The 111,543-nt window shown below is 69.6% G+C and carries 109 protein-coding genes, 4 tRNA genes, 1 pseudogene and 1 riboswitch (2 of these 115 running past the window's edge); of the genes and pseudogenes, 34 read left to right on the top strand and 80 right to left on the bottom strand.

Features of this window, described 5'->3' with window-relative positions:
* The 6 genes from ACIBJH_RS23765 to ACIBJH_RS23740 all read right to left on the bottom strand — a co-directional run.
* Positions 1-485, bottom strand: the 5' portion of a protein-coding gene (locus tag ACIBJH_RS23765) for a hypothetical protein (RefSeq protein ID WP_399118845.1). 457 nt of this gene lie to the left of the window's left edge; the window shows 485 of its 942 coding nt (coding positions 1-485); the start codon lies at positions 483-485; its stop codon lies beyond the left edge, outside the window.
* A 158-nt stretch (positions 486-643) separates the two neighbouring features.
* Positions 644-1,369 (bottom strand): 50S ribosomal protein L1, encoded by a 726-nt coding sequence (gene rplA, locus ACIBJH_RS23760; protein ID WP_200710700.1) that lies wholly within the window; start codon positions 1,367-1,369, stop codon positions 644-646.
* Between the two features lie 77 nt (positions 1,370-1,446).
* Positions 1,447-1,881: a 50S ribosomal protein L11 gene (gene rplK / locus ACIBJH_RS23755; protein WP_006383482.1), complete on the bottom strand. Its 435-nt coding sequence runs from the start codon at positions 1,879-1,881 to the stop codon at positions 1,447-1,449.
* A gap of 168 nt (positions 1,882-2,049) precedes the next feature.
* The gene (nusG, locus tag ACIBJH_RS23750; RefSeq protein WP_399118844.1) at positions 2,050-2,904 is read right to left on the bottom strand and encodes a transcription termination/antitermination protein NusG; all 855 of its coding nucleotides are present in this window, start codon (positions 2,902-2,904) and stop codon (positions 2,050-2,052) included.
* Between the two features lie 77 nt (positions 2,905-2,981).
* Positions 2,982-3,269, bottom strand: a complete 288-nt coding sequence (gene secE, locus ACIBJH_RS23745; RefSeq protein ID WP_399118843.1) for a preprotein translocase subunit SecE — start codon at positions 3,267-3,269, stop codon at positions 2,982-2,984.
* A gap of 115 nt (positions 3,270-3,384) precedes the next feature.
* Positions 3,385-3,457 (bottom strand) — tRNA-Trp (locus ACIBJH_RS23740).
* A gap of 259 nt (positions 3,458-3,716) precedes the next feature.
* Here ACIBJH_RS23740 and ACIBJH_RS23735 point away from each other — a divergent pair.
* Together ACIBJH_RS23735 and ACIBJH_RS23730 are read left to right on the top strand one after the other, a co-directional pair.
* Complete coding sequence (locus ACIBJH_RS23735) at positions 3,717-4,943, top strand: pyridoxal phosphate-dependent aminotransferase (protein WP_399118842.1); 1,227 nt, start codon at positions 3,717-3,719, stop codon at positions 4,941-4,943.
* A gap of 129 nt (positions 4,944-5,072) precedes the next feature.
* Positions 5,073-6,113, top strand: a complete 1,041-nt coding sequence (locus ACIBJH_RS23730; RefSeq protein WP_399118840.1) for an adenosine deaminase — start codon at positions 5,073-5,075, stop codon at positions 6,111-6,113.
* On the opposite strand, the gene ACIBJH_RS23725 is transcribed toward ACIBJH_RS23730, so the two are convergent.
* Together ACIBJH_RS23725 and ACIBJH_RS23720 are read right to left on the bottom strand one after the other, a co-directional pair.
* Positions 6,094-6,759: a hypothetical protein gene (locus ACIBJH_RS23725; protein WP_399118839.1), complete on the bottom strand. Its 666-nt coding sequence runs from the start codon at positions 6,757-6,759 to the stop codon at positions 6,094-6,096. The genes ACIBJH_RS23730 and ACIBJH_RS23725 overlap by 20 nt on opposite strands.
* Positions 6,760-6,801: 42 nt before the next feature.
* A complete protein-coding gene (locus ACIBJH_RS23720) occupies positions 6,802-7,416 on the bottom strand; it encodes a TetR/AcrR family transcriptional regulator (RefSeq protein ID WP_399118838.1) in 615 nt (204 codons plus the stop codon).
* Between the two features lie 104 nt (positions 7,417-7,520).
* Between ACIBJH_RS23720 and ACIBJH_RS23715 the strand changes: the two genes are divergently transcribed.
* Positions 7,521-8,153, top strand: a complete 633-nt coding sequence (locus tag ACIBJH_RS23715; RefSeq protein ID WP_399118837.1) for an NAD(P)-dependent oxidoreductase — start codon at positions 7,521-7,523, stop codon at positions 8,151-8,153.
* A gap of 18 nt (positions 8,154-8,171) precedes the next feature.
* On the opposite strand, the gene ACIBJH_RS23710 is transcribed toward ACIBJH_RS23715, so the two are convergent.
* The 8 genes from ACIBJH_RS23710 to ACIBJH_RS23675 form a co-directional block, all read right to left on the bottom strand.
* Complete coding sequence (locus tag ACIBJH_RS23710; protein ID WP_399118835.1) at positions 8,172-9,227, bottom strand: UDP-N-acetylmuramate dehydrogenase; 1,056 nt, start codon at positions 9,225-9,227, stop codon at positions 8,172-8,174.
* 141 nt (positions 9,228-9,368) lie between these two features.
* Entirely contained in the window at positions 9,369-10,823 is a 1,455-nt protein-coding gene (locus ACIBJH_RS23705) for a DHA2 family efflux MFS transporter permease subunit (protein ID WP_399118834.1), read from the bottom strand.
* Between the two features lie 96 nt (positions 10,824-10,919).
* The gene (locus ACIBJH_RS23700; RefSeq protein ID WP_399118833.1) at positions 10,920-11,492 is read right to left on the bottom strand and encodes a TetR/AcrR family transcriptional regulator; all 573 of its coding nucleotides are present in this window, start codon (positions 11,490-11,492) and stop codon (positions 10,920-10,922) included.
* Between the two features lie 158 nt (positions 11,493-11,650).
* Complete coding sequence (locus tag ACIBJH_RS23695; protein ID WP_399118832.1) at positions 11,651-12,079, bottom strand: MaoC family dehydratase; 429 nt, start codon at positions 12,077-12,079, stop codon at positions 11,651-11,653.
* A gap of 1 nt (position 12,080) precedes the next feature.
* Positions 12,081-12,533, bottom strand: a complete 453-nt coding sequence (locus ACIBJH_RS23690) for a MaoC family dehydratase N-terminal domain-containing protein (protein ID WP_399118831.1) — start codon at positions 12,531-12,533, stop codon at positions 12,081-12,083.
* Between the two features lie 90 nt (positions 12,534-12,623).
* Complete coding sequence (gene rpmG, locus ACIBJH_RS23685; protein ID WP_003948671.1) at positions 12,624-12,788, bottom strand: 50S ribosomal protein L33; 165 nt, start codon at positions 12,786-12,788, stop codon at positions 12,624-12,626.
* A gap of 88 nt (positions 12,789-12,876) precedes the next feature.
* A tRNA-Met gene (locus ACIBJH_RS23680) sits at positions 12,877-12,949 on the bottom strand.
* Between the two features lie 46 nt (positions 12,950-12,995).
* Positions 12,996-13,068 (bottom strand) — tRNA-Thr (locus tag ACIBJH_RS23675).
* 267 nt (positions 13,069-13,335) lie between these two features.
* Between ACIBJH_RS23675 and ACIBJH_RS23670 the strand changes: the two genes are divergently transcribed.
* On the top strand, positions 13,336-14,613 hold the full coding sequence (locus tag ACIBJH_RS23670; protein WP_399118830.1) for an amidohydrolase family protein: 1,278 nt from the start codon (positions 13,336-13,338) through the stop codon (positions 14,611-14,613).
* A 282-nt stretch (positions 14,614-14,895) separates the two neighbouring features.
* Entirely contained in the window at positions 14,896-15,552 is a 657-nt protein-coding gene (locus ACIBJH_RS23665) for an NAD(P)H-binding protein (RefSeq protein ID WP_399118829.1), read from the top strand.
* A 28-nt stretch (positions 15,553-15,580) separates the two neighbouring features.
* On the opposite strand, the gene ACIBJH_RS23660 is transcribed toward ACIBJH_RS23665, so the two are convergent.
* The 4 genes from ACIBJH_RS23660 to ACIBJH_RS23645 form a co-directional block, all read right to left on the bottom strand.
* Positions 15,581-15,793, bottom strand: a complete 213-nt coding sequence (locus ACIBJH_RS23660) for a hypothetical protein (protein ID WP_399118828.1) — start codon at positions 15,791-15,793, stop codon at positions 15,581-15,583.
* 47 nt (positions 15,794-15,840) lie between these two features.
* On the bottom strand, positions 15,841-16,653 hold the full coding sequence (locus tag ACIBJH_RS23655) for a polysaccharide lyase family 7 protein (RefSeq protein ID WP_201051077.1): 813 nt from the start codon (positions 16,651-16,653) through the stop codon (positions 15,841-15,843).
* 247 nt (positions 16,654-16,900) lie between these two features.
* Positions 16,901-17,431 carry a hypothetical protein gene (locus tag ACIBJH_RS23650; protein ID WP_399118827.1) on the bottom strand — a complete coding sequence of 177 codons (531 nt, stop codon included), beginning with the start codon at positions 17,429-17,431 and terminating at the stop codon, positions 16,901-16,903.
* A 276-nt stretch (positions 17,432-17,707) separates the two neighbouring features.
* Positions 17,708-17,789: transfer RNA gene (locus ACIBJH_RS23645), tRNA-Tyr, on the bottom strand.
* A gap of 234 nt (positions 17,790-18,023) precedes the next feature.
* Here ACIBJH_RS23645 and ACIBJH_RS23640 point away from each other — a divergent pair.
* Positions 18,024-18,512, top strand: a complete 489-nt coding sequence (locus ACIBJH_RS23640; protein WP_200715184.1) for a YajQ family cyclic di-GMP-binding protein — start codon at positions 18,024-18,026, stop codon at positions 18,510-18,512.
* A 110-nt stretch (positions 18,513-18,622) separates the two neighbouring features.
* Here the strand turns inward: ACIBJH_RS23640 and ACIBJH_RS23635 are convergent, their stop codons facing one another.
* From ACIBJH_RS23635 to ACIBJH_RS23565, 15 genes are all read right to left on the bottom strand, one after another.
* The gene (locus tag ACIBJH_RS23635; protein WP_200679136.1) at positions 18,623-18,889 is read right to left on the bottom strand and encodes a GlsB/YeaQ/YmgE family stress response membrane protein; all 267 of its coding nucleotides are present in this window, start codon (positions 18,887-18,889) and stop codon (positions 18,623-18,625) included.
* Between the two features lie 211 nt (positions 18,890-19,100).
* Positions 19,101-19,667, bottom strand: a complete 567-nt coding sequence (locus tag ACIBJH_RS23630) for an SMI1/KNR4 family protein (RefSeq protein ID WP_399118826.1) — start codon at positions 19,665-19,667, stop codon at positions 19,101-19,103.
* A gap of 118 nt (positions 19,668-19,785) precedes the next feature.
* The gene (locus tag ACIBJH_RS23625; protein ID WP_399118825.1) at positions 19,786-20,955 is read right to left on the bottom strand and encodes a barstar family protein; all 1,170 of its coding nucleotides are present in this window, start codon (positions 20,953-20,955) and stop codon (positions 19,786-19,788) included.
* Between the two features lie 11 nt (positions 20,956-20,966).
* The gene (locus ACIBJH_RS23620) at positions 20,967-21,359 is read right to left on the bottom strand and encodes a YccF domain-containing protein (RefSeq protein ID WP_359608927.1); all 393 of its coding nucleotides are present in this window, start codon (positions 21,357-21,359) and stop codon (positions 20,967-20,969) included.
* The gene (gene htpX, locus ACIBJH_RS23615; protein ID WP_399118824.1) at positions 21,356-22,219 is read right to left on the bottom strand and encodes a zinc metalloprotease HtpX; all 864 of its coding nucleotides are present in this window, start codon (positions 22,217-22,219) and stop codon (positions 21,356-21,358) included. Before htpX ends, ACIBJH_RS23620 begins: the two co-directional genes overlap by 4 nt.
* Positions 22,220-22,409: 190 nt before the next feature.
* Positions 22,410-23,933 (bottom strand): NADH-quinone oxidoreductase subunit N, encoded by a 1,524-nt coding sequence (locus ACIBJH_RS23610; protein WP_399118823.1) that lies wholly within the window; start codon positions 23,931-23,933, stop codon positions 22,410-22,412.
* Entirely contained in the window at positions 23,930-25,504 is a 1,575-nt protein-coding gene (locus ACIBJH_RS23605) for a NuoM family protein (protein WP_399118822.1), read from the bottom strand. The genes ACIBJH_RS23610 and ACIBJH_RS23605 overlap by 4 nt, the downstream gene beginning before the upstream one ends.
* Before the next feature lie 6 nt (positions 25,505-25,510).
* Positions 25,511-27,505 carry an NADH-quinone oxidoreductase subunit L gene (locus ACIBJH_RS23600; RefSeq protein WP_399118821.1) on the bottom strand — a complete coding sequence of 665 codons (1,995 nt, stop codon included), beginning with the start codon at positions 27,503-27,505 and terminating at the stop codon, positions 25,511-25,513.
* Positions 27,502-27,936 carry an NADH-quinone oxidoreductase subunit NuoK gene (nuoK, locus tag ACIBJH_RS23595; protein WP_399118820.1) on the bottom strand — a complete coding sequence of 145 codons (435 nt, stop codon included), beginning with the start codon at positions 27,934-27,936 and terminating at the stop codon, positions 27,502-27,504. The genes ACIBJH_RS23600 and nuoK (ACIBJH_RS23595) overlap by 4 nt, the downstream gene beginning before the upstream one ends.
* Positions 27,936-28,661, bottom strand: a complete 726-nt coding sequence (locus tag ACIBJH_RS23590; protein WP_399118819.1) for an NADH-quinone oxidoreductase subunit J — start codon at positions 28,659-28,661, stop codon at positions 27,936-27,938. The genes nuoK (ACIBJH_RS23595) and ACIBJH_RS23590 overlap by 1 nt, the downstream gene beginning before the upstream one ends.
* Complete coding sequence (locus ACIBJH_RS23585) at positions 28,658-29,356, bottom strand: NuoI/complex I 23 kDa subunit family protein (protein ID WP_399118818.1); 699 nt, start codon at positions 29,354-29,356, stop codon at positions 28,658-28,660. The genes ACIBJH_RS23590 and ACIBJH_RS23585 overlap by 4 nt, the downstream gene beginning before the upstream one ends.
* Entirely contained in the window at positions 29,353-30,324 is a 972-nt protein-coding gene (locus tag ACIBJH_RS23580; RefSeq protein ID WP_399118817.1) for an NADH-quinone oxidoreductase subunit H, read from the bottom strand. Before ACIBJH_RS23580 ends, ACIBJH_RS23585 begins: the two co-directional genes overlap by 4 nt.
* Positions 30,321-31,940, bottom strand: a complete 1,620-nt coding sequence (locus ACIBJH_RS23575) for an NADH-quinone oxidoreductase subunit C (RefSeq protein ID WP_399118816.1) — start codon at positions 31,938-31,940, stop codon at positions 30,321-30,323. The genes ACIBJH_RS23580 and ACIBJH_RS23575 overlap by 4 nt, the downstream gene beginning before the upstream one ends.
* Positions 31,937-32,605: an NADH-quinone oxidoreductase subunit B gene (locus ACIBJH_RS23570; protein ID WP_399118815.1), complete on the bottom strand. Its 669-nt coding sequence runs from the start codon at positions 32,603-32,605 to the stop codon at positions 31,937-31,939. The genes ACIBJH_RS23575 and ACIBJH_RS23570 overlap by 4 nt, the downstream gene beginning before the upstream one ends.
* The gene (locus ACIBJH_RS23565; RefSeq protein ID WP_399118957.1) at positions 32,596-33,042 is read right to left on the bottom strand and encodes an NADH-quinone oxidoreductase subunit A; all 447 of its coding nucleotides are present in this window, start codon (positions 33,040-33,042) and stop codon (positions 32,596-32,598) included. Before ACIBJH_RS23565 ends, ACIBJH_RS23570 begins: the two co-directional genes overlap by 10 nt.
* Positions 33,043-33,327: 285 nt before the next feature.
* Here ACIBJH_RS23565 and ACIBJH_RS23560 point away from each other — a divergent pair, with 285 nt between their 5' ends.
* Positions 33,328-34,545 (top strand): sensor histidine kinase, encoded by a 1,218-nt coding sequence (locus tag ACIBJH_RS23560; RefSeq protein ID WP_399118814.1) that lies wholly within the window; start codon positions 33,328-33,330, stop codon positions 34,543-34,545.
* A gap of 139 nt (positions 34,546-34,684) precedes the next feature.
* Positions 34,685-36,028, top strand: a complete 1,344-nt coding sequence (locus tag ACIBJH_RS23555; RefSeq protein WP_399118813.1) for a sensor histidine kinase — start codon at positions 34,685-34,687, stop codon at positions 36,026-36,028.
* 54 nt (positions 36,029-36,082) lie between these two features.
* On the opposite strand, the gene ACIBJH_RS23550 is transcribed toward ACIBJH_RS23555, so the two are convergent.
* Both ACIBJH_RS23550 and ACIBJH_RS23545 read right to left on the bottom strand, forming a co-directional pair.
* Positions 36,083-36,610, bottom strand: coding sequence for a zinc-binding dehydrogenase (locus ACIBJH_RS23550; RefSeq protein ID WP_399118812.1), 528 nt, complete (start codon positions 36,608-36,610; stop codon positions 36,083-36,085).
* 90 nt (positions 36,611-36,700) lie between these two features.
* Entirely contained in the window at positions 36,701-37,900 is a 1,200-nt protein-coding gene (locus tag ACIBJH_RS23545; RefSeq protein WP_399118811.1) for an alcohol dehydrogenase catalytic domain-containing protein, read from the bottom strand.
* Positions 37,901-38,153: 253 nt separating this feature from the next.
* On the opposite strand from ACIBJH_RS23545, the gene ACIBJH_RS23540 reads away from it, so the two are divergent.
* From ACIBJH_RS23540 to ACIBJH_RS23530, 3 genes are all read left to right on the top strand, one after another.
* The gene (locus tag ACIBJH_RS23540; RefSeq protein WP_399118956.1) at positions 38,154-38,813 is read left to right on the top strand and encodes a LuxR C-terminal-related transcriptional regulator; all 660 of its coding nucleotides are present in this window, start codon (positions 38,154-38,156) and stop codon (positions 38,811-38,813) included.
* A 249-nt stretch (positions 38,814-39,062) separates the two neighbouring features.
* A complete protein-coding gene (locus ACIBJH_RS23535; RefSeq protein WP_399118810.1) occupies positions 39,063-41,000 on the top strand; it encodes a 2-oxoacid:acceptor oxidoreductase subunit alpha in 1,938 nt (645 codons plus the stop codon).
* Complete coding sequence (locus tag ACIBJH_RS23530) at positions 40,993-42,072, top strand: 2-oxoacid:ferredoxin oxidoreductase subunit beta (RefSeq protein WP_399118809.1); 1,080 nt, start codon at positions 40,993-40,995, stop codon at positions 42,070-42,072. Before ACIBJH_RS23535 ends, ACIBJH_RS23530 begins: the two co-directional genes overlap by 8 nt.
* Positions 42,073-42,135: 63 nt before the next feature.
* Here the strand turns inward: ACIBJH_RS23530 and ACIBJH_RS23525 are convergent, their stop codons facing one another.
* The 3 genes from ACIBJH_RS23525 to ACIBJH_RS23515 all read right to left on the bottom strand — a co-directional run bounded on the left by ACIBJH_RS23525 (position 42,136) and on the right by ACIBJH_RS23515 (position 43,658).
* Positions 42,136-42,336 carry a hypothetical protein gene (locus tag ACIBJH_RS23525; RefSeq protein WP_262063703.1) on the bottom strand — a complete coding sequence of 67 codons (201 nt, stop codon included), beginning with the start codon at positions 42,334-42,336 and terminating at the stop codon, positions 42,136-42,138.
* Positions 42,337-42,471: 135 nt separating this feature from the next.
* Positions 42,472-43,032 carry a DUF6082 family protein gene (locus ACIBJH_RS23520; protein ID WP_399118808.1) on the bottom strand — a complete coding sequence of 187 codons (561 nt, stop codon included), beginning with the start codon at positions 43,030-43,032 and terminating at the stop codon, positions 42,472-42,474.
* Positions 43,033-43,268: 236 nt separating this feature from the next.
* The gene (locus ACIBJH_RS23515) at positions 43,269-43,658 is read right to left on the bottom strand and encodes a winged helix-turn-helix transcriptional regulator (RefSeq protein WP_399118807.1); all 390 of its coding nucleotides are present in this window, start codon (positions 43,656-43,658) and stop codon (positions 43,269-43,271) included.
* An 89-nt stretch (positions 43,659-43,747) separates the two neighbouring features.
* Here ACIBJH_RS23515 and ACIBJH_RS23510 point away from each other — a divergent pair, with 89 nt between their 5' ends.
* From ACIBJH_RS23510 to ACIBJH_RS23500, 3 genes are all read left to right on the top strand, one after another.
* Entirely contained in the window at positions 43,748-44,602 is an 855-nt protein-coding gene (locus ACIBJH_RS23510) for an SDR family oxidoreductase (protein WP_399118806.1), read from the top strand.
* A 136-nt stretch (positions 44,603-44,738) separates the two neighbouring features.
* Positions 44,739-45,719, top strand: a complete 981-nt coding sequence (gene rarD, locus ACIBJH_RS23505; RefSeq protein ID WP_399118805.1) for an EamA family transporter RarD — start codon at positions 44,739-44,741, stop codon at positions 45,717-45,719.
* 59 nt (positions 45,720-45,778) lie between these two features.
* A complete protein-coding gene (locus tag ACIBJH_RS23500) occupies positions 45,779-46,267 on the top strand; it encodes a VOC family protein (RefSeq protein ID WP_399118804.1) in 489 nt (162 codons plus the stop codon).
* A gap of 31 nt (positions 46,268-46,298) precedes the next feature.
* Here ACIBJH_RS23500 and ACIBJH_RS23495 read toward each other — a convergent pair whose 3' ends face one another.
* A complete protein-coding gene (locus ACIBJH_RS23495; protein WP_399118803.1) occupies positions 46,299-47,663 on the bottom strand; it encodes a tetratricopeptide repeat protein in 1,365 nt (454 codons plus the stop codon).
* A 207-nt stretch (positions 47,664-47,870) separates the two neighbouring features.
* Here ACIBJH_RS23495 and ACIBJH_RS23490 point away from each other — a divergent pair, with 207 nt between their 5' ends.
* Both ACIBJH_RS23490 and ACIBJH_RS23485 read left to right on the top strand, forming a co-directional pair.
* Positions 47,871-48,437: a hypothetical protein gene (locus tag ACIBJH_RS23490; RefSeq protein ID WP_399118802.1), complete on the top strand. Its 567-nt coding sequence runs from the start codon at positions 47,871-47,873 to the stop codon at positions 48,435-48,437.
* 62 nt (positions 48,438-48,499) lie between these two features.
* On the top strand, positions 48,500-49,090 hold the full coding sequence (locus ACIBJH_RS23485) for a flavodoxin family protein (protein ID WP_399118801.1): 591 nt from the start codon (positions 48,500-48,502) through the stop codon (positions 49,088-49,090).
* Positions 49,091-49,111: 21 nt separating this feature from the next.
* Here ACIBJH_RS23485 and ACIBJH_RS23480 read toward each other — a convergent pair whose 3' ends face one another.
* The 3 genes from ACIBJH_RS23480 to ACIBJH_RS23470 are packed head-to-tail and all read right to left on the bottom strand — an operon-like array spanning position 49,112 to position 52,215.
* Positions 49,112-49,984, bottom strand: coding sequence for an ABC transporter permease (locus ACIBJH_RS23480; protein WP_399118800.1), 873 nt, complete (start codon positions 49,982-49,984; stop codon positions 49,112-49,114).
* Positions 49,971-50,948, bottom strand: coding sequence for an ABC transporter ATP-binding protein (locus ACIBJH_RS23475; protein WP_399118799.1), 978 nt, complete (start codon positions 50,946-50,948; stop codon positions 49,971-49,973). The genes ACIBJH_RS23480 and ACIBJH_RS23475 overlap by 14 nt, the downstream gene beginning before the upstream one ends.
* Positions 50,949-50,985: 37 nt before the next feature.
* Positions 50,986-52,215 (bottom strand): outer membrane lipoprotein carrier protein LolA, encoded by a 1,230-nt coding sequence (locus ACIBJH_RS23470; protein ID WP_399118798.1) that lies wholly within the window; start codon positions 52,213-52,215, stop codon positions 50,986-50,988.
* Positions 52,216-52,530: 315 nt separating this feature from the next.
* On the opposite strand from ACIBJH_RS23470, the gene ACIBJH_RS23465 reads away from it, so the two are divergent.
* Complete coding sequence (locus ACIBJH_RS23465) at positions 52,531-53,058, top strand: hypothetical protein (protein WP_399118797.1); 528 nt, start codon at positions 52,531-52,533, stop codon at positions 53,056-53,058.
* A gap of 6 nt (positions 53,059-53,064) precedes the next feature.
* Here the strand turns inward: ACIBJH_RS23465 and ACIBJH_RS23460 are convergent, their stop codons facing one another.
* On the bottom strand, positions 53,065-54,075 hold the full coding sequence (locus ACIBJH_RS23460; RefSeq protein WP_399118796.1) for a polyprenyl synthetase family protein: 1,011 nt from the start codon (positions 54,073-54,075) through the stop codon (positions 53,065-53,067).
* Positions 54,076-54,281: 206 nt separating this feature from the next.
* Between ACIBJH_RS23460 and ACIBJH_RS23455 the strand changes: the two genes are divergently transcribed.
* From ACIBJH_RS23455 to ACIBJH_RS23445, 3 genes are all read left to right on the top strand, one after another.
* Complete coding sequence (locus ACIBJH_RS23455; RefSeq protein ID WP_399118795.1) at positions 54,282-55,787, top strand: peptide MFS transporter; 1,506 nt, start codon at positions 54,282-54,284, stop codon at positions 55,785-55,787.
* Positions 55,788-55,801: 14 nt separating this feature from the next.
* The gene (locus ACIBJH_RS23450) at positions 55,802-57,796 is read left to right on the top strand and encodes a CocE/NonD family hydrolase (RefSeq protein ID WP_399118794.1); all 1,995 of its coding nucleotides are present in this window, start codon (positions 55,802-55,804) and stop codon (positions 57,794-57,796) included.
* Positions 57,797-58,027: 231 nt separating this feature from the next.
* A riboswitch (cyclic di-AMP (ydaO/yuaA leader) is annotated at positions 58,028-58,229 on the top strand.
* Positions 58,230-58,234: 5 nt separating this feature from the next.
* Positions 58,235-58,702, top strand: a complete 468-nt coding sequence (locus tag ACIBJH_RS23445) for a transglycosylase SLT domain-containing protein (protein ID WP_200711651.1) — start codon at positions 58,235-58,237, stop codon at positions 58,700-58,702.
* A 114-nt stretch (positions 58,703-58,816) separates the two neighbouring features.
* Here ACIBJH_RS23445 and ACIBJH_RS23440 read toward each other — a convergent pair whose 3' ends face one another.
* From ACIBJH_RS23440 to ACIBJH_RS23420, 5 genes are all read right to left on the bottom strand, one after another.
* Positions 58,817-59,623 carry an HAD family hydrolase gene (locus ACIBJH_RS23440; protein WP_399118793.1) on the bottom strand — a complete coding sequence of 269 codons (807 nt, stop codon included), beginning with the start codon at positions 59,621-59,623 and terminating at the stop codon, positions 58,817-58,819.
* Between the two features lie 106 nt (positions 59,624-59,729).
* Positions 59,730-60,758 carry a LacI family DNA-binding transcriptional regulator gene (locus tag ACIBJH_RS23435; RefSeq protein WP_399118792.1) on the bottom strand — a complete coding sequence of 343 codons (1,029 nt, stop codon included), beginning with the start codon at positions 60,756-60,758 and terminating at the stop codon, positions 59,730-59,732.
* A 204-nt stretch (positions 60,759-60,962) separates the two neighbouring features.
* Positions 60,963-61,829, bottom strand: a complete 867-nt coding sequence (locus ACIBJH_RS23430; protein WP_399118791.1) for a carbohydrate ABC transporter permease — start codon at positions 61,827-61,829, stop codon at positions 60,963-60,965.
* Entirely contained in the window at positions 61,826-62,815 is a 990-nt protein-coding gene (locus ACIBJH_RS23425; protein ID WP_399118790.1) for a carbohydrate ABC transporter permease, read from the bottom strand. The genes ACIBJH_RS23430 and ACIBJH_RS23425 overlap by 4 nt, the downstream gene beginning before the upstream one ends.
* Positions 62,812-64,146, bottom strand: a complete 1,335-nt coding sequence (locus ACIBJH_RS23420; protein WP_399118789.1) for an ABC transporter substrate-binding protein — start codon at positions 64,144-64,146, stop codon at positions 62,812-62,814. The genes ACIBJH_RS23425 and ACIBJH_RS23420 overlap by 4 nt, the downstream gene beginning before the upstream one ends.
* Positions 64,147-64,323: 177 nt before the next feature.
* Between ACIBJH_RS23420 and ACIBJH_RS23415 the strand changes: the two genes are divergently transcribed.
* Together ACIBJH_RS23415 and ACIBJH_RS23410 are read left to right on the top strand one after the other, a co-directional pair.
* A complete protein-coding gene (locus tag ACIBJH_RS23415) occupies positions 64,324-66,324 on the top strand; it encodes a beta-galactosidase (RefSeq protein ID WP_399118788.1) in 2,001 nt (666 codons plus the stop codon).
* A gap of 58 nt (positions 66,325-66,382) precedes the next feature.
* Positions 66,383-67,534, top strand: a complete 1,152-nt coding sequence (locus ACIBJH_RS23410; protein WP_399118787.1) for an arabinogalactan endo-beta-1,4-galactanase — start codon at positions 66,383-66,385, stop codon at positions 67,532-67,534.
* A 37-nt stretch (positions 67,535-67,571) separates the two neighbouring features.
* On the opposite strand, the gene ACIBJH_RS23405 is transcribed toward ACIBJH_RS23410, so the two are convergent.
* On the bottom strand, positions 67,572-68,042 hold the full coding sequence (locus tag ACIBJH_RS23405) for a pyridoxamine 5'-phosphate oxidase family protein (protein WP_399118786.1): 471 nt from the start codon (positions 68,040-68,042) through the stop codon (positions 67,572-67,574).
* A gap of 91 nt (positions 68,043-68,133) precedes the next feature.
* A complete protein-coding gene (locus ACIBJH_RS23400; RefSeq protein ID WP_399118785.1) occupies positions 68,134-68,649 on the bottom strand; it encodes a hypothetical protein in 516 nt (171 codons plus the stop codon).
* Positions 68,650-68,932: 283 nt separating this feature from the next.
* On the opposite strand from ACIBJH_RS23400, the gene ACIBJH_RS23395 reads away from it, so the two are divergent.
* The gene (locus ACIBJH_RS23395; RefSeq protein ID WP_399118784.1) at positions 68,933-69,226 is read left to right on the top strand and encodes a hypothetical protein; all 294 of its coding nucleotides are present in this window, start codon (positions 68,933-68,935) and stop codon (positions 69,224-69,226) included.
* Positions 69,227-69,560, top strand: a pseudogene (locus tag ACIBJH_RS23390) (SUMF1/EgtB/PvdO family nonheme iron enzyme); the annotation flags it as partial.
* Positions 69,561-69,571: 11 nt separating this feature from the next.
* Here the strand turns inward: ACIBJH_RS23390 and ACIBJH_RS23385 are convergent.
* Together ACIBJH_RS23385 and ACIBJH_RS23380 are read right to left on the bottom strand one after the other, a co-directional pair.
* Positions 69,572-70,786, bottom strand: coding sequence for an NAD(P)-binding domain-containing protein (locus ACIBJH_RS23385; RefSeq protein WP_399118783.1), 1,215 nt, complete (start codon positions 70,784-70,786; stop codon positions 69,572-69,574).
* Positions 70,787-70,910: 124 nt separating this feature from the next.
* Positions 70,911-72,185, bottom strand: coding sequence for an ATP-grasp domain-containing protein (locus tag ACIBJH_RS23380; RefSeq protein WP_399118782.1), 1,275 nt, complete (start codon positions 72,183-72,185; stop codon positions 70,911-70,913).
* 197 nt (positions 72,186-72,382) lie between these two features.
* On the opposite strand from ACIBJH_RS23380, the gene fahA reads away from it, so the two are divergent.
* The gene (gene fahA, locus ACIBJH_RS23375; RefSeq protein WP_399118781.1) at positions 72,383-73,597 is read left to right on the top strand and encodes a fumarylacetoacetase; all 1,215 of its coding nucleotides are present in this window, start codon (positions 72,383-72,385) and stop codon (positions 73,595-73,597) included.
* Between the two features lie 405 nt (positions 73,598-74,002).
* The gene (locus tag ACIBJH_RS23370) at positions 74,003-74,941 is read left to right on the top strand and encodes a M56 family metallopeptidase (protein ID WP_399118780.1); all 939 of its coding nucleotides are present in this window, start codon (positions 74,003-74,005) and stop codon (positions 74,939-74,941) included.
* Between the two features lie 49 nt (positions 74,942-74,990).
* Here the strand turns inward: ACIBJH_RS23370 and recQ are convergent, their stop codons facing one another.
* Positions 74,991-77,030, bottom strand: coding sequence for a DNA helicase RecQ (gene recQ, locus ACIBJH_RS23365; RefSeq protein ID WP_399118779.1), 2,040 nt, complete (start codon positions 77,028-77,030; stop codon positions 74,991-74,993).
* A gap of 255 nt (positions 77,031-77,285) precedes the next feature.
* Between recQ and ACIBJH_RS23360 the strand changes: the two genes are divergently transcribed.
* Positions 77,286-77,840 (top strand): hypothetical protein, encoded by a 555-nt coding sequence (locus tag ACIBJH_RS23360; RefSeq protein ID WP_399118778.1) that lies wholly within the window; start codon positions 77,286-77,288, stop codon positions 77,838-77,840.
* Between the two features lie 68 nt (positions 77,841-77,908).
* Here the strand turns inward: ACIBJH_RS23360 and nuoN are convergent, their stop codons facing one another.
* Genes nuoN through ACIBJH_RS23290 form a run of 14 tightly spaced genes read right to left on the bottom strand, consistent with a single transcriptional unit; the run spans position 77,909 to position 93,845 of the window.
* Positions 77,909-79,564, bottom strand: coding sequence for an NADH-quinone oxidoreductase subunit NuoN (gene nuoN, locus ACIBJH_RS23355; protein ID WP_399118777.1), 1,656 nt, complete (start codon positions 79,562-79,564; stop codon positions 77,909-77,911).
* Positions 79,561-81,132, bottom strand: coding sequence for an NADH-quinone oxidoreductase subunit M (locus tag ACIBJH_RS23350; RefSeq protein ID WP_399118776.1), 1,572 nt, complete (start codon positions 81,130-81,132; stop codon positions 79,561-79,563). The genes nuoN and ACIBJH_RS23350 overlap by 4 nt, the downstream gene beginning before the upstream one ends.
* A 5-nt stretch (positions 81,133-81,137) precedes the next feature.
* Positions 81,138-83,033 (bottom strand): NADH-quinone oxidoreductase subunit L, encoded by a 1,896-nt coding sequence (gene nuoL / locus ACIBJH_RS23345; RefSeq protein WP_399118775.1) that lies wholly within the window; start codon positions 83,031-83,033, stop codon positions 81,138-81,140.
* 14 nt (positions 83,034-83,047) lie between these two features.
* Positions 83,048-83,347: an NADH-quinone oxidoreductase subunit NuoK gene (gene nuoK / locus ACIBJH_RS23340; RefSeq protein ID WP_019074282.1), complete on the bottom strand. Its 300-nt coding sequence runs from the start codon at positions 83,345-83,347 to the stop codon at positions 83,048-83,050.
* Complete coding sequence (locus ACIBJH_RS23335; protein ID WP_399118774.1) at positions 83,344-84,195, bottom strand: NADH-quinone oxidoreductase subunit J; 852 nt, start codon at positions 84,193-84,195, stop codon at positions 83,344-83,346. Before ACIBJH_RS23335 ends, nuoK (ACIBJH_RS23340) begins: the two co-directional genes overlap by 4 nt.
* Entirely contained in the window at positions 84,192-84,794 is a 603-nt protein-coding gene (gene nuoI, locus ACIBJH_RS23330; RefSeq protein ID WP_019074284.1) for an NADH-quinone oxidoreductase subunit NuoI, read from the bottom strand. The genes ACIBJH_RS23335 and nuoI overlap by 4 nt, the downstream gene beginning before the upstream one ends.
* On the bottom strand, positions 84,787-86,154 hold the full coding sequence (gene nuoH, locus ACIBJH_RS23325; RefSeq protein ID WP_399118773.1) for an NADH-quinone oxidoreductase subunit NuoH: 1,368 nt from the start codon (positions 86,152-86,154) through the stop codon (positions 84,787-84,789). The genes nuoI and nuoH overlap by 8 nt, the downstream gene beginning before the upstream one ends.
* A complete protein-coding gene (locus ACIBJH_RS23320; protein ID WP_399118772.1) occupies positions 86,151-88,655 on the bottom strand; it encodes an NADH-quinone oxidoreductase subunit G in 2,505 nt (834 codons plus the stop codon). The genes nuoH and ACIBJH_RS23320 overlap by 4 nt, the downstream gene beginning before the upstream one ends.
* Positions 88,652-89,998, bottom strand: coding sequence for an NADH-quinone oxidoreductase subunit NuoF (gene nuoF, locus ACIBJH_RS23315; protein WP_399118771.1), 1,347 nt, complete (start codon positions 89,996-89,998; stop codon positions 88,652-88,654). The genes ACIBJH_RS23320 and nuoF overlap by 4 nt, the downstream gene beginning before the upstream one ends.
* The gene (gene nuoE, locus ACIBJH_RS23310) at positions 89,998-90,846 is read right to left on the bottom strand and encodes an NADH-quinone oxidoreductase subunit NuoE (RefSeq protein ID WP_200711428.1); all 849 of its coding nucleotides are present in this window, start codon (positions 90,844-90,846) and stop codon (positions 89,998-90,000) included. The genes nuoF and nuoE overlap by 1 nt, the downstream gene beginning before the upstream one ends.
* Positions 90,843-92,180, bottom strand: a complete 1,338-nt coding sequence (locus tag ACIBJH_RS23305; protein WP_399118770.1) for an NADH-quinone oxidoreductase subunit D — start codon at positions 92,178-92,180, stop codon at positions 90,843-90,845. The genes nuoE and ACIBJH_RS23305 overlap by 4 nt, the downstream gene beginning before the upstream one ends.
* Positions 92,177-92,920 carry an NADH-quinone oxidoreductase subunit C gene (locus tag ACIBJH_RS23300; RefSeq protein ID WP_399118769.1) on the bottom strand — a complete coding sequence of 248 codons (744 nt, stop codon included), beginning with the start codon at positions 92,918-92,920 and terminating at the stop codon, positions 92,177-92,179. Before ACIBJH_RS23300 ends, ACIBJH_RS23305 begins: the two co-directional genes overlap by 4 nt.
* A complete protein-coding gene (locus ACIBJH_RS23295; RefSeq protein WP_007383964.1) occupies positions 92,917-93,471 on the bottom strand; it encodes an NADH-quinone oxidoreductase subunit B family protein in 555 nt (184 codons plus the stop codon). The genes ACIBJH_RS23300 and ACIBJH_RS23295 overlap by 4 nt, the downstream gene beginning before the upstream one ends.
* A gap of 14 nt (positions 93,472-93,485) precedes the next feature.
* Positions 93,486-93,845, bottom strand: coding sequence for an NADH-quinone oxidoreductase subunit A (locus tag ACIBJH_RS23290; RefSeq protein WP_007383963.1), 360 nt, complete (start codon positions 93,843-93,845; stop codon positions 93,486-93,488).
* A 745-nt stretch (positions 93,846-94,590) separates the two neighbouring features.
* On the opposite strand from ACIBJH_RS23290, the gene ACIBJH_RS23285 reads away from it, so the two are divergent.
* Together ACIBJH_RS23285 and def are read left to right on the top strand one after the other, a co-directional pair.
* Positions 94,591-95,394, top strand: coding sequence for a C40 family peptidase (locus tag ACIBJH_RS23285; protein ID WP_399118768.1), 804 nt, complete (start codon positions 94,591-94,593; stop codon positions 95,392-95,394).
* Between the two features lie 194 nt (positions 95,395-95,588).
* Complete coding sequence (gene def, locus ACIBJH_RS23280) at positions 95,589-96,215, top strand: peptide deformylase (protein ID WP_399118767.1); 627 nt, start codon at positions 95,589-95,591, stop codon at positions 96,213-96,215.
* Here the strand turns inward: def and ACIBJH_RS23275 are convergent, their stop codons facing one another.
* The gene (locus ACIBJH_RS23275) at positions 96,216-97,499 is read right to left on the bottom strand and encodes a geranylgeranyl reductase family protein (RefSeq protein ID WP_399118766.1); all 1,284 of its coding nucleotides are present in this window, start codon (positions 97,497-97,499) and stop codon (positions 96,216-96,218) included.
* A gap of 98 nt (positions 97,500-97,597) precedes the next feature.
* Between ACIBJH_RS23275 and ACIBJH_RS23270 the strand changes: the two genes are divergently transcribed.
* Both ACIBJH_RS23270 and ACIBJH_RS23265 read left to right on the top strand, forming a co-directional pair.
* On the top strand, positions 97,598-98,104 hold the full coding sequence (locus ACIBJH_RS23270) for a GNAT family N-acetyltransferase (RefSeq protein ID WP_200711434.1): 507 nt from the start codon (positions 97,598-97,600) through the stop codon (positions 98,102-98,104).
* Positions 98,105-98,224: 120 nt separating this feature from the next.
* A complete protein-coding gene (locus ACIBJH_RS23265; protein ID WP_399118765.1) occupies positions 98,225-98,539 on the top strand; it encodes a PASTA domain-containing protein in 315 nt (104 codons plus the stop codon).
* Between the two features lie 49 nt (positions 98,540-98,588).
* Here the strand turns inward: ACIBJH_RS23265 and ACIBJH_RS23260 are convergent, their stop codons facing one another.
* From ACIBJH_RS23260 to ACIBJH_RS23245, 4 genes are all read right to left on the bottom strand, one after another.
* Complete coding sequence (locus ACIBJH_RS23260) at positions 98,589-99,293, bottom strand: demethylmenaquinone methyltransferase (protein ID WP_399118764.1); 705 nt, start codon at positions 99,291-99,293, stop codon at positions 98,589-98,591.
* Between the two features lie 73 nt (positions 99,294-99,366).
* Positions 99,367-100,701, bottom strand: a complete 1,335-nt coding sequence (locus ACIBJH_RS23255; RefSeq protein WP_399118763.1) for an acyltransferase — start codon at positions 100,699-100,701, stop codon at positions 99,367-99,369.
* Complete coding sequence (locus tag ACIBJH_RS23250; protein WP_399118762.1) at positions 100,701-103,109, bottom strand: bifunctional polysaccharide deacetylase/glycosyltransferase family 2 protein; 2,409 nt, start codon at positions 103,107-103,109, stop codon at positions 100,701-100,703. The genes ACIBJH_RS23255 and ACIBJH_RS23250 overlap by 1 nt, the downstream gene beginning before the upstream one ends.
* A gap of 19 nt (positions 103,110-103,128) precedes the next feature.
* Positions 103,129-103,437, bottom strand: coding sequence for a hypothetical protein (locus ACIBJH_RS23245; protein ID WP_365308768.1), 309 nt, complete (start codon positions 103,435-103,437; stop codon positions 103,129-103,131).
* Between the two features lie 401 nt (positions 103,438-103,838).
* Between ACIBJH_RS23245 and ACIBJH_RS23240 the strand changes: the two genes are divergently transcribed.
* Positions 103,839-104,885, top strand: a complete 1,047-nt coding sequence (locus ACIBJH_RS23240; protein ID WP_399118761.1) for a chitinase — start codon at positions 103,839-103,841, stop codon at positions 104,883-104,885.
* 70 nt (positions 104,886-104,955) lie between these two features.
* Here the strand turns inward: ACIBJH_RS23240 and ACIBJH_RS23235 are convergent, their stop codons facing one another.
* From ACIBJH_RS23235 to ACIBJH_RS23215, 5 genes are all read right to left on the bottom strand, one after another.
* The gene (locus ACIBJH_RS23235; protein WP_399118760.1) at positions 104,956-105,360 is read right to left on the bottom strand and encodes an imidazolonepropionase-like domain-containing protein; all 405 of its coding nucleotides are present in this window, start codon (positions 105,358-105,360) and stop codon (positions 104,956-104,958) included.
* A gap of 7 nt (positions 105,361-105,367) precedes the next feature.
* Positions 105,368-106,567 carry a cyclic dehypoxanthinyl futalosine synthase gene (gene mqnC, locus ACIBJH_RS23230; protein ID WP_200679992.1) on the bottom strand — a complete coding sequence of 400 codons (1,200 nt, stop codon included), beginning with the start codon at positions 106,565-106,567 and terminating at the stop codon, positions 105,368-105,370.
* 94 nt (positions 106,568-106,661) lie between these two features.
* Entirely contained in the window at positions 106,662-107,243 is a 582-nt protein-coding gene (locus ACIBJH_RS23225; RefSeq protein WP_399118759.1) for a hypothetical protein, read from the bottom strand.
* Positions 107,244-107,250: 7 nt separating this feature from the next.
* Positions 107,251-109,089 (bottom strand): serine/threonine-protein kinase, encoded by a 1,839-nt coding sequence (locus tag ACIBJH_RS23220; protein WP_399118955.1) that lies wholly within the window; start codon positions 109,087-109,089, stop codon positions 107,251-107,253.
* A 60-nt stretch (positions 109,090-109,149) separates the two neighbouring features.
* Positions 109,150-109,998 (bottom strand): menaquinone biosynthetic enzyme MqnA/MqnD family protein, encoded by an 849-nt coding sequence (locus ACIBJH_RS23215; protein WP_399118758.1) that lies wholly within the window; start codon positions 109,996-109,998, stop codon positions 109,150-109,152.
* A gap of 287 nt (positions 109,999-110,285) precedes the next feature.
* Here ACIBJH_RS23215 and ACIBJH_RS23210 point away from each other — a divergent pair, with 287 nt between their 5' ends.
* Entirely contained in the window at positions 110,286-110,489 is a 204-nt protein-coding gene (locus ACIBJH_RS23210; RefSeq protein WP_003992177.1) for a cold-shock protein, read from the top strand.
* 116 nt (positions 110,490-110,605) lie between these two features.
* Here the strand turns inward: ACIBJH_RS23210 and ACIBJH_RS23205 are convergent, their stop codons facing one another.
* Complete coding sequence (locus ACIBJH_RS23205; RefSeq protein WP_399118757.1) at positions 110,606-111,181, bottom strand: helix-turn-helix domain-containing protein; 576 nt, start codon at positions 111,179-111,181, stop codon at positions 110,606-110,608.
* 65 nt (positions 111,182-111,246) lie between these two features.
* Here ACIBJH_RS23205 and ACIBJH_RS23200 point away from each other — a divergent pair, with 65 nt between their 5' ends.
* A protein-coding gene (locus ACIBJH_RS23200) for an AzlC family ABC transporter permease (RefSeq protein ID WP_399118756.1) crosses the window boundary here: on the top strand, positions 111,247-111,543 show its 5' end (the start). 399 nt of this gene lie beyond the right edge of the window; 297 of the gene's 696 nt are visible here — the first part of the coding sequence; it begins with the start codon at positions 111,247-111,249; its stop codon lies off the right edge, out of view.

The following is a 111,543-nucleotide window of genomic DNA, read 5'->3' as shown; positions in this document are numbered from 1 at the left end:
TACGCGCCGGAGCTGCCGCCGAGCTTGGCGAGGTCGTCGTACGCGTACTTGATCCAGTGCTTGCCGCCGGCCTGCGCGGCGAACTTCTCGCCCATCTTGGCGTAGTAGGCGTCGGGCAGATAGCGCGCCTCCATCGAGGTGCTGCCGGCCGCGCGCATCGCGTCGGCCATCGAGCCGCCGGTGTAGTTCATCGTGAGCGTGCCGCTGATGCCGTCGCTCCAGCCGAGGTTGCCCTTGGCGTCCATGGACATCAGGGAGCCGAGGACCGTCGAGGACTCGACCTTGGCGGAGTCGGCCTTGTCCGTGGACTGCTCGGCGGTGCGCAGGGCCGCTATCGGGCTCACATGGGCCGTGCCCTTGCCGACCGTCTTGTCGTCCTTGCCGGAACCCCCTGAGGAGCCCGTGGAACTGCAGGCGGCCACCGAGGCCAGCGCGGTCCCCAACGCGATCGAGAGACCCATCCTGCGCACGGTACTGCTCTTCATCCGTCCCCCACCCCTAAGCGATTGCTGTGCCTGCCCCAAACGCTAGCGCAGAGCACTGACACCCCGTACGAAAGAGGACGAGCCCCGCACCTCGAAGGTTGCGGGGCTCGTCCAATTCTGACGCGTACGCGACGCGGCTACCGGGGTGAGCGCGGGGCTCAGACGGCGGCCGGGTCCTCCTCGACGAGGAGGTTGCGGGTGCGGTTCGGGTCGAGCGGAATGCCGGGGCCGATCGTGGTGCTGATCGCGGCCTTCTTGATGTAACGACCCTTGGCGGCGGACGGCTTCAGACGGAGGATCTCCTCCAGGGCCGCGCCGTAGTTCTCCACCAGCTGGGTGTCGTCGAAGGACGACTTGCCGATGATGAAGTGCAGGTTCGAGTGCTTGTCGACGCGGAACTCGATCTTGCCACCCTTGATCTCGGTGACAGCCTTGGCGACGTCCGGGGTCACGGTGCCGGTCTTGGGGTTCGGCATGAGACCACGGGGACCGAGCACGCGGCCGAGGCGGCCGACCTTGCCCATGAGGTCCGGGGTGGCGACGACGGCGTCGAAGTCCAGCCGGCCCTTCGCCACCTCGTCGATGAGTTCGTCGGAGCCGACGATGTCGGCGCCCGCGGCGGTCGCGGCCTCGGCACGGTCACCGGTCGCGAAGACCAGGACCCGGGCGGTCTTGCCGGTGCCGTGCGGGAGGTTCACGGTGCCACGGACCATCTGGTCGGCCTTGCGCGGGTCGACACCCAGGCGGAAGGCGACCTCGACGGTGCCGTCGAACTTGGAGGTGGAGGTCTCCTTGGCGAGACGGACGGCCTCAAGCGGGGCGTAGAGCTTGTCCCGGTCGATCTTGGCGTCCGCAGCGCGGAGAGACTTGCTGCGCTTGCTCACTACTGCTCCTGATGTGTTCTGAGGAGTCGTGGTACGGACCGAGCAGGTCCCACCACAATCACTTCTGCGGGTGAAGGTCAGCCCTCGACCGTGATGCCCATGGAACGGGCGGTGCCGGCGATGATCTTCGACGCGGCGTCCAGGTCGTTGGCGTTCAGGTCGGGAAGCTTGGTCGTGGCGATCTCGCGGACCTGCGCCTGGGTGATCTTGGCGACCTTGGTCTTGTGCGGCTCGCCGGAGCCCTTCTCGACACCCGCGGCCTTGAGGATCATCTTCGCGGCCGGCGGAGTCTTGGTGATGAAGGTGAAGGAGCGGTCCTCGTAGACCGTGATCTCCACCGGGATCACCCAGCCACGCTGCGACTCGGTCGCCGCGTTGTAGGCCTTGCAGAACTCCATGATGTTGACGCCGTGCTGACCGAGCGCGGGGCCGACCGGCGGGGCCGGGTTCGCCGCACCGGCGTTGATCTGGAGCTTGATAAGCCCCGTGACCTTCTTCTTCTTGGGAGGCATTGCTCTCTCCGGGTCCTAGTGAGAGTTTTCGGCCCCCGTCCGGTTAATCCGGATGGAGGCATACCGCACAACGATAACGGGTATCCATGCGCGGCCAAAAACCGAGCAGGTCAGAGAGGCTTTTGACAGCCCGTCTGACCTGCTCGGAAGACGTACGTCCAGGGAGAACTAGTTCTTCTGGATCTGGTCGAAGGACAGCTCGACCGGCGTCTCGCGGCCGAAGATCTCAACGAGACCCTTGACCTTCTTCGAGTCGGCGTTGATCTCGTTGATGGTCGCCTGCAGCGTCGCGAACGGGCCGTCGGTGACGGTGACCGAGTCGCCGACCTCGAAGTCCAGCACCTGGACCTCGACCTTGCGCTGCGGAACCGGCTTGCCCTCGGCCTCGGCCGCCTCGCGGGCGGCCTTCTCCTCGGCCTCCGGGGCGAGCATCTTGACGATCTCGTCCAGGGTCAGCGGGTACGGGTCGTAGGCGTTGCCCACGAAGCCGGTGACACCAGGGGTGTTGCGGACGACGCCCCAGGACTCGTTCGTCAGGTCCATGCGGACCAGGACGTAGCCCGGGAGCTTGTTCTGCTTGATGGTCTTGCGGTCGCCGTTCTTGATCTGGACGACCTCTTCCTGCGGCACCTCGGCCTGGAAGATGTAGTCCTCGACGTTCAGCGAGACGGCGCGCTGCTCCAGGTTGGTCTTCACGCGGTTCTCGTAGCCGGCGTACGTGTGGATGACGTACCACTCGCCGGGCAGGAGACGCAGTTCCTCGCGCAGGGCGACCACCGGGTCGACGGGCTCGGCCGGTTCGGCCTCTTCGTCGTCCTCGGCCACGGTCTCGTCGTCGAGGTCCTCGGTCGCTTCCTCGTCCTCGTCCTCGACGTGCAGGGCGGCTTCCTCGGCGGGCTCGCCCGCGTCGGCGTCGGCAGCCTCGACCTCGTCCAGCTCCTCGTCCGCGCCCTCGACGATGTCGAGTTCGTCTTCCACGGACTCGTCCGGCTCGACGGCCTCGTTCAGGTTCGGGTCAGACACGTGGCTGCTTCTTCCTGGATACATGGGGGTGGAACACGCGAAAGGGGCGCCGGTCAGGGCGCCCTTCGCTTCCGGCCTCAGCCGAAGACGTACTTCGCGGCGTGATTCAGTCCGTAGTCAATCACGGTCACCAGACCGATCATGATGACGACGAAGACGATCACGACGGTCGTGTACGTCGTCAGCTGGTTGCGCGTCGGCCAGACGACCTTGCGGAGTTCCGCGACGATCTGGCGATAGAAGATGCCGAGTCGCTTCAGCGGGCCCTTCTTGGCGCGCTTACCGCCCTTGCGGGCCTTCTTGTTGGACTCCGACACCTCGTCCTGGGCATCAGGCATGTCGATGGAGCCCACGGCGTCCGCCATTCATCCTCACCTGTTCCCGGGTCGTGGCCGTGCCGCGCCCGGTCTGAGCCGCACGGCGGTGCATTGCTGTACGTACATGCGCTGCGCACACATCTCTTGATGAAGGTGTGTGTAGCAGGGCCGGAGGGACTTGAACCCCCAACCGCCGGTTTTGGAGACCGGTGCTCTACCAATTGAGCTACGACCCTTTGTGACATCCCCAACGTACCGCATCCACCCGGGTGCTCGGTGTGCACCAAGTAGGGCGCGGCTGCTGAAGGCCAACGAGGTAGGAGTGTACGTGCTCCTGGGGCGGTCGTCGAACAGAAAGTGCCTGTACGGGGATTGCCGACGGAAGATCGCCCAGGCGGGAGCGGGAATCCGGACGGTTGTTCAACGCCCGCCCGATCCTGTTCAGTCTGTGAAACCGGTGTGCCGGGCGGGTTTCGGGTCTGAAACGATGGGCCCATGAGCGCCTCAATCCCTCCCACCGAGCGCCGGGTCTCCGCCCGAGTCGGCGCGATCTCCGAGTCCGCCACCCTCGCCGTGGACGCCAAGGCCAAGGCCCTCAAGGCCGCCGGACGTCCGGTGATCGGCTTCGGCGCGGGTGAACCGGACTTCCCGACTCCGGACTACGTCGTCCAGGCCGCGATCGAGGCCTGCTCGAAACCCAAGTACCACCGCTACACCCCGGCCGGCGGTCTGCCGGAGCTGAAGGCCGCGATCGCCGCGAAGACGCTGCGCGACTCGGGCTACGAGGTGGACGCCTCGCAGATCCTCGTCACCAACGGCGGCAAGCAGGCCATCTACGAGGCCTTCGCCGCGATCCTCGACCCGGGCGACGAGGTCATCGTCCCTGCGCCGTACTGGACGACGTACCCGGAGTCGATCCGCCTCGCGGGCGGTGTCCCCGTGGACGTCGTCGCCGACGAGACGACCGGATACCGCGTCACCGTCGAGCAGTTGGAGGCGGCCCGCACCGAGAACACCAAGGTCGTTCTCTTCGTCTCGCCGTCCAACCCGACCGGCGCCGTCTACAGCGAGGCCGAGGCCGAGGCGATCGGCCGCTGGGCCGTCGAGCACGGCCTGTGGGTCATGACGGACGAGATCTACGAGCACCTGGTCTACGGCGACGCGAAGTTCACCTCGCTGCCGGCGATCCTCCCGGAGCTGCGCGACAAGTGCATCGTGGTCAACGGCGTCGCCAAGACGTATGCGATGACCGGCTGGCGGGTGGGCTGGATCATCGGCCCGAAGGACGTCGTCAAGGCCGCGACCAACCTCCAGTCGCACGCCACGTCGAACGTCTCGAACGTCGCCCAGGTCGCCGCGCTGGCCGCCGTCTCCGGTGACCTGACGGCCGTGGCGGAGATGCGCGAGGCCTTCGACCGCCGTCGTAAGACGATCGTGCACATGTTGAACGAGATCGACGGTGTGCTCTGCCCGGAGCCCGAGGGCGCGTTCTACGCCTACCCGTCGGTCAAGGCCCTCCTCGGCAAGGAGATCCGCGGCAAGCGTCCGCAGGACTCGGTCGAGCTGGCCGCGCTGATCCTGGAGGAGGCCGAGGTCGCGGTCGTCCCGGGCGAGGCCTTCGGGACCCCCGGTTACCTTCGGCTGTCGTACGCCCTGGGTGACGAGGACCTCGTCGAGGGCGTCAGCCGCATCCAGAAGCTGCTGGCGGAGGCCACGGACTGAGTTTTCGTACCTCCACGCGCGCGTGCGGGCCGTTTCCCTCCGGGGAGGCGGCCCGCTGCTTTGTGCGAGCAAGGCCACTATCGGGGAAAGTGGTACCGGCACCGCGGGAACGTACGGCAGGATTCCCGGATGGAGCGTGTACGTGATGTCTCTGAACTGCCGAAAGCCCATCTGCACCTGCACTTCACCGGGTCGATGCGGCCGACCACCGTGCTGGAGCTGGCCGACAAGTACGGCGTACGACTGCCGGACGCCCTGACCGAGGCGCTGACCAGCGGGGAGCCGCCGAGGCTGCGGGCGACGGATGAGCGGGGCTGGTTCCGCTTCCAGCGGCTCTACGACGCCGCGCGGTCGTGCCTGCGGGAACCCGAGGACATCCAGCGGCTGGTGCGCGAGGCCGCCGAGGAGGACGTCAGGGACGGCTCGGGCTGGCTGGAGATCCAGGTGGACCCGACGTCGTACGCGCCGCGCCTGGGCGGCCTGATCCCGGCGCTGGAGGTCATCCTGGACGCGGTGGAGACGACCTCCCGTGAGACCGGGCTCGGGATGCGGGTGCTGGTGGCCGCGAACCGGATGAAGCACCCGCTGGACGCGCGCACGCTGGCCCGGCTGGCGGTGCGCTACGCGGACCAGGGTGTGGTCGGTTTCGGCCTCTCGAACGACGAACGCCGGGGTATGGCACGGGACTTCGACCGGGCCTTCGCGATCGCCCAGGAGGGCGGCCTGCTGTCAGCCCCGCACGGCGGCGAACTGGCGGGCCCGGCCTCGGTGCGCGACTGCCTGGACGACCTGCACGCGACCCGGATCGGCCACGGCGTACGCGCGGCGGAGGACCCGCGGCTGCTGAAGCGGCTCGCCGACCGGGGCATCACCTGCGAGGTGTGCCCCGCCTCGAACGTGGCCCTGGGCGTCTACGAGAAGCACGAGGACGTGCCCCTGAGGACCCTCTTCGAGGCCGGCGTCCCCCTGGCGCTGGGCGCCGACGACCCGCTCCTGTTCGGTTCCCGGCTGGCGGCCCAGTACGAGATCGCCCGCCGTCACCACGCCTTCTCGGACCGCGAACTGGCCGAACTGGCCCGGCAGTCGGTACGGGGTTCGGCGGCCCCGGAGGACATGAAGACCAAGCTGCTGTCGGGCATCGACGACTGGCTCAGCGCCCCGGTCTCTTGAAGTGGGCGTAGGGCGGATACGGCTTGAAACAGATCAGGACCTCGTGAGGGTGACCGCCCCCGCGCGTGGGCTCCAGCTCGTACTGCAGGCTGTCCATGAACGCCGACTGTCCCTTGACGACCCCCTTGTGCCGCGGCCCGAAGCCGGCCGCGTAGGCGAAGGCGGTGGCCGCATAGGAGAACGCCTCACGCCCGCCGATGAGGAAGTACGTCCGCGCGTGCGTGGTGTGCCGCAACAGACCGCGGTCGTACGGCCGCTCCAGCCACGCGCGCGCGTGCCGCTCGGTACGGGCCTCGTCCGTGCGCACGGTGAGCGGTGTGCCGCGCCCCAACCCCCGCCGCAGTTCGGGCCACTTGGAGGGCCGCAGCCCCGCCTCCGAGTGCGCCAGCACCAGGTCGACCAGCTCCCCGCACCCCTCGTCGGGCGGCACGCAGTCCCGCAGCGGAACGTGCACGATGGTGTGCCGCGAGTGGGCGGCGAACGAGAACAGCCCCGCGAGTCGGCTCAGTCCGTCGTGGTCCCCCATGAGCATCCCGATCGGCGCCGGCTCGCGCAGTGAGGTGTGGCGCAGGGGTTGCCTGGGCTGCACGACACGGTGTTCGTGGGGGCCGGTCCTGGGCCTGAACTGCGTGAGTCTCAGCTCCACTTGGCGTGCCTCTTGGTGTGCCTCATACGGCAAGGGTCGCGGTCAGGCGGGGTCCTGGGCAACGGAGATTCCGCCCAGCAGCGTCCTGGCGATGCGGGGCGCGAACTCGTCCACGGGCGGGCGTACGCCGGTCTGTGTCGCCTCGTAGGCGAACACGCGCTGTGCGCAGGCGCCGAGGAGGAGGGACGCGGCGGCGAAGGTGTCCACGTCACGGCGGACACGGCCGGCGGCCTGTTCGGCGCGGAGGTAGGCGTCGAGGGCCTCGATCGGCTTGTGGGGGCCGGAGCCGAGCTGTCGCAGTGCCTCGTCATGGCGTCGCTTGAGCTGGGTCTCGGCGTACAGGGAGGCGGCGATCGGGAAGCTCTGCTCGTAGAAGAGGGCCGCCTGGCGGGCGATCTCGGTGAGGTTGTCCTCCAGGGAGTGCTGTCCGGGCTCGGCGGCGAGGCTGTGCAGCAGCGGGGTCAGCTGGGGCAGCCGTTCGGAGAGGACGCTGATGAACAGCTCCTCCTTGCTCGCGAAGTACTTGTAGAGCGCGGCTTCGGAGCAGCCCGCGGCCTTCGCGATCTCTTTGGTGGTCGCCCGGGCCAGCCCGACGGTGAACATCAACTCGTGGGCGGCGTCGAGGATGCGGACCCGGGCGGGCTTCGAGGATTCCATGGCCGGTCCGTTCGGGCTTGACGGGTGGGTGAGTGCTTACCCACTCTAGAGGGAGGCAGGGGTGAGTGAATGCTCACCCACCCTGTGAGGCTGAGGAGCAGGCCATGAAGCTCACCGTTTTCGGTGCCACGGGAGGCATCGGTCAGGAGATCGTCCGCCAGGCGCTGGCCTCGGGTCACCGGGTGACAGCGGTCGTCCGGGATCCCGTGCGGCTGGCCGTGCGGGGCGAGGGCCTGGAGGTGTTCCGCGCGGACCTCACCGACCCGGAGGCGCTGCGCCCCGCGGTCGCCGGCCGGGACGCGGTCCTCTCGGGGCTCGGTGCCCACAGCCGCAAGGACGCGGGGGTCGCGACCCGGCTCACGCGGACGGTTCTGGCGGCGATGGAGGCGGAGGGGACGCGCCGGGTGCTGGTGGTGAGCGCCGGTCCGGTCGGCCCCGCCCCGGCGGGCGCGGGTCTCCTCGACCGCACCGCGCTCGGGCTGATCTCGGCGCTCCTGAAGGACGTGTACGCCGATCTGCGGGAGATGGAGGCGGAGTTGGCCCGCAGTACGACCGACTGGACCTCGGTCCGCCCACCGCGCCTGCAGAACAAGCCGGTGACCGGCACGTACCGCACGGTCGTGGGCGGCTTCCCGGACAAGGGCCGGTTCATCGCCCGCGCGGACGTGGCTCACGCGATGCTGGCGATGACCGACGATCCCGGGACGGTCAAGCAAGGGGTGGGGGTGGCCTATTGAGCCCCTCCGGGGGCGCTTTCAGAGGCTGACGCCGACCGTCACGGGCTCGTTGACGAGGGTGATCCCGAAGGTGTCGTGGACGCCCGTGACGACCTCGCGGGCCAGGGCGAGCAGGTCGGCGGTGGTCGCCTCGCCCCGGTTGGTGAGGGCGAGGGTGTGCTTGGTGGAGATGCGGGCGGGCCCGCTGCCGTAGCCCTTGGTGAAGCCCGCCTTGTCGATCAGCCAGGCGGCGGAGGTCTTGGTGTGCCCCTCCCCCGCCGGATAGGCGGGCGGCTCCGCGCCCTCCCCGAGGCGCTCCCGCACGCGCGCGTGGAACGCGGTGAACTGCTCCTCGGTGAGGATCGGGTTGGTGAAGAAGGAACCGGCCGACCAGGTGTCGTGGTCCTCGGGGTCCAGGACCATGCCCTTGCCGGCGCGCAGCGCGAGGACGGTCTCGCGGGCCTGCGCGAGCGGCACCCGGTCGCCGGGCTCGACGCCGAGGACACGGGCCGTCTCGGCGTACTTGACCGGCGCCGACAGCCCGTCCGCGTCTTCCAGCCGGAAGCGGACGCGCAGCACCACGTAGCGCTCGGGCTCGGCCTTGAAGCGGCTGTGGCGGTACGAGAAGGCGCACTCCTCGTTGGTGAGCGTGACCGTCTCACGGGTCGTGCGGTCGTAGGCGACGACCTCGGTGATGGTGGCGGAGACCTCCTGGCCGTACGCCCCCACGTTCTGGATCGGGGTCGCGCCCGCCGAGCCGGGGATCCCGGCGAGGCACTCGATCCCGGCGAGCCCGGCCTCCACGGTGCGGGCGACGGCGTCGGTCCACACCTCTCCGGCGGCCAGCTCCAGCCGTGTGCCGTCGAGGGCGAAGCCGCGGGTGGCGATGCGCAGGGCGGTGCCCTCGAACCCCTTGTCCCCGATGACGAGGTTCGAGCCGCCCCCGATGACCAGCAACGGCGTCCCGGTGTCGTCGGCCGCGCGGACGGCGTCGATCACCTCGGCGTCGGTGCCGGCGGTGATCAGACGGGTCGCGGGACCGCCCAACCGGAAGGTGGTCAGCGGGGCGAGGGGAGCGTCGTGGAGTTCCTGCACGGGGCCAAGACTACGAGACGGGACCGACAACGCCGGGCGCGGTGGGGTGGCGCGCACGCGCGCGTGGGGCCCCACCGGAGTTGGTGGGGCCCCACGCGCGCGTACCGGTTGTGCGTTCTCGGTCGTGCCGGTTGTTCGTTCTCAGCGGCCGGCCGACTCCATGACCGACTCGGACCCGGCGCTGTCGGCCGACTCGGCCACCTTCACCAGCTCCGCCGCGCGGCGCCGCGTCGGGATCAGCAGGGTCGCGATCCCGGCGAGGGCGACCACTCCCGAGCCGGTGACCAGCGCGGGCTTCAGTCCGTCGACGAAGCTCTGTCCGGTCTCGTAGCCGCCCTGCGCCGAGAAGATCGACGCCATGATCGCGACACCGAGGGCGCCACCCACCTCGCGGAGCGCGTTGTTGGCGCCGGAGGCGATGCCCTGTTCCGAGGGGCGGACGCTGGACATGACCAGGTTGGCGGCCGGTGCGAAGAACAGGGCCATGCCGATCCCGCTGAGGATCAGACCGGGCAGCTGGGCGGCGTAGGAGACGTCGGTGGTGACGATGTACGCCATGTAGCCGAGCCCTGCGGCCTGGAGGAAGAGGCCGGCGGCGACGACCGGGCGGCCGCCGACGCGGTCGGACAGGATGCCGGCGACGGGCGCGACCAGCATCGGCATACCGGTCCAGGGGAGCATCCGCAGGCCCGCCTCGGTGGGCGAGTAGCCGAGGACGCCCTGCATGTACTGGCTGAGCAGGAAGATCGACCCGAACATCCCGAGGAACATCAGCAGGCTCGCCGCGTTGATGCCGGAGAAGGCGCGGGAGCGGAACAGCCGCATCGGGAGCATCGGGTTCTTGGCGTTGACGCTGTAGAGGACGAAGCCGGCGAACAGCGCGCTCCCGGCGAACAGTCCGGTGAGGACGAGCGGGCTGGCCCATCCGTCGGCGGGGCCGCGGACCAGGCCGTAGACGATCCCGAAGAGGCCGCCGCTGGCGAGGAGGGTGCCGGGGAAGTCGAGCGGGGCGCCGGTGCCGTGGGACTCGGAGAGGCGGAGGCGGGCGAGCGGGATGAGGGCCAGGCCGAGCGGGACGTTCAGCCAGAAGATCCAGTGCCAGGAGACGTGTTCGGTGAGGCTGCCGCCGATGAGCGGTCCGGAGGCGACGGCGAGTCCGTTGACGGCGCCCCAGATGCCGTAGGCCATGCCGCGCTTGGCGGCGGGTACGGCCGCGGTGAGCAGGGTCAGTGTCAGCGGCATCATGATCGCCGCGCCGACGCCCTGCACCGCGCGGGCCGCGATCAGGGACTCGATGCCGGTCGCCATGGCCGCGGCGGCGGAGGCGCCGGTGAATATCGTGATGCCCACGAGGAAGAGCCGGCGGCGGCCGAACCGGTCGCCGAGGGCCGCGCCGAACATCAGCAGGACGGCGAAGGTGAGCGTGTAGGCGCTCACGGTCCATTCCAGGTCGCCCAGCGCGCCCCCGAGGTCCTTGCGGATGGAGGGCAGGGCGGTGGTGACGACGAGGTTGTCGAGGGCCGCCATGAATCCGGCGACGCTGGTGATGACGAGGGCCCAGACCATGCCCCCGCGCGGTGCGGTCTTTTCTGACATCGCTCCCCCAGTGGGTGATCGCTACTGGTGATTAGTTATTGATGACTAACTTTGATGGTCATGAAAAGGCGCAGAAAATCCGCCTCTCGCCCGCCGCTACGACTTCTCCAGCCGACCGGTGACACGGGCCTCCGGGTACATCCCCTCCCAGACCTTGTGCTCGGGCGGGAAACCCATGGCCGCAAGGGTGTTGATCAGCATTCCGTGCGCCATGAAGGTCGCGGTGTCGTTCACATCCGCCCCCATGGCCAGATGCACGATGTCCCAGAGCCTCATCCAGCCCTTGCGTACGGCCTCGCCGAACTCGTGGTCGCCCTCCGCCTCGGCGGCGGCCACCGTGATGTAGGTCTGCATCTGCATCTGGAGCTTCTCGGGATACTCCGTGATGAGCCGCACATAGGCGTCGGCCATGGCATGCACGGCCTCTTCGCCCTCCAGCCCCTTGGACGACTCCTCCACGACCCGGCACACGTCCTCGACACACCTGAGCGAGGCCGCCGCGAAGATCGCCTTCTTGCCCGGGAAGAGCCGGAAGAGATACGGCTGCGAGACACCGACCCGCTTGGCGATCGCCTCCGTGGAGGTGCCGTAGTACCCCCGCTGCGCGAACTCGGCGATCGCCGCGCGGACTACGCTCTCGCGCCTCTCTTCTGCGCTCATCCTGACCATGCGAGAAAGTTAGTACTCAATCACTAACTACGTCAAGAGGTGTGGGCCACGGCACACGGGCGGGCCGGGTGGTGTCACTGCAAGTCACCAAGTCGGCCCGGGCCGACCGACACGTAAGGGGCGCCCGCAATGGCGGACACCCCTTACCTCGGCTCAGTTCACGCCAGTCGTACGACGGCTCGTGACATCCCGAGCACCTTCTGACCGGCGCTGGTCGCCACGAGGTCCACGCGGACCGTGTTGTCGTCGAGCTTGGCGGCGACCTTGGCGCTGACCTCGACGGTCGCGCCCTGGTCGTCGTTCGGGACGACGACGGGCTTGGTGAAGCGGACTCCGTACTCGACGACCGCGCCCGGGTCTCCGGCCCAGTCGGTGACCACCCGGATCGCCTCGGCCATGGTGAACATGCCGTGCGCGATGACGTCCGGAAGTCCGACCTCCTTGGCGAACTTCTGGTTCCAGTGGATCGGGTTGAAGTCCCCGGAGGCGCCCGCGTACTGGACGAGAGCGGCGCGCGTCACGGGGAAGGTCCGGGCCGGCAGTTCGGTGCCGACCTCGATGTCGTCGTACGCGATCTTCGCCGTCATGTCAGTTCCCCTCCGCCGCGCGGGCCACGAGCTTGGTCCAGGCGGTCACCACGTGTTCGCCGGCCTCGTCGTGGACCTCGCCGCGGATGTCCAGGATGTCGTTGCCCGCCATCGACTTGATCGCCTCGATCGTGGAGGTGACCGTGAGGCGGTCGCCGGCGCGCACGGGGCGGACGTAGACGAACTTCTGGTCGCCGTGCACCACGCGACTGTAGTCGAGGCCGAGTTGCGGGTCCTGGACGACCTGTCCCGCGGCCTTGAAGGTGATGGAGAAGACGAAGGTCGGCGGGGCGATCACATCGGAGTGTCCGAGCGCCTTGGCGGCCTCCGGGTCCGTGTATGCCGGGTTGGCGTCCCCCACCGCCTCCGCGAACTCACGGATCTTCTCCCGGCCCACCTCGTAGGGGTCGGTGGGCGGGTAGGTCCGCCCCACGAAGGACTGGTCGAGCGCCATGCCTCGGCACCTCCTGATGGGTCTGCTCTGCTGATAACGACACGAGGCCGCCCCCAACGTGCGGGGACGGCCTCGTGTACGAGCCTGTATTTATCGCGTTTCGCGGTGCGCGGTGTGCGCATTGCAACGCGGGCAGTGCTTCTTCATCTCCAGTCGGTCCGGGTTGTTACGCCGGTTCTTCTTGGTGATGTAGTTCCGCTCCTTGCACTCCACGCAGGCCAGCGTGATCTTCGGGCGGACGTCGGTGGCAGCCACAGGAGTGCTCCTTGACGAACGGATGGGACTATGAACGCATAACAGAGTAGCCGATCGAAGGACCGACCCCACAATCGGCTACTGTCAGTAGCGGTGACCGGACTTGAACCGGTGACACAGCGATTATGAGCCGCTTGCTCTACCGACTGAGCTACACCGCTGTGATGGGATTGGTTCCCACCTTGCGGTAGGAACCTCTCACACCAGAGCCCCAATACGGAATCGAACCGTAGACCTTCTCCTTACCATGGAGACGCTCTACCGACTGAGCTATTGGGGCGAGCGATGAAGACATTACACGCTCCGCCGCCGTTCACCCAAATCCGTTTCGCGGCACCGCTCCAGCCGCTTCCACGGCCCTCCCAGCGGCCTCGGGACCCCCTCCCGTACGGGGGACCACACCGGTACGACTATTGCGCTCCTCCCGGCCGCGAGCGGATCACCGCCCTAGGCTCGACTCACTCTGCGTGATCTTGCGCCCCTCTGCGCAGCCCCCCACCGTGAGCCCCGAAGCCGAGCCCGCGAAGCCCTGAGCCCCTGGAGCGCGATGCCCGACAGCCAGCCCCAGCCGTCCCACTCGTCATCGGGTTCGTCGGGTTCCTCGGGCTCGTCGGGACCGGCCGACCCGGCCGCGCTCCTGCTGTGCGGGGCCCGGCTGACCGACGGCAGGACCGTGGACGTACGGCTGGGCGGCGGGCGCATCGAAGCGGTCGGCACGGCGGGCAGCCTGGCGACGGACGCCACGCGCGCGTGCGGCGCGCGCGTGGACCTCAGCGGCTACCTCCTCCTCCCGGCCCCGGTCGAACCGCACGCGCACAGCGACACCGCGCTGTCGGCCGAGAACGGCGGACCGGTCTCCTACGACCCCCAGGACGTCCAGCGCCGCGCCACGGAGGCCGCGTTGCTGCAACTCGGCCACGGGGCGACGGCGCAGCGGGCACACGTGCGCGTGGGGGACGTCCAGGGGCTGGGCGCGCTGGCCGCCGTACTCCAGGCGCGGCGGGCGTTGCGCGGGCTGGCGGAGTTGACGGCGGTGGCGATGCCCCGGCTGCTGACCGGGGTGGCGGGGGCGGACGGGCTCGCGATGCTGCGGGACGCGCTGAAAATGGGTGCCTCCGTAGTGGGCGGTTGTCCAGATCTGGACCCCGATCCGACGGGGTATGTCGAAGCGGTCCTTGAGGTCGCGTCCGAGCACGGCTGCCCGGTCGACCTGCACACGGACGCCGCCGACCCGACCCGCCTGGCCCGGCTGGCGGCCGTCGCGGGCGGGCTGCGGCCCGGGGTGACGCTCGGCCCGTGCGGCGGTCTGGGGCGGCTGCCCGCGGACACGGTCACCCGCATCGCGGACCAACTGGCCGCGGCCGGCGTGACGGTGGTGTGCCTGCCGCAGGGCGGCTGCGGCGGCGTCGACCGGCGGGGCACGGCTCCCGTACGACTGCTGCGCACGGCCGGCGTCCAGGTGGCCGCGGGCAGCGGCGCCCTGCGTGACATGTCCAACCCCGTGGGCCGCGGTGACCCCTTGGAGGCGGCCTACCTGCTCGCCTCACGGCACGGGATGCGGCCCGAGGACGCGTACGACACGGTGAGTTCGTCGGCGCGGACGGCGCTCGGTCTGCCCGAGGTGCGGGTCGAGGCGGGGTTTCCGGCCGAACTGCTCGCGGTGCGCGGCGACCGGCTCGCGGGCGCGCTCTCGTTGGCGTACAGCCGGATCGTGGTGCACCGGGGGCGCGTGGTGGCACGGACGAGCGCGGTGCGGGAGTACTGCAACACGGCGGCGGGCGCGGAGTTGGGGCTGCCGCGGCAGGGTCGGGGCGAGGTGTCGTGAGCCGGGTCGGAGGCGGGGCGCGGTGCCTGAGCTGCTCGATCTGACCCGAGGCGGAAGCGGGGCGCGGTCCGTGAGCCGCTCGACGGGACCGGAAGCACGGGGTGGGCGCGGCGCGTGAGCCGCTCGGTGTGACCCGCTGCCGCTCTGGGGCGCACGCCTGGGGCGCGAAGACCCGCGCGCATCCCTGCTCGCGCGCCCGGCGCGTGCGGCACGGGGGTGTGCTGCCGGGACGCGGCTGAAGTCATGCGGCGCGTGCGGCTGTCCGGGCGTACGGTCGAAGGCATGCGCATTGTCATCGCTGGAGGTCATGGTCAGATCGCGCTGCGGCTGGAGCGCCTGCTCGCCGCGCGTGGTGAAGAGGTCGCGGGCATCATCCGCAACGCCGGGCAGAGCGACGATCTGCGGGCGGCCGGCGCCGAACCGCTCGTCCTCGACCTGGAGTCGGCCTCGGTCGAGGAGGTCGCGGCGCTGCTGCGGGGCGCGGACGCGGCGGTCTTCGCGGCGGGCGCGGGCCCGGGCAGCGGCACGGCCCGGAAGGACACGGTGGACCGGGGTTCGGCGGTGCTGTTCGCCGACGCGGCGGTCCTGGCGGGCGTACGACGTCATGTCGTCGTGTCCTCGATGGGCGCGGATCCCGCGCACCCCGGGGACGGCGTGTTCGACGTGTACCTGCGGGCCAAGGGCGAGGCCGACGCGTATGTACGCGGCCTGGATGCCCTGGACTGGACGATTCTGCGCCCCGGTTCGCTGACGAACGACGCCGGCCGGGGTCTGGTCCGCCTGGAGGCCCACACCGGGCTCGGTTCGATCCCGCGTGACGATGTGGCCGCCGTACTCGCGGAGTTGGTGGAGACGCCGGCGACGGCGGGCCTGACGCTGGAGCTGATCGGTGGGTCCGCGCCGGTGTCGGTGGCGGTGAAGTCGGTGGCGGGGAACTGAGGTTGTCCGCCGGACGTTCTCCTACTGCCTAGAACAGGGGCATCTGGCCCGGGAAGTCCGGCACCGCGTAACCGTCCAACGCGGGCTGGGCCGCCCCGAGTTCCGCCTGTCGGCGCGAGCCGGGGCACGACACGAGCTCGCCGCTCTCGCGTGCGCCGGGCGGATCGTGGCGCGCGAACCGTCCGGCGACGACGGCGATCTCTCGACGGCACTCGGGGCAATTCCTGCGGCGTGACGACATGGGATCAGTCTGCCCCGCCGCAGGCCGCGTCGGCCGTCGAGGCTCGCTCAGCTGTGGGAGACGGTGAGTCCGTAGAAGGCGACCCGGGCACCCTTGGTGGTGCTGTCGGAGGACGACTGGTTGTACGAACCGGCCTTGAAGTACTGCTTGTAGGCGTTGAAGGACGACGGGATGGCGTAGTGCGTGGTGCTCCCGTTGACCGTCAGGTTGATGGTGTTGCCGCCCGAGACACCGATCGTGTAGCTCCACGTCTTGCCGACGGCCACATTGCCGACGGTGTGCAGCGTCTGGCCGCCGTCGGGCGAGTTCTCCGTGCCGAGGACGATGTCGCCGCTCGACCGGTAGTACAGCTCCAGCAGCGGCTTGGTGGACGTGCCTCCCGTGCCGAGGTGGATCTGGCCCACGCAGACGTTCGACGTGACGGAGACGACCCGTAGCGTCGCCTTCATCGTGTGCGTGCCGCTGAGCGACCAGTTGGCGGCGCTGCCGCTGCGGTTCATCTCCCGCAGTTCGGAGCGGGCGTAGTTCGAGTTGGGCGTGGTGACGCCCTTCTCCGGCGCCCAGAAGGTCATCGCGCCGTCGCGGGTGTCCGTGTAGAAGTACGAGTCCTGGAAGCCGTTGGCCCCCTGGAGGCGGGCCGACGAGATGGTCGTGGGCGAGCCGGGGGAACCCACCGGCTCTTGGAGCTGCCACACCCCCAGGTCGAAGTTCCCGCCGGGCGCGACGGTCGGGTCGGCGAGGGGTGCGGCGACGGCGCCGGTGACGTTGGTACTGCCCGACGCGGCCGGAGCGGCAAGGGCCAGCCCACCGGTGACGGCGGTGACGGTGGCCAGGGAGGTGAGCAGCGTACGCATGCGCATGGGGGGTGCCTTCCTGTCTGCTCGATGGACTCGGTTGGCGATGCCTGTTCATGTAGATGAACTTTGTGTTTCAATATGAACACGATGCCGCGACAGTAGGGCTGTGGCACGATCACGTCAAGACTTTGGTCCATACCAGGGTGACGGGGGCGCCGAGTTGCCGGCGTGCGGCATCGAGCAGGCGGGCGTAGCGGTTTCAGTGACGGCCTCGTTCAAGTCGGCCGCTGCGAGCCGGACTTGAGGATCTCTAGTCGGCCTTCGTCCACCTGTTGCAGCCAGTGGTGGTGAACGCCTTGTCCGTGGACGCAATGGTGACCGTCGTCCGCCCCTTGGTGTTTCCGTTGGCGATGATGTCCCGCAAGTCGCCGGAAGTGCTGCTCAGTCGAGCCCAGTAGCAGTTGGGGACGAGCCCGCCCTGTGGGCCGTCCGTGCGGTATGTGCCGGGTTCGATGTCCTTGCCGACCACGTACGTACCGTCCCCAGGAATCTCACCGGAACGCGCCTTCTGGGCAGTGCCGGAGCTGTCGGTCGACGAGGTTTCTGTCGCGGTGGAGGTTGCCGTGACGGTGACCTTCGGCGTCGCCGGAGTGTCCGTCGAGCCGCCGGCGCCCGCGTAGCCGGCGACGGCTCCGATCGCGAAGCCGATCACGATGGCCGCGACGTGCGTCAGGACGCCCTTGCTCAACCTCCCCCACAGAGGTCGAGGAGAGGCGCTGCTCTGCCGCCCGTCCTGCCGCAGCGGGCCTTCCGGGGGCCCTGATGGGGCACCGGCTGTCATGCCCTCAGCGTGCGCCTGCCCAACGCCGTCCGCATCTCGTCCATATGAGCCTCGGACGCACCGGCGCGCAGATGACGAACCGAGCTGGTCCTCGCAACCGGTCGGCCCCTCGACCTGGGCCGCGTATGGTCCGGAAGACCTGATCAGCCGGGGATCCTTGCGTCACAGCGTGAGACAGGTCACCCGGTTTCGGCCCCATGCGAAAGATCGCCCCTGGACAGGAAAAGACCCCCTCCAGTCCGCGTTCCCGCAGATTGGAGGGGGTCTACCTACATGTGGCGGCGCCAGGGTTCGAACCTGGGTAGGCTGAGCCGGCAGATTTACAGTCTGCTCCCTTTGGCCGCTCGGGCACACCGCCGGGGTTGCTGCCTCTCCTACCGCTTTTCGGCGGTGCTCCGTGGCAACGACGTAAACGATACCCGATGCGTGGGGGTGCTTCGCCACCCGATAGATCGGCGCCCGGAGGGGAGCGGGTGGCTAGGCTTATACGGATGCGGCCCGGCGCCTACACCGGGCTCGGCGGCTGTCCCCACGCACGCCGATACGCAGTGACACGCATCGATACGCACCCCGATACAAGGAGCCACAGGACATGGCCGACTCCAGTTTCGACATCGTCTCGAAGGTCGAGCGGCAGGAGGTCGACAACGCCCTCAACCAGGCCGCCAAGGAGATCTCGCAGCGCTACGACTTCAAGGGCGTGGGTGCCTCGATCGCATGGTCCGCCGAGAAGATCCTCATGGAGGCGAACTCCGAGGAGCGGGTCAAGGCGGTGCTCGATGTCTTCCAGTCCAAGCTGGTCAAGCGCGGCATCTCGCTGAAGGCGCTGGACGCCGGTGAGCCTCAGCTCTCCGGCAAGGAGTACAAGATCTTCGCGTCCATCGAGGAGGGCATCTCCCAGGACAACGCGAAGAAAGTGGCGAAGATCATTCGCGACGAGGGTCCCAAGGGCGTGAAGGCCCAGGTGCAGGGCGACGAACTGCGGGTCAGCTCGAAGAGCCGCGACGACCTTCAGGCCGTGCAGGCCCTGCTCAAGGGCAAGGACTTCGACTTCGCGCTGCAGTTCGTCAACTACCGGTAGAACCACGGCTCGCGCGCCCGGCGCGCAGCGGTACGAGGAAGGGTGGGTGCCCGTCGGCACCCACCCTTCTCCTCTGCCGGCTGCGGTACGGGGGCGCGCTGGGACAGGTCCTAGTTGCGCGAGTTGCCGAAGAAGATGCGGTAGGCGATCAGGAGGACGAGTGCGCCGCCTATCGCCGAGGCCCAGGTGGCGCCGTCGTAGAAGTTCTTGGCGACCGGGTGGTCCAGCCAACGGGCCGATATCCAGCCGCCGATGAACGCGCCCGCGATGCCGATGACGGTCGTACCGATGAAGCCGCCCGGGTCGCGGCCCGGCAGCAGGAATTTGGCGATGGCTCCGGCCAACAGTCCCAGGATGATCCAGCTGATGATGCCCATGCCGTGAACCTGCCCTTTCGCGCTGTGCTCGCACTGATCCGGAGCTGTGAATTCCGCCCGGACAGGCTGTGTTCGTAGGTCCTTGCCCACGGCCTGTCGCTGCATGTTCCGCCGTGTCGATGAACAGGACGTCACGGATGCGTGTGGTGGTTGCAGGCATCGGCGGGGCGGCGCCGGGTGGGGCGGGACGGTCGGCCGTGCCGGCAGTCGGTCAGGACGCCTGCGGCGTCGTGCGTATGCGGAAGTCGTCCCACGGCTCGGGCTCGATGCCGATGTTGGCGTCGATGTACCAGCCCGTGCCGTCGAGCCAGCCCTGGAGCCACTCGGCGAGGCTGGGCGCGTCCACGTACCACGCGTGGTCCGCCTCGTCCGCGTTCGGTTCGTAGAGCAGCACGGTGGCCTGCGGGGTTCGGCAGTCCACGCACGCGTACATCGCGCAGCCCCAGTGGGATATCGGCAGGACGCCCTCGGGCCAGGGCCAGTCGGGGTCCTTGCGTCCGCTCTCGCGGTTGGCGAGGTACTGCGTGACGGCGGCGGGCTCGCCGGCGGGCGGGCTGTCGAGCAGGGGCAACAGGCCGTACTCCGGGCCGAATCCACCGTCTCCTATGCGCGAGTAGAGCGCCGCGAGCAGTGGGGGCAGGCTGAAGCCCAGGGTGGCCTCGGCGCGGGTCACCGTGGCCTCGTCCACCGGGGCGGGGAGTGAAGTCCAGCCCCACGGCAGGGTGTTGCGGGCCTCGGCGGCCACCCGGGTCAGCAGTCGCTGCTCGTTCTCGGTCATGGCTTCATAGTGCAACGCGCCACTGACAATCGGGGCGGCCTGTGGACAACCCGGCGGATGTGGACAACCCGGCAGTTGTGGAGAACCAGTTCACCCGGTGGGGTCCGGTGGCGAGCGGTCAGGCCAGGCGGACGTCGACGTGTTTTTCGGCGAGGAGGGCGAGCAGTTCCTCGAACGTCGGTGGGCGTGGGCCGGTGAGTGGGGTGAGGCCGAGGCAGGTGCGGGCGACGGTCGCGTCGTGCCAGACGAGGGTGAAGGGCAGGGCTGCTCCCCAGCGACCGCACAGGCAGTCCTCCAGGGCGGCGACGCCCCAACCGAAGTATCCGCCGGGGCCGTTCATCGCCTCGCCGAGAGCGCAGAAGAAGCCCTGCGGGTCGGTGATGTGCCTGCCGTCGAGGTGGTAGGTGGTGCCCGGTCGCCGGTCCGGGGCGCCGTGGGGGTGGTTCGCCAGCGCGGTGTCGAGCCAGAACTGGCGGCCCTCCGCGTCGCAACCGGCCCAGCGGCCGGGCTCGGAGGGGCGCCCCTCGCCCCACAGGTCCCACACCTCCCGGGCCGCGAGCGGTGGCCGTTCCGCCCAGGGGTCGAGGGTGAGGTCGACCAGGCCGGGGCCGCGCGCGGACGGGATCCAGGCCCGCAACTCGCCCTCGGTGGCGGGCTGCAGGGGCCGGCCCGAGGAGTCGATGCGCAACACCTTGGCGTGGCCGAGGTCCTCGTCCCCGCTGTCCATGGCCGCCCTCAGCGCGCCGCGCGGGGAACAGCCCAACAGGCGCACGGGAGGGTCCAGCGGTTCGGGCCGGTCCTCCTGGGGATGGGCCAAGTCCCGGCACCCGCCCCAGGGTTCACCGTCCGGGCCCAGCAGCCGGTAGCCCGGGGAGAGCGGTGGGCAGTGCGGGTAGTCGTACGGGTTGTCGTCGGACGGTCGCCCCTCGACGGTGACGTCCCTCAGGGACAGGTCACGCGCGCAGGGGCGGTCGCCGACCACCCGTACGTCCTCCAGCCACCAGTCCCCGTCCATTCCCGCGCCGGTGCCGGTCTTGTCGAGGATCTCCAGGGTGAGCAGGCCGAGCGGCGCCGAACCGTCGGCACGCGCGCGTGCGAGGGCTGCGGCGAGTTCGCCCTCGGGTGCGCAGCCGAGCAGTTCGTACGTCTCCCGGATGGGTGGGGGCGGGTCGGCGAAGAGGTCGTCGGCGTCCTGGCACAGGGCCCAGGTCTGCTCGTACCCGTGCTCGCCGGTGGACTCGGAGCCTTCGTCGTACGACAGCAGGACGTACTTCGGCGCCCCCACCACGGTCGACCCCGTCAGCGGGTGGCGAACGGCTGGTCCGTGGGCACGATTTCGCGACCCAGGGGGAACAGCGAGATCGGGATCAGCTTGAAGTTGGCGATGCCGAACGGGATGCCGATGATCGTGATGCACATGGCGATGCCGGTGACGATGTGCGCGAGGGCCAGCCACCAGCCCGCGAGGATCAGCCACAGGACGTTGCCGACGCAGGACGCCGCGCCGGCGTCACGGCGCTCGACCGTGGTGTACCCGAAGGGCCACAGGGCGTAGACGCCGATGCGGAAGGCGGCGATGCCGAACGGGATGCCGATGATCGTGATGCACAGCAGCGCGCCGGCGAGGAGGTACCCGAGGAACAGCCAGAAGCCGCTCAGGACGAGCCAAATGACGTTCAGGATGGTTTTCACTGAGGGCGACCTGCCATCTTTTCGAGCCGGGCGATCCGCTCCGCCATCGGCGGGTGCGTCGAGAACATCTTGGAGAGTCCCTGGCCCGGGCGGAAGGGGTTCGCGATCATCATGTGGCTCGCGGTCTCGATGCGCGGCTCCGGGGGCAGCGGAAGCTGCTTGGTGCCCGCGTCGAGTTTGCGCAGGGCGCTCGCGAGAGCGAGGGGGTCTCCGGTGAGCTGTGCGCCGGACGTGTCCGCCTCGTACTCCCTGGAGCGGCTGATGGCCAGCTGGATGAGGCTGGCCGCGAGGGGTCCCAGGATCATGATCATCAGCATGCCCAGGATGCCGGGTCCGTCGTCGTCGTTCGAGCGGCCGATCGGGATCAGCCAGGCGAAGTTGACCAGGAACATGATCACCGAGGCGAGGGCGCCGGCGACCGACGAGATCAGGATGTCGCGGTTGTAGACATGGCTCAGTTCGTGGCCGATGACTCCGCGCAGCTCGCGCTCGTCCAGGATGCGCAGGATGCCTTCCGTGCAGCACACGGCGGCGTTGCGCGGGTTGCGTCCCGTCGCGAAGGCGTTGGGTGCCTCCGTGGGCGAGATGTACAGGCGCGGCATGGGCTGGCGGGCCTGGGTGGAGAGCTCGCGGACCATGCGGTACAGGGCGGGGGCCTCGAACTCGCTCACAGGGCGGGCGCGCATCGCGCGTAGCGCCAGTTTGTCGCTGTTCCAGTACGCGTACGCGTTCGTGCCCAGCGCGATCACGACCGCTACGACGAGCCCCATGCGGCCGAAGAAGCTGCCGATGACGATGATGAGTGCGGACAGTCCTCCGAGGAGAACTGCGGTCCTGAGCCCGTTGTGCCGGCGGTGCACGGTACGCCCTCCAAAATCGTGCAGCAGGGGGACCCTTTGCTTGCTGATCTCCGATGCCACTGGTCTCGTGGTGCCACGTCCAGTGGACCCTTCCGCACTGGTCAACGCCAGGCGAGGGCCACTAGTTCCCTTGTGCGTACGGCGCCGGGCGTGGGCCGTACGGGTGAGGACGGTGGTATGTGCCGGTGGCTCAGAAGAGTCCCGTGTCGGCGAAGCGCAGGACCAGTTGGGGTGCTCCGGAGAGGGCGATTCCGAGCGCGCCGGTGAGCGCCAGAGCGGCGGTGAGGGGGGCCGGGACTCGGTGCTTTTCGTGCTCCCCCTCGGGGACACGGAACAGCAGAGCCGTCCACTGGAGGTAGTAGAAGAGCGCGATCACCACGTTGACGGCCATGACGACCGCGAGCCAGCCCAGGCCCGCGTCGACGGCCGCCGAGAAGACGGTGACCTTGGCGAAGAGCCCGATGACACCCGGCGGCAGTCCGGCGAGGCACAGCAGGAAGAAGGCAAGGAGGAGAGCGGCGAGCGGGTTCGACGCGTACAGGCCGCGGTAGTCGCTGACGCGGTTCAGTGCTCTGCTACGGCCCACCAGTGCGGCCACCGCGAAGGCGCCGAGGTTCACGGCCGCGTACATGAGGGCGTAGGCGACGGTGGAGCCGATCGACTTCTGGGCGTCCTTGGAGTACGCGGCGGCTGCGATCGGCACCAGGAGGTAGCCGGCCTGGCCGACAGAGGACCAGGCGAGCAGCCGTACCGCGCTGTACGCGCGCGTGGCCTGTTGGCGCAGGGCGCCCAGGTTGCCGACCGTCATGGTGAGGGCGGCCAGCGCGGCGAGCGCCGGGCCCCACACATCGGCGTACGACGGGAACGCGACGACGGTGACGAGGATCAGCCCGGAGAAGCCGACCGCCTTGCCGACGACCGACAAGTAGGCGGCGATTGGTAGGGGCGCCCCTACGTAGGTGTCGGGTACCCAGAAGTGGAAGGGGACGGCGGCCGTCTTGAAGGCGAAGCCGATGAGGGTGAGGACGACGCCGGTCTGGGCCAGGGTGTGGAACTGGCCGTCTACGTACTGGATGCGGTCGGCGATCTCGGTGAGGTAGAGGGTGCCCGTGGTGGCGTAGACGAAGCTGACGCCCATCAGGCTGACCGCTGTCGCGGTGACCGAGGACAGGAAGAACTTGAGGGCCGCTTCGGCGGACTTCTTGTCGCCGTGCCGGATGCCGACGAGGGCGAAGGCGGGCAGGGAGGCGACCTCCAGGGCGACGATCAGGGTCGCGAGGTCGCGGGAGGCGGGCAGGAGGGCGGCGCCCGCGGCGGAGGAGAGCAGCAGGAACCAGTACTCCCCTTCGGGGAGTCCCTTGTCGGCGTCCTTCAGGGTGGTGATCGACAGGAGGGCCGCGAGGAGGGCGCCGCCGAGGACCAGGAACTGGATGACCAGGGTGAAGCGGTCCGCCGTATAGCTGCACGCGGTCGCTTCGCCGGTGAGGCAGAAGGTGGCGCGGTCGCCGTCCAGGAGAGGCAGCAGCATGAGCGCGGAGGCGGCCAGGCCCGCGACCGACACCCACCCCAGGAGTGCCTTCTTGGCGTCGTGGAGGAACAAATCGGCGACGAGGACGCCCAGGCCGACGACCGCCGCGATGGTGGGCGGTGCGATCGCGAGCCAGTCGACGGACTGGACCATCGACTCCGCGAGGGGCTGGACCGGGGCGCTCATCGGGTGCCTCCTGCGAGGAGCTGCTGGACGGCCGGGTCGGTCAGGCCGAGGAGTGCCTTCGGCCACAGGCCGGCGGCGACGGTGAGCGCGACGAGCGGGGCCCAGGCCGCGTACTCGTAGGTGTGGACGTCGGCGAGCTTCGGCGCCTCCTGCGCCACGGCGCCCATGCAGACGCGGCGGACCACGGCGAGCATGTAGGCGGCGGTCAGCAGGGTGCCGAAGGCCGCGATGGCCATGAAGGTGAGGAACGCGGGGCGGCTGAGGTCGGCGGCGGGCTTGAACGCGCCGAACAACGCCAGCATCTCGCCCCAGAATCCGGCGAGTCCGGGGAGTCCGAGCGAGGCGACCGCGGCGAACGCGAGCAGGCCGCCGAGGCGTGGTGCCTTGCCGTAGAGGGCCGCGCCGGTCTCCTCGGCCAGGGTGTCCAGGTCGGTCGTGCCCGTGCGGTCCTTGAGGGCGCCGACGAGGAAGAACAGGAGGCCGGTGATGAGGCCGTGGGCGATGTTGGCGAACAGGGCGCCGTTCACGCCGGTCGGGGTCATCGTCGAGATGCCGAGCAGGACGAAGCCCATGTGGCCGACGGAGGAGTAGGCGATGAGGCGCTTGAGGTCGCCCTTCGCGCCCTGTTTCGCGAGGGCGAGGCAGGCCAGGGAGCCGTAGATGATCCCGACGACGGCGAAGGCGGCGAGGTAGGGCGCGAAAGTGTGCATGCCGTCGGGGGCGATCGGCAGCAGGATGCGGACGAACCCGTACGTGCCCATCTTCAGCAGCACGCCGGCCAGCAGGACCGAGCCGACGGTCGGGGCGGCGGTGTGGGCGTCGGGCAACCAGCTGTGCAGCGGCCACATCGGCGTCTTGACCGCGAGCCCGATCCCGACCGCCAGAACCGCGATGACCTGCACGGATGTGGTCAGCGACCGGCCGTTGTCAGTGGCGAGTGCCACCATGTCGAATGTGCCCGCCTTGATCCCGATCAGGAGCAGGCCGAGCAGCATGACGACGGAACCGAGCAGCGTGAAGAGGATGAACTTCCAGGCGGCCTGGGTCCGTTGGGCACCGCCCCAGCGGGCGATGAGGAAGTACATCGGGATGAGGACGGTCTCGAAGGCGAGGAAGAAGAGGATCAGGTCGAGGACGGCGAAGGTGGCGAGGGTGCCGGACTCCAGGACGAGGATGAGGGCGACGAATGCCTTCGGGGACGGGCCCGTAGGCATCTTGAAGTAGGAGTAAAGCGCGCAGAGGAAAGTCAGCAGCGCGGTCAGGACCAGGAGGGGGAGGGAGATGCCGTCGATGCCGAGGTGGATGCGCACGTCGAGTGCGGGGATCCAGCTGATGTCGGTCGTGGCCTGCATCTTCGACGGATGGTCGTGGTCGAAGCCCAGCGCTAGGACGATCGCGGCGACGAGGATCACGCCGGTCACGGTGACGCCGTGCCGTAGTACGGCCTGCTCGGGCGACTTCCCCTTCAGCCCCGGCGGGGCGGGCAGGAGGGCGGCGACGGCGCCGAGGAGCGGGCCGACGACGACGAACGCCAGAAGGACCTGCATCACGGACTCGTTGATATCGATCACGCCTGCTCACGCTCCCGTGGCGACGAGGAGGACGGCGACCGTCAGGACGACGGTGCCGGCGAGCAGCGCGCTCACATAGGTCTGCAGATTGCCGGTCTGAGCGCGCCGTACGGCGGCTCCGAGGAGGCGGGGCAGGGTGCCCGCGCCCTGTACGTAGGTGTCGACGACCTCGCGGTCGAGGAACCGGACGAGGCTCGCCGCCGCCAGCACGGGGCGGACGAACAGCGCCCCGTAGACAGCGTCCAGGTGGAAGCCGGAGGCCGCGTGGCGGTGCAGCGGGCCGAGCAGGAGGCGGCCCGGGTCCGCCGGGTCGGCTGCCGAGGCCACGTCTCCGTAGGCGGGCGCGTGGCTCGCGATGGCCTCCGCCTCGACCAGTCCCGCGTCGCCCTCCGGGTGGGCCGCGACCGCACCCATCGGTGCGCGGGCCGCAAGCGCGGTGGTGTGCCGCCAGGCGCCGTAGGTGACGATGCCGCCGACGAGCGCGACACCCGTACCGAGCACGGACGTGGTGAGCGTCGGGGTGAGGTCGCGGCCGTCGAACCAGTCGGGGAGCACGCGGTAGGCGAGTCCGCCGAGGGCGAGGGACGGGACGGCGAGCACCCACAGCACGGCGTTCATCGCCACGGGCTGCCTGCCGTGGTCGGGGGCATCGACACCCCGGCCGTTGAAGGCGAGCAGCCACAGGCGCGTCGCGTAGGCGGCGGTGAGCAGGGCCGTGAGCAGGCCGGCGACGAGGACGATCCAGCCCGCGGCGCCGGGGATGTGCGAGGTGTGCTCGGTGGCCGCGTGTTCGGCGGCGCCGAGGACGGACTCCTTGGAGAAGAAGCCGCTGAACGGCGGGATCGCGGCGAGCGCGAGGAGCGCCACGGTCATCGTCCAGAGGGCGTCGGGGACGCGGGCGCGCAGGTTGCCCATGCGGGACATGGCGGCCAGCGAGTTGGTGCCGGAGGCGTGGATGATCACGCCGGCGGCGAGGAAGAGCAGCGCCTTGAAGGCGCCGTGGGACAGGAGGTGGAAGACGGCGGCACCGCGGTCGCCGACGGCGAGGGCGCCGGTCATGTAGCCGAGTTGACCGATCGTCGAGTAGGCGAGGACGCGCTTGATGTCGTCCTGGGCGAGCGCGGCGAGACCCGAGCCGGCCATCGTCACGGCGGCCATGACGGCGAGGACGACCATCGCGGCCGAGGAGGCCTCGAAGACCGGGAGGAGACGGGCGACGAAGTAGACACCGGCGGCGACCATCGTCGCGGCGTGGATCAGCGCGGACACGGGGGTGGGGCCGGCCATCGCGTCGGGGAGCCAGGTGTGCAGCGGGAACTGCGCCGACTTGCCCGCCACACCGGCCAGGAGCAGCAGCGCGATCAGCGTCGGGTGGTGCAGCCCGCCACTCGTGACGGTGCTCAGGACCTTGGTGATGCGGAAGGACCCGGCGTCGGTGGCGAGCGCGAACAGGCCGATCAGGAAAGGAACATCGCCGAGCTTGGTGACGAGGAAGGCCTTCATGGAGGCGGCGCGGGCCTCGGGGGTCTCCCAGTAGTGGCCGACGAGGAAGTAGGAGCAGATGCCCATGACTTCCCAGCCGACCAGCAGCACGATCAGGTCGCCGGAGTAGACGACCAGGAGCATCGCGGAGGTGAAGAGGGAGACGAGCGCGGCGTACGAGGGGTAGCGCGGGTCGTCGCGCAGGTATCCCGTCGAGTAGATCTGCACGCAGGTGGCGACGAAGGCGACCAGGACGGCGACGAGGGCGGCGAAGCCGTCGATGTGCAGGGCGAGTTCGACGGGGACCGAGCCGGTGGGCGTGAGTTCGGTGGCGGAGTCGATGGCCGCGTTGCCACCCTGGCGTACGGCGACGATCGCGGCCAGCGCGAGCGCGGTGAGCGTCGGCAGCACGGCGAGCGGACGGACGAAGCCGGGGGCGGTGCGGCCGAGGAGCAGGCCGGCCGCGGCGCCCAGGAACGGGAGGAGGGGGACGAGGACGGCGAGGGTGGTCGTGGTCACGCGGTGGCCTCAGCCTTCTCGGCCGCGGGGGGCTCGGTGCCGTCGCTGTCGGGGCCGTCGGCCCCACTGGGATCGCCGAGTCCGCCGGAACCGCCGGGACCGTCCGGTTCGTGACCCTCGGCGGTGTCGCGGAGCTTGTCGATGTCCGAGGTGCCGCGGGCTCGGTACACGGCGAGGACGATCGCCAGGCCGATGCCGATCTCGGCGGCGGCGATGGCGATGGTGAACAGCGTCAGGGCCTGGCCGGAGTGCAGCTTGTCCTCGGCGGTCCGGCTGAGCCAGACGTCGAAGGCGACCAGGTTCAGGTTGACGGCGTTGAGCATCAGCTCGACCGACATCAGGACGAGGATCGCGTTGCGGCGGGCGAGGACGCCGTAGACGCCTGTGCAGAAGAGGAGGGCGGCGAGCACGGCGGGATAGACGAGGTGCATCAGCGGGCTCCTTCCTGCTCGGCCGGGTTGTTCCGGGCGGTGGGACCGTTGCCCTCAACCGCACCTTTTCGCCCGATCGTGTGATTACGGGAATCCGGGACGGATGGGGAACTACCGGTCGTCGGCCGGGAGTTCATAGGGGGAGAGCTCGACTCCGCCTTCGACTTGCGGGACAGGACGATCGCGCCGACCAGGGCCGCGAGGAGGAGGACGGAGAGGGCCTCGAAGGGGAGGACCCAGTTCTGGAACAGGCTCGCGCCGGTCACCGCGGTGGAGCCGGCGGCCGGACCGTCCAGGTCCATCCAGGTCGCGCGGAAGGCGTCGACGACGACCCACACCAGGGCCGCCGCGGCGGCGACGGCCACAGCGAGGGCGGCCCAGCGGTTGCCGGAGTCCGCGTCCGGGGAGCGGCCGATGGGGGCCTTGGTGAGCATCAGACCGAAGAGAAGGAGGACGACGACGGAACCGACATAGATCAGCACCTGCACCCAGGCGATGAACTCGGCGGTGAGCAGGAGGTATTCGACGGCGACACCCCCGAGGGCCACCACGAGCCACAGGGCGGCGTGCACCAGCTGCTTGGTGGTGACGGTGACGAGGGCGGCGCCGAAGGTGACCAGGCCGACGAGGAGGAAGGCGATCTCCACGCCGGTCGGCGAGAGGAAGCCGTGGGTGTGGGTGGCGGCGAGGGTTGCCGTGGCGGTGGCAGTGGCGGCGAGGGTCACGACTGTCCCTCCGGCGGGTCGGTGGGCGAGGCCGACTCGACGTGGCCGGGCTCGGCGGGCTCGGGTGCGGTCTTCTCGGGCGCGGTCTGCGCAGCCTCGGTGACCTCCGCGGCCTCGGTGGCCTCCGCGACCCGGGCCGCCTCCGCCGCGTTCGCGGCCTCCGCGGCAGCCTGAGTCGCGGCCAGTTTCTCGGCGGTCTTGCGGGCGGCGGCGATCTCCTTGGGCTCCTCCGCGCCGGGGTCGAGGGCGGGTGGGGCCGGGACGGTCCACATCCACTCGCGGAGCTTGTCGCGTTCGTGGGTGAGTTCGTGGATGTCGGTCTCGGCGTACTCGAACTCCGGGGACCAGAACAGGGCGTCGAAAGGACAGACCTCGATGCAGATACCGCAGTACATGCACAGGGAGAAGTCGATGGCGAAGCGGTCGAGGACGTTGCGGCTGCGCTCGCGGCCACCCGGGGCCGCCGCCGGCACCGTCTCCTTGTGAGAGTCGATGTAGATGCACCAGTCGGGGCACTCGCGGGCGCAGAGCATGCAGACCGTGCAGTTCTCCTCGAACAGGCCGATGACTCCGCGGGTGCGGGGCGGGAGGTCGGGCTGGGCGTCCGGGTACTGCTCGGTGACGGTCTTCTTCGTCATCGTGCGGAGGGTGACGGCCAGGCCCTTGGCCAGGCCGGAGCCGGGAAACGGGGTCACTGGAGGAACACCACCTTCACGATGCCGGTGAGAGCGATCTGAGCGAGGGAGAGGGGGACGAGGAGGGTCCAGGAGAGCTTCTGGAGCTGGTCCTCACGCAGCCGGGGATAGGTGACGCGAAGCCAGATGACGACGAAGGCGAGGAGCGCGGCCTTCAGCAGGGTCCACACCCAGCCGAGCCCGTCCGTACCCCACGGGCCGTGCCAGCCGCCCAGGAAGAGGACGGTGGTCAGGCCGCACAGGACGACGATTCCGGCGTACTCGGCGAGGAGGAAGAGAGCGAAACGGAGACCGGTGTACTCGGTGTAGGCGCCGAAGATGATCTCTGAGTCGGCGACGGGCATGTCGAAGGGGGGCCGCTGGAGTTCGGCCAGGCCCGCCACGAAGAAGACGATCGCGCCGACGATCTGCCAGGGCAGCCACCACCAGTGGAAGGCGTCGAGGATGCCGGGGAGCGAGACCGTGCCGGCCGCCATGGCCACGGAGGCGGCGGTGAGCAGCATGGGGAGTTCGTAGGCGAGGAGTTGGGCGGCGGTGCGGAGGCCACCGAGGAGGGAGAACTTGTTGGCGGAGGCCCAGCCGGCCATGAGGGAGCCGAGGACGCTCACGCCCATCACCGCGAGGACGAAGAAGATGCCCGCGTCCAGGACCTGACCGACGGCGCCCTCGCCCGGGCCGATCGGGATGGCGAGGAGGACGAGCAGGTACGGGAGGAGGGCGACGGCGGGGGCGAGTTGGAAGATACGGCGGTCCGCGCCCGCCGGGACGATGTCTTCCTTCTGGGCGAACTTCACGCCGTCCGCGACGAGTTGGGCCCAGCCGTGGAAGCCACCGGCGTACATCGGGCCGAGGCGGCCCTGCATGTGGGCCATCACCTTGTGCTCGGTCTGACCGACGATGAGGGGGAAGGTGAGGAAGACGACGAAGACGATCAGGAGTCGCAGGGCGACGTCGAACGCGTCGTTCACTGCGGACCTCCTGCGGGAGTGTCGGGGGTCGGGTCTTCGGGGGCTTGGCCGTCGGGTACTTGGCCTTCGGGGGTTGGATCGGCTGCGGCCGGGCCGCCTTGAGCCTCGGCCGAGTCGGCTCCGGCTTCGGCTTCGGCTTCGGCTTCGGCTTCGGCTTCGGCTTCGGCTTCGGCTTCGGCTTCGGCTTCGGCTTCGGCTTCGGCTTCGGCTTCGGCTGATGGTCCGTCGGTCGGCCGCGTCGTGGAGTCCGGCTCGGACACCGGCTGCGGCTTCGCCTCGGGCTCCGGCTCCGGCTCCGGCTCCGGCTCCGATTGGGATGCCTGCTCGTCGAAGGCCGGCCGGGCGTGGTGCCACGGTGCGTCCGGGCTGCGGGGTGCGGTGGGGGGCTGGGCGGGGGTGTCCTCCCGTGCTGGTACCGGTGCCGGGCCCTGCTGTGAAGCTGAGCCATCACTCGCGCTACGTGAACGCCGGGGGGTTGCCGTGCCCGTCGGCTGTTGACTGGCCGAGCCCTCTGAGGCGCTGCGGGAGCGGCGCGGCGCGGCCGGGGTTCCCGAGGCAGGTTCCCCAGCCTTGGTCCCGACCTCAGCCCCAGCCCCGGTCCCTGCCTCGGTCCCAGTCCCACTCCCAGTGCCCGCCTCGCGGATCTGGCTCGCCGAACCCTCGCTCGCGCTCCGCGCCCGACGCGGTCCGGTCGACGGCACCGCAGGACCACCCTCGGCAGACGGCACCGCAGGACCACCCCCGGTGGACGGCACCGCAGAGGCGCTCTCGGCCGACGACACCGCACCCTCTGTCGCCGACGCCGGCGCTGGGGCCGGCGCTGCCTTCTCGGCCTGCGGCACCTCGCTCCCGCCCGGTGCCGTCTGGCTCGCCGAGCCCTCCGACGCCGTACGGGCGCGCCGCACCGGCCGGTCACCCGCCGCTCGGGCCGGACGCTCCCCCGCAGCCGCACGCACCGGGCGGTCGCCTGCCCCGCCCTCGCCTCGTGCCGGGCGGTCACCAGCCGCTCGGGCCGCACCCCGGGCGGGGCGGGCAGGTGCTGGTGGGAGTTGGCCCTTCAGGGGGCCCCACTCGTTCGGGTCGGGGACGCCCGGCGGGAGCATCTGGCGGCGTTTGGGGCCGCCGTGGTCGGACTCGCCCGGTTCCTTCGCGCCGGGCCAGGCCTTGGCCACGCGGGCCGCCAGAACGAAGTCCTTGCGGAGGGGGTGGCCTTCGAAGGTTTCCGGGAGGAGGAGGTGGTCCAGGGCCGGGTGGCCTTCGAAGTCGACGCCGAACATTTCGTGCGTCTCGCGTTCGTGCCAGGCGGCGCCCGCGTAGATGTCGACAGCGGTGGGGAGAGCCGGGGTCTCGTGCGGAACCGTCGTACGGACGAGGAGCCGGCGTACCGGTGACAGTGCCACGACATGGGCCGAGACGCGGAATCCGGTGCCGGGTTCGTCGACCGCGCTCAGCCAGTCGAAGTAGGTGCAGCCCAGGTCGTCGCGGGCGGTGCGCAGGGCGGCGAGCCAGGTGGTGGGCGGTACGTCGACCGTGAGGAGGTCGTAGGACTCCTCGGCGGTGGCCTCCGTGCCGAAGAGTTCCTCGGTGGGCGCGGGCAGCCAGCCGACGGCGGTCATCGGGCGTCTCCCGAGCCGGAGTTGGAGTCCGAGCCGGAGGGAAGCTCCTCAGCCGCGCCCGAACTCCCGCCAGTCACCGGCGACGGCGCCGCAACCAACCCGCTCTGCAGTGCCGCAGTCGAGGGCCGGGCGCCAGCCACGCCGTACCGCTCCCCCAGCGACTCCCGGGCGATCTTCTCCTGGAGTTTGAGGATGCCCTGGAGGAGGGCTTCGGGGCGGGGCGGGCAGCCGGGGACGTAGACGTCGACCGGGATGATCTGGTCGACGCCCTTGGTGACGGAGTAGGAGTCCCAGTAGGGGCCGCCGCAGTTGCTGCACGCGCCGAAGGAGATGACGTACTTGGGCTCGGGCATCTGCTCGTAGAGGCGCTTCACGGCGGGGGCCATCTTGTCCGTGACCGTGCCGGAGACGACCATCAGGTCGGCCTGGCGCGGGCCGGGGGCGAAGGGGATCACGCCGAGGCGGATGAAGTCGTGGCGGGCCATGGACGCGGCGATGAACTCGATGGCGCAGCAGGCGAGGCCGAAGTTGAAGACCCAGAGGGAGTAGCGGCGGCCCCAGTTGAGGACGACCTTCATGGGCTCGGGGGCGAGGCGGGCGAGAGTGCCCAGCCGTTTCGGCTCCGGCAGCGGGACGGGCTCGCGAGACTCGGGGGTCACGTCCATGTCAGGACGCCCTTCTTGTATGCGTACAGCAGGCCCACGGTGAGGAAGCCGAGGAAGACGAACATCTCGACGAGGGTGGTGGCGCCGTAGCCAGGGGCGGCGAACACCGTGGCCCAGGGGAAGAGGAAGATCGAGTCGACGGCGAAGATGACGTAGAGGAACGCGTAGACGTAGTACCGGACTTGGGTGTGGGCCCAGCCCTCGCCGACGGGGTCGACGCCGCACTCGTAGGTGAGGAGTTTCTCGGGGGTGGGGACGACCGGGCGCAGCAGGCGGCCGGCGCCGAAGGCCACGGCGACGAAGAGGACGCCGACGACGGTGAGCAGTCCCACGACGGAGTAGGAATGGAAGTAGTCCGCCGCGACGACCACGGCCGGTTCCCGGAGGGCGACCGGCGGGGTCACCGGCAGGCCGTCCGGCACGGTCCCCTGCACCATCTCCCGCAAGTCCGACCCCTCCTCTTCCCCACAGGCCCGCGGCAGGCCCGTTCCCCACAGGCCCGCTGCAGGCCCGCTCCGTTGCCCCGGTGACCCATGTGAACTCTGTGTTCGACGATGTGTACGCACGGGAGTCTAGGCCCTGTTAAAGGGGCGGTAAGCAGCCCGTCACGGCTTGAGATCCGGTCGGAATGATGAGAAGGAGGCGATGGTGGGGTTTTCCCCAGGGAACCGGGGCGGCCGACCTCATGGCGCCGGGGCCGCTCGCGCGGCACGCTGGCCCATATGACCGTACGCATCCCCTACGCCGACCCGGCGGCATTCGGCGGCGACAAGCTCGACGAGCCGTTGCCGCCGGCCCGCTTCGCCTACGACAGACACACCTGGAAGGAGATCGCGCATCTCCTGACGAATCTTCCGGCGTCGGTGTTCGGCTTCGTCTATGTGGTGACGATGCTGGCCGTCAGCGGCGGGCTGACCGTCACCGTGGTCGGGTTCCCGCTGCTCGCGCTGGGGTTGCTGGGCGCGCGGCTGATCGGGAAGTTCGAGCGGCGCCGGGCCCGGCGGCTGCTCGGGGTGCGGATCGAGGAGCCGAGCCCGCTGCCGTTGCGCAAGGGGGGCGGGCTGGTGCAGCGGGTGTGGATGGCGCTGAAGGACCCGGTGGGCTGGCGGACGGTGCTGTACGACGGGATGCGGTTGCCGTGGGGCATCGCCACCTTCACGATCACGATGACCTCGTTGTTCGTGCTGTGGCCGGTGCTGCCGTTCATCGCGCGGGGCCTGACGAACGTGGACCGGGCGATGGTGCGCGGTCTCCTGTCCCCCTCCGACGAACTGGAGCGCCGTATCGCCGAGTTGGAGTCGGACCGGGGGGTCGTGGTCGATACGGCGGCGGCGGATCTGCGGCGGATCGAGCGCGATCTGCACGACGGGGCGCAGGCCAGGCTGGTGAATCTGGCCATGGGGCTCGGCCTGGCCAAGGAGAAGCTGCTCGAAGGCCAGGCGGACGAGCATGTCGCGGCGATGGTCGACGAGGCGCACGGCGAGGTGAAGCTCGCGTTGCAGGAGCTGCGGGACCTGGCGCGCGGGATCCATCCCGCCGTCCTCACCGACCGCGGACTCGACGCGGCCCTCTCCTCCGTCGCCTCGCGCTGCACGGTGCCGGTGAAGGTGACGGCCGAGCTGGGTGGGCGCCCGGCGGCGGCGATCGAGGGGATCGCGTACTTCACCGTCTCCGAGCTGCTGCAGAACATCAGCAAGCACAGTGGCGCCCGTTCCGCGTCGGTGGACGTGTGGCGGGCGGAGGACCGGCTGCTGATCCAGGTGTGGGACGACGGCCGCGGCGGCGCACGCCTCGACGGCGGTACGGGCATGCGCGGCCTCGCCGAGCGGCTGGGCGCCGTGGACGGCCTGTTCGTCCTCGACTCCCCGCCCGGCGGCCCCACGACGGTCACCGCGGAGCTGCCCTGGCGCGAACGGACCGCCGAGCCGCGCCGGGGCTGAAGGAGAAAGCAGGGGTAGGGAAAACCCCCCTCCGAGGACGCCGACGGACTCCATGGCCCGTGGACCTGCGGCCGAGCAGTCTGGAGATACAGCAGCACGGTTGCCGAAACGAGTAGACGAGCAGAACGGGACGACGTCAATGGCCACGGAGTACGGGCAGGGGTACGGGTCGCAGGGCACGTTCGACCTCGACGAGCGGCGCCGCCACCGGCTGCCGGCCGCGCTGCGCGCACCGTTGGCGGCGCGCAGCTGGCGCGAGTTGGGATACGTCCTGCTGAGCCTGCCGATCAGCATCATGCTCTTCACCTACGCGATCACGATGGTGTCGCTGGGGGCGGGCCTGCTGATCACCTTCCTCGGTGTACCGGTCCTGGCGGCCGCCCTGGCCGGCTGCCGCGGCTTCGGCGCGCTGGAGCGGGCGCGGGCCCGCCGCCTGCTCGACCTGGACGTCGCCGATCCCGAGCCGCTGCGGATGAAGAAGAACGGCCCGATGGCCTGGATGGGCGCCGTCCTCAAGTCCGGCGCGTCCTGGCGCCACCTGCTGTACGCGGTGCTGCACTTCCCCTGGGCCGTCTTCTCCTTCGTCGTCGCCCTCAACTTCTGGGCCTACGGCTGGGCCCTGCTGACGTACCCGCTGTGGTTCTGGCTCTTCCCGATGTACGGCGGTGGGGGCGGCCTTCAGCTGTACGGCGACGAGCACCACCGGATCTATCTGGACAACCCGTTCGAGATCACGGTCACCGCGCTGGTGGGACTGCTGTTCACGCTGGCCACACCGTGGATCGTGCGGGCGCTGACGATGGTGGACCGGCTGATGGTGCACGGACTGCTCGGACCGTCGAAGCTGGCGACGCGGGTCGTGGAGCTGGAGTCGGACCGGGGGGTCGTGGTCGACACGGCGGCGGCGGATCTGCGGCGGATCGAGCGCGATCTGCACGACGGGGCGCAGGCCCGGCTGGTGGCGCTGGCCATGGATCTGGGGCTGGCGAAGGAGAAGTTGACGGAGGACCCGCAGGCGGCGGCGCGGATGGTGGGCGAGGCGCACGGTGAGGTGAAGACGGCGTTGCAGGAGCTGCGGGACCTGGCGCGCGGGATCCATCCCGCCGTCCTCACCGACCGCGGACTCGACGCGGCCCTGTCCTCCGTGGCCTCGCGCTGCACGGTGCCGGTGCAGGTGGACGTGGACCTGCCGTCACGGCCGGCCGCCGCGATCGAGGGCATCGCGTACTTCACCGTCTCCGAGCTGCTGCAGAACATCAGCAAGCACGCGAAGGCGACGTGGGCGGCGGTGGACGTGTGGCGGGTGGAGAACCGCCTCATGCTCCAGGTCGTGGACAACGGGGTGGGCGGTGCGGACGCCTCCGGCGGTTCCGGGCTGGCCGGTCTCGCCGGGCGGCTGGACGCGGTGGACGGAATCCTGGTGGTCGACTCGCCGGCGGGCGGACCGACCCGGATCACGGCGGAACTCCCCTGGCGGGGCTGAGCCCCGCCCACGGACGTGCCGTGGCCCCGGACACCCCGGGCCCACGGCACACGCCTACGCCGGTTCGCCCACCGCCAGCACCACCTTCCCCCGGTTCCGCCCCTCCCCCAGCACCCGGTGCGCCTCCGCCGCGTCCGCCAGCCCGTACTCCTCCGTGACATCGATCCGTACGACGCCGGAGGCGGCCAGTGCCAGTGCGCTGAGTGCGTGGGCGCGTACCGTCGCCGGGTCGCGGCGGGCGAGGTCGCCGATGTTGTAGCCGGTGAGGGCGCGGTTGTTCTTCCAGATCGGGAGGACGGGGAGCCGGAGGTCGGGGTGGCGGGCCGCTTCGCCGTAGACCGCGAGGCGGCCGAAGGGGGCCAGGACCTCGAAGCTCGCCAGCCGGGTGGGGCCGCCGACCGGGTCGAGGACGATGTCGACGCCCCGGCCGGAAGTGGCCGCGAGGACCGCCTCCGGGAAGCCCTCCCGGACGAAGACCTCGTCGTAGCCGAAGGAACGGCGGGCGTACTCCGCCTTCTCCGGCGTGCTGACGGTGCCGTAGACCGCGGCGGCCCCCAACATCCGGGCGAGCTGCGCCGCCACGCCCCCCCACACCACCGGCCGCCGCGTGCACGAGGACCGTGTCACCGGGGCCGACCCGAGCCGCACCGACCAGCACGCCGTAGGCCGTCGTCAGGACGAGCGCGGCACCACCGGCGGTACGCAGATCGAGCCCACCGCCACGCGGGACGAAGCCGCCCCGCGTCCCGCCGGAGTCACCGACACGCCCGTCGAGACCGTCCGGCAACCGGTCCAGGCCATCGACACGCGGAGCAGAACCACCCTGCAGCGGTCCGGAATCACCGACACGCCCGCCAAAGCCATCCAGCAGCCCACCGGAATCACCAGCACGCCCATCGAGACCGCCCGCCAGCCGGCCGGGACCTCCCGCCCCCGGGGCGAAACCTCCCTGCACCCCACCAGAGTCACCAACTCGCCCGCCGAGACCGTCCGCCAGCCGGCCAGGACCGCCCGCCCCAAGGGCGAACCCACCCCGCACCCCGCCCGAATCACCCACACGCCCGTCAAAGCCATCCAACACCCGACCAGGACCACCGCCACGCGAAGCGAAACCACCCCGCGTCCCGCCGGAGTCACCGATACGCCCGTCGAAACCGTCCGGCAGCCGATCGGGACCGCCCGCCCCAAGGGCGAACCCACCCCGCACCCCGCCCGAATCACCCGCACGCCCGTCAAAGCCATCCAACACCCGGCCGGGACCGCCATCACGCGAAGCGAAACCACCCAGCGGCCCACCAGAGTCACCGACTCGCCCGTCAAAGCCATCCGGCACCCGACCAGGACCACCGCCACGCGAAGCAAAACCTCCCCGCACCCCGCCGGAATCGCCGATGCGCCCGTCGAGACCGCTGGCACCCGGAGCGACACCCCCCGCAGCCCGCCAAAGTCACCGATGCCCCCGTCGCGGCCGTCCGCCGGCGGGAGAGGCGAGGTACCCGGCAGCGGGAGGTGCGAGCCGGGCGGGAGTGGGAGGCTCAAGTCACCCGGCAGTGGAAACGCGAAGACAGCCGGAGCCACCGCGTACTCCGCGTAGCCCCCGCCGTCCGGCAGGTACGCCGTCACCGCGTCGCCGACCGAGACCCCCGTCACGCCCTCGCCCAGTGCCGTCACCCGGCCGGAGGCCTCCAGGCCCGGGACGGTCTCGCCTGCGGGTTCGCCGAAGTCACCGAGGCGGTGCTGTATCTCGCCGTAGTTGACGCCGGCGTAGGCGACGCGGATGAGGACCTCGCCGGGGCCCGGTTCGGGGTCGGGGAGGTTCACGAGACGCAGTACCTCCGGTCCGCCGGTCACCTTGAACGCGCTCGCCCGCATGGGCCCACCCCTCCGTGCCCGGTGCCCGGTGCCCGGTGCCCGGTGATCGGGACCGGGTCGTGCGGAAAGCCGGAACCTGCGATCTCCTGTCTCTATTCCGGCCCTCCGGAGGGGCGCGCCCGGTCCGAAATCCACTCGCCCGGACGCACCGCGGTCCGAATACTGGAATGCTGGACTTGTCGTGCGGACGGACGCGAACAGGGCGCGGACGGGCAGGGCGGGCTATGGGGGGCCGAACATCGTGGAGGACAGGGTGCGGGTGGTCATCGCCGAGGATTCGGTGCTGCTGAGGGAGGGCCTGACCCGGTTGCTGACCGACCGCGGGCACGACGTGGTGGCCGGGGTCGGCGACGGGGACGCGCTGGTCAAGACGATCACCGAGCTGGCCGACCAGGGCGCGTTGCCGGACGTCGTCGTGGCGGACGTGCGGATGCCGCCGACGCACACCGACGAGGGTGTGCGGGCCGCGGTGGAGCTGCGCAAGGCGCATCCCGATCTCGGTGTGCTGGTGCTGTCGCAGTACGTGGAGGAGCGCTACGCCACCGAACTGCTGGCCGGTTCCACGCACGGCGTGGGTTATCTGCTGAAGGACCGGGTGGCCGAGGTGCGGGAGTTCGTCGACGCGGTGGTGCGGGTGGCCTCGGGGGGTACGGCGCTGGACCCGGAGGTGGTCGCGCAGTTGCTGGGGCGCAGCCGCAAGCAGGACGTGCTGGTGCGGCTCACCCCGCGGGAGCGCGAGGTGCTGGGGCTGATGGCGGAGGGGCGAACGAACTCCGCGATAGCCCGGCAGCTGGTGGTGAGCGACGGCGCGGTCGAGAAGCACGTCAGCAACATCTTCCTGAAGCTGGGGCTGTCGCCGAGTGATGGGGATCACCGGCGTGTTCTGGCCGTCCTCACCTACCTCAACTCCTGACAAACTGACACGGTGTCAGACATCAGCCGTTAGTCGAGCCGAGAACCGGACAATGCATGAGGAGCGTCTTCAAAGGAAGCGCCGGGGGGCGAGAAATCATGACAAGTCAGGTTGTCAGGCCGTCTCAAAACAGCATCCACCATGCGAACGGCCCAAGGAAGGCGACCCTTACGGACGTAGGGTTGATCCTGGGAGGGTCGGCGGTTCGACCATGCCCGGACAGCGTCCTCGAAGAGGAGGTCCAGTTCAGTGACCAGCCAGGTCAGTAGCCCAGCGGAGCAGACCGACGGAGCCGACGGCACGTTGGTCGGGGAACAACGCAAACCGGCGGGGGTGAAGGACGTCCAGCGCCTGGACCGGGTGATCATCCGGTTCGCGGGTGACTCGGGTGACGGCATGCAGCTCACCGGTGACCGTTTCACCTCGGAGACGGCGTCCTTCGGGAACGACCTCTCCACCCTGCCGAACTTCCCGGCCGAGATCCGCGCCCCCGCAGGCACCCTGCCGGGGGTTTCGTCGTTCCAGCTGCATTTCGCCGACCACGACATCCTGACCCCGGGCGACGCGCCCAACGTGCTGGTCGCGATGAACCCGGCCGCCCTGAAGGCGAACATCGCCGACGTTCCGCGCGGCGCCGAGATCATCGTCAACACGGACGAGTTCACCAAACGGGCGCTGCAGAAGGTGGGTTACTCCGCCTCGCCCCTCGACGACGGCTCGCTGGACGGCTACAGCCTCCACCCCGTCCCCCTCACCACCCTCACCGTCGAGGCGCTGAAGGACTTCGGGCTGACCCGCAAGGAGGCCGAGCGCAGCAAGAACATGTTCGCGCTGGGCCTGCTGTCGTGGATGTACCACCGGCCGACCGAGGGCACGGAGAAGTTCCTCAAGTCGAAGTTCGCGAAGAAGCCGGAGATCGCGGCGGCCAACATCGCGGCGTTCAGGGCGGGTTGGAACTTCGGCGAGACGACCGAGGACTTCGCGGTCTCCTACGAGGTCGCCCCGGCCGCCACCGCGTTCCCGACCGGCACCTACCGCAACATCTCCGGGAACCTCGCCCTGTCCTACGGCTTGGTCGCCGCGTCCCAACAGGCGGACCTGCCGCTCTTCCTGGGCTCGTACCCCATCACCCCGGCCTCCGACATCCTGCACGAGCTGAGCCGGCACAAGAACTTCGGCGTACGGACCTTCCAGGCCGAGGACGAGATCGCCGGCATCGGCGCGGCCCTGGGCGCGGCCTTCGGCGGCTCGCTCGCGGTGACGACGACGTCCGGCCCGGGCGTGGCCCTGAAGTCGGAGACCATCGGCCTCGCCGTCTCCCTCGAACTCCCGCTCCTCATCCTGGACATCCAGCGCGGCGGCCCCTCCACCGGCCTGCCGACCAAGACCGAACAGGCCGACCTGCTCCAGGCGATGTTCGGGCGCAACGGCGAGGCGCCGGTCCCGATCGTCGCCCCGTGCACACCGGCCGACTGCTTCGACGCGGCGCTCGAAGCTGCACGGATCGCGCTGACCTACCGCACCCCGGTGATGCTCCTCTCGGACGGCTACCTGGCCAACGGCTCCGAGCCCTGGCGCATCCCCGACATCGACGAACTCCCGGACCTCACCGTCCAGTTCGCGCAGGGCCCGAACCACACCCTGGACGACGGCACCGAGGTCTTCTGGCCCTACAAACGCGACCCGCACACCCTCGCCCGCCCCTGGGCGATCCCCGGCACGCCCGGCCTGGAACACCGCATCGGCGGCATCGAGAAGCAGGACGGCACGGGCAACATCTCCTACGACCCCGCCAACCACGACTTCATGGTCCGCACCCGGCAGGCCAAGATCGACGGCATCGACGTACCGGATCTGGAGGTCGACGACCCGCACGGCGCGCGCACGCTGGTCCTCGGCTGGGGCTCGACGTTCGGTCCCATCACGGCGGCGGTACGGCGCCTGCGCGCCTCCGGCGAGTCGATCGCCCAGGCCCACCTGCGCCACCTCAACCCCTTCCCGCGGAATCTCGGCGCGGTCCTGAAGCGTTACGACAGAGTGGTGATCCCCGAGATGAACCTCGGCCAGCTCGCCACGCTGGTCCGGGCGAAGTACCTGGTGGACGCGCACTCGTACAACCAGGTGAACGGCATGCCGTTCAAGGCTGAGCAGCTCGCCACGGCTCTCAAGGAGGCCATCGATGGCTGAGACGTCCACGGAAGGCACGGGCACGATCGAGGCGCTTTCGCTCGTCCCCAAGGCCGAGGCAGTGCAGTCCATGAAGGACTTCAAGTCCGATCAGGAAGTGCGCTGGTGCCCCGGCTGCGGTGACTACGCGATCCTCGCGGCGGTGCAGGGTTTCATGCCGGAACTGGGCCTGGCCAAGGAGAACATCGTCTTCGTCTCCGGCATCGGCTGCTCCTCCCGCTTCCCGTACTACATGAACACGTACGGCATGCACTCCATCCACGGCCGCGCACCCGCCATCGCGACCGGACTCGCCTCGTCCAGGCGGGACTTGAGCGTGTGGGTGGTCACGGGCGACGGCGACGCGCTGTCGATCGGCGGGAACCACCTGATCCACGCCCTGCGCCGCAACGTCAACCTCAAGATCCTGCTCTTCAACAACCGGATCTACGGCCTGACGAAGGGCCAGTACTCGCCGACCTCCGAGGTCGGGAAGATCACCAAGTCGACGCCGATGGGCTCCCTGGACGCCCCCTTCAACCCGGTGTCCCTGGCCATCGGCGCCGAGGCGTCCTTCGTCGCCCGCACGATCGACTCGGACCGCAAACACCTCACCCAGGTCCTGCGCGAGGCGGCGGCCCACCCCGGCACCGCCCTGGTGGAGATCTACCAGAACTGCAACATCTTCAACGACGGCGCCTTCGACGCGCTCAAGGACCGCCAGCAGGCCGAGGAGGCGGTGATCCGCCTCGAACACGGACAGCCGATCCGCTTCGGCGCGGACGGCGCGCGAGGAGTCGTACGGGACGCGACGACGGGCGACCTGAAGGTGGTCGACGTGACCCCGGACAACGAGTCCGAGATCCTGGTCCACGACGCCCACGCGACGTCCCCGACCACGGCCTTCGCGCTGTCCCGCCTCGCCGACCCCGACACCCTGCACCACACACCGATCGGCGTCCTGCGATCCGTGCAACGACCGGTCTACGACACACAGATGGCCGACCAGCTCGACACCGCCATCGAACAGAACGGGAAGGGCGACCTCGCCGCGCTGTTGGCGGGCGGGGACACCTGGACCGTGGTGGGCTGACGGTTCCGCTGCGGACATGCGAGAGGGCCTGGGCGTATCGCCCAGGCCCTTTGTCCGTTCAGGTCACGCGTCGGGGATGTCCCGCTTCGCGCGGAGCAATGTGTCACGGGTGATGACGACGATTCGCTCATAATCCGCCCGGGCCGCATCGGCCGGGAGAAGGGCATCGAGTTCTTCGGTGCGATCCGTACCAATAACGGCAAAATTGCCGTCACTGAGTTCGAATAGATCGGGGCAGGTCTCGTTGGTGTGACTGCCTCTCATGCGGGGCGGGTCTCCGAGGCGACGGACGATAGCAGCTGTGAAATGTTCGCTGAGCACTCGGAGAGCCTTCTGTTGGTCGGAACGGATATTTTTCCGGCCAGTGTCCCACATCACATCGACTGGTAATGTCGCACGTCAGGGGCACGGAGGCTCTCCCAAATGCCCGACTATCCACCATTCGTCTGGATCTTCGGAGAGTTCCTCCATAATGCTGTCGACGGCTTCACCGACCCGCCGTTCCAGGGAGTCCGCCGGAAGACTTCTGCGATGCTCGCCCGTCCGGTCCCAATATTCCGCAAAAAGGGAATTCCTACAGAGAATCCTCAAGTGACCGAGGAGTTCCCTCCAGCCGAACGTCCCTATGCGATAGGACAGCAGGAGCGAAGCATACTGACGGTTGGCGAAGATCATCTGCCGTCGCTTGGCCTCGGAGATCCCGCCCAGCGTGCTCCGCGCATCGGCCAGTGAGGGGTCGTCGATCGTCCGGTCCATCTGTTCCATGGCGATGCGGTATTCCTGGATCAGGTTGGCGCGGTGCACCTCTTCGGCCATACGCGCCACTTGCCGAATCAGTTCCGCGAGGAACTCGTCCTGATTTCTGCGCCGGGTGCCGCGGGCGAACGGAGAACGCAGCCGGGCCAGCCCCGCCACCATTGCAGAACCGATACTTCGCACGGCCGAATCCTGTGTGGGCATGTGACGGCATCCCCCTGATCTGACGGCCCGCGATCCGACCAGGGGGAACGCAGGCTGGGTACAGCAGTCGCGCACCCCACTCCAAGCGTGCCCGGGAACTCAAGGCGGCGTGGGAGGCGGAGAGGGGGCGCATGGATGGTTGGGTCTCACATGTCGACCAAGGCCCTGACACATGTGTGCCCCCTGGCGCCGTGCACATGCCCCAAGTCGCCCGGGGCACATCACATCGCTCCTGCTCAGCCCCGCCCCTTCGCCGCGTCGTAAACCTCCCGTGCCTTCTCCACCTCCCCCATCCGCGCCTCCGTCCACAGCGCCAGCGCCCGCACCTGCTCGGCCGCCTCGCGGCCCAGGTCGGTCAGGGAGTAGTCGACCCGCGGCGGGATCACCGGCTTCGCGTCGCGGTGCACCAGGCCGTCCCGCTCAAGCGTCTGCAGGGTCTGCGTCAGCATCTTCTCGCTGACGGTGCCGATCGCCCGGCGGAGTTCGCTGAAGCGGTACGGGCGGTCGAGGAGTTCGATGAGGACGAGGACGCCCCAGCGGGACGTGACATGTTCCAGGACCAGGCGGTACGGGCACATCACCGCGCCCACGGTGTACTTGCCCGTCACCTCGCTGCTTACCGTCATGCCAGTACCTTACTTCAAAGTGGGTACTTTCCCAGAGTTAGCGCACATCCTAAGGTTAGTGCCATCGCACCCCACAAGGAGTTGTCATCATGAGCATCGTCGTCACCGGAGCCACCGGACACCTCGGCCGTCTCGTCGTGGAACAGCTGCTGGAGACGGTTCCGGCCGACCGGATCACCGCCGTCGTCCGCACCCCGGAGAAGGCCGCCGACTTCGCCGAGCGCGGGGTGAAGATCGTGGTCGCGGACTACAACACCCCCGAGACCTTCGACTCCGTCTTCGCCGCCGGCGACAAAGTGCTGCTGATCTCCGGCAACGAGTTCGACAAGGGGCGGGTCGGGCAGCACAAGGTCGTCATCAACGCCGCGAAGGCCGCCGGTGTGGCACTGCTCGCGTACACCAGCGCCCCCGGCTCCCTCACCGCCGCCCTGGCCGACGACCACCGCGGCACCGAGGAGGCACTGCTCGCCTCCGGTCTGCCGTACACCCTGCTGCGCAACGGCTGGTACAACGAGAACTACACCGAGCAGCTGGCCCCGGTCCTGGAGCACAGTGCCGTCGTGAACGCCGCCGGTGACGGCCGGGTCTCCTCCGCCTCCCGCGCCGACTACGCCGCTGCCGCTGCCGCCGTACTGACCGGCGAGGGCCACGAGAACCAGACGTACGAACTGGGCGGCGACGAGGCCTGGGGCTTCGCCGAGTACGCGGCCGAGCTGAGCCGGCAGACCGGCAAGGAGATCGTCCACAACAACGTTCCCGGCGAGGTCCTCGTCGGCATCCTCACCGGCGCCGGGCTGCCCGAGCCGTTCGCCGCGATCCTCGCGGGCGTCGACGCCTCCATCGAGAAGGGCGAGCTGGTCGTCGCGACCGGTGATCTGTCCCGTCTCGCCGGCCGCCCGACCACGCCGATCGCCGAGTCGATCGCGCTCGCGCTCAAGGGCTGACACCGCCCGCGCACGGGAGCGCCCCCGTCTGTCATGACCGTATGGCGATACGGGCATGACAGACGGGGGCGCTCGGCGCTACCTTCGTGCAGGTTGCACCGACGCAGCCGGGGCGAGGCGCGCGAAGGAGGGGCCCGTGAGCGGGAAGCCGAGCGGGAGACCGAAGGGCGAACAGCACCACATAGGACTGCTGAACGGCTTCGCGGCCTACGGCATGTGGGGACTGGTCCCGCTGTTCTGGCCGCTGCTCAAGCCGGCCGGCGCCGCCGAGATCCTCGCCCACCGGATGGTGTGGTCGCTCGCCTTCGTCGTCGTGGCGCTGCTCGTGGTCCGGCGCTGGGCCTGGATCGGCGAACTGCTGCGCCGACCGCGGAAGTTGGGGCTCGTCGCGATCGCCGCGGGTTTCATCACCGTCAACTGGGGCGTCTACATCTGGGCCGTGAACAGCGGCCATGTCGTCGAGGCCTCCCTCGGCTACTTCATCAACCCCCTCGTCACCATCGCGATCGGCGTCCTGCTCCTGAAGGAACGGCTGCGCCCGGCGCAGTGGGCCGCGGTCGGCGTCGGTCTCGCCGCCGTGATCGTGCTGACCGTCGGCTACGGGCAGCCGCCGTGGATCTCCCTGTGCCTCGCCTTCTCCTTCGCGACCTACGGCCTGGTGAAGAAGAAGGTCAACCTCGGCGGCATCGAGTCGCTGGCCGCGGAGACCGCGATCCAGTTCCTGCCCGCGCTCGGCTATCTGCTGTGGCTGGGCGCGCACGACGACGCGACGTTCACGCAGGAGGGCCCCGGGCACGCCGTGCTCCTCGCCTCCACCGGCATCGTCACCGCACTCCCCCTCGTCTGCTTCGGCGCGGCGGCGATCCGGGTACCGCTGTCGACGCTGGGCCTGCTCCAGTACCTGGCACCGGTCTTCCAGTTCCTGCTCGGCATCCTCTACTTCCACGAGTCCATGCCACCCGCACGCTGGGCGGGCTTCGCGCTGGTGTGGCTGGCGCTGGTCCTGCTGACGTGGGACGCGTGGCGCACGGCGCGGAAGGGGAGGGCCGCAGCGGCGGCGGCAGCGGCGGTCACGGTCCTGCGGGACCCGAACCCGGTGGACCCGGTCGAGGCGTAGTCCGGCGGACACACCCCGGTCGGCGGCGACTGTCAGTGCCGGGTGCCACAGTGGACGGCATGACACAGATTCCCGAGCCGACCGGCGCCCCCGCCCCGGCCCCCGTCCACTGGAAGCTAGTCATCGACGCCGCCGACCCGCACGCGCAGGCGGACTTCTGGGCCGCCGCGCTGCACTACGAGGCCGAGGACAACAGCGCGCTCGTCGAACGGCTCCTGGAACTGGGCGCGTTGCCCGCCGCCGCGACCGTGGACTTCCACGGCCGCCCGGCCTTCCGCGACCTGATGGCCGTACGGCATCCCGACGACCCGTACGACAAGGAGCGCGGTACCGGGCTCGGCCGGCGGCTGCTGTTCCAGCGGGTGCCGGAGGCGAAGACCGTCAAGAACCGGCTGCACATCGATCTGCATCCGGGCGAGGGACGGCGGGAGGCCGAGGTGGCCCGGCTGACGGGGCTGGGCGCGAGCGTGCTGCGCCAGGTGTCGGAGCCCGCCGGCGCGTGGGTGGTGATGGCGGACCCTGAGGGCAACGAGTTCTGCGTGTCGTAGGCCTTTGTCGCGGCCTTTCCCGCGGCGGGGTTCAGTCGGCGGCCCGGCGGGCGCGTTCGGTGAGGCGGCCCATGCGGGCGCGGGCGGACTCCAGTTGCTCGATGTCCTCGACGGCGGGGCCGTCCTCGGCGGTGAGTTCGGTCCACAGGTCGATCAGGGCGCGGCCGAGGGACAGGCCCTGCCCGGGGTCGCGTACCGCGCGCCAGGCGGTGGCCGCGCTCTGGACGCTGCCGTAGGCGCCCTCCGCGTCGTGGGCGCGGTGGCGGATGTGGGCGAGGTCGAGGGAGAGGTGGAAGGAGCGGACCGGGTCACCGGCCAAGTAGGCGATGTAGGCGGTGAGTTCGCGCAGCCGCAGCACTTCGAGGTGGTCGGGCCCGAGGGCGCCGGCCGCCTCGTCCACGGTCCGTTCCGCGAGCCCGGCCGCCTCCTCGATCCGGCCCGCCTTCACGGCCTCGTTGATCCGCGCCATCGGCTCCGCGAGAAACGCGACGCCCTCTCCGGCGGTCACCATCGGATCGTCCCCGAGCACGGCCTCGGCGACCGCGTCGAACCCACGGGCGGGCGTCGGCTTGGGATCCGGTTCGGGGGCGGTGAGCACGAGGTCGGGGATGGGAGCGGGGGTGGGAGTGGGAGTGGGGGTGGGGGCAGGTGCGGATACTGGCGTGAGGCTGGGGCTGGGGCTGGGGCTTGGTGCGGACGTGGGGATGGCCTGCGGTGGAGCGTCCATGCCCGGTGGAGCGTCCATGCTCGGTGGCGGGCCGAACTGCCCGGTCGGGGCCTGGACCGAGCCGAGCGGTGTGCCGGTCCCCGCCGACTCCGGTACGGCGGACAGCGGGAACGTCGGCGCCGACTCCCCCGCCGACTCGGGCACCGCCCGCAACGGGAACGTCGGGACCACCTGCCCCGCCGCCCCTCCCTCGTGCTCCGGCACCGGCACCGCCCGCAGCCGATGCGTCGCCGGGTCACCGCCCGGCCGACGGTCCTCAGGAAGCGCGGGTGGAAGCGCGGGCGGCAGCGCACGCGGGGACGCGGGCGGAAGCGCGGGCTGCGGCGGCGGAAAGTCGGTCGCAGCCCCCGTCCCCGTCGCCCGCGGCTCCGCCGTGAAGTGCGTGGAGCCGTCGAGGTCGATCTGGAGGGGGACGACGTAACCGATGCGGTCGTCGTGGATCGTGGCGTGGACGGGGTGGCCGGTGGCCGTGGCGATGCGGTGGAGGTGGGTCAGGACGACCTGCTGGATCTCCTCGCCGGGGGGCACGGTGACCGGCACGCCGCCGATCGACGCGCCGCCCGCGCCCGGGCCGTCCACCGGGACGCGTACCTCGAAGGGTGACGCCGCGGGTGCCGAGCGTGCCGCTCGCTTCTGTTCCCGCTTCTTCTCGCGGCTGAGTCGAGACATCGGTTCCCTCACTCGCATGCGCCGGGGAGCCGGCCGGCGCTCCCCAGCGTCAAGATCCGTTCGTACGCGTACTGTTGAGTCTCGCCGTTCCCTTCCGGTTCTCAGGTCACCGCGACGTCACAGCCTCGTCCCAGGAGTTCCCGGACCCGTCGCGCCCGTTCGGAGGCCGTGAGGATCCGGCGGGGGCCACGAGGGAGGAGCTCGGTCATGCAGACAGGTGGACGGCGGGGGCCGGAGATCTGGCTCCGTGGACCGGTGGACGACGGTCCACGCGCGGGCACACCTGCGGCGCCCGAGCGCGCCTCCAGTATCCCCGCCTCCGCGCGCCGCTTCTCCTGGGTCGCCACCCACGGCGGCGCCGGCGTCACCACCCTCACCACGGTCTACGGCGGCCAGGACTGCGGACGCGACTGGCCAGGGCCCGAGGACCCGCCGTCGGTGCTGTTCGTCGCCCGTACGCACGCGGCCGGGCTGGCGTCCGTCTCGCGGGCCGTGGAGATGTTCCGGCGCGGTGCGGCGCCGGCCGGTCTTGACCTCGACGCGGTGGTCCTCGTCGCGGACGCGCCGGGGCGGCTGCCGCGTCAGCTCGCCGCGCACGTCAGGGCGATCGAGTCGGTGATCGACGTGTACCGGGTGCCCTGGGTGCAGGCCTGGCGGCTCGGCGACCTGGGCGGTGAGCCGCCCCGCGAGACCGAGGCCCTCGTCCGGCTCACAGGAGCGGACCGGCACTCGCACTCGCACTCGCGTCCACGCCCGTACCTCATGGACAAGTAATTGCGCGCGCATATAATGCAGACGGCTATAACAATCGTGCGCCGACTACTTCTGGGGGACCCATGACCCGCCGTTTCCTCTTCGTCCTGGGCAGTGCCCGCACCGACGGCAACACCGAGCTGCTCGCCCGCCGGGCCGCCGAGCAGCTGCCCCCGGACGTCGAGCAGGAGTGGATACGTCTCGCCGAGCATCCGCTCCCCGACTTCGTGGACATCCGGCACGACGGCGGCCCCGTCCAGGCGCCCACCGACGACACCGTCAAGCGGCTCCTCGACGCCACCCTCGCCGCGACCGACGTCGTGATCGCCTCGCCGGTCTACTGGTACTCCCTGTCCGGCCTCACCAAGCGCTACCTGGACTACTGGTCCGACTGGCTGCGAGTCCCCGGTGCCGACTTCAGGGCGACGATGGCCGGCCGCACCCTCTGGGGCGTGTCCGTCCTCGCCGAGGAGGAAGAGGTGGTCGCCGATCCGCTGGTCGGCACGCTCAACAACTCGGCCGCGTACATGAAGATGCGCTTCGGCGGGGTCCTGCTGGGCAACGGCAGCGCACGCGGCGACGTACTGAAGGACGAGCGGGCGCTGTCCCGCGCGAAGACGTTCTTCGCCCAGGACGCGGCTCTCGCGCGCTTCCCGCACGAGACCGGGAACTGACCGGGCGCTGTGCCGTGACGCCTACGCCGTGATGTCCTTCGCCGTGAACCTCGCCCAGGCCGCCGAGCCGAACACCGCCGCGTAGAGAACCTGCAGGCCGAGGTTCTTCACCAGGTCGTCCCAGTAGACCGGGTCGCGCATGAGGTCGGCGAAGGACAGCCAGTAGTGGGAGAAGAAGTACGGCTGGAGCGCGTGCAGTTGGGGGATCTGGTCGAGGATCTGGACGGTGATCAGCAGGCCCACGGTCGTCGCCATCGCCGCGATGCCGCTGCTCGTCATCGTCGAGACGAAGAGCCCCAGGGCCGCTACGCCGATGAGGGAGGCGGCGACCACCAGCGCGATCAGCAGCGCCCGGCCGAGACCGTCCGCGAAGCTGATCTGGGTGCCGGAGATCGTCGTCAGGTCGCCGAGCGGGAAGAGCAGCGCCCCGACCGTGAGCGCCGAGAGCGCCACGACCAGGGTCGCCACCAGGCAGAACGTCATCACCGTCGCGTACTTGGTGAGCAGCAGGCGGGTGCGGCCGGCCGGGGCCACCAGGAGATAGCGCAGGGTGCCGCCGCTCGCCTCGCCGGCGATCGCGTCGCCCGCGACGACCCCGATCGCCATGGGGAGGAAGAACGGGAGGGTCGCGGCCAGGGCGGTGAACACCAGGAACAGGCCGTTGTTGGTGATCTGCGCGATGAACGCCGGCCCTCCCCCGCCGTCCCCGCGGCCGGGCCCGGACCCGTCCTGGGTCTCCAGTTTGACCGCGATGCCGACCAGGATCGGCACGGCGGCCAGGACGCCGAGCAGGGCGAGGGTGCGCCAGCGGCGGAACGTGGTGACCAGCTCGCTGCGCAGCAGTCCGAAGGTCCACAACGGGCTGACTCTGCGCAGCACTTCAGCCTGCGACATCGAAGCCCTCCCCCGTGAGCGCCACGAACGCGTCCTCCAGGGAGGCCCGTTCGACGCCGAAGCCGCGGACGCGGACCCCGGCGGTCACCAACGCCTTGTTCACCTCGGCGAGTTCACGGTCCGGCGGCTCCGCCGTCACCCGTTCCTCGGCCACGACCACGTCGGCCAGCCCCTGTTCCTTCAGCACGCGTGCCGCGTCGCCGGTGTCGGGGGTCGTCACGACCAGCCGCCCCCTCGTGCCTGCGGCCAGCTCGGTCACCGAGCCCTGGGTGATCAGTCTGCCCTGGGCCATGACCGCCGCGTGGGTGCAGACCTGCTCGATCTCGTCCAGGAGGTGGGAGGAGAGGAAGACCGTCGTGCCGTCGGACGCCAACTCCCGGATCAGGGAGCGGATTTCGCGCATGCCCTGCGGGTCGAGGCCGTTGGTCGGCTCGTCCAGGACGAGCAGCTTGCGGGGCTGGAGCAGTGCGGAGGCGAGGCCCAGGCGCTGCTTCATGCCCAGGGAGTAGGCCTTGGCCTTCTTGCCGGAGGCCGCGGTCAGTCCGACCCGGTCGAGGGCGGCGGCGACGCGGGTCCGCCGGGTGCGCGGGTCGGCGGTCGGGTCGGCGGCGTCGTAGCGCAGGAGGTTGTCGCGGCCGGAGAGGAAGCCGTAGAGGGCGGGGCCCTCGATGAGGGCGCCGACGTGCGGCAGGACCGTGCGGACGGATCTCGGCATGGGGCGGCCGAGGACGCGGGCCGTGCCGGAGGTGGGTTCGATCAGGCCCATCAGCATGCGGATGGTGGTGGTCTTGCCGGAGCCGTTGGGACCGAGGAAGCCGAAGACGCTGCCCGCCGGGACGGTCAGGTCGAGACCGTCCACGGCGAGCTGTCCGCCGCGGAAGCGCTTGGTGAGGCCGCGGGTGGCGATGATGCCGCCGCCACCCGCGTCCGCCTGTTCCGTCTGCTCAGCGGACGGTTCGTCCATCGGCTCCCTCGATTCCCGTGCTCCACAAGGTACGTGCCTACTTCGCCGCGTCGGCCGCCTTCACCAGCGCGCTCTTGGTGACCGCGCCGACGTAGACCTTGCCGTCGTCGGTGACCAGGGCGTTGATCAGCCGGGTCGAGTAGACCGTGCCCGAACCGAAGGAGCCCTTCACCTGGTCGCCGAGCGAGCTGAGGAAGCCGCCGAGGTCGCCGCCGCCGGACGAGGAGCCGCCGGTCGGGATGCCCTGGCCGCCGGTCTCGAAGACGGCGATGGAGTTCCAGCCCTTGCCGATGACCGTGGGATCGTCGGCGCTCTTGCCGAGACCCTTATCCGTCTTATCCGTCTTGTCGTTCTTGCCGAACGGGGCGGAGTGGTCCGGGGTCGCCTTCTCCGCGCTGTCCTCCGTAGTGACCTTCGCACCCTTGGGCACCTTGAAGTCGAAGGTGGAGGCGGCCGGCTTGGCGAGGCTGAGCTGGGTGAAGCCGACGTCGACGACGGCCGCGCCGCCGCTCGCCGGGGTGAGCGTGAACTTGAGCGGCAGACCGGTCTTCGCGTCGACCGCGATGCTGATCGCGCCGACCGTCGTGCCGGACTGCTTGGGCTTGATCAGCAGCTTGTAGGCGTCGCGGCCCGCGACGTGCTCGGTGCCGTCGACCGTGACCGAGGTGGTGTCGTCGACCGACTTCAGCGCCTCGTCGGTGAGGCCCTTGGGCGTGGCCCTGGTCTCGTCGCTCTTGGACGTGTCGGCGGCGGTCGTGGCGTGGTAGACCTCGTTCGACTGGCTGTCGTAGCCCCAGACGTCCTTGCCGTTGTGGATGAGGCTGTACTCCGCCGCGTTCTCCAGGAGGGAGACCTTCTGCTTGTCGGGGCCGTCGGCCGCGACGCGCAGGGTGTGACTGCCGGAGGCCAGCTCGGTGAGCTTGCCGGTCGGGTCCGCGGAGGAGCCGTCGCCGGACTTCGTGGCGCCGGACAGCATGCCGCTCTCCAGGCCGCCGAGGTCGGGCAGGCCGAGGTCCGTGCTGATCTTCACCGTGCCGGACAGCTGCTGGACGTCCGACTTGGCGACCTTGTCGAGGAGCTGCTGTGCGGTGATCTTCGGGAGATTCGGGTCGCCGGAGTCGGCCAGCGCCGGGACCAGCCCGATCGTCGCCGCCGCCACCCCCACCACGGTGGCCGGGACGATGTACCGCGCCGCCCTGCGCCGCCCGGACCGGAGCTCGTCGCGCTCTCCGGCGTCCGTGCTGTCGTCGGTTTCGTACGGTGCCATGTCTGCCTTACCTCCGTCGTCGGCGGCGGCCGGTCCGTCTTCTGCGTGTCCCACCCTGCGCCGCCATTCTCACCCGAATCGGTGAGGAGTGGTGATTTCCGTGTTCTCCATCTGACCAAATCCACCGGGGATAAGCGTCAGACCCGGGAGCCAACTCCGCGTACGCCTGGGGTATGACACACGGAGGCGGCGCCTCCTCGAAACCCCTAGGGGGAAGACGACGCCCGCACAGGGCAGGTGACCGGCATCGAGTAGAAACCGTCCTGAATCCGTACATATGGGTGGCAGCACATCGCATCGACCGAAGGGGTCGCCATGCACGCCACCCAGCACCTCACCGGATACGCGGCCACGGGCGCCGCGGTCCTGGCACTCGCGCTCGCCGGATGCGGAAGCAGCGGCGGCGGTGGAAGCGGCGGCTCGGCCGGCACTCCGGCCGCGGTCACCACCGGGACGACCCTCATGACCGCCAAGGTCGACAAGGTGGGCACCGTCGTGACCGACAGCAAGGGCTATGTCCTCTACCGCTTCGACGCCGACTCGATCCACCCGACGAAGGTCAGCTGCTACGGCACCTGCGCCGTGGTCTGGCCCGCCGCGACCGCCAAGGGCTCCGTCACCGTCAAGGGCATCGACAAGAAGCTCGTCTCGACGGTCAAGCGCTCCGACGGGACCTCCCAGCTCACGCTGGCCGGCTGGCCCCTCTACCGGTACGCCAAGGACGACCAGCCCAAGGAGGCCTACGGCCAGGGCGTGGACGGCACCTGGTGGGCGGTGACGCCCACCGGAGCGAAGGCCACGGCCGCCACCTCCTCCGGCAGCACGGGAGGGAGCGGCTACTGAACGGGCTCAGCCCGCGCGGTGCACCACCGCGTCGCACATCTCCAGAAGGGCGACCTTGGCGTCGCACTCGGGGAGCGGGGCGAGGGCCGCGCGGGCGTCCTCCGCGTAGCGGACGGTGTCGCGGCGGGCCTGCTCCAGGGCCGGGTGGTCGCGGAGCCGGGCGATGGCCTCGGCGAGGCGGTCGTCGTCCGTGAGGTCGGAGTCGAGGAGTTCGCACAGGGCGATGTCCTCGGCGAGACCGAGGCGGTCCGCGCGCTCCCGGAGCCGTAGCACCGGGAGGGTGGGGATGCCCTCGCGCAGGTCGGTGCCGGGGGTCTTGCCGGACTCGTGGCCGTCGGAGGCGATGTCCAGGACGTCGTCGGCGAGCTGGAAGGCGACGCCGAGCCGCTCGCCGTACTGGGTGAGGACGTCGACGACGGTCTCGTCGCAGCCGGACATCATCGCGCCGAACCGGCAGGCGACCGCGACCAGGGAGCCGGTCTTGCCGCCGAGCACGTCGAGGTAGTGCTCGACCGGATCGCGCCCGTCGGAGGGGCCCGCGGTCTCCAGGATCTGGCCGGTGACCAGACGCTCGAACGCCTCGGCCTGCACGCGCACCGCCTCGGGGCCGAGGTCGGCCAGGGTGTGCGACGCGCGCGCGAAGAGGAAGTCGCCGGTGAGGACCGCGACCGAGTTGCCCCAGCGGGTGTTGGCGCTCTCCACGCCCCGGCGCACGGCGGCCTCGTCCATCACGTCGTCGTGGTAGAGCGTGGCGAGATGGGTCAGCTCGACGACGACGGCCGAGGGCACGACACCCGGCGCGTAGGGATCGCCGAACTGTGCGGCGAGCATGACGAGGAGCGGCCTGAACCGCTTCCCGCCCGCGCGCACGAGATGCTGGGCGGCCTCCGTGATGAAGGGCACCTCGCTCTTGGTGGCTTCGAGCAGACCCTCCTCGACTGCCGCCATTCCGGCCTGGACATCGGCTTCCAGAGCCTGGTCCCGCACGCTCAGCCCGAACGGCCCGACGACGGTCACGAGGGGTCTCCTGTCTGCTGGTGTCCCTGGGCGGTCACACGGATTGTCGATAGGTCGCTGCCTTCACTCAAGTCAGCGTATCCGGTCGGCTTTCGATCACAGGTGCCACCCACCACAGTCCAGGCCGGGCGGTATCGGATCACGACCGGTATGTTTTTGATCACCTGATATGAACGGATAACTATCTATTTAGGTGGAAGCCGCGGATGGTGTCCCGAACCGCACTCGAAGCCGAGCCCGGCGGCCGGCCGCCGCCCGAGGACGACCACGCCTTCCTCGGCCAGCCCAAGGGCCTGCTCACGCTCTCCGGTCTTGAGGTCTGGGAGCGTTTCTCGTTCCTGGGCATGCAGGCCATCCTCGTCCTCTACTTCGCGGATACCGTCGCGCACGGCGGCATGGGCATGTCGTCCGGAACGGCCGCATCCGTATCCGCAGCCTACGGAACCCTGGTCTATCTCGTCTCGGTCGCGGGCGGCTGGCTCGCCGACCGCATCCTCGGCTCGTACCGCGCGGTCCTGTGGGGCGGGATCCTCATCGCCTGCGGGCACTACGCGATGGCGGTCCCCACAGGCACGATGACCTGGGTGGGCCTCGGCCTCATCAGCGCCGGCACCGGCCTCCTCAAGCCCAACGTGGCCACCATGGTCGGCAAGCTCTACCGCACCGACGACGACCGCCGGGACGCCGGTTTCGCGCTCTATTACATGGCGATCAACATCGGCGCCTTCGCGGGCCCGCTGATCACCGGCTGGCTCGGCGACCACGAGGGCTGGCACTGGGGCTTCTCGGCCGCCGCGATCGGCATGACCTTCGGACTGATCCAGTACGTCGCCGGACGCCGTCACCTCGCAGGCCGCAAGAACACCGCCGAGTTCGCACTCGCACCGGACGCGCTGCGCCGCGCGGTGCGGCTGATCGTCGTAGGCATCCTGGTGGCCGCCGTGCTCGCGACCGGCCTGGCCCTCGCCGGATGGCTCACCATGGGCCGTTTCGTCGACCTGCTGACAGTCATCTCGGTGATCGCGCCCGTCGTGTACTTCGCGGTGATGTTCGCGAGCCCGCGCGTGACCCCCGAGGAACGCGGCCGACTGCGCCCGTACATCGTGCTGTTCCTGGCCTCCACGGTCTTCAACTTCATTCTCTTCCAGGCCTATTCGACGATGATGCTGCTGGCCGCGTCGAACGCCGAGACGACCATCCTGGGCTTCGACTTCCCCGCGAGCTGGTACGCGAGCGCGCTCGGCGCCTTCGAGGTCGGGCTCGCGCCCGTGGTCGCCGCGGTCTGGGTCCGCATGGGCCGCAACCAGCCGCATGCCTCCAACAAGATCGCGATCGGGGTCGTCCTCGGGGGCCTCTCCTTCCTGCTGATGGTGCTGCCGACCAGCGGGCACAGCGGCGACGCCTACCGCATGTCGGCCTGGTGGATCGTCGGCTCGTACTTCCTGCTCGGCCTCGGCGACATCCTCCTGGAGACCTCGGGCATGTCGGCCACCACCAAGCTCGCCCCGGCCGCGTTCTCCAGCCAGACCATGTCCCTCTGGTTCCTGTCCCTCGCCCTCGCGAACGGCATCCAGGCCCAGACGGTGAAGCTCTACGACGACGTCTCCAAACCGGCCTACTTCGGCGTCAACGGCGCGCTCGCGGTGGCCGCGGGCCTCGCGGTGATGGCCGCCGCGCCCTGGCTGCGCCGCACCATGCACCCGGTCCACTGAACCCAGGGGTCCCCATGCGCATCCGTACGTCCTTCCCCCACGAGACGGCCCACGAGGACATCCGCATCCCTCTCGCGGACGGAACACGCCTCTACGCGCGCGTGTGGCGCCCGCTGACGGACGAACCCGTACCGGCGCTCCTCGAATACCTCCCGTACCGCCTGACCGACTGGACCGCGCCACGGGACGCCCAACGCCACCCCTGGTACGCGGGCCACGGCTACGCCTCCGTCCGCGTGGACGTCCGGGGCCACGGCAACAGCGAGGGCGCGCCCGGCGACGAGTACGACGCCCAGGAGCTGGCCGACGGCGTCGAGGTCGTCAACTGGCTTGCCGCGCAGCCCTGGTGCACGGGCAAGGTCGGCATGTTCGGGATCTCCTGGGGCGGCTTCAACTCCCTCCAGATCGCCGCCCTCGCCCCCGAACCCCTGAAGGCGATCGTCACCGTCTGCTCGACCGACGACCGCTACGACAACGACGTGCACTACATGGGCGGTTCGGCCCTCGCCGTCGACCTGCACGCCTGGGCGGCCACCATGCTCGCCTTCGTCGCGCGCCCGCCGGACCCCGAGTACGCGGGCCTGGTCTGGCGCGACATGTGGCTCAAGCGCCTCGAACAGATCGACCCGTTCATCCACACCTGGCTCGCCCACCAGCTCCGTGACGACTACTGGAAGCACGGCAGCGTCTGCGAGGACTACGGCGCGATCAACGCCGCCGTCCTCGCGGTGGGCGGCTGGCACGACCCGTACCGCGACACGGTCCTACGGCTCGTCCAGCACCTCCCGCCGGAGCGGGTGCGCGGATTGATCGGCCCGTGGTCCCACCAGTACCCGGACCGGGGGCTGCCGCCAGGACCCGCGATCGGCTTCCTCCAGGAGACGCTGCGCTGGTGGGACCACTGGCTGAAGGGCGAGGACACGGGGGTGGCCACCGATCCGCTCCTGCGCGCCTACGTCAGCGAATCGCATCCTCCGGCCACGGTCTACGACACCCTGCCGGGCCGTTGGGTCGGCGAGCCCGCGTGGCCCTCGCCGCACGTGAAGACGACGACGTACGGCCTCCGGGGCGCGCCCGTCCTTGTCCGTTCCCCCATGCACACCGGTGTGGACGCGGGCCGTTTCTTCCCGTTCGGGAACGACGCCGATCTGCCGCCGGACCAGCGGGACGAGGACGCGCGGTCGGCGTGCTTCGAGTTCGAGGTGCCGGCCGACACATGGGTGCTGGGGCGGCCGAGGGTGCGGCTGCGGCTGACCTGCGGTGTGCCGCGCGGGCAGGTGATCGCGCGGCTGTGCGATGTCGCTCCGGACGGTTCCTCGACGCTGGTCACCCGGGGTGTGCTGAACCTGTCGGCCCGGTACGGGCGGGACTTGGCGGTGCCGTGGACGCCGGGTGCCACGGAGGACGTGACCTTCGAGCTGAACGCCATCGGGCACGCCTTTCCGCCGGGGCATCGCATCCGGCTCGCCGTGTCGTCGGCGTACTGGCCGTGGATCTGGCCGCAGCCGGAGTCGGGGGCGGGGTTCACGCTGGATCCGGAGGGGAGTGCGATGGAACTCCCCGTTCGGGAGCAGGAGTTGGGGCCTGCCATTAGGTTCGACGAGCCCGAGGAGGCCGCGCCCATCGGGGTCAACTACCCGGCCACGCTGGACGAGCCGCGGCCCGAGCGGCTGGTCGTGCGGGATGTGGCGAAGGGCGAGTGGCGGCTGGAGGTGGATCCCCGGTACGGGGGCACGCGTGTGTATCCGGACGGGCTTGAGTTCACCGAGGACGCGCTGGAGACGTACACGATCGACGAGTCGGATCCGTTGTCCGCCCGTACGCGGTCCGACTGGACGATCCGGCTGCATCGGCCGGAGCTCGGATGGGACACGACCGTGCAGACGCGGTCGGAGATTACTTGCGACGAAACGGACTTTATTACCTCGAACGAGGTGATCTGCACCGAGGGCGACGAGGTGATCTTCCACCGCACTTGGGAGAAAAAGGTTCCGAGAACTGCCAGTTGAGGCTGAATGCCCGATTTGCCGCTCTTCATCCTGCCGTGAGTTGGGTCACGTATTTCTGTGCGTGACCTGTGGTCCTGTGTTTTTACGTTTCCCCTTGCGGTTATTGACAGTTGAACCTTGGCTTACGCAAAGGATCAAGTGCCCCATACGCCTCAGACCAAGGTCAATAGGGGTTAGGTGTGATTCCGCCACTTGTTCCGGACATGTGCTCTCGCATAGTTTCCGGGCCTGTCGAGCGGAACGCCGAATCCTGCCGCCGCCCGGCATCCCAGTCACGAACTTCTCGCACGGCAGGAGCGGGGGACCCAGGTAAGTCGCCGGACCGGTCACCACGACCGGGACGGCTCGGGGTTAAGTCACGTCCGTGAGGGCGTGGCCGGGCACCTCCCAGCCCGAACCCGACAGCTCACCTCGCAGGCGACGGAGAGGAACCTCGTCATGCCTGCATCCGCTCAGTCCCGCCGCGCCCGCCTTGTCCGCCGTGTCGTTGTCGCCGGTACCGGTGTCGCGATCCTCGCCCTGCCCGTCGTGGGGGCGACCACCGCGTCGGCCGCGACGACCTCGTCGACCACGGTCGCCGGGTACCCCAACACCCTTGACGGGTGGATCCGTGAGTCGCTCGCGATCATGGCGCAGAAGGGGATTCCGGGGACGTACAACGGGATCTACCGCAACGTGATCCGTGAGTCGTCCGGGAACCCGTACGCGATCAACAACTGGGACTCCAACGCGGCGGCGGGTACGCCGTCCAAGGGGCTGCTCCAGGTGATCGACCCGACGTTCAACGCGTATCACGTTGCCGGGACTTCGTTCGATCCGTATGACCCGGTTGCGAACATCACGGCTGCTTGCAATTACGCTGCGGCGGTTTATGGGTCGATCGACAACGTGTACGGGGCTTACTAGAAACGTGGGACCAGCCATGACGGGTTGTGTTTTGAGTGGCACCGCCGTCGTGGCTGGTCGCGCCCGCGCGGCGGAGCCGCAAATTGACACAGCCCCGCGCCCCTAAAAGACTCTTCAGCTGAGGAGTCTTTCCAGGACCAGCGCGATTCCGTCGTCCTCGTTCGAGGACGTCACCTCGTCGGCCACCGCCTTGAGTTCGGGGTGGGCGTTGGCCATCGCCACTCCGTGGGCCGCCCAGTCGAACATCGGGATGTCGTTCGGCATGTCGCCGAAGGCGATGGTGTCGGACGGGGTCAGGCCCAAGTGGCGGGCCGCCAGGGCGAGGCCCGTCGCCTTGGTGATGCCGAGTGGCTGGAGTTCGACGGTGCCGGGGCCCGACATGGTGACCGAGGCCAGGGAACCGACCACCGAACGCGCCGTGGACGCCAACTCGTCGTCCTCCAGGGCCGGGTGACGGAGCAACACCTTGCTGATCGGTTCGGACCACAAGTCGTCGCGTCTGCCGACCCGCACCGCGGGAAGCGTGGGGTGTGGCATCAGGTAGCCGGGCTCGATGAGGGTGAGGCCGTCCACCCCGTCCTGGTCGACCGCCGCGTACACCTGGCCCACTTCCGCCTCGATCTTGCCGAGCGCGGTCTCCGCCAACTCCCTGTCCAGGGTGACCGACCAGAGCAGCCGGTCCGCGCCGGCGTCGTACAACTGCGCGCCCTGTCCGCACACCGCGAGCCCCCTGCTGCCGAGGTCTTCGAGGAGCGGGCGCACTCTCGGGGCGGGCCTGCCGGTGACGACCAGGTGCCGGGCGCCGGCCGCCGCCGCCCTCGCGAGTGCGATGCGGGACCGGTCGGAAAGCGTGTCGTCGCCGCGCAGCAGCGTCCCGTCCAGGTCGGTGGCGATCAGTGCATATGCGAGGGGTGCGGCCATGATCAGAGAATACGGATGGAACGCCCCACCGACTCGACACGAACCGGACGGCCGCTGCCTTCACATCCGTTGACCCGAGTTCCGGTTGGTTTGACAGTTACGGCGGTTATGCCGACTCCCGGATCACCAGTTCGGTGGGCAGGATCACGCCCGCCGTGTCCTCGCCGGCGATCTGCGCGAGCAGCATGCGGACCATCTCGGCGCTGATGCGGTCGTAGGGCTGGCGCATGGTCGTGAGGGCCGGGGTGATCGCCGTGGCCGCCGCCGAGTCGTCGAAGCCTCCGACAGCGATGTCATCCGGGACCGAACGGCCGGATTGTTGAAGGGTGTTGACGACTCCGAGGGCCATCAGGTCCGACGCCACGAACACCGCGTCTATGTCGGGGGCTTGAGCCAGGAGTCTGCGGGCCGCTTCCTCGCCTCCCGCGCGGCGGTAGTCGCCCTCGACCACGAGGGTCGGGTCGTGCGGGAGGCCTGCCTCGGTGAGGACGTCCCGGTAGCCGGCCAGACGGTCGGGGCCGCCGGGGGCGTCCAGCGGGCCGGTGACCATGGCGATGCGGCGTCTGCCGCGGGAGATGAGGTGGCGGACCATTTCCTGGGCGCCGTCGCGGTCGGCCGCGGCCACGTAGCTGTACTTGGAGGCGGGGCCGAGCGGTTTGCCGCAGGCCACCAACGGGATGCCGGCGTCGCGGAGTTCGGCCGCGACCGGGTCGCCGCTGTGGTTGGAGACGAGGAGTACGCCGTCCACGTGGCCCGAGGTGATGTACCTCGTGAGGCGGCGGCGGTCGTCCCTGGACGAGGCCAGCATCAGGAGCAGGGGGATGTCGTGGCGGGCCAGGTGTTCGGTGCAACCCCGCAGCAGGACATTGAAGTTGGGGTCCTCGAAGAACTTCTCCTGCGGCTCGGTGAGGAGGAACGCCACCGAGTCCGACCGTCCGGTGCTCAGGGAGCGGGCGTGCCGGTTGACGACGTAGCCCGTCTTCCTGATCGCCGTCTCCACGGCGGTGCGCGCGGCCGGTGAGACGTAGTGGCCGCCGTTCAGGAAGCGGGAGACGGTCCCCCGGGAGACGCCTGCCTCCCGGGCCACGTCGTGGATGGTGGGCGGTTTGCGGCGTCCGTTCGAGCTGGTGGTCATGGTCCTCGTTCGTGATGGGGCGGCCGGCTGTGGGGGGAGGCTGCGCGGTTCCTGGGCATGCCGTGCGAAGTCGGCAGCGGTTCGGCAACGCCCTATGGGGGCGCGGGGCTGCGTTTGATTTGCCGCTACCGCCGCGTGGGCGCGACCAGCCACGACGGCGCGGCAGCCGAGCTACGGCCCATCACCGCGCCCCCAGCGGAGCGCTCACGCCTTGACCGAGCCGCTCAGCAGGTCCAGGGACCAGAAGCGCTGGATCACCAGGAAGAGCGCGATCAGCGGCAGGATCGCGAGGAAGCAGCCCATGATGACCAGGGTGTAGAGGGCGGGTTGGGAGGCGCCCTGGTTGAGCAGGGTGTAAAGGCCCAGGGTGAGCGGGAACTTGTTGTCGTCCGCGAGCATCACGTACGGCAGCAGGAAGTTGTTCCAGATGCCGACGAACTGGAACAGGAACACCGTGATGAGGCCCGGCATCATCATCGGCACCGCGATCCGCGAGAAGATCCGCCACTCGCTCGCGCCGTCCATGCGGGCCGCTTCGAGGAGTTCGTTCGGCACCGAGGCCGCCGCGTAGATACGGACGAGGTAGACGCCGTACGGGGAGAGGATCGACGGGAGGAGCATCGACCAGTACGAGTCGGCCAGGCCCAGCTTCGAGAGGAGCAGGTACTGCGGGACCGTGAGGACGATGCTCGGGACGAGGACGCCGGCCAGCATCAGCTTGAAGACGAACTCCCGTCCCCTGAAGGCGAATCGGCCGAGCGCGTAGCCGCCGGCGGCCGAGACCGCGGCGGAGAGCAGGGCGCCGCCGCCCGCGTAGAACAGGGAGTTGACCATCCACTCCCAGTAGATGCCGTCCCGGTAGGAGCTCAGCTCCTTGAGGTTGTCGAGGAATCCGGTGCCGGGGGCGAAGGTGAACGTGGAGAAGAGTTCGCCGTGGCCCTTGCTGGCCGCGATGACCACCCAGGCCACGGGGATCAGGCAGTACAGCGAGCCGAGGATCAGCACCAGGGTGGGCACCCAGGCGGTGCGCTTGGGCTTGGTGTCGACGGCGGTGAGGGTGAGGGGGGTCATGCCCGGTCCTCCCGGGTGTAGCGGTCGGAGACGCGCAGCAGCGTGAAGGAGACCACGAAGGTCGCCAGGGCCAGGACCACCGCGGTGGCGGACGCGCCGTAGATGTCGGACCTGAGGAAGGCGCTGTCGTAGATGGCCATCAGCGGACTCCAGGAACCGGAGAGGCCGTTGGTCAGCGGCTTGAGGGCCATGGGCTCGGTGAAGACCTGGAGGGTGGCGATGACCGAGAAGAAGAACGTGAGCACGAGGGAGGGCAGCACGATCGGGATCTTGATCCGCAGGGCGATCTTCAGGTCGGAGGCACCGTCGATCTTCGCGGCCTCGTAGATCTCCTGCGGGATCGAGCGCAGGGCCGTGTAGATGACGATCATGTTGAAGCCGGTGCCGCCCCACACCGCGATGTTCGCGAAGGACAGGTACAGGTTGCCGCCGTCGAACAGGTCCGGCTGCGGGAGGTTGAACTCGCGCAGGATGTAGTAGAAGGGGCTGACCGTCGGGAGGTAGAGGAAGCCCCACATCAGGGCGGCGATGATGCCGGGGACGGCGTACGGCAGGAAGATCGCGAGCCGGGCGAACTTCGCGCTGCGCGCCCGCGGGGTGTCCAGCATCAGCGCGAAGACCAGGGCCAGACCGAGCATCGTGGGGATGACGATCAGGCCGTAGCCGAAGGCGCGCAGGACGCTGTGGCCGAACTCGGAGTCGTGCAGGACGTCGGTGTAGTTGCCGATGCCGTTCCAGACCTGCTGGCGGGCGCCCTTGCCGAGGCCGATGCCCTTGACCTGGACCTTGTGGAGACTGAGCCACACCGCGTACCCGATCGGTACGACGGTGAAGGCGGCGAACAGGAGCACGGCCGGCAGGAGGAACCAGTACGGCGCGCTACGGCCACGGCGGCGGGGGCTGCGGGGGCGGACGGTGGTGGCGGTGCCGTCCGCCAAGGGCCCGGCCGACGCGCGGTCGGAGCCCTTGAGCGGAGTGGCGGTCATGCCTCGGTCACCTTGAAGCCCTGCTTCTTCATGTCGGTGAAGGTCGCCGACTGCATGGTGGCGAGCGCGGTGTCGAACTGGGCCGCCTTCTTCGCCTTGGTGGCCTTGCCGAACGCGTCGCTGAAGGTGTCGTAGGCGACCTGGACGTTCGGGCCCCAGGCGGAGGCGGCCGTGGTCGCGGCGATCTTCGCGGCCGTGTCGTAGAAGTCGGTCTGGTTCGGGAAGAACGCGGGCGGGGTGAGCACCGAGCCGGACTGGCCCTTGGTGGCCGCCGGGTAGATGGCGACCTCCTTGACCAGGGCGGCCAGCGCCTCCGGGTCGGTGTTCAGCCAGGTCGCGAACTTGGCCGCGGCCTCGGCGTGCTTGGTGTCGGTGGAGACGCCGGTGGAGGAGCCGCCCCAGCTGCCGGTGACGCTCTCGCCCGCGCTCCACTGCGGCAGCGGCGCCATGCGCCACTTGCCCTTGGTGTCGGGGGCCGAGCTGACCAGCACACCGGGCGCCCACACGGCGGAGACCCAGGCGATGTTGGTGCCCTTGTTCAGCGCGTTGTTCCAGGCCGGCGTGTACATCGGCTGGTTCTCGATCACGCCCTCCTGGACCAGACCGCCCCAGAAGTCCGCGACCTTCTTGGTGGCCGCGTCGTCGATGCCCACGGTCCACTTGCCGCCGTCGCCCACGGTCCACCACTTGGCGCCGGCCTGCTGCGCCAACCCGGCGAACAGACCGGGGTCGTTGGAGGAGAACGTCGTCAAGTAGGCGTCCGGAAGTGCCTTCTTGGCGGCGCGGGCGGTCTTGGCGAAGTCGTCCCAGGTGGTGGGGACGGTCAGGTTGTGCTGCTTGAACAGGTCCTCGCGGTAGAAGAACATCAGCGGCCCGGAGTCCTGCGGTATCGCGTACACGGCGTCGGTGCCGAGCGTGACCATGCCCCAAAGGCCCTCGGCGAACTCGGACTTGGCGGACTTCGCGTACTTCGAGATGTCGGCGAGGACGTCGTTCGACACGAGTGTCGGCAGCGACTGGTACTCGACCTGGATCAGGTCGGGGGCGTTGCCCGCCTTCTTCGCGGTGATCAGCTTGGAGACGATGTCCTTGCCGGCGGCCTGCTTGGAGACGGTGACCGTGATGTCCGGGTTCTTCTTGTTCCAGATCGCGGCGACCTTGTCCATGTTCGGCGCCCAGGACCAGTAGGTCAGCTTGACGGGCCCGCTGCTCTTGCCGGAGTCGTCGTCGGAACCGCCGCAGGCGGCGAGGGTGCCGGTGAGGCCGACAGCTGCTGCCCCGGCAAGGATGCTGCGCCTGCTGAACTGGTGGCGGTGGATCGACATCTTCATCTCCCCTGACTGAGTGCGAGCCTGTCCACGGCTCTGTGACCGTGCACAGTAGAGAATTGTTTCGGACCCTTGTCAATGGGTGTCGCCTGGGGTTACCTACTTGTTGCTGATGGGTTGGAGCCGCGACCATCCATGTGCACGATCACAGAAACAGCCATCTACTTCGGGAGTGAACCTATGCCGTCCCCCGTCCCCCACGACCGTCTGCCGCTCGCCTTCGGAGGTGACTACAACCCCGAGCAGTGGCCGCGGGAGGTCTGGGAGGAGGACGTACGGCTGATGCGGGAGGCCGGTGTCACGGCGGTCTCGCTCGGCGTCTTCTCCTGGGCCCGGATGGAGCCGCGGCCGGGCGAGTACGACTGGGAGTGGCTGGACACGGTGATCGGCCTGCTGCACGGGGCGGGCATCGCGGTGAACCTCGGCACGCCCACGGTGGTGCCGCCGGCGTGGTTCTACCGCGCGCACCCCGACGCGCTGCCGGTGACGCGGGAGGGCGTGCGCCTCGCCTTCGGCTCGCGGGGCGCGATCTGCCACTCGAACCCCGACTACCGTGCCGCGGCGACGACGATCACGCGGGCGTTGGCCGAGCGCTACGGCAACCACCCGGCCGTCGTCCTGTGGCACGTCCACAACGAGTACGGCGCCCCCGTCCTCGCCTGCTACTGCGATGTCTGCGCGGCGGCTTTCCGAGGGTGGCTGCGTGAGCGCCACGACACCCTCGACGCCCTCAACCACGCCTGGGGGACGGCCTTTTGGGGCCAGCAGTACGGCGACTGGGAGGAGATCACCCCGCCGCGCGCGACCCCGTCCGTATGCAATCCCACCCAGCAGCTCGACTACCACCGCTTCGCCGACGCACAGGCCCGCGCCAACTTCGTCGCCGAGCGGGACATCCTGCACCGCCTCTCCCCCGGCGTGCCCGTCACCACCAACTTCATGGTCGCGCCGAGCCAGGGCCAGACCGTCGACTACTGGGCCTGGGCGAAGGAGGTCGACCTCGTCACCAACGACCACTACCTGATGACCGACGGCCGCCGCACGCACGTGAACCTGGCGCTGGCAGCCGACTTGACCCGCTCGGTGGCGGGCGGCGGCCCGTGGCTGCTCCTGGAACACGCGACGTCCGGGGTCAACTGGCAGCCGTACAACCCGGCCAAACGCCCCGGCGAGATGGCGCGCAACTCACTCGGGCACGTGGCGCGCGGTTCCGAGGGCGCGATGTTCTTCCAGTGGCGGCAGTCGCAGTCGGGGGCGGAGAAGTTCCATACGGCGATGCTCGCGAACTCCGGTACGGACAACCGGGGTTGGCGCGAGGTGACGGACCTCGGCCGACGCGTCGCGGGCCTCGCCGATCTGCGGGGCACTCGAACGCGCGGTGACGTGGCGATGGTGTGGTCGTGGGACTCCTGGTGGGCGCAGAGCCTGGAGTGGCGGCCGAGCCAGGACCTGGACGCGCGCGAACGCCTGGACTCCTTCTACGAGGCGCTCTACGACCGGCACTTGACGGTCGACTTCCTGCCGCCGACGGGGCTGGAGGACTTGGACCCGTCCCGATATCCGCTGCTGGTGGTACCGCAGTTGTACTCGGCGCCGGTCGGGGTGGGGGCGGACCTGGAGCGGTACGTGTCGCGCGGCGGGACGCTGCTGGTCTCCTTCTTCTCCGGGATCGTCGACGAGAACGACACGCTGCATCCCGGCGCGTATCCGGGGGCGCTGCGGGACGTACTCGGCCTGACGGTCGAGGAGTTCGACCCCTTGCTGCCCGGGGAGACGGTCTCGGTCCGGGGTGCGGACGGTTCGTCGTACACGGCGGATCTGTGGTCGGAGGTCGTGATCCCGGGTGCGGGCTGCGAGACGGTCGCGTCCTTCGCGGACGGCCGTACGGCGGGCGGGGCGGCGCTGACGCGGCACGCGGTGGGGTCGGGGTCGGCGTGGTACCTGGCGACACGGTTGACCGGCGCCGACCTGGCCGCCGTGGTGGACCTCGCCCTCGCGGACGCGGGGATCACGCCGGTCGATCTGCCGCGCGATGTCGAACTCGTCGTACGGGAGGGCGAGTCGGGGACGTTCCGCTTCGCGGTGAACCACACCGGGAGCGAGGTGAAGGTGGTGCTGCCGGACGGGAGCCGAGCGGCGGTACCGGCGGGCGGCGTGGAGGTGTTCCGCGACCCGCGCTGACCTCGGCTCAACTCAACTCGCTTGTCTCTTTGGTTACTTGGTGAAGGGAAGTCTTGTGATGCGCAGACGCAGTGTTCTTACGGCGGCCGGTGCGGTAGGTGCCGCCGCGCTCGCGATACCGGTGTTGGGCGCGGCGCCCGCGATGGCCGCCGACCGGCGCCGGCTGGAGATCCGGGGGATGGACATCTCGTCGCTCCCCAAGGACGAGGCGTACGGCGCGGTGTACCGCCGGGCGGACGGCCGCAGGGACGACCCGATCCGCATCCTGGCCGACGCGGGGGTCACCCACGCCCGCCTCAAGGTCTGGGTGAACCCGGCGGACGGCTACAACAACAAGCAGCACATCCTCCCGCTGGCGAAGCGGCTGCGCCGGGCCGGGATCGGCATCTGGGTCGACTTCCACTACTCCGACACGTGGGCGGACCCGGCCCACCAGACCAAGCCGGCCGCCTGGGCGGACCTGGATGTGGCGGGCCTGACGAGGGCGGTCTACGACCACACCGCCGACGTGCTGGGCGCGTTGCGCCGCCAGGGCACTCCGGCGGACCTGGTACAGATCGGCAACGAGATCAACGGCGGCCTGCTCTGGCCCACCGGCAAGAACTGGGGTGACGACGCCGGGGGTTGGGGCAACCTGACGACGTTCCTGAAGGCGGGCCTGACGGCGGCGCGCGACACCACTCCCCGCATCCGCACGATGCTCCACATCGCCTCGGGCGGCGACAACGGTACGTCCCGCTGGTGGTACGACAACGTGGTGGCCGACGGGGTCGACTTCGACATCATCGCCCAGTCCTACTACCCGTTCTGGCACGGCGCCCCGGCGGCAGCGGCGGCCAACCTGGCGGACCTGGCCGCCCGTTACGACAAGCCGGTGCTGATCGCGGAGACGGCGTACCCGTTCACGCTGGAGAGCGAGGACGCGACGAACGACATCATGTACGACCCCTCACAGCTCACGGAGGGCTACCCGGCGACCCCGGCGGGCCAGGCGGCGTGGCTGCGCACGGTGGCGGACCTGATGGTGGACGTCCCCGACGGCAAGGGCCTCGGCTACTGCTACTGGGAGGGCGTCTGGACCTACCGCAAGGGCGACGGCTGGGACCCGACCGACCCGACATCCGGCAACGCGTGGGAGAACCTCGCCCTGTTCGACTTCGACGACAAGGCACTGCCGGGGTTGAAGACGCTGGGCCGCTACCGGTCGTAGAACCACCGGGGTGACTCGTCCGGTGTTTGTCCCCGCCCTAGACCAGCCACTTCCCGTCACGCATCAGGGTCCGTCCGGCCATCTCGGGAACCGTTCCCCACGCCTGCAGCACCTGCGGGGTGACCTGGAAGAAGACGTACGAGGGGTGATCCTCGCGAGGGTCCCAGCCGTCCTTGGCCGCAAACGCGTCGCCGACCTCGGCCGGAAGCTCCTCGCGGGTCAGCACGCGCGCGGTGCCGTGGACCAGGACCACGTCCCGGCTGTGGCCGAAGCAGAGCCGGACCCGGCCCGAGGAGCACAGGTTGCGCCCGGTCGGGTTGGTGTCGCGGGTGGACAGCCACACCGCCTCGCCGTCCCACCAGAAGGCCAGGGGAACAAGGCACGGTTCCCCGGTGGCGTCGGCGGTGGCGACCCATACGTCGTTGTCCCGCACGAGCCGTTCAAGCGCCTCACGCTTGCGCCGCTCCGCACTACGGGGGCCGTCGGGTGGAGAGTCAACTGCCGTCATGTGGAGAGGTTATGGCGTGCGGCGCCCGGCCACATCCGACGGCGGACCTACGTCGCAAGGCGGACCCTGGCGGGGGGCCGTGCCCTGCCTGTCAGGTGTCGTCGGAAGTGCGCACGAGGGATCCGCCTATCCCGAAGGACAATGCCTTTTGGTCTCTGCTCAGTGAGCGTCGCATCGCGTTGACCAACTGCACCTGCGCCCGGGCTGGCGCCCTGCTCGCCCGGGCGAACTCCTCCTGGCTCAACGGATCACGCGTCGAGTCGCGTGCCGGGTCTCGCGCCACCGTGTCCAGGAACCCGTTGACGGCCTTGCCGAAGGTGTCGATCTCGGTCGCGACGTCCGCGGGAGCGACCAGGCCGGCGCGGGTCAGGGCCGCGCTCCACTCGCTCCAGTCGTAGTCCCATCCCTGCCGGCCGGCATGCGCGCGGCTGATGGTCATCGTGAACTTGGCGTAGTGGCTGATCAGTTCCTGGTAGGCGAGCAGCTGTTTGTCCCGCAGCCACCGACGGTCCTGGGCCCGGTGCGTGACGATGCCCCCGACCAGGACCCCCACCGTGGCGGACAGCGCACCGACGCCCGTTGTCAGCAGTGTGTCCAGCAGTGCCACTCCAGGCCCCGCATTCCCCGTCACTCGAACATCGGCGGCCCGAACCTACAGCCCTCGGCATGCATCATCCAGACATGTTCACCCCTGAACAACGCGACCACACCCGAGGCCGACGACGGCGACCGCTGGTCGGACACGGACCTCGGCACCGGCGGCACGAGCGTCATCCGGGTGTTCCGGGTGTTCCTGTTGCGGGGTAGGTGGAGCTGGACCTCTCCTTCGGTCCGGGAGTCGGAGTTCGGCACCCCAGCGGGCAGTCGGCCGCGTACGGCGAGAAGGTGACGTGTCGGGGGGTGTCCGCCCGCAGCGGTTGGCGCGTCAACGCGCCCCCGATCTCGAAAGACCGATTCCGCGCCGTTCCGAGGACGGACACCCCCGACGCGGCACCGACCCACACCGAACCGCAGGCGAACCACGCACGACCGGCCACACCCCCCACAAGCCAACCCGCCACCACACCGCACCGGAACTCCGCCGCACGCTGACCGCGACGATCACCGCGGCCACGACCGAACTGGACGTTCCCGCACCGGAGTTGGCGACCCGCCTCCGCCCGATGCTCCTGAAGCTGACGTAACGCAGTTGGACGGTCGCCCTCGCCGCCTTCGAACTCGGCACCTTCCCCGTCCCAGGCCCAGTACGCCCAGGTCACCGGCGAACACCCCAGCACCGCACCCGGCAGCAACCGCCTCCCCACCGAGGCCGAGTGGGAGTACGCGTGCCGCGCCAGGACGACCGCCCCCCGCTACGGGCCGCTCGACGACATCGCCCGACACCGCGGCAACTCCGAGGAACGGCCCGACGAACCCGGCGGCGGATGGTTCGACGAGCACTGGAGCTGCCGCGCCTCAGTACGCCGCCGAAGCCACCCGACCTTCCGCGTCGCCCGATCGCCGATCACCCAGACCTGACAACCCGTCAACTACCCGTGCGCCGCCACCAGATGCTTCGCCAACCGCGGCGACGCGAACTCCGTGCCGCACACGAACCGCATCACCGGCCCGTACGACGACGCGGCCGGCAGCCCCGTGAAGTACACCCCCGGCACGGAGGACACATACCCGGCACCGAGCTTCGGCGTACCCCGGCTCACCGCGAGCCGGGTGCGCAGCTCATGGCCCAGGAAGTCCATCGCCGCGATGTCGACCCGATAACCCGTCGCCGAGATGACATGGTCGGCGCCGAGGCGCTCGGTACCACCGCCGTGCGTGCCGACCGTCAGAACCGGACTGCCCGCCTCCGAGTCCGCCCGCACGATCCGGTCGACCTCGCTGACCTGCACCTTCCCCTCGAACCGCTCGCGCAGCCACCACGCGCCGAGCGGGCCGAGCACCCGGCGCACCAGGTAGTGGCGGGTCCCCTCGGGGAGATAGCGGTACGGCTGCGGGTAGTAGCTCAGCGCCCACAGCGACCACGCCCGCCCGAACGGCGACTCGGGACGCAGCTTCGGCTGCTCCCAGGGCGCCGCACCGAAGGCGACCCGCCCCCGCCCGCGCGAGACGATCCGAACCTGCGCGCCCGCCTCCGCCGCGAGCACCGCCGTCTCCAACGCGGACTGGCCCGCGCCGACGACGATCAGCTCCTTGCCCTTGAACCCGCTGAGGTCGTGGTGCTGGGAGCTGTGCGAGACGGGACCGGTGGGTGCGGGCCCGTCGGCCGCCGCCGCGGCCAGCTCGGGCGGGAGGTGGGCCAGGCCGTAGAGTCCGGTCGCCACCACGACCGCCCGGGCCGTGAACAACTCCCCCGAATCCAGCTTGAGTTCGAAGCCACCGCCCTTGTTCCGGTCCACGTTCCGGTCCACCGACACGACCCGTACCCGCTCCAGCTCGGGCACCAGCTTCTGCTGGAACCACTCCCCGTAGCCGATGAAGGTCTCGATGGGGATGATGTCCTCGTCGGTGACCAGGCGGGGGATGCCGGCCGCGTCGCAGTAGTCGACGAGGTTGTGGCCGGGCTGCGGAGCGTCGAAGTTGGAGGCGGCGGGGGTCGACTTGAGGAGCATCCCAGCGGGCATGTGGTCACGCCAACTGACCATCGGCTCGCCGAACACACGGACCGGGATGCCGCGCGCCCGCAGATGCGCGGCGGTGGACAGGCCGAACGGGCCGGCGCCGATGATTGCTACCGGTTGAATCACGAAGTCCCTCCCCAGGACGTCATTTCGCCACTTCGTGCTGAAGCTGCCGCCAACTGCCACAGGCCACTGGCTACTTGGCCACAGGACCACAGGCCACTGGACCACAGGTCACTGGACCCCAGGCCTATTGCTGGCTGCCGCCACTCGTGCCGCTGCCGCGCCGGTTGGTGCGCCACAGCTGATACAGATGCTTCGCGCCCGGCCGCACGAAGCGAGCGAGCATCGTGAAGAACGGCCGCAGGTCGTCACCCGCGAGCCAGGCCAGCTCGGTCCCGCTCGCCCTCGCCGGTGCGTGCGGCGTCGTATAGCCGCTGCGGCGGTAGGCGAGGAGGGCGGGCAGGTCGATGTTCTCCACGATGTACCGGTGGCCGGCGCGCTGTTCCCCCTCCGGGACAGGGCGGCCGGTCAGGTCGAGGTGCATGGCGCGGACGACGTCCACCCCCGACTCGTTCTCGAAGAGTCGGAACTGGGCGCCCATGCGGGGGTTGAAGTCGAGCAGTTTGTACTGACCGTCGCGCCGGTCGAAGCGCAGGTCGAGGTCGATGATTCCGGTGAAGCCGATCTGTTTGATAAAACGCGCGGCAAGATCCGAGAGTTCCGGATTGTCGACCACGTACGCATGTGCCGTCATCCCCGCATGCGGCGGCCACGAGCGCACTTTGACGCCGGTGAACATGGCGAGCGGAGTGGAGTCCTGGTCGAAGTAGGCGTGCACGATCCAGTCCTCGGCCTCCTCCCTCGGCAGGTACTCCTGGAGGATCACGCCGGGGTGCTCGCCCCAGTCACGGGCGAGCGCGAGCAGTCCCTCGCGGGTGGTGATCTTCGTCGTGCCGTTCACCGCGGGCCGCGAGCGTCGTACGAACGCCTCCCGGTTCTTGGCCACGATCGGGAAGCGGGCCTTCTCCGCGAAGTCGACGATGTCGTCGTAGGACTGCGGGAAGGCGGCCGTGGGGCTGGGGATGCCGTGTTCCACGCAGAGTTCGTGCAGCCCCCGTTTGCTGGCGAGGTGGCGCGGCAGCTTCGGATCGACGCGCGGTAACAGGAAGCGGTCGGTCAGCGCGTCCTGGTGCTCGGCGATCAGGACGGCGGCCTCCTCATCGGTGGGAATGAGGACGGTGCGACGGCCGATGCGGCGCCCGATGCGCAACAGTCCCTCGACGAGTCGTTCGGGTTCCTCGGTGCCGGTCGTCGGCCAGACGAACGCACGTTCCAGATAACGGGATACCGCGGCCGGCGTGTATCGGTCCTCCGTGATTGCATACATCGGCACGCCAAGACGGCCGAGACTGCGGATCGCGCCCACCCCGCCGTGATGCAGCGGATAGGCACCGAACTTCACGATCAGGCCCGGCACCGAGCGGTCGGCCTCGAAAGGCACGCTGCTGGTGCGTTTGGCCACGGGTCCCCCCACGTGTCCCCCCTACGGACCGGACCCACCCCGTCCGTGTCCCCCAAAGGACGCTAAGCCGGAATTGCCTCCTCCGACAAGACCTATTCGGACATTGCGAACTCTTTAGACACTGCCGCTCCCTGCAACTCACCCGTAACCTGTGGCGCGGCCACATGCGAGTACGTACGAGAGTGAGGCAGCACCCCATGCCCCCCTTCGATCTTCCCGAGGGCGATCCCTTCGGCCCGCACAACCTTCCCTACGGCGTCTTCTCACCCCTCGGCTCGGACGAACGGACCGTCGGCGTCCGGTACGGCGACCAGGTGCTCGACGCGGGCGCCGCCGCCGCCGCGCTCGGCTCGCCGTACGTCTCCCTCCTCGCGCACCCCACCCTCGCCCCCCTGCTCGCCGCGGGCCGTACGGCCTGGTCGGACGTCCGGCGCGCGCTGACCGCGTGGGTGACGGTGCCGTCCCACCAGGAGACGATCGCCCCCTTCCTCCACCCGCTCTCCGCGGTGACCCTGCACCTCCCCTTCGAGGTCGCGGACTACGTCGACTTCTACGCCTCCGAGAACCACGCCCGGAACGTCGGCCGCATCTTCCGCCCCGACGCGCCCGACTCCCTGACCCCCAACTGGAAGCATCTGCCCATCGGTTACCACGGCCGCTCGGGCACGATCGTGGTCTCGGACACGGACGTCGTACGACCGTCCGGGCAGCGCAAGTCCCCGTCCGACCCCGCGCCTGCCTTCGGCCCTTCCGTCCGCCTGGACATCGAGGCGGAGGTCGGCTTCGTGGTCGGCACGCCGTCGCGCATGGGCGAACCGGTGCCGCTCGCCGACTTCCGCGAACACGTCTTCGGCCTGTGCCTCCTCAACGACTGGTCCGCACGTGACATCCAGGCCTGGGAGTACGTCCCCCTCGGCCCGTTCCTCGGCAAGTCCTTCGCCACGTCGGTGTCGGCGTGGATCACGCCGCTGGACGCGCTGGAGGAATCACGGGTGGCACCACCGGAGCGCACGCACGAACTCCTCCCCTACCTGGACGACTCGGCGGAAGAACCCGGGGGCTACGACCTCCGCATCTCGGTCGCGATCAACGGCCACGTCGTCTCCGAGCCACCGTTCTCCACCATGTACTGGACGGCCGCACAGCAACTCGCCCAGATGACGGTCAACGGCGCCTCCCTGCGCACCGGCGACCTGTACGGCTCCGGCACGGTCAGCGGGCCGGCGGAACGCGAGCGCGGTTCGCTGCTGGAGCTGACCTGGAACGGCCGCGACGCCCTCGGACTCCCGGACGGCAAGCGGACGTTCCTGGAGGACGGCGACATCGTCACCCTGTCGGCCTGGGCACCGGGCGCGAACGGAACCCGGGTCGGCCTCGGCGAGGTCACCGGGCGGATCGTGGGACGGGACTGAGATGAGTTGCGGGCGGGAGCGGCGAGGCGGCTCGCGGGCGAGGCGTGAAACGGCTCGCGGGCCGGGGTTGAGTCGCGTCGCGGACAAGGCATGAGGCAGCTCGCGGACCAGGGATGACGCGGCTCGCGAGCCGAGGGTGGGGCGCATCGCGGGCAAGGCGTGAAGCAGCTCGCGGACCGAGGCCGACGCGCATCGCGGGCAAGGCGTGAAGCAGCTCGCGGACCGGAGTCGGGGTGGTCGCGGGTGCGGTCGGCGCTCGCCGTACACCTGACTCCGGCCGCCCGGACCGTCATACTGACGGCGGACGGGCCCACACCTCGTGCGCTCGCCCTCGGGTACAGCCGCACCCGCAGCCCCCGTTCTTCCCCCTGTCTGTGCCGTTGACCAGGATCCGGAGCCCGTGGCATGACTGTCTGCCTGCTCCTGCTGAGCGTCGTCGCCCTCTCGGCCGCCGTGCCGGTTCCGCGCGCGCTGACCCGGGCCGTGTGGCCCGAGCGGGAACCCGTGGTCGGCCTGTGGGTGTGGCAGTGCCTGGTCGCCACGGTCCTGCTGTGCTGTCTCGGCGCCCTCGTGCTCGGCGCGGCGGCCGTCTTCCACACCGTCCGCGACCATGTCTTCGCCCCGGCCCCGCCCGCCGTCACCGCGGCCTACGACCTCTCCGCCGCCCCCGTCTGGGCCGTCGCCCTCACGCTGTCGCTGGCGTGCGGCGCGGCCTGGACGACGGCGATGCTGGCCCGCGAACTCGCCGAGGCCCGCCGCCGGCGCGGACTGGCCCGCGCCCTGCTGCGCGAGCGCGCCCCCGACCTGCCCGCCGGGCTGCCCCCGGCGCGCGGTCCCCTCCTGGTCCTGGAGGACGAGTACCCGGACGCCTGGTGGATGCCGGGCCATCCGCCCCAACTGGTCGTGACCACGGGGGCCCTGCACCGCCTCACCGGCCACCAGCTCGACGCGGTCCTCACCCACGAACGCGGTCACGCCCGCGCCCACCACGACTGGCTGCTGCATCTGTCGACCGCGCTGGCCTCCGGTTTTCCGCGTGTCCCGCTGTTCGCCCACTTCTGCGACCAGACCCACCGCCTGGTGGAACTCGCCGCCGACGACACCGCGTCCCGCCAATGCGGCCACCTGACCACCGCGTTGGCACTGATCGAACTGAACAACCACCGCGGCGTTCTCTCCTGCGCCTCCAGCCACCGCCTCCTCGGCGAACGCGTCGACCGCCTCCTGGACCCCCGCCCCCGCCTGGGCCGCCGCCGCCGAGCCCTGACGACGACGGTCGCGACGCTGGTCCCCCTTCTCCCGCTGCTGATCGTGTTCGCGCCGGGACTTACTGCGCTGAGCTGAGGCCCGAGGCACGGCGGGCGTTGCCGCGGACCCCCTCAACTGCGAGCGGCTATATCCAGTCCTCGGGCTCCGGCTCCGCATCCATCTCCGGCCAGTAATCCGCACCGGGGTCGACATCCTTCGCCGCCCGACCCGCCGCGGGTGCAGCCTGCACCGGCACCTGCGCCGCGGCCGGAGTCGCAGTCGCAGTCGCAGTCGGCGCATCGCCCAACTCCGCCAGCACCCCGATCACGCCCTCCCCGTACGTCGCCAGCTTCTTCTCGCCGACCCCGCTGATCTCCCCCAACTGCCCCACCGACGTGGGCCACACCGTCGCGATCTCCCGAAGCGTGGCGTCATGGAAGATGACGTACGCCGGGACTCCCTGCTCACGGGCCTGCTCCGCACGCCAGGCCCGCAGGGCCTCGAAGGCGGGCTGCAACGACTCGGGCAGTTCGGCCGCCGCGGCCTTGGCCTTGCGCTCGCCCCGGCCGGAGGACGACGACCGCGAGGCCGCCGGCTTCTTCGGCTCCTTGCGCAGCGGCACCTCCCGCTCGCGCCGCAGCACCGTGCCGCTCGCCTCGGTGAGCACCAGCGTGCCGTACTCCCCCTCGACCGCGAGCAGCCCCTGCGCGAGCAACTGCCGTACGACGCCCCGCCATTCGCCCTCGCCCAGGTCCTCGCCGATGCCGAACACGGACAGCTGGTCGTGGTCGAACTGGATCACCTTTGCGGTCCGGCGTCCCATGAGGATGTCGACGATCTGCACGGCGCCGAACTTCTGGCCCCGCTCGCGCTGCAGCCGTACCACGGTCGACAGCACCTTCTGCGCGGCGACCGTGCCGTCCCAGGTCTCCGGCGGGGTGAGGCAGGTGTCGCAGTTTCCGCAGGCCGCCGCGTCCGGGTCCTGCCCGAAGTAGGCGAGCAGTTGGCCCCGTCGGCACTGTGCCGTCTCGCAGAGCGCGAGCATGGCCTCCAGGTGGGCGGCGGCGCGGCGGCGGAACGCCTCGTCGCCCTCGCTGGACTGGATCATCTTGCGCTGCTGTATGACGTCGTTCAGGCCGTACGCCATCCAGGCCGTGGAGGGTGCTCCGTCACGCCCCGCACGCCCCGTCTCCTGGTAGTAGCCCTCCACCGACTTGGGCAGGTCGAGGTGGGCGACGAACCGTACGTCCGGCTTGTCGATGCCCATGCCGAAGGCGATGGTCGCGACGACGATCAGGCCGTCCTCGCGCAGGAACCGGGACTGGTGTGCCGCGCGGGTACCCGAGTCGAGGCCCGCGTGGTACGGCACCGCCTCGATGCCGTTGCGGGACAGGAACTCGGCGGTCGTCTCGACCGACTTGCGCGACAGGCAGTACACGATGCCCGCGTCGCCCGCGTGCTCCTCGCGCAGGAAGCTCAGCAGCTGCTTCTTGGGGTCGGCCTTCGGCACGATCCGGTACTGGATGTTGGGCCGGTCGAAGCTGGCCACGAAGTGCCGGGCGTCCGGCATCTTCAGCCGCTGGGTGATCTCCTTGTGCGTGGCGTCCGTGGCCGTCGCCGTGAGGGCGATCCGCGGGACGTCCGGCCAGCGCTCGCCCAGGAGTGAGAGGGAAAGGTAGTCCGGGCGGAAGTCGTGGCCCCACGAGGACACGCAGTGCGCCTCGTCGATCGCGAACACCGAGATCTTGCCGCGCGAGAGCAGGTCCAGGGTGGAGTCGAGCCGCAGCCGCTCCGGCGCGAGATAGATGAGGTCCAGCTCGCCGGCGAGGAACTCGGCCTCGACCACGCGCCGCTCGTCGAAGTCCTGCGTCGAGTTCATGAACCCGGCGCGCACGCCGAGTGCCCGCAGCGCGTCCACCTGGTCCTGCATGAGCGCGATGAGCGGGGAGACGACCACGCCCGTACCGGGTCTGACCAGGGACGGAATCTGGTAGCACAGCGACTTGCCGCCACCCGTCGGCATGAGGACCACGGCGTCGCCGCCGGCCACCACATGCTCGATGACCTCTTCCTGCGCGCCGCGGAAGCTGTCGTAGCCGAAGACGCGGTGGAGCGTGGCCAGTGCCTCGCTCTCGCCGTGTGCCGTCGGCGTCCGTACTTCGGTCGTCACAACCGTCCCGCCCATCCCGTGCATCGCTCGTCCCCCGTACGTCGTCCCTCGACCACTGCGTCCACGATAGGGCTCCGCGCTGACAGCGTCGGAGTTATCCACAGGCCGGTGGCGGTGACCGGGTGTGGTCAGTCGAATGGCTCCCGTCACATGGCGCGACCGGTACGGCCGGAACATGCTGCTCGGGCGGGCCGGGGGAGGTCCGCCACGCCACCGAACGGACGGCGCGCCGTGTGCGCGGACGCCTCCCGAAGTCCAAGGAGCCCCACCATGTTCCCTCGGCCGCTGTCCCCTCGGCCCCCGTCCTCCCGGCCGCTGCGAGGCGCCGTCAAGACCGCCGCAGCGGTGGCGACGGCCGCGGCCTTCGCGCTGACGGCCGCCCCGGCCCATGCCGCGTCCGACCCCGACCCGTCCGCGCGGACCACGCTGAGCAAGACGTACCAGGCCACCTCGAAGTACGGGTACGAGGCGTTCGCGGTCACCCCGAGCGCCGGATACCAACGCTCCGACGACTGCGCCGACCACCTGCCCGAGGGCGGCATGGGCTACCACTACGTCAACCAGGCGAATATTGGTTCGCTCGATCCGGCGAAACCGGCGGCCCTGCTGTACGCGGACGGGTCCGACTTCGTCGAGGGGCGCCAGCTGGTCGCCGTGGAGTGGGTGGTGAAGGACTCGGGGCAGGCGGCGCCGACACTGTTCGGGCAGACCTTCCAGAAGGACCAGCTCCCGGGCTACTTCACGCTCCACGCCTGGATCTACAAGCCCAACCCCAAGGGCCTGTTCGCACCCTGGAACCCCGAGGTCGTCTGCCCGAAGGCCTGACCGCGCACGCACGAAGGCCCCGACCCCCACGAGGGGGAACCGGGGCCTTCGGCCCGCACTCGGCGGACTCAGCGGACGAAGATCCCCGCCTGATTCGCCAGGTCCAGGAAGTACTGCGGGGCCACGCCGAGGACGAGCGTGACCGCCACGCCGATCCCGATCGTCGCCATGGTCAACGGGGACGGGACCGCGACGGTGGGGCCGTCGGGCCGCGGCTCGCTGAAGAACATGAGCACGATCACGCGGATGTAGAAGAACGCCGCGATGGCGGAGGAGAGCACACCGACCACGACCAGCGGGGCCGCGCCGCCGGCCGCCGCCGCCTTGAACACGGCGAACTTCCCGGCGAAGCCGGCTGTCAGCGGAATGCCCGCGAAGGACAGCAGGAACACCGCGAAGACGGCCGCGACCAGGGGCGACCTGCGCCCGAGCCCGGCCCACTTCGACAGGTGCGTCGCCTCGCCGCCGGCGTCCCGTACGAGGGTGACGACCGCGAAGGCGCCGATCGTCACGAACGAGTACGCGCCCAGGTAGAAGAGCACGGACGAGACGCCGTCCCGGGTGGTCGCGATGACACCCGCGAGGATGAAGCCCGCGTGCGCGATCGACGAGTACGCCAGGAGCCGCTTGATGTCGGTCTGGGTGATCGCGACGATCGCGCCGCCCAGCATCGTGATGATCGCGACGCCCCACATGACGGGCCGCCAGTCCCAGCGCAGGCCCGGCAGTACGACGTAGAGGAGCCGGAGCAGCGCTCCGAAGGCGGCCACCTTGGTCGCGGCGGCCATGAAGCCGGTGACCGGGGTCGGGGCGCCCTGGTAGACGTCGGGCGTCCACATGTGGAACGGCACCGCGCCCACCTTGAACAGCAGCCCCATGACGATCATCGCGCCGCCGATGAGCAGCAACGCGTCGTTGCCCATGGTGTCCGCGAGGGCGGGGTTGATGTTGGTGATGGAGCCGTCGACGACCTGCGCGATCGTGGCGTACGACATGGAGCCCGCGTAGCCGTAGAGGAGCGCGATGCCGAAGAGGGTGAACGCGGAGGCGAAGGCGCCGAGGAGGAAGTACTTGACCGCGGCCTCCTGCGACAGGAGCCGCTTGCGGCGGGCCAGGGCGCAGAGGAGGTAGAGCGGGAGGGAGAAGACCTCCAGGGCCACGAACAGGGTCAACAGGTCGTTGGCGGACGGGAAGACGAGCATTCCGGAGACCGCGAAGAGCAGGAGCGGGAACACCTCCGTGGTGGTGAACCCGGCCTTGACGGCGGCCTTCTCGCTGTCGCTGCCGGGCACGGACGCGCCCTGCGCGGCGAAGGAGTCGACGCGGTTGCCGTGTGCCTCGGGGTCGAGGCGCCGCTCCGCGAAGGTGAACAGGCCGACGAGTCCGGAGAGCAGGATCACGCCCTGGAGGAACAGGGACGGTCCGTCGACCGCGATCGCGCCCATCGCCGCGATGTGCGCCTTGGTGGTGCCGTACCCGTCCGCCGCGAGCGCCACGACCGCCGCGAAGGCGGCACAGAGGGCTACGACGGACACGAACACCTGGGCGTAGTAACGGGACTTGCGCGGGACGAACGCCTCGACCAGTACCCCGATGAGAGCCGCGCCGAGGATGATCAAGGTGGGCGACAATTGCCCGTACTCGATCTTCGGCGCGGGGATCTTCGAGATCGGGTCCGCGGCTGCCGCCGTTGTCCACAGGCTGTGGACGGCTGTTGCGCTCACTTGGCCGCCTCCACCGAGGGCTTGGGATCCTTCTTGTGTACGTCGGACAGGGTCTGATTGACCGACGGGTTCACGATGTCCGTGACCGGCTTCGGGTAGACGCCCAGGAAGATCAGCAGCACGATCAGCGGGGCGACGACCAGGAGTTCACGCGGTCGCAGGTCCGGCATCGCGGCGACCTCGGGCTTCACCGGGCCGGTCATCGTCCGCTGGTAGAGGACGAGGGTGTACAGCGCGGCCAGGACGATGCCGAAGGTGGCGATGATCCCGATCGCCGGGTAGCGCGAGAACGTGCCGACCAGGACCAGGAACTCACTCACGAAGGGCGCGAGTCCCGGCAGCGACAGAGTCGCGAGGCTGCCGATCAGGAAGGTGCCTGCGAGCACCGGGGCCACTTTCTGCACCCCTCCGTAGTCGGCGATCAGACGCGAGCCGCGCCGCGAGATCAGGAAGCCGGCGACCAGCATCAACGCGGCCGTGGAAATACCGTGGTTGACCATGTAGAGCGTCGCGCCGGACTGGCCCTGGCTGGTCATCGCGAAGATGCCCAGGATGATGAACCCGAAGTGCGAGATCGACGCGTACGCCACCAGCCGCTTGATGTCCCGCTGTCCGACCGCGAGCAGCGCCCCGTAGATGATGCTGATCAGGGCGAGGACCAGGATGACGGGCGTCGCCCACTTGCTGGCCTCCGGGAAGAGTTGGAGGCAGAAGCGGAGCATCGCGAAGGTGCCCACCTTGTCGACGACCGCCGTGATGAGCACGGCGACCGGCGCGGTGGACTCCTGCATGGCGTTGGGCAGCCAGGTGTGCAGCGGCCACAGCGGCGCCTTCACCGCGAAGGCGAAGAAGAAGCCGAGGAACAGCCAGCGTTCGGTGTTGGTCGCCATGTGCAGCGTGCCGTCGGCCCGCGCCTGCGCGATGTCCGCGAGCGAGAAGTTTCCGGCCACTACGTAGAGGCCGATCACGGCGGCCAGCATGATGAGCCCGCCGACCAGGTTGTAGAGCAGGAACTTGACGGCGGCGTACGACCGTTGGGTGGCCGCCGCCTCGTCGCCGTGCTCGTGGGCCCGGTCTCCGAAGCCGCCGATGAGGAAGTACATCGGGATGAGCATGGCTTCGAAGAAGATGTAGAAGAGGAAGACGTCGGTGGCCTCGAAGGAGATGATCACCATCGCCTCCACCGCAAGGATGAGGGCGAAGAAGCCCTGGGTGGGCCGCCAGCGCTTGCTGCCGGTCTCCAGGGGGTCGGCGTCGTGCCAGCCGGCCAGGATCACGAACGGGATCAGCAGGGCGGTGAGCGCGATGAGCGCGACCGCGATGCCGTCCACACCCAGCTCGTAGCGGACCCCGAAGTCGGCGATCCAGGCGTGGGACTCGGTGAGTTGGTAGCGGTCGCCGCCCGGGTCGAAGCGCACCAGGACGACGATGCCCAGCGCGAGCGTGGCCAGCGAGACGGACAGCGCCAGCCATTTCGCGGCGGTGCGCCGGGCGGCCGGGACGGCGGCCGTGGCCACCGCCCCGAGGGCCGGGAGCGCCGCCGTCGCTGTCAGGAGGGGAAAGGACATCGGTATCAGACCGCCCTCATCAGCAGGGTCGCGGCGACGAGGATGGCCGCACCGCCGAACATCGAGACCGCGTACGACCGCGCGTAGCCGTTCTGCAGCTTGCGCAGCCTTCCGGAGAGGCCGCCCATGGAGGCCGCCGTGCCGTTGACGACGCCGTCGACCAGGGTGTGGTCGACGTAGACCAGGGAGCGGGTGAGGTGCTCGCCGCCGCGCACCAGGACGACGTGGTTGAAGTCGTCCTGGAGGAGGTCGCGGCGGGCGGCCCGGGTGAGCAGCGAGCCGCGCGGGGCGACTGCCGGGACCGGACGGCGCCCGTACTGCGCCCAGGCGATCGCGACGCCGATGACGAGCACGACCATGGTGGCCAGGGTGACCGTGAGGGCGCTGACCGGGGAGTTGCCCTCCTCGTGGCCGGTGATGGGCTCCAGCCAGTGCAGGAAGCGGTCGCCGATGCCGAAGAAGGCGCCGGCGAAGACCGATCCGAAGGCCAGCACGATCATCGGGATCGTCATCGTCCTCGGGGACTCGTGCGGGTGCGGCTCGTGGCCGTTCTCGTCGGGCTGCCAGCGCTTCTCTCCGAAGAAGGTCATCAGCATCACGCGCGTCATGTAGAACGCCGTGATGGCCGCGCCCAGCAGGGCCGCGCCGCCGAGGATCCAGCCCTCGGTGCCGCCCTTGGCGAAGGCCGCCTCGATGATCTTGTCCTTGGAGAAGAAGCCGGACAGGCCCGGGAAGCCGATGATGGCGAGGTAGCCGAGGCCGAAGGTGATGAACGTGACCGGCATGTACTTCCTGAGGCCGCCGTACTTCCTCATGTCGACCTCGTCGTTCATGCCGTGCATGACGGAGCCGGCGCCGAGGAAGAGCCCGGCCTTGAAGAAGCCGTGCGTCACCAGGTGCATGATCGCGAAGACGTAGCCGATGGGGCCGAGGCCGGCGGCGAGCACCATGTAGCCGATCTGCGACATCGTCGAGCCGGCGAGGGCCTTCTTGATGTCGTCCTTCGCACAACCGACGATCGCACCGAAGAGGAGCGTGACGGCACCGACGACGGTGACCACCAACTGCGCGTCCGGTGCCGCGTTGAAGATCGCTCCGGAGCGGACGATCAGGTACACGCCGGCGGTCACCATGGTCGCCGCGTGGATGAGGGCCGAGACCGGGGTCGGGCCCTCCATCGCGTCGCCGAGCCAGGACTGCAGCGGCACCTGGGCGGACTTGCCGCAGGCGGCGAGGAGCAGCATCAGGGCGATGCCGGTGAGCTTGCCCTCGGAGGCGTCGCCGACGTGGCTGAGGACCGGCCCGAAGGCGAAGGTCCCGAACGTCGTGAACATCAGCATGATGGCGATCGACAGGCCCATGTCGCCGACCCGGTTGACCAGGAAGGCCTTCTTCGCGGCGGTGGCCGCGCTGGGCTTGTGCTGCCAGAAGCCGATCAGCAGGTAGGAGGCGAGACCGACGCCTTCCCAACCGACGTACAGCAGCAGGTAGTTGTCGGCGAGGACGAGGATCAGCATCGCCGCGAGGAACAGGTTCAGATAGCCGAAGAAGCGGCGGCGGCGCTCGTCGTGCTCCATGTACCCGACCGAGTACAGGTGGATGAGCGAGCCGACACCGGTGATCAGCAGGACGAAGGTCATCGACAGCTGGTCGAGGCGGAAGGTGACGTCCGCCTGGAAGCCCTCGACGGGGACCCAGGTCCACAGGTGCTGCAAGAGCGTCCGGTGCTCGGCGTTCTTCCCCAGCAGGTCGGTGAAGAGGACGACACCGATCACGAAGGAGGCGGACGACAGGAGCGTGCCGATCCAGTGGCCGACGGCATCGAGCCGCCGGCCGCCGCACAGCAGTACGACCGCTCCGAGCAGAGGCGCCGCTACCAGCAGCGCAATCAGGTTCTCCACGATTCAGCGACCCCTCAGAGCTTCATCAGGCTGGCGTCGTCGACCGAGGCCGAGTGGCGGGAACGGAACAGCGACACGATGATCGCGAGCCCGACCACGACTTCCGCGGCGGCGACGACCATCGTGAAGAAGGCGATGACCTGACCGTCGAGGTTGCCGTGCATCCGGGAGAAGGTGACGAACGCGAGGTTGCAGGCGTTGAGCATCAGCTCGACGCACATGAAGACGACGATCGCGTTGCGCCTGATCAGTACGCCGGTGGCGCCGATCGTGAACAACAGGGCGGAGAGATAGAGGTAGTTGACGGGGTTCACTTCGACGCCTCCTCGGTCCGCTTGAGGTTCGCCGGCGCGATCTCGGTGCGCTCCAGGCGCTCCTCGGCGCGCTGCTCCAGGGCCCGCAGATCGTTCAGCGCCTCGCTGGACACGTCACGGATCTGGCCGCGGTCGCGGAGCGTCTTGCTGACCGTCAGCTCGGACGGGGTGCCGTCGGGCAGCAGGCCCTGGACGTCCACCGCGTTGTGCCGGGCGTAGACGCCGGGGGCCGGGAGCGGCGGGACGTGCTTGCCCTCGCGGACGCGCCGCTCGGACAGCTCGCGCTGGGTCTTGGGCCGCTCGGTGCGCTCGCGGTGGGTGAGCACCATGGCGCCGACGGCGGCCGTGATCAGCAGGGCGCCGGTGATTTCGAAGGCGAAGACGTACTTGGTGAAGATGAGGGCGGCCAGGCCCTGTACGTTGCCGTTCGCGTTGGCCGTGCTCAGGCCGTCGAACTGGTTGAGCGAGGCGTTGCCGATGCCCGCGACCAGCAGGATGCCGAAGCCGAGCCCACAGAGAAGGGCCAGCCAGCGCTGGCCCTTGATGGTCTCCGTCAGGGAGTCGGCGGCCGTGACGCCGACCAGCATCACCACGAAGAGGAACAGCATCATGATCGCGCCGGTGTAGACGACGATCTGGACGACGCCCAGGAAGTAGGCGCCGTTGGCGAGGTAGAACACCGCCAGGATGATCATGGTCCCGGCGAGGGAGAGGGCGCTGTGCACGGCCCTCTTCATGAGGATGGTGGACAGGGCGCCGATCACCGCGACCGTGCCGAGGACCCAGAACTGGAAGGCCTCGCCGGTGGAGGTGGAGTAGGCGGCGGCGGCGGTGAACTGCGCGCTCATGCCTCCACCCCCTCTTCCTCGGGCTTCTCGCCCTTGGAGACGGCCACTTGGGGCACCGTCCCGGGTGCGGCCTCCGTCACCAGGCCCCGGTAGTAGTCCTGTTCGGTCATCCCCGGGTAGATGGCGTGCGGGCTGTCGACCATGGTGTCTTCGAGGCCGGCCAGCAGCTGTTCCTTGGTGTAGATGAGGTTGGCGCGGCTGCTGTCGGCCAGCTCGAACTCGTTGGTCATCGTCAACGCGCGCGTGGGGCACGCCTCGATGCACAGGCCGCACAGGATGCAGCGGGCGTAGTTGATCTGGTAGACGCGGCCGTACCGCTCTCCCGGCGAGTAGCGCTCCTCGTCGGTGTTGTCGGCGCCCTCCACATAGATGGCGTCGGCGGGGCAGGCCCAGGCACACAGCTCGCAGCCGACGCACTTCTCCAGGCCGTCCGGATGGCGGTTGAGCTGGTGCCGTCCGTGGAACCGGGGGGCTGTGGTCTTCTGCTGCTCCGGGTACTGCTCGGTCAGCCGCTTCTTGAACATGGCCTTGAAGGTCACGCCGAAGCCGGCCACGGGGTTCTGGAAACCGGGTGTGGTCTCCTTGGGCTCCTCAGCCATCGGACGCCTCCTTTCCATCCAGAGATCCGTCACTGCCAGTATCCGAGCCGCCACTGACAATCAGCTCCCGCTCGCGTCGCGAGGGGCGCCGAGGCACCGGCGGCAACTCCTGTCCCGGCAGCGGCGGTACGGGGAATCCGCCCGCCATCGCGTCGAACCCGGCGGGTTCCTCGGCCAGCCGCGCGTCGTCCTTGGCCTTCTGGCGGAACATGTCCGCGATGAAGGACAGCAACAGCAGGACGAGCACACCGCCGCCGATGTAGAGGGCGATGTCGGCGAAGTCGTAGTTCTGGTTCCTGAGGGTCCGTACGGTCGCGACGAGCATCAGCCAGACCACGGAGACCGGGATGAGGACCTTCCAGCCGAGCTTCATCAACTGGTCGTAGCGCACACGCGGGAGGGTGCCGCGGAGCCAGATGAAGAAGAACAGCAGCAGCTGGACCTTGACGACGAACCAGAGCATCGGCCACCAGCCGTGGTTCGCGCCCTCCCAGAAGGAGCTGATCGGCCACGGGGCCCGCCAGCCGCCCAGGAAGAGCGTGGTCGACACCGCGGAGACCGTCACCATGTTCACGTACTCGGCGAGCATGAAGAGCGCGAACTTGATGGACGAGTACTCGGTGTTGAAGCCGCCGACCAGGTCGCCCTCGGACTCCGGCATGTCGAAGGGGGCGCGGTTGGTCTCGCCGACCATCGTGATGACGTAGATGATGAAGGAGACCGGCAGCAGGAGGATGTACCAGCGGTCGTGCTGTTGTTCAACGATCGTCGACGTGGACATCGACCCGGAGTAGAGGAACACCGAGGCGAACGCGGCGCCCATGGCGATCTCGTAGGAGATCATCTGGGCGCAGGAGCGCAGGCCGCCCAGGAGCGGGTAGGTGGAGCCGGAGCTCCAGCCCGCCAGGACGATGCCGTAGATGCCGACCGAGGCGACCGCGAGGATGTAGAGCATCGCGATCGGGAGGTCGGTGAGCTGCATCGTGGTGCGGTGACCGAAGATCGACACCTCGTTGTCGGCCGGTCCGAAGGGGATGACCGCGATCGCCATGAAGGCCGGGATGGCCGCGACGACCGGGGCCAGGATGTAGATCACCTTGTCGGCGCGCTTGACGATCAGGTCTTCCTTGAGCATCAGCTTCACGCCGTCGGCCAGCGACTGGAGCATGCCCCAGGGGCCGTGCCGGTTGGGGCCGATGCGCAGCTGCATCCAGGCGACGACCTTGCGTTCCCAGACGATCGAGAACAGCACGGTGATCATCAGGAAGGCGAAGCAGAACACCGCCTTGACGACGACGAGCCACCAGGGGTCGCGGCCGAACATCGAGAGGTCTTCCGCGGCGAGGTACAGATTGCTCATGCCTCCACCTCCTTGGGGGCCTCGCCCGCGAGCGTGGCCGGGCCGATGCGGACGAGTGCGCCGGGCAGCGCCCCGGTGTCGGAGGCGACGCCCCCGCCGGTGGAGTTCAGCGGGAGCCAGACCACCCGGTCGGGCATCTCGGTGATCCGCAGCGGGAGTTCGACGGTTCCGGAGGTGCCGGTCACGGCGAGGGCGTCGCCGTCCTTCACGCCGGCCTCGGCGGCCGTGGCGGCCGACACGCGCGCGTGGGCGGCGTGCCGGGTGCCGGCGAGCGCTTCGTCGCCCTCCTGGAGGACACCCTGGTCGAGCAGCAGCCGGTGCCCGGCGAGCACGGCCTCCCCGGCGGCCGGCCGGGGCAGCGCGCCCGCGGTCTCCAGCGGTTCGGTGGCCCGCGGCCCGTCCCAGGCACCGAGTCGGTCCAACTCCGCGCGCGTGGTGCGCAGATCGGGCAGACCCAGGTGTACGTCCATGGCGTCGGCCAGCATCTGCAGGACGCGCGCGTCGGTCGGCGCGAGGTGCCGCGTCATCTGGTCGGGCTTGAGCGCCGCGTCGAAGAAGCGGACCCTGCCCTCCCAGTTGAGGAAGGCGCCCGCCTTCTCGGGGACCGCCGCGACCGGGAGGACGACATCGGCGTGTTCGGTGATCTCGCTGGGCCGCAGTTCGAGCGACACCAGGAAGCCCACTTCCTGGAGTGCCGCACGCGTGCGTGCCGGGTCGGGCAGGTCGCCCGCCTCCACACCGGCGACGAGCAGCGCCCGCAGTTCACCGCCGGCGGCGGCCTCGACGATCTGGCCGGCGTCGCGGCCGTAGCGGTGCGGGAGTTCGGCAACGCCCCAGGCGACGGCGACCTCCTCACGCGCGCGTGGATCGGTTGCCGGACGTCCGCCCGGCAGCAGCGACGGCAGCGCACCCGCCTCGATCGCCCCGCGCTCCCCGGCCCGGCGCGGAATCCACACCAGTTCGGCGCCGGTCGCGGACGCGGCCCGTACGGCGGCGGTGAGGCCCCCGGCGACGGCGGCCAGCCGCTCACCTACGACGATCACCGCACCCTCGGTACGCAGCGCCTCGGAGGCGCGGGCTCCGTCATCCTCCAGGCCGACCCCGCTCGCGAGCGCGTCCAGCCACTCGGTCTCGGTACCAGGAGCGGCCGGCAGCAGAGTGCCGCCCGCCTTCTCCAGGCCGCGCGTGGCGAACGTGGCCAGCGAGAACACCCGCTGCCCGTGCGTGCGCGAGGCCTTGCGCAGCCTCAGGAAGACACCGGGTGCCTCCTCCTCGGACTCGAACCCGACCAGCAGAACGGCGGGCGCCTTCTCCAGGGAGGTGTACGTGACGCCCTTGCCGTCGAGGTCCCGGCCGCGACCGGCCACCCGGGCGGCCAGGAAGTCGGCCTCCTCGCTGCTGTGCACGCGCGCGCGGAAGTCGATGTCGTTCGTGTCGAGCGCCACGCGCGCGAACTTGCTGTACGCGTAGGCGTCCTCGATGGTGAGCCGGCCACCGGTCAGGACACCGGTCCGGCCGCGCGAGGCGAGCAGTCCCTGGGCGGCGATCTGCAGTGCCTCCGGCCAGGAGGCCGGGACGAGTTCGCCCTCGGGGTTGCGGATCAGCGGCGTCTCCAGCCGGTCGCGTTGCTGCGCGTACCGGAAGGCGAAGCGCCCCTTGTCGCAGATCCACTCCTCGTTGACCTCGGGGTCCACGGCCGCCAGGCGCCGCATGACCTTGCCGCGCCGGTGGTCGGTGCGGGTCGCGCAACCCCCGGAGCAGTGCTCGCACACGGAGGGCGTGGAGACCAGGTCGAAGGGGCGGGAGCGGAATCGGTACGCCGCCGAGGTCAGCGCGCCCACCGGGCAGATCTGGATGGTGTTCCCGGAGAAGTACGACTCGAAGGGGTCGCCCTCACCGGTGCCGACCTGTTGCAGCGCGCCCCGCTCCAGCAGCTCGATCATCGGGTCGCCCGCGATCTGGTTGGAGAAGCGGGTGCAGCGGGCGCACAGCACGCACCGTTCGCGGTCGAGCAGCACCTGGGTGGAGATCGGGACGGGCTTCTCGTAGGTCCGCTTCCGGCCCTCGAAGCGGGAGTCCGCCTGGCCGTGGGACATCGCCTGGTTCTGCAGGGGGCACTCGCCGCCCTTGTCGCAGACCGGGCAGTCCAGCGGGTGGTTGATGAGGAGCAGCTCCATCACACCGTGCTGGGCCTTCTCGGCCACGGGCGAGCTGAGCTGGGTCTTGACGACCATGCCGTCCGTGCACGTGATCGTGCAGGACGCCATCGGCTTGCGCTGGCCCTCGACCTCGACGATGCACTGACGGCAGGCGCCGGCCGGATCGAGGAGAGGGTGGTCGCAGAACCGGGGGATCTCGATGCCGAGTTGCTCGGCGGCGCGGATGACCAGGGTGCCCTTGGGCACACTGATCTCGGCGCCGTCGATCGTCAGCGAGACGAGATCCTCCGGCGGGACCGCCGCCTCTCCCCCACCCGAGGGAGCGCTCGTGGTCACCGTCATGCGTTCACCTCCGTGCGGTCGGCCCAGGCCGTGGACTTGGCCGGGTCGAAGGGGCAGCCCCGGCCCGTGATGTGCTGCTCGTACTCCTCGCGGAAGTACTTGAGCGAGGAGAAGATCGGCGAGGCGGCGCCGTCGCCGAGGGCGCAGAAGGACTTGCCGTTGATGTTGTCGGCGATGTCGTTCAGCTTGTCGAGGTCGGACATCGCGCCCTTGCCGGCCTCGATGTCGCGCAGCAACTGCACGAGCCAGTACGTCCCTTCACGGCACGGTGTGCACTTGCCGCAGGACTCGTGGGCGTAGAACTCGGTCCAGCGGGTGACGGCACGCACGACGCAGGTCGTCTCGTCGAAACACTGCAGAGCTTTTGTGCCGAGCATGGAACCCGCGGCACCCACTCCTTCGTAATCAAGAGGGACGTCGAGGTGCTCGTCGGTGAACATCGGCGTGGAAGAACCGCCCGGCGTCCAGAACTTGAGGCGATGCCCGGCGCGCATCCCGCCGCTCATGTCGAGCAGTTGGCGGAGTGTGATGCCGAGCGGCGCCTCGTACTGACCGGGGCTGGTGACATGGCCGCTGAGCGAGTAGAGCGTGAAGCCCGGAGACTTCTCGCTGCCCATCGACCTGAACCATTCCTTGCCTTTTTGCAGAATCGCGGGAACTGACGCGATCGACTCGACGTTATTCACCACAGTCGGGCACGCATAGAGGCCCGCGACGGCAGGGAAAGGGGGACGGAGCCGCGGTTGACCACGGCGGCCTTCGAGCGAGTCGAGCAGTGCGGTCTCCTCACCGCAGATGTACGCGCCCGCACCCGCGTGCACGGTGAGCTGCAGGTCCAGGCCACTGCCCAGGATGTTCTCGCCGAGGTAGCCCGCCGCGTAGGCCTCACGCACGGCCTCGTGCAACCGCCGCAATACGGGGACGACTTCACCACGCAGATAGATGAAGGCATGCGAAGACCTGATGGCATAACACGCGATGACAATGCCCTCGATGAGGCTGTGCGGGTTCGCGAAGAGGAGCGGGATGTCCTTACAGGTTCCGGGCTCCGACTCGTCGGCGTTGACAACTAGATAGTGTGGTTTTCCATCCCCTTGGGGAATGAATTGCCATTTCATTCCGGTGGGGAAGCCGGCGCCACCGCGACCGCGCAGACCGGAGTCCTTCACATACGCGATGAGGTCGTCCGGCGACATGGCGAGCGCCTTGCGGAGCCCCTCGTATCCCTCGTGCCTTCGGTACGTGTCCAGAGTCCAGGACTCGTTCTCGTCCCAGAAGGCCGACAGCACGGGTGCGAGCAGCTTCTCGGGGCTGTGGTCTTTCAGTTCGGGTGCCAAGGTCATCACTCCCCCTCCTCGGCGACAGGCCCCGCCGGGTGGGCGGGGTCGGAGGCCGACGTGTCCTGCGGCGCATCGTGCGAACTGAGGTGCTCGGCCGGCGACTGGTCCTGCGGCGCTCCGGAGCCGCGCGGATGGACCACGCGCGCGGGTGCGGTCTCTCCCCTGGCCAGGCGGAGGCCCACCAGCGACGCGGGTCCCGCACCGCCGCTCGCCTCGACGGCCCCGGGCCGCTCGTCGGGGAAGCCGGCGAGGATCCGCGCGGTCTCCTTGAAGGTGCACATCGGTGCCCCGCGCGTGGGCTCCACGGGTGCGCCCGTGCGCAGGTCGTCGACGAGGCGCCGGGCGCTGGCGGGGGTCTGGTTGTCGAAGAACTCCCAGTTGACCATCACCACCGGCGCGAAGTCGCAGGCCGCGTTGCACTCGATGTGCTCCAGGGTGACCTTGCCGTCGCCGGTGGTCTCACCGTTGCCGACGCCCAGGTGCTCCTGGAGCGACTCGAAGATCGCGTCGCCGCCCATCACCGCGCACAGCGTGTTGGTGCAGACCCCGACCTGGTAGTCGCCGCTCGGGCGGCGCCGGTACATCGTGTAGAAGGTCGCGACGGCGGCGACCTCGGCCGTGGTCAGCTCCAGCAGGTCCGCGCAGAACTGCTGCCCCGTGCGCGTGACATGGCCTTCCTCCGCCTGCACGAGATGCAGCAACGGCAGGAGGGCCGAGCGGGAGTCCGGGTAGCGGGCGATGATCTCCCGCCCGTCGGCCTCCAGCCGGGCCCGGACATCGTCCGGGTAAGCGGGCGCGGGCAGTTGGGGCATGCCCAGGCTGACGCCCTGCTCCGAAGAACTGGTGGTCACCGGTCGACGCCTCCCATCACGGGGTCGATGGACGCGACAGCGACGATGACGTCGGCGACCTGGCCGCCCTCGCACATCGCCGCCATGGCCTGAAGGTTGGTGAAGGACGGGTCCCTGAAGTGGACCCGGTAGGGGCGGGTGCCTCCGTCGGACACGGCGTGCACCCCGAGTTCGCCCTTGGGCGACTCGACCGCCGCGTACGCCTGTCCCGGCGGGACACGGAAGCCCTCGGTCACCAGCTTGAAGTGGTGGATCAGGGCCTCCATGGAGGTGCCCATGATCTTCTTGATGTGGTCGAGCGAGTTGCCCAACCCGTCCGGCCCGAGCGCGAGTTGGGCGGGCCAGGCGATCTTCTTGTCGGCGACCATGACCGGTCCGGGCTGCAGCCGGTCCAGGCACTGTTCGACGATCCGCAGCGACTGGCGCATCTCCTCAAGGCGGATGAGGAAGCGGCCGTAGGAGTCGCAGGTGTCGGCGGTCGGGACGTCGAAGTCGTACGTCTCGTAGTCGCAGTACGGCTGCGCCTTGCGCAGGTCGTGCGGCAGACCTGTGGAGCGCAGGATCGGGCCGGTGGCACCGAGGGCCATGCAGCCGGTCAGGTCGAGGTAACCGACGTCCTGCATACGGGCCTTGAAGATGGGGTTCCCGGTGGCGAGCTTGTCGTACTCCGGGAGGTTCTTCTTCATCTTCTTCACGAACTCGCGGATCTGGTCCACCGCGCCGGGCGGCAGGTCCTGGGCGAGTCCGCCGGGGCGGATGTACGCGTGGTTCATCCGCAGGCCCGTGATGAGCTCGTAGATGTCGAGAATCATTTCACGATCACGGAATCCGTAGATCATGATCGTGGTGGCGCCGAGTTCCATCCCGCCGGTGGCGATGCACACCAGGTGGGAGGACATCCGGTTCAGCTCCATCAGGAGCACCCGGATGATCTTCGCCCGCTCGGTGATCTGGTCCTCGACGCCGAGGAGTTTCTCGACGGCGAGACAGTAGGCGGTCTCGTTGAAGAAGGACGTCAGGTAGTCCATGCGCGTCACGAACGTGGTGCCCTGCGTCCACGTGCGGTATTCGAGGTTCTTCTCGATACCGGTGTGGAGGTAGCCGATGCCGCAGCGGGCCTCGGTGACCGTCTCGCCGTCGATCTCCAGGATGAGACGGAGCACACCGTGTGTGGAGGGGTGCTGGGGCCCCATGTTGACGACGATGCGCTCGTCGTCAGCGCGGGCCGCGGACTGGACGACCTCGTCCCAGTCGCCACCGGTGACCGTATATACGGTGCCCTCGGTGGTCTCGCGCGCCGAAGCGGCCGAAGCGGATGCTGACTGCGTGCTCACGAGTACGACCTCCGCTGGTCCGGAGCCGGGATCTGGGCGCCCTTGTACTCGACGGCGATGCCGCCGAGGGGGTAGTCCTTGCGCTGCGGGTGGCCCGGCCAGTCGTCCGGCATCATGATCCGCGTCAGCGCCGGGTGGCCGTCGAAGACGATGCCGAAGAAGTCGTAGGTCTCGCGCTCGTGCCAGTCGTTGGTCGGATAGACCGAGACCAGTGACGGGATGTGCGGATCGCTGTCCGGGGCGCTGACTTCGAGGCGGATCAACCGATTGTGGGTGATCGAGCGCAGGTGGTAGACGGCGTGCAGCTCGCGGCCCTTGTCGTGCAGGTAGTGAACTGCGCTGACTCCGGTGCAGAGTTCGAAGCGCAGGGCCGGGTCGTCGCGCAGGGTCTGGGCGACGCGGAGCAGGTGCTCGCGTTCGATGTGGAAGGTGAGTTCACCGCGGTCGACAATCGTTTTTTCGATCGCGTTGTCCGGCAGCAGTCCCTGTTCCTCCAGGGCGCCTTCCAGTTCGTCGGCGACCTCGTCGAACCAGCCGCCGTAGGGCCGGTTCGTCGCTCCCGGCAGGCGGATCGAGCGGACCAGGCCGCCGTAGCCGGAGGTGTCGCCGCCGTTGTTGGCGCCGAACATGCCGCGCTGGACGCGGATCTCCTCACCGCCTTCCCCGCGCTGGCCGGGGAGGTTGGAGGCACCGAGGTCCTTCTCGGGGTTGACTCCGTTGGTGCCGTTCGCGTCGCTCACCGCAGCAGGCCCTTCATCTCGATGGTGGGCAGTGCCTTGAGCGCCGCCTCCTCCGCCTCGCGGGCCGCCTCCTCGGCGTTCACGCCGAGCTTGGAGGACTGGATCTTCTGGTGGAGCTTGAGGATCGCGTCCATCAGCATCTCGGGCCGTGGCGGGCAGCCCGGGAGATAGATGTCGACCGGGACGATGTGGTCGACGCCCTGCACGATCGCGTAGTTGTTGAACATGCCGCCCGACGAGGCGCAGACCCCCATGGAGATCACCCACTTGGGGTTCGGCATCTGGTCATAGACCTGCCGCAGCACCGGCGCCATCTTCTGGCTGACCCGGCCCGCGACGATCATCAGGTCCGCCTGGCGCGGAGAACCGCGGAAGACCTCCATGCCGAAGCGCGCCAGGTCGTACCGTCCGGCGCCGGTCGTCATCATCTCGATGGCGCAGCAGGCGAGTCCGAACGTGGCCGGGAAGACGGACGCCTTGCGCACCCAGCCCGCGGCCTGCTCGACGGTGGTGAGCAGGAAGCCGCTCGGCAGCTTTTCTTCGAGTCCCATGAGTTAAAGGCCCCTCAGTCCCATTCCAGGCCGCCGCGCCGCCATACGTACGCGTACGCGACGAAGACGGTGAGCACGAAGAGCAGCATCTCCACGAGCCCGAAAACACCCAGGGCGTCGAAGGTGACGGCCCAGGGGTAGAGGAAGACGATCTCGATGTCGAAGACGATGAAGAGCATCGCCGTCAGGTAGTACTTGATGGGGAAGCGCCCGCCGCCTGCCGGCGTGGGGGTCGGCTCGATGCCGCACTCGTACGCTTCGAGCTTGGCCCGGTTGTACCGCTTCGGACCGATCAGCGTGGCCATGACCACGGAGAAGATCGCAAAGCCTGCCCCGAGGGCTCCCAGTACGAGGATGGGCGCATACGCGTTCACCGCTCCTCGCTCCTCTCAGTCGGCACTGACTGCTGGCGATGGCGTCGGACTCACACCCACCTCACACACTCGGCAACTCCCGCCCGTCCCGACGAAGATCGCGAACATGTGAAGCAGGTCACAAGCCCAACCGCTCCGCATCTTATGCCCGTCGCTCTGTGATCTGCGACACGGGGTATTACACAAGCTTTGTGATCTCCACCACCTGACGAACGATCATCACGGCGAGTGAGCGGCGATCTTCACACGCGAAGCGCCCGAGCGATCACCGGACGTGACATTCGCGCTCGTCACCGCAGGCGGCGGGCGGCGTCTCCATATCAAGAGACTTCCCTTGCATGCAAATTGGAGTTGGACAGGGCCGCTTGATAGTGGGAGCCCGTTCACACGTCGGAAGGAGTCGGCCGGCACGGTGTGGACGCGTGCACGCGTTCACGAAGTCGACCGCTCGGGGTGCCCGCGCGAGACGCACACATTCCAGTGACCGTTCCGTGACCTGCACCACACCCATGAGAGGCGCATGAGAACCGGGCTTGGCCACCTGTCCCAACCAGTGGTAATCGTCAGGCAATTCGGACGTAACGACGAAAGACCGTGATCACCGGCCTGATCAGGCAGGTCCGCAATGTCCGTTACGGCGTCAATAAAGAACGACACACCCGAAGTTCGAGGTGCCTGCTGAACAATTGTGGCGCAGCACACGTTTCTTGAAGGTATGGATGAGTCCCTGATACCGGTTGGTCTCATGTCCCACACCGCTCACATACGCAGCCACCGGAAACCCCGCCGCAGCGCGACGTCGAACATCGCCGTGCGTGCCGGAGTTGCCGGTGGCGTTCTCAGCATGGCGGCGGCGGGCGCGGCCTCGGCCAACGCGGCCGAGACGACCCAGACCCTGCAACTGCCCACCCTGACGGCCGATCTGTCCACCCAGGTCGCACAGTCCGCCGAGGCCACCCAGCAGGCCGCGGCGAACTACCAGTTGCGCGCCGAGCGTGACGCGGCTGCCGCAAACGCCGCGAAGCAGGCCAAGGCGGACCTCGCGGACGCCAAGAAGAAGGCGGAGGCGAAGAAGAAGGCCCAGGAGGACGCCCGTAAGGCCGCTGCGGAGCGCGCCACGTCGCGGAGCACCGAGCGGACCACCCTGGCCGCCTCCACGGGCACCAGCACCTCCACGGGCTCGTCCACGGCCACGGGTTCGGCCGCGGCCGTCGTGGCCTTCGTGAAGGCGCAGATCGGCAAGTCCTACGTCCTGGGCGCCACCGGCCCCAGCGCCTACGACTGCTCCGGGCTCGTCGGTGCCGCCTTCAAGCAGGTCGGCATCAGCCTGCCGCGCGTCTCCCAGGACCAGTCGACCGCCGGTACTCAGGTGTCCCTGAGCAACCTTCAGGCCGGCGACATCCTGTACTGGGGCAGCGCGGGCAGCGCGTACCACGTCGCCGTGTACGTGGGCGACGGCATGTTCGTCGGCGCGCAGAACCCCTCCACCGGCATCGTGGAGCGGCCGCTGTCCTACGACCCGCCGACGGGCGCGGTGCGGGTGCTCTGAGCCCGCGCACGACGCCGTGAGCATGGGACCGTTGCCTCGGGGGCGACGGTCCCCTCGGCGTACCCCGGTCCCGCCGAACGCTCTCCGGGCGTCCCCACTACCGGAGTTCGCGGCCTCCCTGGAAAGCTCTTCTCTCAAGGTCCTTCAGTTCGGCTGACCGCACAGCCGGACGCCAAACCCGAGGAGAGCAAGTCATGCCACGTGTCTTCGTCCAGGGACGTCCCGTCGACTCCTACCCCCGCCCCGCACCCGAGGCCGGGCGCGGCTCCGTGCGCCGCGTCACCGAGGTCGGCGAAGAGGTCCTGCACCGGCCGAGCCGGGACGTCACCGAGTTCGGGCCCGACCTCGCCGCGCTCATCGACGACATGTTCCTCACCATGTACATCGCCGACGGAGCCGGCCTCGCGGCCAATCAAGTGGGCGTGGATCTGCGCCTGTTCGTGTACGACTGCTTCGACGACGACGGTGTCCGGCATGTCGGACACATCGTCAACCCGGTGCTCGATCCGCTCGCCCCGGCCGGACGCCGGCTGCTCGACGAGGGCGAGGGGTGCCTGTCGGTGCCCGGCGCGGTGATGGACGTACCGCGTCCGGACCGGGCCGTGGTGCGCGGGCTCGACAAGGACGGCACCGCGCTTGTGATCGAGGGCACAGGCTACTTCGCGCGCTGCCTCGCCCATGAGACCGACCACGTCAACGGCCAGGTCTATCTGGACCGGCTCTCCAAGCGGGACCGCAAGGAGGCGCTGCGGCAGGTGGCGGACCGACGGGACGAGGTGTTCGCCCGCCGGGCCGCCAGGACAGCGGCACTCAGCGACTGATCACGCCTTCGGCGCCACCTTGCTCAGCCCGTTGATGATGCGGTCCATCGCGTCGCCGCCCGTGGGGTCGGTGAGGTTGGCCAGCATCTTCAGGGTGAACTTCATCAGCAGGGGGTGCGTCAGGCCGCGCTGGGCCGCGATCTTCATGACCTTCGGGTTGCCGATGAGCTTCACGAAGGCGCGGCCCAGCGTGTAGTAGCCGCCGTAGGTGTCCTTGAGGACCTGCGGGTAGCGGCGCAGGGCCAGTTCGCGGCTCGCGGGGGTGGGGCGGGCGTGGGCCTGGACGATGACGTCGGCGGCGATCTGGCCGGACTCCATGGCGTAGGCGATGCCCTCGCCGTTGAAGGGGTTCACCAGTCCGCCGGCGTCGCCGACCAGCAACAACCCCTTCGTGTAGTGAGGTTGGCGGTTGAAGGCCATGGGGAGGGCGGCGCCGCGGATCGGGCCGGTCATGTTTTCGGGGGTGTAGCCCCAGTCCTCGGGCATGGACGCGCACCAGGCCTTCAGCACCTCGCGCCAGTCCAACTCCTTGAAGGAGTTGGAGGTGTTGAGCACCCCGAGGCCGACGTTCGAGGTGCCGTCGCCCATGCCGAAGATCCAGCCGTAGCCGGGCAGGAGACGGTCCTCGGCGCCGCGGCGGTCCCACAGTTCCAGCCAGGACTCCAGGTAGTCGTCCTTGTGGCGGGGGCTCTCGAAGTAGGTCCGTACGGCCACGCCCATCGGGCGGTCCTCGCGGCGGTGCAGGCCCATCGCGAGGGAGAGGCGGGTGGAGTTGCCGTCGGCGGCGACCACCAGGGGCGCGTGGAAGGTGACTTCGCGTTTCTCCTCGCCGAGCTTGGCGTTCACGCCGGTGATGTGGCCGGTGCGCTCGTCGATGATCGGGGCGCCGACGTTGCAGCGCTCGTAGAGGCGGGCGCCCGCCTTCTGGGCGTTGCGGGCGAGTTGTTCGTCGAAGTCGTCGCGCTTGCGGACGAGGCCGTAGTCCGGGAAGGAGGCGAGTTCCGGCCAGTCCAGCTGGAGGCGGACACCGCCGCCGATGATGCGCAGGCCCTTGTTGCGCAGCCAGCCGGCCTCCTCGGAGATGTCGATGCCCATGGCCACGAGCTGCTTGGTGGCGCGCGGGGTGAGGCCGTCGCCGCAGACCTTCTCGCGCGGGAACTCGGTCTTCTCCAGGAGGAGGACGTCGAGTCCGGACTTGGCGAGGTGGTAGGCGGTGGCGGAGCCGGCTGGCCCCGCGCCGACGACGATCACATCGGCGGTGTTTTCGGAGAGGGGCTCGGTCACGGCGGGATCTCCCCAAGTTCGGAATCTGCGTGCCGACCGGCACTGGACATGGGCAGTCTATTCAGCGCCACTGATCACCAGGCTGAAGGGCTGCCCCCGTGAACCGAGCTCTCCCCGCAGTACGGCTGCGCGTCCCCACCGACGAGGACGCCGTGGCCTGGCACCGGGTCTTCGACCACCCGGACGTCATGGAGTTCCACGGCGGCAGGCCCGCGGAACTGTCCGTCTACGAGGAGCTGACCGCCCGCCAGCGCCGGCACGACGCGGAACGCGGGTTCTGCCTGTGGACGATGCTCGACGACGAGGACCGCGTCATCGGTTTCACCGGCGCCCAGCCGTGGCCGCAGGACTGGGGGCCGAAGGGCGAGATCGAGATCGGCTGGCGGCTGGGCAGGGAGTTCTGGGGCCGGGGGTATGCCACCGCGGCGGCGGAGGCGACCCTGGAGCGGGTGCGGGCGGCCGGGGTGCCCAGCGTGGTGGCGATGGTGCTGGCCCGCAACACCCGGTCCATCGCGGTGACCAAGCGGCTGGGCATGCACCTCGCCGAGGTCTTCACCACGCCCACCCGCAAGGAGGAGGGGCACTGCTACCGGCTCGTACTGTAACTGGGAGTAACCAACAGCTACAGAACGACACTTGACGCTTCCGGTCGGGACCGGACCGGGGTTACCCTTCCGGTACCGCTGGGGGTGACATCTGTGCGCTTAACGCCCAAAACACCTGAAGTGCGCGTACCGCGGCTCGTCGGCCTGATGGCCGTGGACGCGCGCGAGACAGCCCAGGCTCGCGGCCTGTTCATCAACGCGCCGGACCGGCCCGACTTCCATCTCGCCGTCGTCGACTACGTCGTACGGCAGTACCCGCAGCCCGATGCGGAGGTGCCGCGGGACTCCATGGTCTACGTGTGGTTCGACTTCGGTGAGGGGGACGGCGGGGGCGGTATGCGCGAGCCGCGGATCCCGAGGCCGCCGAGCGGCGGGATGCAGCGCGAGCTGGACGAGCCGCCGGGCGACGCGTTCTTCGCGACGGTGATCACCTAGCCGGTGATCAGCCGGGCGGAGCCCGCACGGCCGGGCGGAGCCCAGGCCGTCAGCAGCCCGTGGCGTCCTTGAAGCCGCGGTGCAGGGCCACGATTCCGCCGCTCAGGTTGCGATACGCGACCTTCGACCAGCCGGCCTTGCGCAGGCGCTCGGCCAGCGCGGGCTGGTCGGGCCAGGCGCGGATGGACTCGGCGAGGTAGACGTACGCGTCGGGGTTGGAGGAGACGGCGCGGGCGACCGGGGGCAGCGCGCGCATCAGGTACTCGGTGTAGACCGTGCGGAAGGGCGCCCAGGTCGGGTGCGAGAACTCGCAGATCACCACCCGGCCGCCGGGCTTGGTCACCCGGTACAGCTCGCGCAGCGCGGTGTCCGTGTCCTGCACATTGCGCAGCCCGAAGGAGATCGTCACGGCGTCGAACGTGTCGCCCTTGAAGGGCAGCTTGGTCGCGTCGCCGGCCGTGAGCGGCAGCCAGGGGTGGCGCTTCTTGCCGACCTGGAGCATCCCGAGGGAGAAGTCGCAGGGGACGACGTAGGCGCCGCTCTGGGCGAAGGGCAGCGAGGAGGTGGCCGTACCGGCGGCCAGGTCCAGGATCTTCTGCGCGGGGCGGGCGTCGACCGCCTTGGTGACCTCCTTGCGCCATCGGCGGTCCTGGCCGAGCGACAGCACGTCGTTGGTGAGGTCGTACCGTTCCGCCACGTCGTCGAACATCGAGGCGACTTCGTGCGGCTGCTTGTCCAGGGATGCGCGGGTCACGGGCCCATTGTGGCAGTACGGGCCGGGCACCCCGAAGGCGCCCGGCCCGTACGACCCGCACGGGAACGGAATCTCACGACGGCAGCAGTTGGGGTTTCTTCTTCGCCGCCACGTCCTCCACCCAGCCGCACAGCACGATGAAGAGGGCGATGAGAATCCAGCCGATGCCGAACATGAACCACTGGCTCCCCAGCGGCAGCCACTTCTCGAAGGCGGGCACCTTCCAGAACTGGTCGGTCAGCGGCACCGCCAGCACCAGCGCGATCTCGTGCCAGAGATAGATCGTCACGGCCCGGGAGTTGAAGATCGTGACGACCCGGTCGAGGCGCTTGAAGCGGGTCAGCCAGGCGAAGTCGATGGTGAAGTAGGCCTTGGCCCACATCAGGAGCATGACGTAACCGGCCGACCAGTAGGTCTGGGCGAGCGGGCTCTCGTCCAGGTCGTAGGTGCCGCCCGCCTCGGCCTGGTGCGTGAAGGCGTACCAGCCGCCGAACACGATCGCGGCGACCGACAGGGTCACCACCAGGAACGGCTTCAGCTTCTGCAGCACCCCGTCGCGGTGCGCGAAACCGAGGACCCAGCAGAAGAGGTACGTCGACAGGTCCCACAGGGCGTTGCCGAAGCGGTTGTCCGGCCCCGACCACACGAACTTCAGGACCACGATCGGCACCAGCGTCAGCAGCAGCACCGGGATCGGCGCCTTGCGGAAGATCCACAGCAGCGCCGGAGAAAGCAGCACGAACCACAGATACGTCCGCAGGTACCAGAGGATCTCCCAGGCCTGAAGACCCCAGGCGTTGCCCGGCGGATCCCCGACCGGCACCACCCAGAAGACGATCTGCCAGCCCGGCATCCAGTCGTGGATCATCATCGCCACGACCACGAAGAAGCCCCAGAACCAGAACGGCGGCAGCAGCCTCCGCATCCGGCTCTTGACCACCTTGAACGCGGGCCGCTCCAGCGACTTCGCCATCAGCGTCCCGGCCAGCCCGAACATGATCCCCATCGAGGGGAACACCATCCCGCACCAGGCCCACCCGAAGGTGTGGTAGGTCACGACCCGGATCAGCGCGACGGCCCGCAGGGTGTCGAAGTACCGGTCCCGGCCCGCCGGTTTGGAAGCCGGCTGCTCGACAACCTCCTCGGCGGTCTCCTCCACCACCGGCTCCACCACCGACTCGGGCTCCGGCTCCACCTCCGGTTCTACGACGGGAAGAGGCGCCGTGGCATACACCGGCTGCCCGTAGTCGACGTACTGCGGCGGCTGTTGCTGCTGTTGATACGGGTACGGCTGCTGCGGCTGGCCGTACGCGTCGTAGCCGTAGGGCTGTTGGGGGTACTGAGGTTGCTGGGGCTGTTGGGGCGGGCCGTACCCACCCCCGTACCCCGGTTGCTGCTCCCAGGTCATCAGCTCGCCCCCGCCGGTGTGCCGACCTCGCCGGTGCGCTTCAGTTTCTGCCAGCGCAGCCGGCCGCCGGTCAGGGCGGTGATGCTGGAGTGGATGAGGACCAGGTACATCATCTGGCGGTAGGCCAGTTGCTGCAGCGGCATCATCAGCAGGTAGCGGTACTTCTCCTTGTCCAGCCTGAACGCGTAGGCGGCGCACAGGAGTTGGATGCCGAGGACCGCGAACCACATCGCGAGGGACGCCCAGAAGTCGACGAAGATCATCGAGTAGACGGTGAAGACGTCGATCAGCGGGGCGAAGACCGGCGTGATGATCTGGAAGATCACCACCAGGGGCATGCCGACCCGGCCGAAGCGGCCCGAAGGACCCTTGTCCGTAAGGGACTTGCGGTGCTTCCACAGGGCCTGCATGGTGCCGTAGGACCAGCGGTAGCGCTGCGACCAGAGCTGCTTGAGCGAAGCCGGGGCCTCGGTCCAGGCCTTGGCGTGCTCCTGATAGACGACCCGCCAGCCCTCGCGGTGCATGGCGATGGTGATGTCCGTGTCCTCGGCGAGGGTGTCCTCGCTCATGCCGCCGACCTGGAGCACCGCATCGCGGCGGAAGGCGCCGATCGCGCCCGGGATGGTGGGCATGCAGCGCAGCAGGTCGTACATGCGGCGGTCGAGGTTGAAGCCCATCACGTACTCGATGTGCTGCCAGGCGCCGATGATCGTGTTGCGGTTGCCGACCTTGGCGTTGCCCGCGACCGCGCCGACCTCGGGGTCGGCGAACGGCTGGACGAGCTGCCGTACGGTGTCGGGCTCGAAGACGGTGTCGCCGTCCATCATCACGACGATGTCGTAACTCGCGCTGCGCACACCGTTGTTGAGGGCGGCGGGCTTGCCGGCGTTCTCCTGGCGGATGACCCGGACGTTCGTCATGCCGAAGGAGCGGGCCGCCTCGCGGGCGATCTCGGAGGTGCCGTCCGAGGAGCCGTCGTCGACGACGATGACCTCGATCGGGTGGGTGCTCTTCGCCAGCGACTCAAGGGTGTTGGCGATGCACTCCTTCTCGTTGTACGCCGGGACGATCACGGTCACCGGCCGGGTGACCTCCGGCCCCCAGCTGAACCGGCGTTTGTTGCGCTGTCTGTAGTGGCGTCGCGCGAGGATCAGCATCATCCCGAACCGGCTCATCACGGCCACGCCCACGACCGTGAGGCCTGCCGCAAGTCCCGGCACCACCCACTCGGCGACCATGACGGCGTAGATGAGCGCCTTGCCCTCGTAGAGGGTCATGCCGGTGGCCTCGCGGTGGGCGCCCTGGAGGACCGAGGTCCTCCGGGTGCCGTTCTGGGTGCCGCCCGTGGCGCCCGTGCCGCCGACGGCCGAGCCGACCGTCTGGCCGCCGCCGGGGTTGGTGCCGCCCGGAGCCGCGGAAGGTGCCGCGGAGGGCTGCGCGCCCGCCTCGACCGTGCCGGTGCCCGTCCCGGCGGCGGCACCGGTGCCCGCGCCCGCACCCGTGCCGTTCGCCGCCCGCTGGGCGGAGGCGTTCTTGGCGATGGCGCCGCTCACGGTGGTGAACGTGTAGCCCTTCGCCTTCATCTTCTCGATGTACTGCGGCAGCGCCTTCATGGTCTGCGTGCGCACACCGCCGGCGTCGTGGAAGAGCACCGAGGAGCCTGAAGTCCCGGACGGCGTCGCCCACTTGATGATCTTCGCGACGCCGGGCTGCTTCCAGTCGTCGCTGTCGGTGTCGACGAAGACGCTGGTGTAGCCGGAGGCGCCGAGCTTCTTGTAGACGGGGTAGCTGTAGTTGTCGATGGCGTCCGTCTCCGAGGAGTACGGCGCGCGGAACAGCGTGGTGGTGATGCCCGCCGCGCCCGCGAGGGCGAGCTGCGTCTGTTCCATCTCCCGCTTGATGCGGGCGTCGCTCTGGTAGGAGAGGTCGACGTGGGTGAAGGTGTGGATACCCACCTCGTTGCCCTGCGCGACCATCTGCTTCACGATGCTCGGGTAGCGCGAGACCATCGACCCCACCAGGAAGAACGTGCCCGGCACGTCGTACTTCTTGAGGATCTTCAGGACCGTGGGCGTGTAGGTGGGGTTCGGGCCGTCGTCGAACGTGAGGACGATCGTCTTCTTCGGGATGGTCTGGGTGACCGGCGAACCGTTGCGGAAGGTCAGGATCGGGCCGCCGTTGAGCACCTTGTCGGGGACCTTGCTGGCGCTCGCGCCGTCCCGGACGCGCTGGTCGCCGCCGACTTCCGCGCGCAGGTAACCGTCGAGCAGCATCACGCAGGTGAGGCCGAGGAGAAGCAGCAGGGCGAGAATCACTCGGGGCCGTTGGAGCGCGGCGGCCTTGCCGGCCGCGCGCTCCATCCGAGTGGGGGCGCGCCGGCGCCCACGCGAGGGAGTCGTCGTAGTCATGGCTGCGGTGGCGCTCCGGTCAGTGTGCGGTGGCTGAGGAGGACGGGGCCGCACCCGTGGGGGCGCCCGAGGGGATGTCGGTCGGAGCGCCGGTCGGAACACCGGAGGGCGCTACGCCGCCTCTGCCACCGTTGGGGCCGTAGCCACCCCCGGGGGCCGAACCGGCCTGGCCGCCGCCGAAGGGCAGCAGCGAGGAGGGGTTGAGCGAGATGCCCCAGCCCATGAACGCCATGCCGAGTACGAACGCGTACCCGAGGCAGACGGTGCCCATGAGGAGGCCGATCCGGCGCAGCACCTTTGACCGGCGGCCGGAGTTGTCAACGAACACGGGGCCTTCTGCGGCCCCGTTGCCGGCTTTGCGGCGGCGACCGCGCGCAGAGGCGTGGTTATCGATGGCGGACTCGGATTGCATTCCCCAGACATTAGGCCGCCTTTATGTGACCAAAACTCTGGTTCTCTTGTGAGCCCGCCAAGAAAAACTCCGCAACCTGTGCCTTTCCTTAGAGAACCCAGGAAATGCCATATGAGCGGCCGGTGTCAGTAGTGTCCCCAATCTTCCGCTTCGTCGCCCGACTTGACCGATTCGAGCAACGGTACCCGTGGGTTTCCTATGTTTTATCTGTCTTCGTAAGACACAGCCCCATGTGCTTCATTTAGGCTGCGGAAACCGACTCTGTTTCCATCCTGAGACAGAAATCACCGTCCCCACGCGGAAAGGGTGCATGCTCAATGAGGAGTTTCCTGAAACCGGCGGCCGGGCTCACCTGCTTGTTTGCCCTGACGGTCACCGGCTGCTCCTCCAGCTCCGGTGACTCGTCGGATGCGGCACCCAAAGCCACGGAGAAGGCCGAGACCACCCCCACCGAAAGCGCCTCTCCGACGTCCTCGGCTTCTTCGTCGAGCACGTCCTACGCACCGTACGTCAGCGTCACCACCGCTTCCGACATGGACAGTTCGGGGTCGCCGACGACGTACAACCTCGCCTTCGCGATCGCCTCCGGCAGCAGTTGCACGCCGAAGTGGAACGGTACGACCGCGATCGACAACGCGGCCGTGAAATCCAGGATCGCGGCGCTCAAGACGTCCGGTGCGAGCGTCCGTGTCTCCTTCGGCGGGGCGTCCGGGAAGGAGCTGGCCGAGACCTGTACCAGCGCGACGTCGCTCGCGAAGGCCTATGGCGAGGCGCTGGACGCGGCGGGGTCGACGCAGGCCGACTTCGACATCGAGGGGGACACGCTCACCGACTCGGCCTCGGTCGCCCTGCGCTCCAAGGCGATAGCGCTCCTCCAGAAGGAACGCAGCGACCTCAAGGTGTCCTTCACGCTGCCCGTGATGCCGTCCGGGCTCGACTCCGACAGTCTGGCGCTGCTGGAGTCCGCGAACGACAACGCGGTCCAGGTCTCCACGGTCAACATCATGACGATGAACTACGGCGAGTCGTACACCGGGGACATGGGGGCCTACGCGATCACGTCGGCCACGGCCACGCACACTCAGTTGAAGAAGGTGTTCGGGTTGTCGGACGCGGGGGCGTGGCAGGGGATGGCGCTCACGTCGATGCTCGGTGTCAACGACGTGTCGGGGGAGACGTTTTCGCTGGCGGACGCGGCGCAGGTGCGGAAGTTCGCCGAGGAGAAGGAGGTTGCGTGGGTGTCGATGTGGTCGACGTTCAGGGATCAGCAGTGTGAGAGCGGGAGTTCGGATGACGACGCTGCTACTGATTGCAGTGGGGTGACGCAGAGTTCGGGGGCGTTCGGGGAAGCGTTTGCCGGGTGACGGGTGCGTTGCCGGGTGCGGGTGCGTTGTGGCTGGGCGTGCAGTTCCCCGCGCCCCTGAAAGACATGCCTCACCGGCGTCTGTGAAGTAGCCGACCCGCACACACCGTCGCGATGCACTCGCCCGTCTCGTCGAATACGGCCAGGTCGGCTCGGCCCTGGTCGGCCGTGGTGGGGTGGGTGAGGATCTGGACGTCGTTCCGGTGCGCCGCCGAGCGGAGTTCGGCCGAGTCGACGTACTTCTCCAGGACAGCCGTCGCGCCCGACTTGAGGACCGCGTGGATGCGCTCCCGTGGGCTCGGGGCGTCCGGGAGGGGGCCCTCGTGGATGCGGGCCGGGCCCAGCGTGCCCGGCCAACTCCGCACCCGTGCGCCGGGAAAGCGGGCCTGGATCTCGGCCAGTGTTCCGGCACCCGCGATCCGGGCGCCCTCGACTGCGACGGCCCCGCCCTCGTCCGCCGTGTGAATCGTCAGCACGGCAGCCCTAGTTGGCGGACAGGAGCTTCAACTCGGGGTGGGCCGTGCCGCCTTCGATCGCCGTGGACGAGATGTGGGACATGACCCGCTCGTCGACGGGGTCGTTCGCGGGGTCGTCGTGGACGACGATGTGCTCGTAGGTGGTGGTGCGCTGGGCCGGGACGCGGCCCGCCTTGCGGATCAGGTCGATGATCTCCAGGCGGTTGGAGCGGTGCTTCGCGCCTGCGCTGGAGACCACGTTCTCCTCCAGCATGATCGAGCCGAGGTCGTCCGCCCCGTAGTGCAGGGAGAGTTGGCCGACCTCCTTGCCGGTCGTCAGCCAACTGCCCTGGATGTGGGCGATGTTGTCCATGAAGAGCCGGGCGATGGCGATCATCCGCAGGTACTCGAAGAGCGTGGCCTGCGTGCGGCCCTTGAGGTGGTTGTTCTCGGGCTGGTAGGTGTACGGGATGAAGGCCCGGAAGCCGCCCGTCCGGTCCTGTACGTCGCGGATCATCCGCAGGTGCTCGATGCGCTCGGCGTTGGTCTCGCCGGTGCCCATGAGCATGGTCGACGTGGACTCGACGCCCAGGTTGTGCGCCGCCTCCATGATCTCCAGCCAGCGCTCGCCGGACTCCTTGAGGGGCGCGATGGCCTTGCGGGGGCGCGCGGGGAGGAGTTCCGCTCCGGCGCCGGCGAAGGAGTCGAGACCGGCCGCGTGGATGCGCGAGATGGCCTCCTCGACGGAGACCTTCGAGATCCGGGCCATGTGCTCGACCTCGGACGCGCCGAGGGAGTGGATGACCAGCTGGGGGTACGCGGCCTTGATCGCGGCGAAGTGCTTCTCGTAGTACTCGACGCCGAAGTCCGGGTGGTGTCCGCCCTGGAACATGATCTGCGTGCCGCCGAGTTCGACGGTCTCCGCGCACCGGCGCAGGATGTCGTCGAGGTCACGCGTCCAGCCCTTGGCGGTGTCCTTCGGGGCGGCGTAGAAGGCGCAGAACTTGCACGCCGTGACGCACACGTTCGTGTAGTTGATGTTCCGCTCGATGATGTACGTCGCGATGTGCTCCGTACCCGCGTACCGACGCTTGCGTACGGCGTCGGCGGCGGCGCCGAGCGCGTGGAGCGGGGCGTCGCGGTAGAGGTCGAGCGCCTCTTCGGGGGTGATGCGCCCGCCCTCGGCGGCACGGTCGAGGACGGACTGAAGCTCGGCCTTCTCGGTCACCGGGAGGTCCCTTTCGTCAAGGGTTGCGGACGGACCTTGCCAGCCTACGCCAGCGGATTTGCCACCCCGACCTCAGGCCGCGCGCATCCCGACGTCAGGCCGTGTACGCCCCCACCAGCAGACCGAGGAAGGCGCCCACGAGCAGAAAAGGCCCGAAACGGACGTCGGTCCGCCGTCTCCGGCCGAGGACACCGCCGTAGAACCCTCTGAGCACGAACCCCGCGAACGCGCCCAGCATCAGCGTCGGCCACCCGTACCACCCGAGGACGACGCCCGCGCCGACCGCGAGTCTCACCTCCCCGGAGCCCAGGCCACCGCCGCCGGGGTCCAGGCGGGACAGCGCGTAGTACCCGGCGCCGAGCGCGAGCGCCCCGCGGAGCGCGGTCGTCCAGTGACCGGCGTGCTCGGGCAGGACGGCGGCGACACCGAGGAGCGCGAGGGCGACCCCCGCGGCGGGGAGCGCCAGGGCGGTGACGGCGGGCAGCAGTGCGAGCGGCGCGAGCAGCAGCCAGACCGCCAGTTCGGGTCTGATCCCGGTGGCGACGGCGAGGGCGACGCACACCAGGACCACCAGGAGCGCGGTACCGGCACCGCGCCGCCCGGCCCGCGCGACCACCGCGCCCGCACCGGCACCCCACACCCCCGCGAGGGCGATGAGCAGATGGTCGTAGTCCATCGGACCGCTACCCGACCTTGGACAGCCGGGCGGTCGGGGAGCCCTCGGCGGAGCTGTCCGACGCGTAGGTGAGGTCGTCGCCGGTGGGGGTGAGGGTGACGGTGTGGGCGGCCTGGTTGCACACGTCCCGGTTGGTCTTCGCGCCCGCGGCGGTCGCGACGAGCCGGGTCTTGGTCACCTGCTTCAGGGTCAGTACGTCGTCGCAGACACCGCCGAGCTGGTCGGTCTGCCGGAGGACGCCCAGCTGTTGGCCGACGCTCGCCTTGGCCACCGTGAGCCGGAAGGTCCCGTCCGGGAGGGTGCCGCCGAGTGCGGTGCCCTCGCCCTCCCAGGTGCCGAGGTAGGAGGCGGGGACGGACTGGAGCGGGGTGGGGACGGGTGAACTCGGGCCGCCGCTCGGCTCCTTGCTGGACGCGGTGGTCGTCCCGCTGCTCGGCTCACCGCTGTACTCGTTGCCGGGCCCGCCGGTCGAGGTCGCCGTGGGGGCCGAGCCCGCGGCGGTGTCCGAGCCCTTGTCGCCCGGCTGGTTCCAGTACAGGAGGGTCGGCACGAGGGTCGCCACCGCGAGCGCCCCGGCGACGGCCAGGGCGACGGTGCAACCGACCCTGCGTCCCCGCCCGTTCGCACCCGGAGCCGACGTGGCGGCGACGGACACGGAGAACTTCCCCGGACGCTTGCCGGTGTCCGGCGGGACGGTGTCGCTCAGGGGCGGACTGTCGTGCGGAGGCGTGTCCCGGGGCTCGGGCACAAAAGTGGGCGGCCCCACGGGCGAACCCACGGGTGGCCCCGCGGGCGACCCCACCGGCTGCTTCGGCATCACCGGCGCAGGCCCGAACGCCCCGGCCCCGGCGGCCGGCCCGAACGACCCCGCCTCGGCCGTACCGACCCCCGCCCCCACCGAGGGACTGCTGAACCCCACCGGCCCCGAGGGCATCCCCTCGGCCACCCCCGCCGCCTCAAGGTTCAGCAGCTGTACGGCACTTCGGCTGACCTGTTCGACCAGCGCCCCCGGCAGCCAGCCACCGGCGACCAGCCGGGCGGCACCTTCGGGAGCGAGCCGCCGGGACACCTCGCCCGGACTCGGCCGCGAGGAGGGGTCCTTGGCGAGACAGGCCATGGCCAGCTCCCGCAAGTCCCCGCCCATCTCCCCCAGTCGGGGTTCCTCGTGGACGACCTTGTAGAGCAGCGCGGCCGAGGAGTCGCCGGGGAAGGGCGACTCGCCCGTGGCCGCGTAGACGAGCACGGCACCCAGGGAGAAGACATCGGACGCGCCCGTCGCGCCCTTCCCGAGGATCTGCTCGGGGGCCATGTAGCCGGGCGAGCCGACGGAGACACCGGTGGAGGTGAGGGAGGCGGTGCCGTCCGTGGCGCGGGCGATCCCGAAGTCGATGAGGAGGGGGCCGTCGAGGGTGAGGAGCACGTTGGACGGTTTGACGTCCCGGTGCACGAGCCCCAGTTCGTGGACGGCGGTCAGCGCCTCGGCGAGCCCCGCGCCCAGGGCCCGTACGGACGCGGTGGGCAGTGGCCCGCCGTCCGTGATCGCGGCGGAGAGCGGCGGACCGGCAGCGTACGCGGTGGCGACCCACGGCACGGCGGCCTCCGGGTCGGCGTCCAGGACGGGCGCGGTCCAGGCGCCGCCCACCCGGCGCGCGGCGTCGACCTCGCGGCGGAAGCGGGCGCGGAACTCCTCGTCGAGCGCGAAGTGCGGATGCACGATCTTGACCGCGACCGTACGGCCGCCCGCGCTGCGCCCGAGATAGACGCGTCCCATCCCGCCGGAGCCGAGCCGTCCGAGCAGCCGGTAGGGCCCCACGACCGTGGGTTCGTCGCTGCCGAGCGGTTGCATCCCGTCCACCCCTCCCCCGTACGACTTCCAGCAGGGTAGTGCGCCGCGCCCCTCCGGTTCCTAGGGCTGGAGGAGATCCACCTTCAGTTCGGCGGGGAATCCGTTCGCCGTTCCCAGCCGGCGGGAGAACTCGGTGACCGCGGCCAGTTGGGGTGCGCCGAAGCTGAAGTCGAGGGTGGTGAAGTACCGCTCCAGGACCTCCTCGTCGAAGTCCTCCCAGCGGGCGGCCTGTTCGGCGACCTTGCCGACCTCTTCGAGGGAGAGGTTGCGGGAGGCGAGGAAGGCCTCGTGGACCTTGCGGGTGATCTCCGGCTCGCGCTCCAGGTAGTCGCGGCGGGCGGCCCACACGGCGAAGACGAAGGGCAGTCCGGTCCACTCCTTCCAGAGCGCGCCGAGGTCGTGGACTTCGAGCCCGAAGCGGGGGCCGTCGACCATGTAGGCGCGCAGGGCCGCGTCGCCGATGAGTACGGCGGCGTCGGCCTCCTGCATCATCAGGCTCAGGTCGGGCGGGCACGTGTAGTAGTCGGGCTGGACGCCGAAGCGGTCGGCGAGGAGCAGCCGGGCGAGCGCCACGGAGGTGCGCGAGGTCGAGCCGAGGGCGACCCGGCGGCCGTCCAGCTGGTCGAGCGGGACCTGCGAGACGATCACGCAGGACATCACCGGGCCGTCGCAGCCGACGGCGATGTCCGGGAAGACGACCAGGTCGTCGGCGTTCTTGAGGAACTCGGCGGTGGCGATGGGCCCGATGTCGAGGTCGCCCCGCACCAGCATCTCGTTGAGCTTGTCCGGGGTGTCCTTCGTCAGCTCGATGTCGAGGAGCGTGCCCGTCCTCGCGAGCCCCCAGTACAGGGGGAGGCAGTTCAGGAACTGGATGTGGCCGACGCGCGGCCGGGTGCGAGAATTGTCCACAACGTGAGGCTAGACCTCATGAGGTACGATCCATACTTCGGCCCCACAGTCAAGCCTCTGGCGATCTTCAAACGTCCGAGTGATGTGATCTTGGCCTCTATTGCTTTCGGCTGCCCGCATGCTAGGCTCGCCGCCAAGTTGCAGTTTGGTTTCCCTTGCAGTACAGAGCCTGCGGAGCATGTAACCGCAGGCTCTAGTCGTTTTCAGACGTATGCAGTAGTGCGGGACTTGTTTTCACACTTGCAGGGTTCTGGAGCAGGGCAACCCTTTGGGCCCAAGGAGGGCTTATGGCTACCGGAACCGTGAAGTGGTTCAACGCCGAAAAGGGCTTTGGCTTCATCGCCCAAGAAGGCGGCGGCCCCGACGTCTTCGTTCACTACTCCGCGATCAACGCGAGCGGCTTCCGTTCGCTGGAGGAGAACCAGCAGGTCTCCTTCGACGTGACCCAGGGTCCGAAGGGCCCGCAGGCGGAGAACGTCACCCCCGTCTGAGTCGCACGATCGTAGTTATTCGGTCTCGGAGCCTGGTGCTTTGATCCGGAACAGATAGCAGTACCCAAGGAGCCCCGTGCCGCAAGGCGACGGGGCTCCTGCCTTTCCCCGGGCCTTCAGAGATGCTGCATGACCAGCACGAACATGGTCCCGGCCGCCAGCGCCTCGTAGGTGTGCGGCACATCACCCCGGTAGGCCATGTAGTCCCCGGGCCCCAGTTCCACCGTCTCCTTCCCCGGCCCGGCCTTCACCCGCCCCGCGCTGACGACGATGTGCTCCACCGTCCCCGGGATGTGCGGCTCGGAGTCCCGTACGGTCCCCGGCTCCAGCCACACGTAGTAGATGTCCCGCCGCGCCCCCGGCGGGCTCGCCGAGAGCAGCGTGGCCGTGTAGCTGGACCGGTCGGAGTGGACGGTCGGCCCGTCCCCCGCGCGGATCACCTGCACGGACGGCGTCGGCGGCTCCACCAGCACGCTGAACGGCACCCCGAGCGCGACCGCCAGCGCCCAGATCGTCTCCATGCTCGGATTCCCGCCGGCCGCCTCCAGCTGCGACAGCGTGGACTTCGCGATCCCGGCCCGCTTGGCCAGCTCGGAGAGGGAGAGCCCCACGCGGGTGCGCTCCCGCCGGAGCGCGGCGGCGATCCAGTCGAGGGGAAGCCGGGCCGGCACGTCGGGGACATCGGATGCCATGTTCGCTCCATCGGTACGACCGTTCGCCTTGACGAACGAAGTCACTGCTGTTCATTGTAGAGAACATGCGTACGGCAGAGCGAACACCCTCTCTCGCGGTGCTCCCGGAACTGGTCCGGGACGCCTCCCTCATCTGGCTGGCCGGTGGCATCGTGGGCGTCTCCTTCGGCGCGATCGCGGTGGCCGGCGGCCTGCCGGTCTGGGTCCCGGTGGCCATGTCCCTGCTCGTCTACGCGGGCTCGGCACAGTTCAGCGCGGTCGGCGTACTCCTCGCCGGCGGCAGCCCGCTCGCCGCGACGGCCACCGGCCTGCTCCTCAACACCCGCACCGCGGCCTACAGCCTGGCCGTGGCCGACATCCTG

The organism is Streptomyces sp. NPDC050548 (genome assembly GCF_044457385.1).
GTDB lineage: Bacteria > Actinomycetota > Actinomycetes > Streptomycetales > Streptomycetaceae > Streptomyces.
Note: the sequence above shows the minus strand (reverse complement) of the source record. Positions and strands in the feature narration are given on the sequence as shown.

Excerpts from the sequence above, each read along its gene's own strand:
- ACIBJH_RS23335 (WP_399118774.1), bottom strand. The coding sequence starts at position 84,195 with ATGAGCGCGCAGTTCACCGCCGCCGCCGCCTACTCCACCTCCACCGGC.
- ACIBJH_RS23500 (WP_399118804.1), top strand. The coding sequence starts at position 45,779 with ATGACACAGATTCCCGAGCCGACCGGCGCCCCCGCCCCGGCCCCCGTC.
- ACIBJH_RS23545 (WP_399118811.1), bottom strand. The coding sequence starts at position 37,900 with ATGCGGGCGAGCGCGTTCAAGGTGACCGGCGGACCGGAGGTACTGCGT.
- ACIBJH_RS23495 (WP_399118803.1), bottom strand. The coding sequence starts at position 47,663 with ATGTCTCGACTCAGCCGCGAGAAGAAGCGGGAACAGAAGCGAGCGGCA.
- ACIBJH_RS23285 (WP_399118768.1), top strand. The coding sequence starts at position 94,591 with ATGTCCCACACCGCTCACATACGCAGCCACCGGAAACCCCGCCGCAGC.
- ACIBJH_RS23455 (WP_399118795.1), top strand. The coding sequence starts at position 54,282 with ATGGTGTCCCGAACCGCACTCGAAGCCGAGCCCGGCGGCCGGCCGCCG.
- ACIBJH_RS23480 (WP_399118800.1), bottom strand. The coding sequence starts at position 49,984 with ATGTCGCAGGCTGAAGTGCTGCGCAGAGTCAGCCCGTTGTGGACCTTC.
- ACIBJH_RS23320 (WP_399118772.1), bottom strand. The coding sequence starts at position 88,655 with ATGACGGTGACCACGAGCGCTCCCTCGGGTGGGGGAGAGGCGGCGGTC.
- ACIBJH_RS23695 (WP_399118832.1), bottom strand. The coding sequence starts at position 12,079 with ATGACGGCGAAGATCGCGTACGACGACATCGAGGTCGGCACCGAACTG.
- ACIBJH_RS23635 (WP_200679136.1), bottom strand. The coding sequence starts at position 18,889 with ATGGGCATCATCAGCTGGATCATCCTGGGACTGTTGGCCGGAGCCATC.
- ACIBJH_RS23350 (WP_399118776.1), bottom strand. The coding sequence starts at position 81,132 with ATGTCCTTTCCCCTCCTGACAGCGACGGCGGCGCTCCCGGCCCTCGGG.
- ACIBJH_RS23490 (WP_399118802.1), top strand. The coding sequence starts at position 47,871 with ATGCAGACAGGTGGACGGCGGGGGCCGGAGATCTGGCTCCGTGGACCG.
- ACIBJH_RS23470 (WP_399118798.1), bottom strand. The coding sequence starts at position 52,215 with ATGGCACCGTACGAAACCGACGACAGCACGGACGCCGGAGAGCGCGAC.
- ACIBJH_RS23220 (WP_399118955.1), bottom strand. The coding sequence starts at position 109,089 with ATGCAACCGCTCGGCAGCGACGAACCCACGGTCGTGGGGCCCTACCGG.
- ACIBJH_RS23665 (WP_399118829.1), top strand. The coding sequence starts at position 14,896 with ATGCGCATTGTCATCGCTGGAGGTCATGGTCAGATCGCGCTGCGGCTG.
- ACIBJH_RS23475 (WP_399118799.1), bottom strand. The coding sequence starts at position 50,948 with ATGGACGAACCGTCCGCTGAGCAGACGGAACAGGCGGACGCGGGTGGC.
- ACIBJH_RS23210 (WP_003992177.1), top strand. The coding sequence starts at position 110,286 with ATGGCTACCGGAACCGTGAAGTGGTTCAACGCCGAAAAGGGCTTTGGC.
- ACIBJH_RS23670 (WP_399118830.1), top strand. The coding sequence starts at position 13,336 with ATGCCCGACAGCCAGCCCCAGCCGTCCCACTCGTCATCGGGTTCGTCG.
- rplK (WP_006383482.1), bottom strand. The coding sequence starts at position 1,881 with ATGCCTCCCAAGAAGAAGAAGGTCACGGGGCTTATCAAGCTCCAGATC.
- ACIBJH_RS23295 (WP_007383964.1), bottom strand. The coding sequence starts at position 93,471 with ATGGGACTCGAAGAAAAGCTGCCGAGCGGCTTCCTGCTCACCACCGTC.
- ACIBJH_RS23720 (WP_399118838.1), bottom strand. The coding sequence starts at position 7,416 with ATGGAATCCTCGAAGCCCGCCCGGGTCCGCATCCTCGACGCCGCCCAC.
- nuoF (WP_399118771.1), bottom strand. The coding sequence starts at position 89,998 with ATGACCTTGGCACCCGAACTGAAAGACCACAGCCCCGAGAAGCTGCTC.
- ACIBJH_RS23700 (WP_399118833.1), bottom strand. The coding sequence starts at position 11,492 with ATGGTCAGGATGAGCGCAGAAGAGAGGCGCGAGAGCGTAGTCCGCGCG.
- ACIBJH_RS23420 (WP_399118789.1), bottom strand. The coding sequence starts at position 64,146 with ATGAAGATGTCGATCCACCGCCACCAGTTCAGCAGGCGCAGCATCCTT.
- ACIBJH_RS23405 (WP_399118786.1), bottom strand. The coding sequence starts at position 68,042 with ATGACGGCAGTTGACTCTCCACCCGACGGCCCCCGTAGTGCGGAGCGG.
- ACIBJH_RS23510 (WP_399118806.1), top strand. The coding sequence starts at position 43,748 with ATGAGCATCGTCGTCACCGGAGCCACCGGACACCTCGGCCGTCTCGTC.
- def (WP_399118767.1), top strand. The coding sequence starts at position 95,589 with ATGCCACGTGTCTTCGTCCAGGGACGTCCCGTCGACTCCTACCCCCGC.
- ACIBJH_RS23655 (WP_201051077.1), bottom strand. The coding sequence starts at position 16,653 with ATGCGCATGCGTACGCTGCTCACCTCCCTGGCCACCGTCACCGCCGTC.
- ACIBJH_RS23565 (WP_399118957.1), bottom strand. The coding sequence starts at position 33,042 with ATGGTGCAGGGGACCGTGCCGGACGGCCTGCCGGTGACCCCGCCGGTC.
- ACIBJH_RS23250 (WP_399118762.1), bottom strand. The coding sequence starts at position 103,109 with ATGACTACGACGACTCCCTCGCGTGGGCGCCGGCGCGCCCCCACTCGG.
- ACIBJH_RS23415 (WP_399118788.1), top strand. The coding sequence starts at position 64,324 with ATGCCGTCCCCCGTCCCCCACGACCGTCTGCCGCTCGCCTTCGGAGGT.
- ACIBJH_RS23560 (WP_399118814.1), top strand. The coding sequence starts at position 33,328 with ATGACCGTACGCATCCCCTACGCCGACCCGGCGGCATTCGGCGGCGAC.
- ACIBJH_RS23575 (WP_399118816.1), bottom strand. The coding sequence starts at position 31,940 with ATGACCGCCGTCGGCTGGCTGCCCGCGCCCACCGAGGAACTCTTCGGC.
- recQ (WP_399118779.1), bottom strand. The coding sequence starts at position 77,030 with ATGGGCGGGACGGTTGTGACGACCGAAGTACGGACGCCGACGGCACAC.
- nuoI (WP_019074284.1), bottom strand. The coding sequence starts at position 84,794 with ATGGCTGAGGAGCCCAAGGAGACCACACCCGGTTTCCAGAACCCCGTG.
- fahA (WP_399118781.1), top strand. The coding sequence starts at position 72,383 with ATGCCCCCCTTCGATCTTCCCGAGGGCGATCCCTTCGGCCCGCACAAC.
- ACIBJH_RS23430 (WP_399118791.1), bottom strand. The coding sequence starts at position 61,829 with ATGACCCCCCTCACCCTCACCGCCGTCGACACCAAGCCCAAGCGCACC.
- ACIBJH_RS23555 (WP_399118813.1), top strand. The coding sequence starts at position 34,685 with ATGGCCACGGAGTACGGGCAGGGGTACGGGTCGCAGGGCACGTTCGAC.
- ACIBJH_RS23370 (WP_399118780.1), top strand. The coding sequence starts at position 74,003 with ATGACTGTCTGCCTGCTCCTGCTGAGCGTCGTCGCCCTCTCGGCCGCC.
- ACIBJH_RS23715 (WP_399118837.1), top strand. The coding sequence starts at position 7,521 with ATGAAGCTCACCGTTTTCGGTGCCACGGGAGGCATCGGTCAGGAGATC.
- ACIBJH_RS23735 (WP_399118842.1), top strand. The coding sequence starts at position 3,717 with ATGAGCGCCTCAATCCCTCCCACCGAGCGCCGGGTCTCCGCCCGAGTC.
- ACIBJH_RS23705 (WP_399118834.1), bottom strand. The coding sequence starts at position 10,823 with ATGTCAGAAAAGACCGCACCGCGCGGGGGCATGGTCTGGGCCCTCGTC.
- ACIBJH_RS23225 (WP_399118759.1), bottom strand. The coding sequence starts at position 107,243 with ATGGACTACGACCATCTGCTCATCGCCCTCGCGGGGGTGTGGGGTGCC.
- ACIBJH_RS23660 (WP_399118828.1), bottom strand. The coding sequence starts at position 15,793 with ATGTCGTCACGCCGCAGGAATTGCCCCGAGTGCCGTCGAGAGATCGCC.
- ACIBJH_RS23445 (WP_200711651.1), top strand. The coding sequence starts at position 58,235 with ATGCCTGCATCCGCTCAGTCCCGCCGCGCCCGCCTTGTCCGCCGTGTC.
- nuoH (WP_399118773.1), bottom strand. The coding sequence starts at position 86,154 with ATGAGCAATCTGTACCTCGCCGCGGAAGACCTCTCGATGTTCGGCCGC.
- ACIBJH_RS23410 (WP_399118787.1), top strand. The coding sequence starts at position 66,383 with ATGCGCAGACGCAGTGTTCTTACGGCGGCCGGTGCGGTAGGTGCCGCC.
- ACIBJH_RS23640 (WP_200715184.1), top strand. The coding sequence starts at position 18,024 with ATGGCCGACTCCAGTTTCGACATCGTCTCGAAGGTCGAGCGGCAGGAG.
- ACIBJH_RS23690 (WP_399118831.1), bottom strand. The coding sequence starts at position 12,533 with ATGGCGCTCGACCAGTCCTTCGTGGGGCGGACCTACCCGCCCACCGAC.
- ACIBJH_RS23525 (WP_262063703.1), bottom strand. The coding sequence starts at position 42,336 with ATGAGAGGCAGTCACACCAACGAGACCTGCCCCGATCTATTCGAACTC.
- secE (WP_399118843.1), bottom strand. The coding sequence starts at position 3,269 with ATGGCGGACGCCGTGGGCTCCATCGACATGCCTGATGCCCAGGACGAG.
- ACIBJH_RS23630 (WP_399118826.1), bottom strand. The coding sequence starts at position 19,667 with ATGACCGAGAACGAGCAGCGACTGCTGACCCGGGTGGCCGCCGAGGCC.
- ACIBJH_RS23240 (WP_399118761.1), top strand. The coding sequence starts at position 103,839 with ATGAGGAGTTTCCTGAAACCGGCGGCCGGGCTCACCTGCTTGTTTGCC.
- nuoK (WP_399118820.1), bottom strand. The coding sequence starts at position 27,936 with ATGCACCTCGTCTATCCCGCCGTGCTCGCCGCCCTCCTCTTCTGCACA.
- ACIBJH_RS23520 (WP_399118808.1), bottom strand. The coding sequence starts at position 43,032 with ATGCCCACACAGGATTCGGCCGTGCGAAGTATCGGTTCTGCAATGGTG.
- ACIBJH_RS23570 (WP_399118815.1), bottom strand. The coding sequence starts at position 32,605 with ATGGACGTGACCCCCGAGTCTCGCGAGCCCGTCCCGCTGCCGGAGCCG.
- ACIBJH_RS23255 (WP_399118763.1), bottom strand. The coding sequence starts at position 100,701 with ATGACCTGGGAGCAGCAACCGGGGTACGGGGGTGGGTACGGCCCGCCC.
- ACIBJH_RS23610 (WP_399118823.1), bottom strand. The coding sequence starts at position 23,933 with ATGAGCGCCCCGGTCCAGCCCCTCGCGGAGTCGATGGTCCAGTCCGTC.
- ACIBJH_RS23440 (WP_399118793.1), bottom strand. The coding sequence starts at position 59,623 with ATGGCCGCACCCCTCGCATATGCACTGATCGCCACCGACCTGGACGGG.
- ACIBJH_RS23360 (WP_399118778.1), top strand. The coding sequence starts at position 77,286 with ATGTTCCCTCGGCCGCTGTCCCCTCGGCCCCCGTCCTCCCGGCCGCTG.
- ACIBJH_RS23425 (WP_399118790.1), bottom strand. The coding sequence starts at position 62,815 with ATGACCGCCACTCCGCTCAAGGGCTCCGACCGCGCGTCGGCCGGGCCC.
- ACIBJH_RS23515 (WP_399118807.1), bottom strand. The coding sequence starts at position 43,658 with ATGACGGTAAGCAGCGAGGTGACGGGCAAGTACACCGTGGGCGCGGTG.
- ACIBJH_RS23465 (WP_399118797.1), top strand. The coding sequence starts at position 52,531 with ATGCACGCCACCCAGCACCTCACCGGATACGCGGCCACGGGCGCCGCG.
- ACIBJH_RS23650 (WP_399118827.1), bottom strand. The coding sequence starts at position 17,431 with ATGACAGCCGGTGCCCCATCAGGGCCCCCGGAAGGCCCGCTGCGGCAG.
- ACIBJH_RS23450 (WP_399118794.1), top strand. The coding sequence starts at position 55,802 with ATGCGCATCCGTACGTCCTTCCCCCACGAGACGGCCCACGAGGACATC.
- ACIBJH_RS23530 (WP_399118809.1), top strand. The coding sequence starts at position 40,993 with ATGGCTGAGACGTCCACGGAAGGCACGGGCACGATCGAGGCGCTTTCG.
- ACIBJH_RS23205 (WP_399118757.1), bottom strand. The coding sequence starts at position 111,181 with ATGGCATCCGATGTCCCCGACGTGCCGGCCCGGCTTCCCCTCGACTGG.
- ACIBJH_RS23730 (WP_399118840.1), top strand. The coding sequence starts at position 5,073 with ATGGAGCGTGTACGTGATGTCTCTGAACTGCCGAAAGCCCATCTGCAC.
- ACIBJH_RS23485 (WP_399118801.1), top strand. The coding sequence starts at position 48,500 with ATGACCCGCCGTTTCCTCTTCGTCCTGGGCAGTGCCCGCACCGACGGC.
- ACIBJH_RS23435 (WP_399118792.1), bottom strand. The coding sequence starts at position 60,758 with ATGACCACCAGCTCGAACGGACGCCGCAAACCGCCCACCATCCACGAC.